The sequence below is a fragment of the Desulfacinum infernum DSM 9756 genome, assembly GCF_900129305.1.
Taxonomy (GTDB): Bacteria; Desulfobacterota; Syntrophobacteria; order Syntrophobacterales; family DSM-9756; genus Desulfacinum; species Desulfacinum infernum.
In genome coordinates, this window is the sequence record NZ_FQVB01000020.1 from 1 (window position 1) to 87,977 (window position 87,977).

At 61.6% G+C, this 87,977-nt stretch carries 78 protein-coding genes, 4 tRNA genes, 1 rRNA gene and 2 pseudogenes; 52 read left to right on the forward strand and 33 right to left on the reverse strand.

The genetic code is table 11. The annotated features are described in order from the left end of the window. Positions 1-715 (reverse strand): 16S ribosomal RNA (locus BUB04_RS10715); the annotation flags it as partial. Between the two features lie 673 nt (positions 716-1,388). On the opposite strand from BUB04_RS10715, the gene resB reads away from it, so the two are divergent. The 7 genes from resB to BUB04_RS10750 all read left to right on the forward strand — a co-directional run bounded on the left by resB (position 1,389) and on the right by BUB04_RS10750 (position 6,385). Further along, positions 1,389-2,771 (forward strand): cytochrome c biogenesis protein ResB, encoded by a 1,383-nt coding sequence (gene resB, locus BUB04_RS10720; protein WP_073039194.1) that lies wholly within the window; start codon positions 1,389-1,391, stop codon positions 2,769-2,771. Positions 2,772-2,777: 6 nt separating this feature from the next. Continuing rightward, positions 2,778-3,626 carry a c-type cytochrome biogenesis protein CcsB gene (ccsB, locus tag BUB04_RS10725; RefSeq protein ID WP_073039196.1) on the forward strand — a complete coding sequence of 283 codons (849 nt, stop codon included), beginning with the start codon at positions 2,778-2,780 and terminating at the stop codon, positions 3,624-3,626. Between the two features lie 49 nt (positions 3,627-3,675). Continuing rightward, a complete protein-coding gene (locus BUB04_RS10730) occupies positions 3,676-3,900 on the forward strand; it encodes a twin-arginine translocase TatA/TatE family subunit (protein ID WP_073039198.1) in 225 nt (74 codons plus the stop codon). A gap of 3 nt (positions 3,901-3,903) precedes the next feature. Beyond that, positions 3,904-4,275 carry a Sec-independent protein translocase protein TatB gene (gene tatB / locus BUB04_RS10735; protein ID WP_073039200.1) on the forward strand — a complete coding sequence of 124 codons (372 nt, stop codon included), beginning with the start codon at positions 3,904-3,906 and terminating at the stop codon, positions 4,273-4,275. 8 nt (positions 4,276-4,283) lie between these two features. After that, positions 4,284-5,063, forward strand: a complete 780-nt coding sequence (gene tatC, locus BUB04_RS10740; RefSeq protein WP_073039202.1) for a twin-arginine translocase subunit TatC — start codon at positions 4,284-4,286, stop codon at positions 5,061-5,063. A 33-nt stretch (positions 5,064-5,096) separates the two neighbouring features. Further along, complete coding sequence (locus tag BUB04_RS10745) at positions 5,097-5,762, forward strand: XTP/dITP diphosphatase (protein ID WP_073039203.1); 666 nt, start codon at positions 5,097-5,099, stop codon at positions 5,760-5,762. Between the two features lie 95 nt (positions 5,763-5,857). Continuing rightward, positions 5,858-6,385 carry a cobalamin-dependent protein gene (locus tag BUB04_RS10750; protein ID WP_073039205.1) on the forward strand — a complete coding sequence of 176 codons (528 nt, stop codon included), beginning with the start codon at positions 5,858-5,860 and terminating at the stop codon, positions 6,383-6,385. Here BUB04_RS10750 and BUB04_RS10755 read toward each other — a convergent pair. Further along, positions 6,373-6,795: an iron-sulfur cluster assembly scaffold protein gene (locus BUB04_RS10755; protein WP_073039207.1), complete on the reverse strand. Its 423-nt coding sequence runs from the start codon at positions 6,793-6,795 to the stop codon at positions 6,373-6,375. The two genes, BUB04_RS10750 and BUB04_RS10755, sit on opposite strands and share 13 nt — an antisense overlap. 261 nt (positions 6,796-7,056) lie before the next feature. Between BUB04_RS10755 and BUB04_RS10760 the strand changes: the two genes are divergently transcribed. Continuing rightward, positions 7,057-8,232, forward strand: a complete 1,176-nt coding sequence (locus BUB04_RS10760; protein ID WP_073039209.1) for a 6-phosphofructokinase — start codon at positions 7,057-7,059, stop codon at positions 8,230-8,232. A 71-nt stretch (positions 8,233-8,303) separates the two neighbouring features. Here the strand turns inward: BUB04_RS10760 and cytX are convergent, their stop codons facing one another. Together cytX and BUB04_RS10770 are read right to left on the reverse strand one after the other, a co-directional pair. Then, entirely contained in the window at positions 8,304-9,575 is a 1,272-nt protein-coding gene (gene cytX, locus BUB04_RS10765; RefSeq protein WP_073039211.1) for a putative hydroxymethylpyrimidine transporter CytX, read from the reverse strand. 126 nt (positions 9,576-9,701) lie between these two features. Then, positions 9,702-10,340, reverse strand: a complete 639-nt coding sequence (locus BUB04_RS10770) for a hypothetical protein (protein ID WP_143156448.1) — start codon at positions 10,338-10,340, stop codon at positions 9,702-9,704. 205 nt (positions 10,341-10,545) lie between these two features. Here BUB04_RS10770 and BUB04_RS10775 point away from each other — a divergent pair, with 205 nt between their 5' ends. Further along, positions 10,546-11,589: a GGDEF domain-containing protein gene (locus BUB04_RS10775; protein WP_073039216.1), complete on the forward strand. Its 1,044-nt coding sequence runs from the start codon at positions 10,546-10,548 to the stop codon at positions 11,587-11,589. 288 nt (positions 11,590-11,877) lie between these two features. On the opposite strand, the gene BUB04_RS10780 is transcribed toward BUB04_RS10775, so the two are convergent. The 4 genes from BUB04_RS10780 to BUB04_RS10795 all read right to left on the reverse strand — a co-directional run bounded on the left by BUB04_RS10780 (position 11,878) and on the right by BUB04_RS10795 (position 16,211). Next, positions 11,878-12,453, reverse strand: a complete 576-nt coding sequence (locus BUB04_RS10780; protein WP_143156449.1) for a hypothetical protein — start codon at positions 12,451-12,453, stop codon at positions 11,878-11,880. A gap of 252 nt (positions 12,454-12,705) precedes the next feature. Further along, the gene (locus BUB04_RS10785; protein WP_073039220.1) at positions 12,706-15,624 is read right to left on the reverse strand and encodes a two-component regulator propeller domain-containing protein; all 2,919 of its coding nucleotides are present in this window, start codon (positions 15,622-15,624) and stop codon (positions 12,706-12,708) included. Positions 15,625-15,627: 3 nt separating this feature from the next. Then, complete coding sequence (locus BUB04_RS10790) at positions 15,628-15,987, reverse strand: ligand-binding sensor domain-containing protein (protein WP_073039222.1); 360 nt, start codon at positions 15,985-15,987, stop codon at positions 15,628-15,630. A 32-nt stretch (positions 15,988-16,019) separates the two neighbouring features. Further along, positions 16,020-16,211: a hypothetical protein gene (locus BUB04_RS10795; protein WP_073039225.1), complete on the reverse strand. Its 192-nt coding sequence runs from the start codon at positions 16,209-16,211 to the stop codon at positions 16,020-16,022. A 227-nt stretch (positions 16,212-16,438) separates the two neighbouring features. On the opposite strand from BUB04_RS10795, the gene BUB04_RS10800 reads away from it, so the two are divergent. The 7 genes from BUB04_RS10800 (at position 16,439) to BUB04_RS10830 (ending at position 22,983) form a co-directional block, all read left to right on the forward strand. Then, a tRNA-Leu gene (locus BUB04_RS10800) sits at positions 16,439-16,523 on the forward strand. 186 nt (positions 16,524-16,709) lie between these two features. Continuing rightward, the gene (gene tig, locus BUB04_RS10805; protein WP_073039227.1) at positions 16,710-18,026 is read left to right on the forward strand and encodes a trigger factor; all 1,317 of its coding nucleotides are present in this window, start codon (positions 16,710-16,712) and stop codon (positions 18,024-18,026) included. Positions 18,027-18,028: 2 nt separating this feature from the next. After that, a complete protein-coding gene (clpP, locus tag BUB04_RS10810) occupies positions 18,029-18,637 on the forward strand; it encodes an ATP-dependent Clp endopeptidase proteolytic subunit ClpP (protein WP_073039229.1) in 609 nt (202 codons plus the stop codon). 337 nt (positions 18,638-18,974) lie between these two features. Beyond that, a complete protein-coding gene (gene clpX / locus BUB04_RS10815; RefSeq protein ID WP_073039231.1) occupies positions 18,975-20,231 on the forward strand; it encodes an ATP-dependent Clp protease ATP-binding subunit ClpX in 1,257 nt (418 codons plus the stop codon). 41 nt (positions 20,232-20,272) lie between these two features. Next, positions 20,273-22,726 (forward strand): endopeptidase La, encoded by a 2,454-nt coding sequence (gene lon, locus BUB04_RS10820; RefSeq protein ID WP_073039233.1) that lies wholly within the window; start codon positions 20,273-20,275, stop codon positions 22,724-22,726. 96 nt (positions 22,727-22,822) lie between these two features. After that, a tRNA-Val gene (locus tag BUB04_RS10825) sits at positions 22,823-22,898 on the forward strand. Positions 22,899-22,906: 8 nt separating this feature from the next. Continuing rightward, positions 22,907-22,983 (forward strand) — tRNA-Asp (locus tag BUB04_RS10830). Positions 22,984-23,360: 377 nt separating this feature from the next. Here the strand turns inward: BUB04_RS10830 and BUB04_RS10835 are convergent. Continuing rightward, a complete protein-coding gene (locus BUB04_RS10835; protein WP_073039235.1) occupies positions 23,361-24,407 on the reverse strand; it encodes a hypothetical protein in 1,047 nt (348 codons plus the stop codon). Positions 24,408-24,933: 526 nt separating this feature from the next. Here BUB04_RS10835 and BUB04_RS10840 point away from each other — a divergent pair. The 3 genes from BUB04_RS10840 to BUB04_RS10850 all read left to right on the forward strand — a co-directional run bounded on the left by BUB04_RS10840 (position 24,934) and on the right by BUB04_RS10850 (position 30,012). Then, positions 24,934-28,551 carry an autotransporter domain-containing protein gene (locus BUB04_RS10840; protein WP_073039237.1) on the forward strand — a complete coding sequence of 1,206 codons (3,618 nt, stop codon included), beginning with the start codon at positions 24,934-24,936 and terminating at the stop codon, positions 28,549-28,551. A gap of 347 nt (positions 28,552-28,898) precedes the next feature. Then, positions 28,899-29,315 (forward strand): PaaI family thioesterase, encoded by a 417-nt coding sequence (locus tag BUB04_RS10845; protein WP_073039239.1) that lies wholly within the window; start codon positions 28,899-28,901, stop codon positions 29,313-29,315. Between the two features lie 376 nt (positions 29,316-29,691). Continuing rightward, positions 29,692-30,012: a heavy metal-binding domain-containing protein gene (locus BUB04_RS10850; RefSeq protein WP_143156453.1), complete on the forward strand. Its 321-nt coding sequence runs from the start codon at positions 29,692-29,694 to the stop codon at positions 30,010-30,012. A 107-nt stretch (positions 30,013-30,119) separates the two neighbouring features. Here BUB04_RS10850 and BUB04_RS10855 read toward each other — a convergent pair whose 3' ends face one another. The 15 genes and pseudogenes from BUB04_RS10855 to pylSn all read right to left on the reverse strand — a co-directional run bounded on the left by BUB04_RS10855 (position 30,120) and on the right by pylSn (position 46,237). Continuing rightward, entirely contained in the window at positions 30,120-30,767 is a 648-nt protein-coding gene (locus tag BUB04_RS10855; RefSeq protein WP_073039243.1) for a corrinoid protein, read from the reverse strand. 62 nt (positions 30,768-30,829) lie between these two features. Then, positions 30,830-32,236 (reverse strand): annotated as a pseudogene (gene mtbB, locus BUB04_RS10860) ([dimethylamine--corrinoid protein] Co-methyltransferase). A 23-nt stretch (positions 32,237-32,259) separates the two neighbouring features. Then, positions 32,260-33,735 (reverse strand): annotated as a pseudogene (gene mttB, locus BUB04_RS10865) ([trimethylamine--corrinoid protein] Co-methyltransferase). Between the two features lie 85 nt (positions 33,736-33,820). Beyond that, positions 33,821-35,242 carry a trimethylamine methyltransferase family protein gene (locus BUB04_RS10870; protein ID WP_073039245.1) on the reverse strand — a complete coding sequence of 474 codons (1,422 nt, stop codon included), beginning with the start codon at positions 35,240-35,242 and terminating at the stop codon, positions 33,821-33,823. A gap of 272 nt (positions 35,243-35,514) precedes the next feature. Further along, complete coding sequence (locus tag BUB04_RS10875) at positions 35,515-36,288, reverse strand: amino acid ABC transporter ATP-binding protein (protein ID WP_337833398.1); 774 nt, start codon at positions 36,286-36,288, stop codon at positions 35,515-35,517. Then, entirely contained in the window at positions 36,285-37,151 is an 867-nt protein-coding gene (locus BUB04_RS10880; RefSeq protein ID WP_073039247.1) for an amino acid ABC transporter permease, read from the reverse strand. The genes BUB04_RS10875 and BUB04_RS10880 overlap by 4 nt, the downstream gene beginning before the upstream one ends. A 124-nt stretch (positions 37,152-37,275) precedes the next feature. After that, positions 37,276-38,604: an acetyl ornithine aminotransferase family protein gene (locus tag BUB04_RS10885; RefSeq protein WP_084076407.1), complete on the reverse strand. Its 1,329-nt coding sequence runs from the start codon at positions 38,602-38,604 to the stop codon at positions 37,276-37,278. 238 nt (positions 38,605-38,842) lie between these two features. Then, the gene (locus tag BUB04_RS10890; protein WP_073039250.1) at positions 38,843-39,694 is read right to left on the reverse strand and encodes a transporter substrate-binding domain-containing protein; all 852 of its coding nucleotides are present in this window, start codon (positions 39,692-39,694) and stop codon (positions 38,843-38,845) included. Positions 39,695-39,796: 102 nt separating this feature from the next. After that, positions 39,797-40,585, reverse strand: a complete 789-nt coding sequence (locus BUB04_RS10895; protein ID WP_073039252.1) for a TrmB family transcriptional regulator — start codon at positions 40,583-40,585, stop codon at positions 39,797-39,799. A 223-nt stretch (positions 40,586-40,808) separates the two neighbouring features. After that, a complete protein-coding gene (locus BUB04_RS10900; RefSeq protein WP_073039254.1) occupies positions 40,809-41,606 on the reverse strand; it encodes a methyltetrahydrofolate cobalamin methyltransferase in 798 nt (265 codons plus the stop codon). A gap of 66 nt (positions 41,607-41,672) precedes the next feature. Continuing rightward, a complete protein-coding gene (gene pylB / locus BUB04_RS10905) occupies positions 41,673-42,752 on the reverse strand; it encodes a methylornithine synthase PylB (RefSeq protein ID WP_073039256.1) in 1,080 nt (359 codons plus the stop codon). Continuing rightward, positions 42,749-43,621, reverse strand: a complete 873-nt coding sequence (pylD, locus tag BUB04_RS10910; RefSeq protein ID WP_073039258.1) for a 3-methylornithyl-N6-L-lysine dehydrogenase PylD — start codon at positions 43,619-43,621, stop codon at positions 42,749-42,751. The genes pylB and pylD overlap by 4 nt, the downstream gene beginning before the upstream one ends. Beyond that, positions 43,618-44,886, reverse strand: coding sequence for a 3-methylornithine--L-lysine ligase PylC (gene pylC, locus BUB04_RS10915; RefSeq protein ID WP_084076408.1), 1,269 nt, complete (start codon positions 44,884-44,886; stop codon positions 43,618-43,620). Before pylC ends, pylD begins: the two co-directional genes overlap by 4 nt. Beyond that, positions 44,879-45,736: a pyrrolysine--tRNA(Pyl) ligase large subunit gene (gene pylSc, locus BUB04_RS10920; RefSeq protein WP_084076409.1), complete on the reverse strand. Its 858-nt coding sequence runs from the start codon at positions 45,734-45,736 to the stop codon at positions 44,879-44,881. The genes pylC and pylSc overlap by 8 nt, the downstream gene beginning before the upstream one ends. 165 nt (positions 45,737-45,901) lie before the next feature. Next, positions 45,902-46,237, reverse strand: coding sequence for a pyrrolysine--tRNA(Pyl) ligase small subunit (gene pylSn, locus BUB04_RS10925; RefSeq protein ID WP_073039260.1), 336 nt, complete (start codon positions 46,235-46,237; stop codon positions 45,902-45,904). Positions 46,238-46,614: 377 nt separating this feature from the next. Here pylSn and BUB04_RS10930 point away from each other — a divergent pair, with 377 nt between their 5' ends. After that, complete coding sequence (locus BUB04_RS10930) at positions 46,615-48,231, forward strand: ASKHA domain-containing protein (protein ID WP_073039262.1); 1,617 nt, start codon at positions 46,615-46,617, stop codon at positions 48,229-48,231. Positions 48,232-48,335: 104 nt separating this feature from the next. Here BUB04_RS10930 and BUB04_RS10935 read toward each other — a convergent pair whose 3' ends face one another. Further along, positions 48,336-49,124 carry a DUF169 domain-containing protein gene (locus BUB04_RS10935; protein WP_073039263.1) on the reverse strand — a complete coding sequence of 263 codons (789 nt, stop codon included), beginning with the start codon at positions 49,122-49,124 and terminating at the stop codon, positions 48,336-48,338. 286 nt (positions 49,125-49,410) lie between these two features. On the opposite strand from BUB04_RS10935, the gene BUB04_RS10940 reads away from it, so the two are divergent. After that, a complete protein-coding gene (locus BUB04_RS10940; RefSeq protein WP_143156451.1) occupies positions 49,411-49,827 on the forward strand; it encodes a DUF6508 domain-containing protein in 417 nt (138 codons plus the stop codon). Here BUB04_RS10940 and aroC read toward each other — a convergent pair. Then, the gene (gene aroC / locus BUB04_RS10945) at positions 49,790-50,848 is read right to left on the reverse strand and encodes a chorismate synthase (RefSeq protein WP_073039267.1); all 1,059 of its coding nucleotides are present in this window, start codon (positions 50,846-50,848) and stop codon (positions 49,790-49,792) included. The genes BUB04_RS10940 and aroC overlap by 38 nt on opposite strands. A gap of 312 nt (positions 50,849-51,160) precedes the next feature. Here aroC and clpS point away from each other — a divergent pair, with 312 nt between their 5' ends. The 3 genes from clpS to aat are packed head-to-tail and all read left to right on the forward strand — an operon-like array spanning position 51,161 to position 54,499. After that, entirely contained in the window at positions 51,161-51,475 is a 315-nt protein-coding gene (clpS, locus tag BUB04_RS10950; RefSeq protein ID WP_073039269.1) for an ATP-dependent Clp protease adapter ClpS, read from the forward strand. A gap of 22 nt (positions 51,476-51,497) precedes the next feature. Continuing rightward, positions 51,498-53,795 carry an ATP-dependent Clp protease ATP-binding subunit ClpA gene (gene clpA / locus BUB04_RS10955; protein ID WP_073039271.1) on the forward strand — a complete coding sequence of 766 codons (2,298 nt, stop codon included), beginning with the start codon at positions 51,498-51,500 and terminating at the stop codon, positions 53,793-53,795. Positions 53,796-53,809: 14 nt separating this feature from the next. Beyond that, positions 53,810-54,499: a leucyl/phenylalanyl-tRNA--protein transferase gene (gene aat, locus BUB04_RS10960; protein WP_073039485.1), complete on the forward strand. Its 690-nt coding sequence runs from the start codon at positions 53,810-53,812 to the stop codon at positions 54,497-54,499. Positions 54,500-54,725: 226 nt separating this feature from the next. On the opposite strand, the gene BUB04_RS19360 is transcribed toward aat, so the two are convergent. Next, positions 54,726-54,869 (reverse strand): hypothetical protein, encoded by a 144-nt coding sequence (locus BUB04_RS19360; RefSeq protein ID WP_178371971.1) that lies wholly within the window; start codon positions 54,867-54,869, stop codon positions 54,726-54,728. A 41-nt stretch (positions 54,870-54,910) separates the two neighbouring features. Here BUB04_RS19360 and BUB04_RS10965 point away from each other — a divergent pair, with 41 nt between their 5' ends. Next, entirely contained in the window at positions 54,911-56,164 is a 1,254-nt protein-coding gene (locus BUB04_RS10965) for an aspartate kinase (protein WP_073039273.1), read from the forward strand. After that, positions 56,164-56,709, forward strand: coding sequence for a cob(I)yrinic acid a,c-diamide adenosyltransferase (gene cobO, locus BUB04_RS10970; RefSeq protein ID WP_073039274.1), 546 nt, complete (start codon positions 56,164-56,166; stop codon positions 56,707-56,709). The genes BUB04_RS10965 and cobO overlap by 1 nt, the downstream gene beginning before the upstream one ends. On the opposite strand, the gene BUB04_RS10975 is transcribed toward cobO, so the two are convergent. Beyond that, complete coding sequence (locus BUB04_RS10975; RefSeq protein WP_073039276.1) at positions 56,710-57,486, reverse strand: MBL fold metallo-hydrolase; 777 nt, start codon at positions 57,484-57,486, stop codon at positions 56,710-56,712. It abuts the gene before it with no gap. A 126-nt stretch (positions 57,487-57,612) separates the two neighbouring features. Between BUB04_RS10975 and efp the strand changes: the two genes are divergently transcribed. Together efp and epmA are read left to right on the forward strand one after the other, a co-directional pair. Beyond that, positions 57,613-58,194, forward strand: coding sequence for an elongation factor P (gene efp / locus BUB04_RS10980; RefSeq protein WP_073039278.1), 582 nt, complete (start codon positions 57,613-57,615; stop codon positions 58,192-58,194). Next, on the forward strand, positions 58,191-59,117 hold the full coding sequence (gene epmA / locus BUB04_RS10985; RefSeq protein ID WP_073039280.1) for an EF-P lysine aminoacylase EpmA: 927 nt from the start codon (positions 58,191-58,193) through the stop codon (positions 59,115-59,117). The genes efp and epmA overlap by 4 nt, the downstream gene beginning before the upstream one ends. Before the next feature lie 109 nt (positions 59,118-59,226). On the opposite strand, the gene amrB is transcribed toward epmA, so the two are convergent. Next, a complete protein-coding gene (gene amrB, locus BUB04_RS10990) occupies positions 59,227-60,459 on the reverse strand; it encodes an AmmeMemoRadiSam system protein B (protein WP_073039282.1) in 1,233 nt (410 codons plus the stop codon). A 104-nt stretch (positions 60,460-60,563) separates the two neighbouring features. On the opposite strand from amrB, the gene BUB04_RS10995 reads away from it, so the two are divergent. From BUB04_RS10995 to BUB04_RS11010, 4 genes are all read left to right on the forward strand, one after another. Next, positions 60,564-62,264, forward strand: coding sequence for a tetratricopeptide repeat protein (locus BUB04_RS10995; protein ID WP_073039284.1), 1,701 nt, complete (start codon positions 60,564-60,566; stop codon positions 62,262-62,264). A gap of 140 nt (positions 62,265-62,404) precedes the next feature. Further along, entirely contained in the window at positions 62,405-63,079 is a 675-nt protein-coding gene (locus BUB04_RS11000) for a LolA-like protein (protein ID WP_073039286.1), read from the forward strand. Continuing rightward, the gene (locus BUB04_RS11005) at positions 63,076-63,585 is read left to right on the forward strand and encodes a Mut7-C RNAse domain-containing protein (RefSeq protein WP_084076412.1); all 510 of its coding nucleotides are present in this window, start codon (positions 63,076-63,078) and stop codon (positions 63,583-63,585) included. Before BUB04_RS11000 ends, BUB04_RS11005 begins: the two co-directional genes overlap by 4 nt. Then, complete coding sequence (locus tag BUB04_RS11010; RefSeq protein ID WP_073039290.1) at positions 63,585-63,989, forward strand: hypothetical protein; 405 nt, start codon at positions 63,585-63,587, stop codon at positions 63,987-63,989. The genes BUB04_RS11005 and BUB04_RS11010 overlap by 1 nt, the downstream gene beginning before the upstream one ends. 89 nt (positions 63,990-64,078) lie before the next feature. Here the strand turns inward: BUB04_RS11010 and BUB04_RS11015 are convergent, their stop codons facing one another. The 3 genes from BUB04_RS11015 to fusA all read right to left on the reverse strand — a co-directional run bounded on the left by BUB04_RS11015 (position 64,079) and on the right by fusA (position 67,737). Then, positions 64,079-64,675: a MogA/MoaB family molybdenum cofactor biosynthesis protein gene (locus BUB04_RS11015; protein WP_084076413.1), complete on the reverse strand. Its 597-nt coding sequence runs from the start codon at positions 64,673-64,675 to the stop codon at positions 64,079-64,081. A 189-nt stretch (positions 64,676-64,864) separates the two neighbouring features. After that, entirely contained in the window at positions 64,865-65,311 is a 447-nt protein-coding gene (locus BUB04_RS11020) for a hypothetical protein (protein ID WP_073039292.1), read from the reverse strand. Positions 65,312-65,658: 347 nt separating this feature from the next. Further along, the gene (gene fusA / locus BUB04_RS11025; protein WP_073039294.1) at positions 65,659-67,737 is read right to left on the reverse strand and encodes an elongation factor G; all 2,079 of its coding nucleotides are present in this window, start codon (positions 67,735-67,737) and stop codon (positions 65,659-65,661) included. A gap of 313 nt (positions 67,738-68,050) precedes the next feature. Between fusA and BUB04_RS11030 the strand changes: the two genes are divergently transcribed. From BUB04_RS11030 to BUB04_RS11130, 20 genes are all read left to right on the forward strand, one after another. Next, positions 68,051-69,022: a tyrosine recombinase gene (locus BUB04_RS11030; RefSeq protein ID WP_084076414.1), complete on the forward strand. Its 972-nt coding sequence runs from the start codon at positions 68,051-68,053 to the stop codon at positions 69,020-69,022. 32 nt (positions 69,023-69,054) lie between these two features. Further along, entirely contained in the window at positions 69,055-69,612 is a 558-nt protein-coding gene (gene hslV / locus BUB04_RS11035) for an ATP-dependent protease subunit HslV (protein WP_073039298.1), read from the forward strand. A 4-nt stretch (positions 69,613-69,616) separates the two neighbouring features. After that, complete coding sequence (gene hslU / locus BUB04_RS11040) at positions 69,617-70,993, forward strand: ATP-dependent protease ATPase subunit HslU (protein WP_073039300.1); 1,377 nt, start codon at positions 69,617-69,619, stop codon at positions 70,991-70,993. A 27-nt stretch (positions 70,994-71,020) separates the two neighbouring features. Next, the gene (gene argB / locus BUB04_RS11045; protein ID WP_245795171.1) at positions 71,021-71,935 is read left to right on the forward strand and encodes an acetylglutamate kinase; all 915 of its coding nucleotides are present in this window, start codon (positions 71,021-71,023) and stop codon (positions 71,933-71,935) included. Further along, complete coding sequence (locus BUB04_RS11050; protein ID WP_073039302.1) at positions 71,932-73,125, forward strand: acetylornithine transaminase; 1,194 nt, start codon at positions 71,932-71,934, stop codon at positions 73,123-73,125. Before argB ends, BUB04_RS11050 begins: the two co-directional genes overlap by 4 nt. After that, positions 73,122-74,045: an ornithine carbamoyltransferase gene (gene argF, locus BUB04_RS11055; RefSeq protein ID WP_073039304.1), complete on the forward strand. Its 924-nt coding sequence runs from the start codon at positions 73,122-73,124 to the stop codon at positions 74,043-74,045. The genes BUB04_RS11050 and argF overlap by 4 nt, the downstream gene beginning before the upstream one ends. Positions 74,046-74,311: 266 nt before the next feature. Further along, a complete protein-coding gene (locus BUB04_RS11060) occupies positions 74,312-75,523 on the forward strand; it encodes an argininosuccinate synthase (protein ID WP_073039307.1) in 1,212 nt (403 codons plus the stop codon). A gap of 374 nt (positions 75,524-75,897) precedes the next feature. After that, positions 75,898-77,316 (forward strand): argininosuccinate lyase, encoded by a 1,419-nt coding sequence (gene argH / locus BUB04_RS11065; RefSeq protein ID WP_073039310.1) that lies wholly within the window; start codon positions 75,898-75,900, stop codon positions 77,314-77,316. A gap of 108 nt (positions 77,317-77,424) precedes the next feature. After that, positions 77,425-78,525: a fibronectin type III domain-containing protein gene (locus BUB04_RS11070; RefSeq protein ID WP_143156452.1), complete on the forward strand. Its 1,101-nt coding sequence runs from the start codon at positions 77,425-77,427 to the stop codon at positions 78,523-78,525. A gap of 34 nt (positions 78,526-78,559) precedes the next feature. Beyond that, entirely contained in the window at positions 78,560-79,816 is a 1,257-nt protein-coding gene (gene lysA, locus BUB04_RS11075; protein WP_073039313.1) for a diaminopimelate decarboxylase, read from the forward strand. Between the two features lie 16 nt (positions 79,817-79,832). Beyond that, positions 79,833-80,675, forward strand: coding sequence for a diaminopimelate epimerase (gene dapF, locus BUB04_RS11080; protein WP_073039461.1), 843 nt, complete (start codon positions 79,833-79,835; stop codon positions 80,673-80,675). A 54-nt stretch (positions 80,676-80,729) separates the two neighbouring features. Continuing rightward, positions 80,730-81,605, forward strand: coding sequence for a 4-hydroxy-tetrahydrodipicolinate synthase (gene dapA / locus BUB04_RS11085; protein ID WP_073039463.1), 876 nt, complete (start codon positions 80,730-80,732; stop codon positions 81,603-81,605). Between the two features lie 154 nt (positions 81,606-81,759). Next, entirely contained in the window at positions 81,760-82,563 is an 804-nt protein-coding gene (gene dapB / locus BUB04_RS11090; protein ID WP_073039465.1) for a 4-hydroxy-tetrahydrodipicolinate reductase, read from the forward strand. Between the two features lie 23 nt (positions 82,564-82,586). Continuing rightward, positions 82,587-83,753 (forward strand): LL-diaminopimelate aminotransferase, encoded by a 1,167-nt coding sequence (locus BUB04_RS11095; protein WP_073039467.1) that lies wholly within the window; start codon positions 82,587-82,589, stop codon positions 83,751-83,753. Between the two features lie 522 nt (positions 83,754-84,275). Then, positions 84,276-84,779 carry a 2-amino-4-hydroxy-6-hydroxymethyldihydropteridine diphosphokinase gene (gene folK, locus BUB04_RS11105; protein WP_073039469.1) on the forward strand — a complete coding sequence of 168 codons (504 nt, stop codon included), beginning with the start codon at positions 84,276-84,278 and terminating at the stop codon, positions 84,777-84,779. Next, complete coding sequence (locus tag BUB04_RS11110) at positions 84,776-85,048, forward strand: hypothetical protein (protein ID WP_073039471.1); 273 nt, start codon at positions 84,776-84,778, stop codon at positions 85,046-85,048. The genes folK and BUB04_RS11110 overlap by 4 nt, the downstream gene beginning before the upstream one ends. A gap of 35 nt (positions 85,049-85,083) precedes the next feature. Beyond that, positions 85,084-85,743 (forward strand): fructose-6-phosphate aldolase, encoded by a 660-nt coding sequence (fsa, locus tag BUB04_RS11115; protein WP_073039474.1) that lies wholly within the window; start codon positions 85,084-85,086, stop codon positions 85,741-85,743. Between the two features lie 33 nt (positions 85,744-85,776). Continuing rightward, the gene (locus tag BUB04_RS11120) at positions 85,777-86,388 is read left to right on the forward strand and encodes a lytic transglycosylase domain-containing protein (protein WP_073039476.1); all 612 of its coding nucleotides are present in this window, start codon (positions 85,777-85,779) and stop codon (positions 86,386-86,388) included. Next, positions 86,385-86,993, forward strand: coding sequence for a CDP-diacylglycerol--glycerol-3-phosphate 3-phosphatidyltransferase (gene pgsA / locus BUB04_RS11125; RefSeq protein ID WP_073039478.1), 609 nt, complete (start codon positions 86,385-86,387; stop codon positions 86,991-86,993). The genes BUB04_RS11120 and pgsA overlap by 4 nt, the downstream gene beginning before the upstream one ends. Before the next feature lie 39 nt (positions 86,994-87,032). Beyond that, positions 87,033-87,107, forward strand: a tRNA-Cys gene (locus BUB04_RS11130). Positions 87,108-87,172: 65 nt separating this feature from the next. Here the strand turns inward: BUB04_RS11130 and BUB04_RS11135 are convergent. Beyond that, positions 87,173-87,598, reverse strand: a complete 426-nt coding sequence (locus tag BUB04_RS11135; RefSeq protein WP_073039480.1) for a hypothetical protein — start codon at positions 87,596-87,598, stop codon at positions 87,173-87,175. Positions 87,599-87,977: the final 379 nt, after the last annotated feature.

The window sequence follows — 87,977 nt, forward strand, 5'->3', positions numbered from 1 at the left end:
CCCGATATCTACGCATTTCACCGCTACACCGGGAATTCCCCCTTCCTCTCCGGTACTCAAGCAGAGCAGTTTCCAATGCACTTCCGGGGTTGAGCCCCGGGCTTTCACACCAGACTTGCCCTGCCGCCTACACGCGCTTTACGCCCAGTAATTCCGAATAACGCTCGCACCCTCCGTATTACCGCGGCTGCTGGCACGGAGTTAGCCGGTGCTTCCTCTGGAGGTACCGTCAGTCGACCAGGCTGTTCGCCCAGACGAGGTTCTTCCCTCCTGACAGGGCTTTACGACCCGAAGGCCTTCTTCACCCACGCGGCGTTGCTGCGTCAGGATTGCTCCCATTGCGCAAAATTCCTCACTGCTGCCTCCCGTAGGAGTCTGGCCCGTGTTCCAGTGCCAGTGTGGCTGATCATCCTCTCAGACCAGCTACCCGTCGTCGCCTTGGTAGGCCGTTACCCTACCAACAAGCTGATAGGACGCGGGCCCATCCTCGAACACCAGCTTCTTCGAGAGGCCGGCTTTCCCCCCGAAGGGACGTATCCGGTATTAGCCCCGCTTTCGCGAGGTTATCCCAGATTCGAGGGTAGGTCACCCACGCGTTACTCACCCGTGCGCCACTTTACTCGGCCAAGCCGAAACCCAGCCTTTCTCGTGCGACTTGCATGTGTTAGGCACGCCGCCAGCGTTCATTCTGAGCCAGGATCAAACTCTCCAGTTGAACCTTCAGCGCACCCCTCAAAAAGGGCACGCTCGCTTGCAGGCCCAGCACTTCCTCACTATTTAGTTTTCAAAGAGCAGACTGTTTTGTTCGCTTCAGGCAAAGTCGCTTTGTACTCGATCCGGCTTGCCTCGTCAAGAGTTTTTTGCGGCGCCCGCCGCTTTTTCTCTCGACCCGTCGGCGCTGTGTCGCGCTGACAGGGGCCGGATTATAGAGATCGGCCCTCCAAAGTCAAGGGGATTTTTTCGGACCCTCCAAACTTTTTACAACTCATCGAAACCACATTCAAACGCGCCTAAACTAGTCCCCTTTCTCCTCCAGTGTCCCCGAAGAAATCTTTTTCGCGCTCGACTCCGAGGTAATCTTCCAGCTCAACATCCTCCCAGCACGCTTCGTCGGCTGCCGTTCGCGCCACAATCCCCCATCCTCATTGAAAAGGGGGCGCTTCCCAACCGGCCTTCCAAATCATTCAGCCCCAACGCCGCCTCCCACTTTCCAGAGTCCTTCACTCACCATTTGTTACTCATCACCCGTTACTCATCAATCATCACGGACCGCGGTCTCCGCCTTGCTTTCCGGGACCTCTCAGGTTACAAAGCAATCTCTTTTGAACCGGCCTTTGCGGGCCTTCCATAGGAAACTGTACAAACAGACAGACGAGGTTGGACAACGCATGAGCCCATCCACCGGCACCTCTTCTTCCTCTCTTTCGACTCTTTGGCAGAAGCTGGGGAGCCTCCGGTTCACCCTTTTGCTCTTCTTCATCCTCACGTTCGGATGTGTTTTGGGGACCCTCTTTCCACAGGGGGTAGGAGAACGACAGCTCCTCTCCCAGTTTTCCCCCTCCACGGTCAAGTGGATCACGACCCTTCAGCTTCACGATCTCTACCATTCCCTGTGGTTCCAGGCTCTGCTGGGTTTGTTGAGCCTCAATCTGATCGTCTGCACCCTCCAGAGGTTGCCCAAGACGGTGGCACTCCTTCAACATCGCGAAGAGTTCCTGGATCCGCGAAAGCTCAGCAAATTCTCCCTTAGCTGTACTCTTCGGGTCCCTAGCGGCCTGCCCCACGCCCGCCAGGCCGTAGAACAAGTCGTCCGCTCCAAGGTGGGCCCTCTGAACCAACTCCATGCCCCCCAAGACTCCTTCGCCTTCGTTGTAGAAAGAGGCCGCTGGACCCGATACATGGTCTACGTGGTTCATCTGAGTGTCCTCATCATCTTCTTCGGGGCCCTCCTGGGATCCCTTTTCGGCTTTAAAGGCATGATGAACGTGGCCGAAGGAGAGACGAACAATCGGGTCTTCCTGTCTCGAGGGCACCGGCAGGTGGTGTTGCCTTTCCAGGTGCGCTGCGACGACTTCCATGTTTCCTACTATGATACGGGGGCTCCGGAAGAATTCCGCTCCGACCTGGTGATCCTGGAAGACGGTCGGGAAGTGCTTCGCCGATCCATCCGGGTCAACGATCCCCTTACCTACAAAGGAGTCACATTTTATCAGGCATCCTATGGGGCCATCCTCAAGGAGGCCAAGGTCCAGTTTACGGACAAGGAATCGGGGGAGACCATCACTCTGGATCTCGCTTTCCGCGAGCCCGTTCCATTTGCAGACTCAGGCCGCATGATGGAGCTTGTGGACTTTGCGGAAGACTTGAGCGGGTTCGGCAAGGCGGTGGCCGTTGTCACCTACAGGGAGGGGGAGCAGCCCAAGGGATCCTGGATCCTGGTGGAGCGCCCCGACTTCCACGGCAACCGTGTGGACCGCTATGCCGTCAAGGTCCTCGATCTGAACCAGGCGCACTACACCGGCCTTCAAGTGAAAAGGGATCCGGGGGTGGTGATCGTCATTACGGGCTTCATCCTCCTTTTGGCCGGTCTTCTCACCACGTTCTATACGCAACACCGAAAAATCTTCATATGGGCCCAGGCCACCAACCCTGGAACCACCCTCATCCTGGCCGCTCGAAGCAGCAAGAAAAGCCTTGCCTTCGAAAGGGAATTCCAACATCTTTGTGAGCGCATTCGTGAGCACCTCACGAATCCTCGGAAGGAGTCCTAGATCATCATGACCAGCTCTCAGTTTCTTTCCTTCACCACTTTCGCGTACCTGGGTGCGAGCATTCTGTATCTGGCGGGCGTCACCTTTCGGACCACCAAGGCACTCCGGGCCGCCAGCTGGGTGGGCCTGGCGGCCGCGGTGGCCAACGGTGCGGGCATTCTCCTGCGCTGGAAGGAGTCCTACGATCTGGGCTACGGCCACGCTCCCCTTTCCAACCTGTATGAATCGCTGGTTTTCGGCGCTTGGTGCATCATGCTCATCTATCTGGTGCTGGAAAAGAAGACGGGCCACCGGAGCCTCGGTATCGTGCCGTCGCTCATCGCCTTTCTCGCCATGGCCTACGCGTCCTTTTCCCCCGACGTGTCGTCCAAGATTCAGCCGCTTCTGCCGGCCCTGAAAAGCAACTGGCTCATCGCCCATGTGGTCACTTGCTTTCTCGGCTATGCAGCCTTTGCCATCTCCTTCGGCATCAGCGGCCTCTATCTTTGGCAACGCCGCAAGGGACTTTCGGGCAACCCCGCCGGGCCCCTGAAGCTGCTTCCCGACGTTCGGGAATTGGAAGAGTACAACTATCAGATGATTCTTTTCGGCTTTCTGTGGCTCTCCGTGGGAATCATCACCGGGTCGGTTTGGGCCAACAGCGCTTGGGGATCCTACTGGAGCTGGGACCCCAAGGAGACGTGGTCCCTCATCACCTGGCTGATCTACGCGGCCGTGCTCCATGCACGCGCCGTGCGGGGCTGGCAGGGACCCCGCGTGGCCTGGCTGTCCATGCTGGGCTTCTGCTCGGTCCTGTTCACCTACTTCGGCGTGAACTTCCTGCTGAGCGGTTTGCACAGCTACGCCACCAAGTAGTCGGTTGGTCCGCAACCGGCACCGATGGGGGACATGGAAGGAGAACCAAATGGTATTCGGCCTTGGGGCACCGGAACTCCTGGTGATCCTGTGCATCGTGGTCTTCCTGTACGGAGGCAAGCGGGTGGCCGACGTGGGCCGGGGATTGGGCGAGAGCGTCACCCAGTTCAAGAAGGCGTTTCGCCACGGGGAACCCGATGTCCGGGATGTGGAATTCCAGGATGTCACGACGGAAAACGACCGGCCCGGACCCGATGCTGAGAAGGGAGAATAGAACATGTTCGGCCTCGGCTTTCAGGAACTGCTCCTTATTCTGGCCATCGCCTTGATCGTGGTGGGCCCCGGCAAGCTGCCCGACCTGGCTCGAGCCCTCGGGCGAGGGTTGGCCGAATTTCGAAGGGCCACCAACGAGATCAAGCAAACATTCGACCAGGATGAGACCGTCCAGGAGATCAAGAAGGAATTTCGCACGGCTCAAACCGAGTTGACTTTGGAGCGGCTCACGGCCCCCAGCGAACCTCCATCGGTTGCACCCTCGGCCGGCGAGCCCAGTGCCGTTCCAGCCGAAGAACCCAAAGCCGAAGCCGGCGAGCCTCCTTCGGAAATTCAAGCAGCCTCGGACCGCTCCACCACCTCGACCGGGAGTTGACAGGTTCCATGAGCACCGAACAGGACAGAATGCCCTTTACCGAACATCTGGAAGAATTACGCAAACGCCTGATCACCTGTGCCATCGCCGTGGGAGTCGGCTTCGTCATCTGTTACTTTTTCAAGGAGAAGATCTTCGAATGGCTGATGAAGCCCCTCATCGAAGCCCTTCCCGCCGACGGCAGCCGCCACCTGATCTACACCGCCCCGCACGAAGCCTTTCTCACCTATTTAAAGGTGTCTTTCCTGGCCGGCGTGGGCCTGGCCGTTCCGGTCATCCTTTTCCAGTTCTGGCGGTTCGTGGCGCCCGGGCTCTACGAACATGAACGCCGCTACCTTTATCCCATCGTCATCCTTTCCACCGTCTTTTTCCTGGGGGGCGCTCTTTTCGGCTACTACGTGGTCTTCCCCTACGGCTTTCAGTTCTTCGCCTCCTTCGCCACGGAACTGATCGCCCCTATGATCAGCACCAAGGAATTCCTCTCCTTCGCCACCCGTCTTCTTTTCGCCTTCGGCGCCATCTTCGAGCTGCCCCTTATCACTTTCTTTTTGGCCAAGCTGGGACTCATCAGCTCCACCTTCCTGAAACGTCAACGTAAGTACGCGATCCTGGTCATCTTCGTCATCGCGGCCGTCCTTACCCCCCCGGACGTCTTCACGCAGATTCTCATGGCGGGCCCCCTGCTCATCCTCTACGAGATGAGTGTCTGGATCGCCCACTTTTTCGGCAGCAAGGAAGAGGCGGACGACGCCGTCGAAACCGATGAAGAAGCCGCCCGAGCCGGATAGATTCACCCTCGATCAAACGGAGGAACCTTTTCGATGGATCCCATCACCATCGTCATCGCCACGCGAAACAAAGGGAAAACCGCGGAAATTCGTGCCCTTCTCAAGGACTATCCCGTGGAGATCAAGGACGTGACCGATTTCGGCCCCATTCCGGAGCCGGTGGAGGACGGTGCGACCTTCGACGAAAACGCCTACAAGAAGGCGCACTTCACGGCCCGCATTCTGGGACTCCCCGCCCTGGCCGACGATTCCGGCCTGGAAGTGGAAGCCCTTGGAGGTGCCCCCGGGGTGCATTCGGCGCGGTACGCCGGACCCGATGCCGACGACCGGAAGAACAACGAAAAGCTCCTGCGGGAGATGGAAGGAAAGGAAAACAGGCGGGCCCGCTTCGTCTGCGTCCTTTCCCTGGCCGTACCCACCGGCCCGGCGCTCACCTACGAAGGCTACTGCGAGGGGGAAATCACCACCGAGCCGCGGGGCAGTCAGGGATTCGGCTACGACCCCGTCTTCTACTATCCCCCCTTGGGAAAGACCTTCGCCGAGATGAACCTGGAAGAGAAGTCATCGGTGAGCCACCGAGGCAAGGCGCTCCGGGAATTCCGGGACGAGTTCGACAAGGTGCTCGTGTGGCTCCGAAAGCGCCTGGCCGAAGAAAAGCGCTTGCTTGTGGGCGACATCTGCCAGCACGATCATGCGTGAGCCGTGAGGGGTGATGAGTGACGAGTGATGAGTGATGGGTGAAACTGAGAGCTGATAACTGAAAAGTGAGAACCGATAACCGACAGGCGGCCCCCATGGATGCTCGAGCTGAATCGTGGTCCGCGTTCCGGCGCGAGGTGGAGGACCTGCTGGCCGCCTGGCGCCGGGAGGGACTTCCCCCCCGCTGGGCCCTTCTCCGGCAGCTGAAGGAACTCAAAGCCCACCGGGAAGCCATCTTCCGCACGGCGTCTTCGCTTCCGGCCATGCCCACCGTTCTTCTGGCCACTCTGGACGACGGCTGGGGCCACGGCCTGGATGTGATCGAGCTGGCGGCGCGTGCCGTCGGCGCGTCCGTCCGGCGCCTGGGACTTCTGGTGCCGCCGGAGGAGATCCTCGCCGCCTGCACCGCCGATCCCCCCCACATCCTGGGTCTCACGGTGCTTCACAACGATTCCGAGCCCGCCCTCACCCAGATCTGCAGCGAACTGCCTTCTCAAACCACGGTTCTGGCCGGTGGGACCGCCTTTTCTCTGGATCCCGACTTGGCCCGACGGGCGGGCGTTCACAAGGTGATGCGACACGCCGCCGATTTCCTCGCTTTCCTTCTCACTTACGAACCGTAGAGCTTCCTCCACGGCTCCCTTCGCCGGCGCTGCACATCGGAAAGGGCCAGATAGAGCGCCCCGACCGCCAGCTCGGCGCAGTGAAATTCTCCGTCCGGCAAGGTTTCGAGAAACCCCGCCACATCCTCGGGGCGAATCTCCCAGGCCTCTTCCAGGGTGCGCCCTTCGACCATTTCCGCCACCGTGTTGGCACAGGCCACCGTGTTGAGGCACCCGTTGGTTTGGAAGGACACACGCCGCACGCGGTCCCTTTCCATCAACACGAAAAACTCCACCGTATCGCCGCATTCGCCGGTGCGTTTCCCCACTCCGTCCGGCGACGCCACCGTTTCCATCCGATCCGTCCGGAAGGCCATCTCCAGGAACCGGAGCGAATGATGCTGCCAGAAGTCGCGCTCTCCCTTGTCCATGGTTGTTCCATCCTCCTTGGGTTTCCCGTCCGGATCCCTTCCCTCACCCGAACCGGGCGGTTCATCGTTCTGCTCGTTGAACGCAGGTTCGCGACGGCAGTTTTAGCAACCTGCACCCCAGCCGTAAAGAGACGAGAATCTCACCCTCCCCCCTTTCTGGTCGTTCTCTGTTTCGACTATCATTGAAGATATGGAAAGCCCCGAAGGGCCTGGGCCTTGGCGGCCCCTCATCCTTCATCGACCGGTACAGGAGGTGGACTCATGGAATCGGTGAAGTCCAACGGCAAGATCTTGGCGGTTCTAACGGGCGGCGGCGACGTGCCCGGCCTCAACCCCTGCATCAAGACCCTGGTGTATCGGTCCATCGACGAGGGTTACCGTGTGCTCGGCATTCGACGCGGATGGGCTGGGCTCCTGGAATACCACCCGGATGAGCCCCAGACTTTCGACCGCTGTCTCCAGTGGCTCGAAAAGAATACGGTTCGAACCATCGACCGCACGGGAGGCACCTATCTCCACACGTCCCGAACCAACCCGGGGGCCGTCCGCTACAAGGAAGCCCCGGACTTTCTGAAGGACGCCTTTTCCGATCCGGAAGAAAAGAAGGATTTTACCGCCCACATCCTCAAGAACCTCGAACTGTTGGGAGTGGATACCCTGGTGGCCATCGGCGGAGACGACACGCTGAGTTACGCCGTGCGCCTTCACGAGGAAGGCTTTCCCGTTCTCGCCATCCCCAAGACCATGGACAACGACGTCTTCGGCACAGATTACTGCATCGGCTTTTCAACGGCCATCACCCGCAGCGTCAACTTCATCCACGCCCTTCGCACCTCCACGGGATCCCACGAGCGGATCGCCGTCATCGAGCTCTTCGGTCGCAACTGCGGTGAAACGTCCCTGGTGAGCGCCTATCTTTCAGGGGTGGACCGGGCCATCATCAGCGAAGTTCCCTTCGACCCCCAACGTCTGGCCGACCTCATTATGGAGGACAAGCGGCGCAATCCCAGCAACTACGCCATGCTCACCATCAGCGAAGGAGCCCGTATGGTGGGGGGGGCCGTGGTGGAAACCGGCGAAGCGGATGCCTACGGCCACCGCAAGCTGGGAGGCATCGGCCTCATCACCGGGGACATCCTGAAGAAACTTACGGGAGAAGGCATCATCTACCAGCAATTGTCCTACCTCATGCGGAGCGGCGCCCCCGACTCCCTGGACCTCATGGTGGCGGTCAACTTCGCCCACATGACCGTGGACCTGGCCCTGCGCAAGAACTTCGGCCGCATGGTGGCCCTCAGCCAGGGCACCTACACAGACATGCCGGTGAGCATTATCACGTCGGGAGTGAAACGCGTGGACGTGTACGAGCTCTACGATGTGGACCAGTACCGGCCCAAGGTTCGTCACGTGATGGGAAAACCCATGTTCTTGTATTGAGAGGAGCAAGGACAAAGGCAAAAGGTGCAAGGGGAAAAGAGGAGGCGAAAGTTGTTCTCCCCTCTTTTTCGTCAGGCTTGAGGATGCGGCACCGAGCGCGGTCCCAGCCGCGAAAGAAACCAGTAGACGATGCCTGCGCCCAGAAGCCCCGGCAGGGACGATCCCACGGGCCAGGCGGCCCGCAGGGCCCACTGGTAGATGGAGAAGCCCACGGCCCAGGCCGCCACCGCCCGGGGGTTGACGCCGCCCACATACCAGTAGTCGCCGCGCCCTTCCAGTTCCGACGCTTGGTAGCGCATACGGCGAACCACGAAGTAGTCCGTCAGCACCACGCCGAAGATGGGACAAAAGAGCGAACCGATAAAAAGCAGGAAATACTCGTACTGGGTCACGGGAAAGACCAGCGCCAAGAGGGTTCCGAAAAGGCCTCCCAGTACGATGCCCCGTTTTTCCCCAAGGCGCGGAGCGACGTTCAGGGCCGACACGGCCGTGGAGTAGATGTCCAGGAAGGTGGTGGTGAAAGTGGAAAAGACCACAACCATCAGAGCCGGCACCACCCAACCCATCTGCGCCATGAGTTCCAGCACGATTCCCGACGGATCCTGGGCCCCGGTGGCCAAGGCCGCGAGAAGCCCCAAGACGTACATCCAGGAACTGACCACGAAATAACCCCACCATGTTCCCCAAAAGCAAGGCCCGGTCCGAGTGGAAAAGCGGGAGTAGTCCGAAACCAAGGGCAGCCAGGAGATGGGCATGGCGATGACCAAGTCGAGACCGACCATGAGCGCCATTTCCGACGGCCTGGCCGGAATCGCCAACAGATCCTTCATGGGATACTTGGCCAGCACCACCCAGGTCATGATCCCGCACAGAACCAGCAGACCGGTGACACTCACGGAATGCAGCCATTTCCAGTGGCGCTGACCGCCCAGGGCCCACAAGGTGGTGACGATTCCCGAGACGACGATCCACAGCCCGGGACTGGAAAAGGCCAGCGTCTCCCGAACGAGATTGTGGGCCGCCTCCCCGCAGATAAGCAGCATCACCGCGGTCCATCCCACCAATTGAACGATGTTGAGAAGTGAGGGCAGGTACGAGCCGCGGACCCCGAAGGACGGCCGCAGCCCCACCATGGTGGGAATGCCTTCCCGACTTCCGATAACCCCTCCCAGGGCCAAGAAGGTGTTGCCCACGGCATGTCCCACAAGAACCGCCAGCAGCCCCGCCGCCAGCCCCAAGGGGACCACCAGTCCCCCCGCCCAAATTTCGGCAAGGGAAACGCCGGCTCCGGCCCACAGAAGAAAGTAGTCCAAACCACCCATCTTTCGTTCCAAACTCTGCATCTGTCTCCCCTCGTCACTCCCCTTACGGGTTAAGCCCCAACACAGGAGTTCGCGACCGCGAATCCCGAAACACTCCAGGCCCATAGGGCCATCTTTCGTTTCGGGCAGGAGGTGGGTTTTCCCGCGTCAGTCCACATCTTCCGGACTGTGTCTTTTCACATACAGCCCCTCTTCCAGATAGATGGCCTTCACCACGCCTTCCAGGTCCTTTCGGCGCATGGAGGTGTCGATCTGGAGAAGGGAAAGAGCCTTTTCCAGGAACCGACAGCCGGCTTCCAGGGTCGGGGTGCACAGGCAGCCGGACAGCGTATAATAGCCCCACACGCGAAAGGAAAGGGGATAGTCTTCCCTTTCCGAGAGCTCCAAAAACTCATAGACGGTGCTCTCCCCGCCTTGAAAGGGACCCCGGGGCGTGACAATGGGCAGGGGCACCTCTTCGGCGATCACCTCCATCCCGTGGCGCTCCCGAAGATACAACCGGAGCTCCCACACCTCCTCCTCCGTGAGATACCGAAGGACCTCTTCCCGGGCCGTCTTCCGTTGGAGTTCATCCAGTAAATCGTAGTCCGCCACCAGACTTTCCAGGGGCGCCAAGGGCTCGGACCGGTCCAGCCGATACCAGTTGAAGCGGACATGGTAGTAAGTGAGCTTCCCCTTTTGAAGCTCCCCGATGGAGTAAGCCCGGAAGAGGCGCATAGGCCGGATCCCGCCGCTCCCCTCGTCGGACCCGCGCCCACCCCTGATCACATGGAATCGCCTTGCCATGGCGCGCATTTTCCTCTACCTAACAATCATGGCCAAGCTCGCCTCCCCGCATGGAAAAAGAGGTCGCCATGCGAGGGGCTTTTCGGTGGGAGCCGGCTTGCCGGCGATCCCGATCGCGGCCGAGGCCGCTCCTACAAAGAAACGAGAACGCCGTTCTTTCACGTTGAACTCGTTTGAGCCCCCATGGCCTGGAAAGCGGTAGAACATGTACGACATCGAGCTCATACTGGAAAACGCCAAGAGAAACGAAGAGATCGCTCGGAAGCTCTTCGATGTGGAGGTCTGCATCCTCTCCATCGCCAACTTCCACGACCTTCTGGAACGCCTCCTACATCTCATTGAAACCAAATTCCGGATCCCCTACGTTTGGCTTTCCCTCGTGGACAGCCGTCTCTTTGCGCCGGCCATGGACCCCCTGCAGCGCTCACCGCATCTCAGACACCGCCTGAACCTGGCTTCCCTGAAAGACCTTCTGGATGTGGTGGGCTCCGACGGTACCCCTGTGCTGGCCAACAACGATCTGCGTCGCTTCTACAAACTCTTTCCCAAGGATCAAGCCTACGCCATCGGCTCCATCGCCGTGGCCCCCCTCACCCTGGATGGGGACGTCATCGGCACCCTCAATCTGGCCGACACCAGCCCCCAGCGCTTTCAACCGGACATGGATACCTTTTTCCTATCACAGCTGGGCGTCAAGGTCTCCATTTGCTTTTCCAATGTCCTTTCCAGGGAAAAACTGAAATTCCTGGCCACCCGAGACCCCCTCACGGGGCTTCCCAATCGCCGGGAGTTGGAATCCCACCTGCGTCGGGAATGCAAGCGGGCGACCCGCTATGGCACGCCGCTCTCCGTAGTTTTCCTCGATTGTGATGATTTCAAGAAAATCAACGACCGCTACGGCCACGACGCCGGGGACGCCTTCCTCAGACACGTGGCGCAGATTTTGCGGGAATCGCTTCGGGAAGAGGATCTGGTGGCGCGATTTGCCGGCGACGAATTCGTCCTGGTGCTGCCCAATCAGGGTGAGGAGGAGGCCCTGCGGGTCATGGATCGCCTCTCGCAAACACTGAGCGCCCGGCACCTGACCTACGAAGGCCAGCGCATCCGGGGCACCTTGAGCTTCGGGATCGCCGCCTGCCAAAGCGGCGCCACCCCCCCGGGCGCTCTCCTCCGGGAAGCCGACGCCGCCCTTTATGAGCACAAGAAAACCAAAAAGGGCCGCGCCACAGAAGGCCTGGAGCCGCCATAAGAAACCGGTGGGAGAGGAAACATCGACCGAATGTGCCGATCCTCTCCGCTGGCCGGAGGGGCGAATAACCATTCGCCCCTCCGGCTGTGTTTGAAAGGCATGGTCTCCAAAGGCGAAAAACCCGATCCGGACGCGCTCTTGGGAGCGGATCCGAGAATGGTTCTGCGGGTCAAAAGGCCGTGAATTTTTCCATTCCCTTTTTATACCCGCGGCGCATAAGCTCTTCCGCGGCCCTAAAGGGCTGCGCTCCAAGAAAAGCGCTCCTCCCCAAGCTTTTCGGACAGCCTCCTAAGCGAGGCGTTTCTCCAGTGCATCGAGCACCTGCTTTTCAAATCTTTCCGGTGCATCCTTGGGCCCGAGGGCCTTCTTCTTTCGGCCGAAGATCTCAATCGCATGTGAAGTTGTCTTCATATATAAGCGGTACACCCAGCGCCGCGGGTTGTCGTCCAGCGTCACGGCCACATAATTCTTGGTCTGCCGGGGCACCAGCTCCATTCCGGCGGGCAGACGGGAACGCAAAGTCACACCGAGTTCTCGCAACCATTTTTCCTCCATCGCCCCCTTGTCGTCCGCCGCCTCTTCCTTCAACGGAGGTGCCGGTTCCCCCTTCGGTCCCTCTTCCGGGGAAGGACTCGCCTCAGCCGACTCCTTCATGGGCGGCTCGCCGTCGGCCGCTTTTTCCATGGCCTTTCGGGAAGCCGCCTCATCCGTAGGCGTAGAAGCGCCCTCCCCGACGGGGGATGCCCCTTCCACTCGGGGATCTTCCGAGGGGGGAGCGGAAACCATGGATCTTTGTTTGGAAGTTTGAAAGGCGATGAAAAGCATTCCCAGGAAACTAACGACAAAGAAGATGATCGGCTTCATGAAAAGGGCCCCTCCGTATTCGAAGTTTTCCCACAACATCAGACACATAACCGGGATACTTACGGCACCTTGTCGATTATGTCAATAAAAACGCCTGTCTTCGGCGGACACCATTGGACCGGGACCATCATCGTAGTCCGGACGGCGCCATCGACTGAAGATATGAAAAGGTGAAAAGACGTATGAATCGGAACCCGTGATGGAATCTCTTTCACGAGGCGAGATTTTGGATATTCCGATACCGCCTCTCATTTAGAGGAGAAAATAAAAGGTCGCCCCCCCTCCTTGGGTTCCTTCGGCCCAGATGGTGCCCCCATGCCGCTCAACGATTCGCTGAACCGTGGCCAGCCCGATTCCGGTCCCCGGAAAGCGCTCCCTGGAGTGGAGCCGCTGGAAAGGCCGGAAGAGTTTGTCCGCGTATTTCCCGTCGAAACCCACCCCGTTATCCCGCACAAACAAGGCGCTTTTTCCGCCAACATCCGTCCTTCCGAATTCAATCAGTGCACGGGGGCGATCCGCCGTGAACTTCCAGGCATTTTCCAATAGATTCTGCACCAGGACGCGCAACAGGACGGGATCCCCTTCCACCTCCAAATCAGGCGCAATCCGAAAGATGACTTCCCTGCCCGAATCCTGAGCGGTCAGCATGGCGGCCGTTTCCCGCGCCAGCTCGCTCAGGTTCACCCGCTCACGGGACACCTCCGCCCGCGCGATGCGGGAAAGCGCCAGCAGGGCGTCGATCATTTGGTTCATACGCTTTGCGGCGGAGCGAACATGATCCAGATATTCAACGCCTTGATCATCCAGGCGGTCCCGGTATTGCCTGTGGAGGATCCCGCTGAAGCCGTCGATGGCCCTGAGAGGCGCCCTCAGATCGTGGGACACCGAATAGGAAAACGCTTCCAGCTCCCGGTTCGAGGCCTCCAGTTCCGCCGTTCGTTCCGCCACCTTACGCTCCAGCTGTTCCTTGGACTCCGTCAGGATGCGCGTCGCCCGTTTTTCCGCTTCCAGTTGCTGGAGCTTGGCGTGGTACAAAACCCCGAAGAGCGCGAGTGCAAGAGCCGCACCCAGCCCTCGAAACCACCAGGTTTGCCACCATGCCGGTTTGACCTCGACCGCAAGGGCCGTTCCCTCCTCGTTCCACACCCCGTCGTTGTTGGCTGCTTTTACGCGAAAGACATACCGACCCGGCGGAAGGTGTGCGTAGGTGGCAAAACGCCGGGAGCTGTCCACATGGTTCCAGTCCTTGTCCAGCCCCTCCAGCTTGTAGGCGTACCGGTTCTTTTCCGGGGCGCGGAAGTTGAGCGCCGAAAACCGGAAGGAAACCACGGACTGTTCATGGGTGAGCACGATCTTTTTCGTGAATGGCAACGATTGCTGAAGGGGGGAGGCGTCTCCGATGCGCACCGGGCGGTTGAAAATCAGGAGGTCCGTCAATACCACCGGCGGCTTGTAAGGATTATCCAGGATCCTTTCGGGAAAGAACGCGTTGAATCCCCGGATACCGCCGAAGAGAAGTTCCCCTTGTCGGGTCCGGTAGGCGGCCCGAACCCAGAATTGATTGCTCTGCAGGCCGTCTCCTTCATCGTAATTTCGGTACCGGCCCGTCCCCGGATCGAACCTGGAAAGGCCCTTGTTGGTGCTGATCCAGAGCCTCCCTTCGTCGTCTTCCACGATGCCCGCCACCAGAGGGCCGGGGAGTTCCCGCGTGCCGTATTTTACGAAAGAGCGAGATCGAGGCATCCAGCGGTGGAGGCCCGCTTCCGTTCCCACCCAAATTCCGCCCTTGCGGTCCTCGTAAAGCACGGTGATGTTGTCGCTGGCAAGCCCGACCCTCTCCGCATCCAGGGTTTTTACGGTCTTCGTCTCGGGATCCAGGGCGCTCAGGCCCCCCGCCCCTCCGACCCAGAGGGTTCCATCGCGGGCCTTGAGAAGGCAGGTAAGCCAGTCGGTCGCGAGGCATCCGGCCTTTTCGCGGCACGCCGAGAAACGATCCAGCACGCCCCTTTCCGGATGGAACCGATACAGTCCTCCCCCGAAGGAAGCGACCCATAGGGATTCCATGGAATCCTCTGGCAGCAGCGCGCTGATATTTCCATGGGGCAGGCTGTGGGGATGGTCCTCTTTGTGGACGTAGCGTTCCCATTTTCCCGTTGCAGGCTCAAAGCGGTTCAGTCCGTTTCGGGTGCCGATCCAGAGGGAGCCGTCGGGTCCGTCGACAATGCAGGTGACGTCGTTGTTGCTCAAACTGTTGGGATCGTCCGGGTTCATAAGGAAGGACTCAAAGCGGTTGCGGACCCTGTCCCAACGGTTCACGCCGCCCCCGTTGGTCCCGACCCAGAGGGTTCCCTTCCGGTCCTCATGGAACGCGGTCACGTGGTTGTTGCTCAAAGAACGGGGATCCAGGGGGTCCCAGTGGTAGTGAGGAAAGCATATCCCTTGGGGATCCAGCCGGTCTACACCACTTTGGGTGGCCACCCACAAGCTCCCGGCTTCGTCTTCCGCGATGTCCCATACGGTGTTGTTGGAAAGACTCACGGGCGATCGCGGGTCGTAACGATAGGCCGAAAAGCTCCGGCGCTCCTCGTCGAACCGGTTCAGGCCGCCTCCCAGGGTGGCGACCCACAGGATCCCACGACTGTCCCGATAAATCCTGGAAACGCTGTTGTGGCTCAAAGAGGAAGGATCCGACGGGTCGGCCCTGTACGCGTGGAAAACACCCGTCGCCGGATCGAAGACATTCAAACCCTCTTCCGTCCCCACCCACACCCGGCCGTCGCGGTCCACCATGACAGTCCACACCCGGTCACTGCTCAGGCTCCCATCGTCCCCCGGGCGATGGCGAAAAGGCTCAAACGTGCCCTCCCTCACCCGGAAGCGGTTCAGGCCGCCGCCGTAGGTGCTGATCCAAAGGGTGCCGTCCTGGGCTTCCGCAATGTCGGAAACACTGTCGTGGCTCAGAGAGGCGGGGTCGTTGGGATCGTGACGGTAATGGAGGAACGTGCCCGATTCCGGATCCATCCGGTCCAGGCCGCGATCGGTTCCCACCCAAAGGACGCCGCGGGAATCCTCAAAGACGCACCACACGCGATTGGAGCCGAGGCTCTCGGGATCGCTCGGATCGTGCCGGTAGTGGGTGAAGGTCTCCGTTCGGGGGTCGAAACGATCCAAGCCTCACCCCCAGGTGGCAATCCAAAGCCTGCCCTGGGAATCTTCCATCAGGCGCCAGATGACGTTGCCCCCCGGCCCTTTGGGATTGGGGCCGTCGTGGAAAAAGGGGACGCATTCGTAGGCGTCGAACCGGTTGAGTCCGAACCGGGTTCCCACCCACAGGAATCCGACCCGATCCTGAAGGATGCTTAGTGCCTGACTATGAGAAAGTCCCTGACCCGGTCCCACGTGGCTCACGGAGAAGGCCGTAGCCTCGACCCCTTCGGGGCTCCGGCTCAGGGTGACTTTTGCCCCTCCTTCAGACCCGACGAGAAGCAGAATCAGAGACCACGCGGCCAGGCTCTTTCGAATGCCAGCTTTCACCCTCCACACCCCGTGCATCCCAGCGCAACCACTTATTTTCGAACAGAGAAGAGAGAATCGGCCTTGCAGTCGCCCGTCTGTTCCTTCACCTCGCACTCCTTGCAGAACGTTCCGTATTCCGGCCGGCTCTGCCTCTTGATGACATCCTGACCGGAAGGATACTGGGAACAATTGGAGCACCAGTGCCAGGTCTGGCTGTCCTCCTTACGGCGATAGACCACCATGGCTCTCCTCCTTTCTGGCTTGGACCGTTCGTTCCGCCCCCGGGCAGCGATCGTCCGGCGCTAATGCCCATTGTAACGCACCGGACGCCGACCGCCCAGACGCAGTGACGACGGACGCGGCCACTGTCCCTTTTTCTGCCCGCTAACGCCCTAGATTATCTTCCCCTTTTCCCTTGACACTCCAGGGGACCAGCGATTACAAGTTCCTGTGCTTCGCTGGGCGCAGTGCGAGAGTGGCGGAATTGGCAAACGCACTGGACTTAGGATCCAGCGCCCTCGGGCTTGGGGGTTCGACTCCCCCCTCTCGCACCAGTGCCGGAAGGACGGCGATGGTTAGACCGACAAACGAAGTCGGGCCCCCGAGCGGCTCACTTCGTTATATTTTTATGGACGTGCCGCCCCGCCGACACTGCGGCCCATGGGGTGTCGGGACCGCGCGCAACAGGGGGCGGGCAGGATCATGACAACACAACGGAGAGGGAAGGTTAGATCGTGGACATGAAGGTTTCTGTTGCAGATGTGAGCGCAACCCAAAAGAAGCTCCAGGTGGTGGTCCCCGCCGACCGGGTTCAGAAGGAGCTGGATCGCCGTTACCGTCAGTTGGCCAAACAGGTGCGCCTCAAGGGCTTTCGACCGGGCAAGGTCCCCCGAAAGATCCTCCAATCCTACTACGGCAAGACCGTGGAAGGAGAGGTTTCCAACCAGCTCATCCAGGAAACCTATCCCGACGCCCTCAAGGAAGCTGATCTAAAGCCCCTGATGGAAGGCGACGTGGACGACTTTTCCTTCGACGAAGAGGGCACCTTCACCTATACCGCGCTGGTGGAAGTCCAGCCTGAATTCCAGGTGAGCGACTACCTGGGCCTGGAGGTGGAGAAACCCGACACCGCGATCACCGATGAGATGGTGGAGCAAGAGCTGGAAAACCTGCGCGATCGCCATGCCGAGGTAAAATCCGTCCAAGAGGACCGGGAGGCACGGCCCGGGGATGTGGCGGTGGTGGACTTTACGCCGTTTATCGACGGGGTGCTCTACGAAAAGGGGAAAACCGCCGACTTCAATCTGGAACTGGGAGCGGGCGCCCTGCATCCGGAGTTTGACGACAAGGTGGCGGGGCACCGCCCCGGAGAAACTTTTGAGTTCGACCTCTATTATCCAGAGGATGCCGAGAATAAGGATCTGGCCGGAAAGACCGTCCACTTCCAAGTGACCTTGAAAGAGCTCAAGGAAAAGGTGCTGCCGGAGCTGAACGACGAATTCGCCCAGAAGGTGGGGGGCCACGAGTCCCTGGAAGCGCTCAAGCAGGCGCTCCGCGAGCGGCTCCAGAAATCCCGGGAACAGGCCGCGGCCATGGCCGTTCGCCAGGCCATCATGGAACAGCTGGTGGAAAAGACCTCCTTTGAAATCTCCGAAAAGGTGGTGGAACGCGAGATCGACCGGCGGATCCAGCAGTTCGTCCACCAGTTCACCGCCCAGGGCATCAACCTGGACCCCGCTCGTCTCAACACGCCGGAGATCCGCCAGGAACAGAGACCTCAGGCGGAACGGGACATCCGGTGGCGGCTCATCGTGGAGCAGATCGCCCGGCAGGAAGGCGTGGAGCTGAGCGACGAGGAAAAGGAGGCGGTCTATCAGGATGTGGCCCGTCTTTACCGGACCACGGTGGATGATATAAAAGAAAATTATCAGGAAAGCGCCGCGGTGCAGGAACTGATCCAGCACAAGCTTGAAGAGAAGGTCTTCAAGCTGCTTGAGGACAACGCCGTGGCGATGGCCGCACCCAAGGACCAGGAGCCGGAAGAGGCGGAGGAATAGCCATGTCTTTGATTCCCATCGTCATCGAACAGAGCAGCCGGGGCGAGCGCGCCTTCGACATCTATTCGCGCCTGCTCCGGGACCGCATCATCTTCCTGGGCACCCCCATCACGGACGAGGTGGCCAATGTGGTCATCGCCCAGATGCTCTTTCTGGAATCGGAAGACCCGGACAAGGACATCCACTTTTACATCAATTCCCCGGGGGGGCTGGTGACGGCCGGCCTGGCCATCTACGACACCATGCAATACATCAAGCCGGACGTGTCCACCCTATGCATGGGCCAGGCCGCCAGCATGGCCGCCGTGCTGCTGGCCGCCGGCGTCCGGGGGAAGCGCTACGCCCTGCCCCATGCGCGGATCATGCTCCATCAACCCATGGGCGGATTCCAGGGCCAGGCCACGGACGTGGACATCCAGGCCCGGGAAATCCTGCGGCTTCGGGAGGAACTCAACAAGATCCTGGCGGACCACACGGGACAGCCCCTGGAGAGGATCGAAAAGGACACGGACCGGGATTTCTACATGTCCGGCGTCCAGGCCAAGGAATACGGCCTGGTGGACGAGGTGATCATCAAGAGGGCGGAGGACTCTTCTGAAGGCAGCCGTTAAGGCAGGAAGGGCCCCAGCGTTTCCGGCTAGGACGTTCGAAAAGCCCGCCACGGCGGGGGACCGCTGGTCTCCCGCCTCTTTTTTCCCGGCGCCCCAAAGGATTTTCACCACCCTTTCATTGACATGGTTCATAATTTGCTTACTAGTAGTAGGCAGCATCACCTCGAGGGCGGGTATGCACCTGCCCATTGAAGGGGGCCGCAACAAGCGTTATGATTAGGTAACATCCCAGCTCGCGCGGCTGGCGATCCTAAAGAAAGCACGCACCATTTGCCGGGCCGCTCCCCTTTCGCAGGGAAGGACTCCGAGGCCCGAGCCACAACCAGGAGGAACCTCAATGGCCAAGAAGCGAGACGACAGAACGGGCGAACTCAGGTGCTCTTTTTGCGGCAAGAGCCAGAACGAAGTCAAAAAACTGATCGCCGGCCCGACCGTCTATATTTGCGACGAATGCGTGGAACTCTGCAACGACATCATCGCCGAGGAATACGAGCGCGATGAGGCGTCCCGAGCCACCCGGATCCCCAAGCCCGCGGAAATCAAGGAGGCCCTGGATCAGTATGTGATCGGCCAGGAGCGGGCCAAGAAGATCCTGTCCGTGGCGGTGCACAACCACTACAAGCGCATCGACCTGCGCCCGGACAAGAAGGACGACGTGGAGCTTCAGAAGAGCAACATCCTCATGATAGGCCCCACGGGTTCCGGAAAGACCCTGCTGGCACAGACCCTGGCCAGGATCCTCAACGTGCCGTTCACCATCGCCGACGCCACCACCTTGACGGAGGCGGGCTATGTGGGCGAGGACGTGGAGAACATCCTGGTGAGCCTCATTCAGGCGGCCGATTACGACATCGAGCGCGCCTCCCGGGGCATCGTCTATATCGATGAGATTGACAAGATCGCCAAAAAATCCGACAGCCCTTCCATCACCCGGGACGTCTCGGGCGAAGGCGTCCAGCAGGCGCTCCTGAAGATCCTGGAAGGCACGGTGGCCAACGTGCCGCCCAAGGGCGGACGGAAGCACCCGCAGCAGGAGTTCATCAAGATCGACACGACGAACATCCTCTTCATCTGCGGCGGCGCCTTCAACCACCTGGATTCCATCATCAAGTCCCGAACGGGTGTCAAGGGACTGGGATTTGCCGCCGATATCAAGAGTCAGGAACAGAAGAACGTGGGCGAGACGCTGTGCCAGGTGCAGCCGGAGGATCTCATCAAGTTTGGAATGATCCCCGAGTTCGTGGGCCGGCTCCCGGTGATCGCCACCTTGGGCGAGCTTACCGAAGAGGAGTTGATCCAGATCCTCACCGAGCCCCGAAACGCCCTGGTCAAGCAATACAAGAAGCTCTTCGAGCTGGAGAATGTGAAGCTTCGCTTCACGGAGGGCGCGCTGCGGGCCATCGCCAAGGAGGCCATCCGCAGGAAATCCGGGGCCCGCGGGCTTCGGTCCATCATGGAAAACATCATGCTGGACATCATGTACGACCTGCCGTCCCAGACGGACGTGGAAGAGTGTGTCATCAATGAAGAGGCGGTGGTCAACAAGGACCAACCACTGATCCTCTACCGCAGCCAGAGCCGCGAATCGGCCTGAGTTGTTCCGCACGACAGTGATCTGGAAAGAAGATGGGAGCTATGTTCAAGAGAATCAGGTACAAAGACGACTCCGGCGACCTCCACACGAACGTCACCATGCCCTTGTTGCCGCTTCGGGACATCGTGGTGTTTCCCACCATGGTGGTGCCGCTCTTCGTGGGCCGCGATAAGTCGGTGAACGCCCTGGAACGGGCCATGAACACCGACAAGCAGATCTTCCTGGCGGCCCAGAAGAACGCCAAGACGGACAACCCGGGCGAGAAGGACATTCATCGCGTCGGAACGCTGGCGACGATCCTCCAACTGCTCCGCCTCCCCGACGGCACCGTCAAAGTCCTGGTGGAAGGCGAACGGCGAGGGCGAATCCAGAGCTTTGTACCGCACCCGGACGCTTTCCACGTCACCCTGGAATTCCTCCACGAGGCGGTCAGTGCGGATCCCAACGAGGTGGAGGCGCTGCGTCGCGGCGTTCGATCGGCCTTCGAATCCTACGCCAAGCACAACAAGAAGATCACCCAGGAGGTGCTGGAGGCCGTCTCCGACATTGACGACCCGTCCAAGCTGGCGGATACCGTCGCCGCCTACATGCCGTTCAAGATCGATGTGAAGCAGAAGCTTCTGGAAACCGTCGACCCGGTACGGCGCCTGGAGAAGCTCTTCGGCTACATCCGCGCGGAGATCGAGATCATCAAGACGGAGGAGCGCATCAAGGGCCGGGTCAAGAAGCAGATGGAAAAGACCCAGCGCGAGTACTACTTGAACGAACAGATGCGCGCCATCCAAAAGGAGATGGGCGAAAAGGACGATTTCAAGTCCGAGCTGGAAGAGCTGGAGCGGCGCATCAAGAAAAAGCGCCTCAGCAAGGAGGCCGCGGCCAAGGTGCGCCAGGAATTCAAAAAGCTCAAGCTCATGTTGCCCATGAGCGCGGAAGCCACGGTGGTCCGCAACTACATTGACTGGATCCTGTCCCTTCCCTGGTACGAAAAGACCAAGGACAAGCTGGACATCGACGAAGCGGCGCGGATCCTGGACGAAGACCATTACGGCCTGGAAAAACCCAAGGAGCGGATCCTGGAGTATCTGGCCGTGCAGGCCCTGGTCAAAAAGATCAAGGGACCCATTCTCTGCTTCGTGGGGCCTCCGGGCGTGGGCAAGACCTCCCTGGCGCGCTCCATCGCCCGGGCCATGAACCGCAATTTCGTGCGCCTGTCCCTGGGCGGCGTGCGCGACGAGGCGGAAATCCGCGGCCACCGGCGCACCTACATCGGGGCCATGCCGGGGAAGATCATCCAGAGCCTGCGCAAGGTGAAGAGCGCCAACCCGGTCTTCTGCCTGGATGAGATCGACAAGATGACCATGGACTTCCGGGGCGATCCGGCGGCGGCGCTCCTGGAGGTTCTCGACCCCGAGCAGAACTACGCCTTCAACGACCATTACCTGGATCTGGACTACGATCTGTCGTCCATCTTTTTCATTACCACGGCCAACACGCTCCATTCCATCCCGTTGCCCCTTCAGGACCGGATGGAAATCATCCGGCTGCCGGGCTACACGGAGGTGGAAAAGCTGGAGATCGCCAAGGGCTTCCTGGTGCGCAAGCAGTGTGAGGCCAACGGCATCACGGAAGACAACGTGGTCTTTTCCGACGAGATCCTCCTCTACATTATCCGCCACTACACCAAGGAGGCGGGGGTGCGGAACCTGGAACGGGAAATCGCCTCCATCTGCCGCAAGGTGGCCAAGGAGGTGGTCCGTCACGGACCGGAAACGCGGGTGGAGCTCACCGAAGAGATCATCCAGGAGTACCTGGGCGTGCCCCGGTTCCGCTACGGCCGCGCCGAGGAAAAGGACGAGGTGGGCCTGGCCATCGGGCTGGCCTGGACCGAAGTGGGTGGAGACATCCTGGGCATCGAAACCCTCACCATGCCCGGCAAGGGCAAGATCCTCATCACCGGCAAGCTGGGCGACGTGATGCAGGAATCCGCCCAGGCGGCCTTCAGTTACGTGCGGTCCCGAGCCGAGCGCTTGGGCATTCCCAAGGATTTCCATGAGCATTTGGATCTCCACGTCCATGTTCCCGAAGGCGCCATTCCCAAGGACGGCCCGTCGGCGGGAATCACCATGGCCACCTCCATGGTGTCGGCCCTGACGCGGATTCCCGTAAGAAGCGATGTGGCCATGACCGGCGAGATCACCCTCCGCGGCCGGGTGCTTCCCATCGGCGGGCTCAAGGAAAAGATCCTGGCCGCCCACCGGGGGCTCATCAAGACGGTGCTCATCCCCAAGGACAACGCCAAGGACCTCAAGGAGATCCCGCCCAAGATCCTGGAGGAGGTCAACATCGAGCTGGTGGAGCACATGGACGACGTACTCCGCAAGGCCCTGGCCCTGGACGATCCGGAAAGCCTCTTCCGGGAGGTTCCGGACGGCCCGCAGCCGGTCTTCTTCGGGTCGGAAAAGCCGCCCGTCACAGGCGACATTCAGCCCCACTAGGGGGCATGAAAAAGTGCTTGACTTGGCCGGGGGGATCCTGTACAAACGGGCCTCGCGTGGGGGCGAGGCCGAAACGATCCCCCCGGGAAGCGCGAAGGGCGGATAGCTCAGTTGGGAGAGCATCGGCCTTACAAGCCGGGGGTCACAGGTTCGAGCCCTGTTCCGCCCACCAGATGTTGCGGGGACGTAGTTAAGATGGTTATAACGCCGGCCTGTCACGCCGGAGGCCGCCGGTTCAAGTCCGGTCGTCCCCGCCAGCAAGACCCGAGGGCTTCGTCGAAAGACGAAGCCCTTTTTGCTTTTGGGCCCCGGCCCCAATCCCCCCCCGACCCCCCTTTGAAAAAGGGGGAAGGAATGCCCCCGCCCCCTGGGAGGCTGTCTGACAATGGGTTCTTTGCCTCGTTTTGTCTCCATCCGTTATCCCCGCGAAAGCGGGGATCCAGGATTTCCGGGAACCTATGGACTCCCGCTTGCGCGGGAGTGACGGTTTGCGGAGTTCTCGGACAACCTCCTAGGAAAAAGGCTGGTCCCTGGCCGCCCTTGAAGCCGCAGGCCGCAGCGAGCATGTTCCCGCCGGCTTAGGCGGCCTTGTAGCCTATCGCCCCCCTGTTGCGCGCAGGTACCCCGCACCGTTTCAGGCGAAGAAGCGCCGCATGTGCTCGGCCAGAGCCTCCGGGCGCATGATCATGATCTCGTTCTTCAACAGCTTCTGGAAGTAGTAATCGTCCGTGCGATAGTGGGGTGTTACGTTCTGGCGGTTGACGATCCGAAGAACGGTGGCGAAGGATCCGCCGCTTTCGCCCAGCGGGCCGCCGTAGCAGGAAAAGTTGAACGTGGAAAAGCCCAGGGCGTGGAAGCCGGCCAACACGTGCTGCAGCCCCCGGGCCACGGCCCTCACGTCCTCTTCCGTCCACTCCAAGAACGTGGCCGCCCCGGGAACGACCGCCAGGATCTCGTTCACCCCCATGGGCGAAAAGGCCGCCATCCAATGGACCCGTTCCATTTGGGCAATGTGGCGGACCTTTTCGGTCCGTTCGGCGGCCGCCAGATCGTCCCAATAACACCTTCCCGTGCGTTCCCGGTAGGCCCGCGAGGCGTCTAGAAGTAGCCGGTGATGGGTCCCGGGTTCCACGCTCCCCAGGATCTGCAGATGGGGATGAATGACGCTGGCCCCCGCCGGAAAGAGATAGTTGGCGTTGACGGTGAAATAGCGCACGGTGGGTGTCTTTTCAGCGCACGCCTTCACGAAATCCAGTGCCGCCGCCAGGGCGTCGGCGAGGAGGTCTTCCGGAAAATCATCCAGGTGACGATGGTGCCTCTCCCCGACCATGACCACGGCATGGTGGGCGGAAAGCGGGAAGAGGTTCGGAAACAGGACCGCTTCGCCGCGAACGATCCGCCCGCCGGGGATCAGCTCTTCGGGGTAGGCGGGCGTGGTGGTCTGCCATCTCCCGTGACACAAAAAGCAGGATGCCTCCGTGGCCGCCGCCCGCTCCTCCAGATAGGCCTCGTCGGTCGGGGGAAAGAGGATCGCCGTTTTCCCCTCCAGCGCCGCGTTGTAGATGCTCTGGTGACCCGTGAGCGGGTCCCGTCTCACCTCGATCACCTGCTCGTCCAGCTCACCATTTAGAAGCGGGCTGTGAAACCGTGCGGTCTCTGTCCAGGTCTTCCATTCCAGCATGGCACATCCACCTTCTGTTGAGTAGCAATCCCATCTTCTCTCTCGAACAGTCCCTTTTCGCTTCACCGTAGGCCTTCGCCCAAGTGCGCACCCTGGAACAGGGTAAGAACACCCCCTTTGCCTCCACGTTCTTAAGGCAAATCGATCAGCCCAGGTAACGCCTTCCTCTTCGCCACGCCCTCTACCGGCTCAGAATCAACAAGAGCAGCCAGCCGACATTTGTTGAAATATACCTCTTCTGCACCTGGACATCACGCAAGTTTTCGGCTATCAAGAGGACGAAACCGGTCTCGATTCAAAAAGGGGCAAGGCTTTCATTTTCCTTATTCCCATCGGACATCTGAAAGGTATACGCATATGGAATTGAGCCGCCCTCCCCCTGCGGCTTTGCCGGGCAGGCCTGCTCTAGACCATGCCTGAACGAAGCGGCCCTTCAACCGGTTCGGTCTTTAGTATGCACCCCCACTCCCAGTCCATTGCGGAATGACGCGTCCGTATACCATCCCTCCAGCCACGAGGAATCGAAATGAAAAAGAAGGTGATGCTTTGCATAACCACGTTGTTTTTGCTGCTCTTCGCGGCGCAGGTTGCAGTAGCCGACCGAACCGTTGAGGTCGAAATTCCCGACACCCAAACGAGTTACGTCAACTCCGGCACCTTGGACCTTTCCGAGTTCGACTCCTCCCTGTCCAAGATCTCCACCGTCTTTGCCGAGCCATCCGCCACTGCGCTTGATTTCTACAACCAGGCAAGTGGCATCATCCGGGCTTCGGCTACGGTGGGCTCTGCCACCTCGGATGACGTGTTCGCACAGCCCTTCGGGGTACAGATCGGCTATGAAGAAGACGATACCTACTACACCCGTAATGTCGGCACCTTTGAAAATCACGGGTGGATCAGCGCCGACGGCACGTGCGGCGACGCCAACGCGTACGCTGATATCGATGACGGCGACGAAGTGGACAACGACGCGATCACCATCTACGGTACCGTTGAAACTTTTTTGAACACCGGTACTATCTCTGCCGTCGCCACTTCGGGATCAGCGTTGAACGGAGGAGAACTCGACCTGGATCCCGATGGGGTGGATTTCAACCTGTGGGTGAACTCTTTCGAGAACTCGGGCACCATAATGTCAACAGCCCGTTCCGGCGATGCTACAGGCTCAGATTCCAGGTTGGATCCCGATGCAGAGGGCGTAAACTTCGACGACGGGGTCACGACTTTTAGTAATTTGACAAACGGTATCATTTCCGCGTCAGCTACTGCTGGAAACGCAACCAACGGCGGGCGCATCGACGCGGATATCAATGGTATCGACTTCAGTGACGGCGTGGTGGTGGATTCGTTCGCAAATGAGGGCACGATTTCCGCCTCCGCGACCACAGGCGGCGGGAACAACGCAACGATCTATGTGGATTCCAAAGGCATCGATTTCGATGACGGCACCGTGCACCTGTTCGCTAACACCGGAAGCATCTCTACTTCAGCGGCTACAAATGACATGAGTAGAACATTGATCGACCTGAACTCGTATGGCATCGACTTTGAAAGCGCAACTGTGGGCACTTTTTCTAACAGCGGCACCATCTTTGCCGCCTCGACCTCGGGCAATAGCACTTCAGGCAACTCCTCGTTGCAAGCCGCTGGGCTGCTTGCCCACTCCTTTTCCAGTTTCACCAACAGCGGGGCAATTTCTGCTCTCGCCTCGGTAGGCGACTCGTTCGACCTTAGTGCTGTTTTTACTTTTACCTGGGGGACCCTGTCCTATGACTCCGTGGGCACGTTTACAAACCGTGGTACCATCTCCGCCTCCGCCTCCACAGGCGATGCCCACAGTTCATGGGTGGAGGTGTACTCCTACGGTAGCGTCTTCTGGGATACCGTAGATACGTTCTCCAACAGCGGCATGATTTCCGCCTCGACAACCACAGGCGACGCAAACGTTTCGGAGATCTTCGCGGAGTCTGTAGGCTTAAACGTCTCCGGCACTGTAGGCACGTTCACCAACACCGGCACCATTTCAGCCTTGACGGCCGCCGGCAAAAACGGGGGTGACGGGCGCATATATGTCGAAGCTAGTGGAGTAATAACCCATTCCCCCGTCACGTCAATGACAAATAGTGGAACGGTGGAAACCTCGTCTTTCGCCGTCGCGGGCGATAGGGTTTCGTCTCAATCGGTTGCCTTCTCAATTAATCAGGTCGACTCTTTCACCAACACGGGAACCATCCGATCTTCCGCCATTGCCGACGGATGTGCGGAGGTTTCAAATTCTGTGGAATCCTACGGAGTCGAGTCCACCCACCTTGGCGACTTTACCAATGCAGGCGACATCGATGTTTATGCAGAAGCCATCTTTTCCAACGAGAGTGAAGACGTCTCGATTGAGTCAGCCGGGGTCTTGGTTGAGGGTGCAAGAAGCGTGGAAGACTTTCTGAACACCGGCACTATTCACGTGGAAGCCTTTGCCAACGGCACCGCCGCGGCCCATCTTGAACTCTCTGCCTACGCGGCTTACCTCACGGCCCTCGGAAATTTCACCAACACCGGCACCATTCAGGTGGACGTGACGGATGGTTTCGGAGCCGATGTTATCGATACTGCGGCACTTGCCGTCAAATACAGCGATGACGCCACGGTGGTAAATCACGGTACCATGAAGGTGGCCCTGGACCTACCCTCGGACATTCAGGAGGACGCAGTGAACGCCGCCGTCTTCCAAGTGTCCGGATCCAATGTGACCCTCACCAACGATGGGTTCACCTGGGTGGAGTCCAACGTGACCGTCCCCAACCTGCGAACCCTTACCATCGCGGACAGCTCCGTGGTCACCCTGGAAGATGCCTTCGCCATCACGTTCGGAACCCCGGGCATAACCCCGGACACCCGCCCCATCTTCGTGGAGGAGGCGTCCAGCATCGACCTGAACGGCGCCACACTGATCGCGCGTGCCGACTCCAGGAACATCCGGTTGAACGTTCCTTACTATCTCCTGCAAAGCGACGATGAAGACGGGGTACAGAACCAGTGGGGCGGCCTGGAGAAGGGCTTCACCAATTCGCAGTTTACCGTGAACTGGTACGGGGAGGACCGGGGCACCAATTCGGCCGTCATCTTCCAGTACCAGCCCAGTCCCGATTCCATCGGGCCGGCCCTGGGCACCCTGGGAGGAAACCTGCTCATCGCCAACTTCCATCAATTGTTCGTCCTGACGGCCCCCTTCACCTCGCCCTTCTTCGCCAAGGCCGAGGAGATGCAACCGATCCTATTGGCAGCCGGCGCCGTCAGCGACGCCAGCCCCTTTTATGGAAGGAAACTGGAGCAGAACCGCTCCTTCTGGGCCATGCCTCTCTACGCCTACGTCTCCGACAGCGGCATCGGTTTCGATTCCGAGAGCTATGGCTTAGCCCTCGGAGCCGGAGGCCAGATCACGGACGCTTTTTCCATGAACGTCTACGCCGGTGTGGTGGACAGCGACATCGACTACAACGTGGAGGGAGCTTCCACGGGAGACCAGGAAATCCTGCTGGGGGGTATCACCACCCAGTACCGCATGACGGACAAGTACTACGTGCGGATGAATGCGGAAGCCTACAAGGCCGGCAACGACTACGCGGGCCGGACCGGATTCAATTACTACCTTCGCGAGACCGCCGATTACGACAGCTGGGGGGTGTCCGCGGAGGTGGTGGCCGGCGGGGTCTTCGCCGTTCGTGAGGGATGGATCTTCCCCGAGCTGGGCGTGAGCTTCGGACATCACGAAGCCGAAAGCTTCTGGACGACCGTGGAGGCCGACACCAGCTTCGAAAGACGGTATGAACCCGATGACACGAACACCTGGAAACTCATCGCAGGCCTCAACGGGCTCGTCCCCTTCGGCGGAAACAACCACTTCTACGGTCTCGTGCGCCTGGAACACGCCCTGGGGGACAACGACATCTCCGTCGTCAACTGGATCAGAGGGGACAGCACCGCCCGCACCAAGCTGGAAAAGGACGTTGCAGCCACGACCGTCACCTCGCAGGTGGGAGTCAACCTGCGCGTGCGGGAGAATCTCAGCCTGGACCTGGGCCTGAGAACCGACTTCAACGCCGATTACGAGGCCTTTGCCGGCAAGCTTCGACTAAAATACCTGTTCTAGCGGCTTCCCCGGAGTGGGTTTTCAGATCAAGATAGACGAGGATTGACACCCTGTTTGTGGCCGCGGCGCTTTGAGCCCCGCGGCTGCATTCGCTTGTATGCCGGGAGAAAGCAGCAAATGGCCGGGCCAGCAGGTTCTTCGCCCTTAACGGCCAGTTTTGGCATCACTTCAACACGGCGGCAAGAGGAGGGGCCTGCGCCTCCTTTTTGCCCGGCCGAAGGTCTTCGCGCCCGATGATCTGCCCGGCCTGCCACGAATGTTCCAAGCTTTCCGAAAGACAAGGATGGGGCAGGTGGACTTCAAACCTTAGCCGTCACGACCTGCAAGGGAAATCATTGAAAGGGAAAATGACTTTCGAGGCCGTCAGAAAATTCTTCGAACGGGACAGGTTCGCGCAGTTTGTCGGATTGGAACTGGTGGACGCTTCTCCGGGGCGGGCTCTGGTTCGTCTGGCCGTTCGGGATCACCACCGGAACGGGGTGGGGCTGGTCCACGGAGCCGTGCTTTTCACCCTGGCCGATTTCGCCTTCGCCGTGGCGTCCAACTCCCACGGCCGCACCGCCCTGGGCATCAACGTCTCCATGGCCTATCATCAAGCCGCCCGCGACGGCCACTTGCTGGCCGAGGCCATGGAGATCCACAGAAACGACACACTCGCCACCTACCGGGTGGACATTCGCGATGATGCCGGCTCCCTCATCGCCACCTTCCTGGGTACGGCCTATCGAAAGAGGGAGCCTCGGCCCGGGTCGGCTGAACTTTAGGGGCCGTCCGACAATGGCTCCCCGACTTACAAGGCCGAGGAATTTGGGTCCTCCTCGTAGCCGCGGGGCTTTAGCCCCGCGGGAAAGGACCCTGGTACCCCATGAAGCGACAGAAAATGCGCGAAGGTCCATCCAACTCCCGGAGGTTCTTCCGCAGCCCTAAAGGGCTGCCTTGCGAGAAAAGAGATCATCCGCAGCGTTCCAGGGCAGGCTCGTAAGAGCTTATCCGAGAACGCTGTTTTCCTGGGAGCGCGGGGTTTTTAGACACTTTGTCGGACACGCTCCTCCGATATCACCCTTCAACGCACTTCGAGGACGACCCCGGACGGAACACTCGTTGGATCGCCGGGCATCCTCGGGAAAGGAGAATTCCATGATCATCCTGACCACCACCCCGCACGTGGAAGGACGCAAGATCACCCACTACCACGGCATCGTGACGGGAGAAGCCATCATGGGCGCCAACGTCTTCCGGGACTTCTTCGCCAGCATCCGGGACATCGTGGGCGGCCGGGCGGCATCCTATGAAAAGGAATTGAGCAAGGCGCGGCGCATCGCCCTGGAGGAGATGAGCGAACGGGCCCGGGAGCTGGGGGCCAACGCCGTAGTGGGAATCGACATCGACTACGAGACCATCGGATCCCAGGGCAGCATGCTCATGGTCAGCGTGAGCGGAACGGCGGTGACCTTACAGTGATCCGTAATCCGTGATGCGTGGGGTGTGGGGTGTGATGAGCGCCGAGTAAAGAATGTTGGGTGATGGGGGCGGGCCTGCGCCCGCCCCCCATTTCCAGACGAAAGGATTCAATTGGTCGCCAGGAGCTGCTTTGCCACCACCACGGCCGCTCCGGCGTCCTCGGCGAATCCGTCGGCGCCGATCTTCTTCGCCCACCGTTCGGTAACGGGCGCTCCGCCCACCATGGTCTTGAAGCGGCCCTTGAGGCCCGCCTTCTTCAGGGCCTCTTCCAGCTTCTGCTGGGCGGGCATGGTGGTGGTCAACAGGGCGCTGGTGCCGATGATGTGCGCGTTGAACTTGTCCGCCTCCTCGATGAGCCGGTCCGTGGGCACGTCCCGGCCCAGGTCCAGCACCTCGAAGCCGTTGGCCTTCAAGAGCGCCACCACGATGGTCTTGCCGATATCGTGCACGTCGCCTTCCACCGTGCCGATGACGAACCGGCCCCGGCCCTCCTGGGCGTTTCCTTCCGGAATGGCGGCGTTGATGATGTCCGTGGCCGCCTGCATGGCCTTGGCACTCATGATGAGCTCCGGCAAAAAGAGCTTTCCGGCTCCGAACATCTCGCCCACCTGGTTGATCCCGGGAACGAACGCCTGGTTGATCAGAACCAGAGGCTCGATGCCCTCCGCCAGCCCTTGGCGCGCCAGCTCCTCCGCCTTCTTGGCGTCTCCGCGAACCACGGCGTCCACGGACGCCTGAAACAGCGCTTCGCTCATGAAATTCCTCCTGCCTCCTCATCGTCGGCGCCGCCCGCCCGTCGGACGGCGCCCTTCCCTGCTCAAATGCCCAGTTGAGACCGAAACAGCTGCACGGACCGGATGGGCACGCCCAGAAGTTCCGCAATACGCCATTTGGCCCGTATGCCCTTGGGGCTTCCCGCAATCGAGGTGACCGTGCCGAGGCCCAGGTCCTTCCTGATCTCGCGCATGATCTCTTCGTCGGTCAGCTCGAAGACGTCCACCCCCAGCTTTTCCGCCACATACCGCTTGGCTTCGTGGATCTTCATGCGACGGGTGAGCTGCATCCACGCCACCAGATCTCCGGCAGTGCGGATGCCGCCCATGCACGAAGCCATGATATGGGCGGTGTGCATCCCCAAAGGATCCCCCACGCCTATCTACAACCCGTCGGCTTTGCCGATCTGCACCAGCGCCTTGGACACCCGGGTGACCGCATCGATGGGGGGCTGCTCCATCATGGGAACCCCGCACACGCCCATGCCCACATTGGCATGAACCGGAATGGACGAAGCTTCCGAAGCGGCCTTGACGAAGGTCACCGCCCGAGCCAGGTTCCAGGCCACCGATTCGGTGGTGGCCGTACTCACCGCCACGCCGTAGATGTCCACACCGGCGGCTTCCGCCACCTTCACCTGCTCATGGGGGTAGAGCCCCGCCAGGCGTCGCCCCTGGTATTCCACACCGCCGTGCATCCCCAGAACGAACTCCCCCGCCCCGCCCATGATAATGGGAAGGTCCGGCAGGTCCTTCTTCAGTTCTTCCACGGCCTGGAGCGCCGCCAGGTAGTCGGCGTCCCCCGCCGAACCGCACGTGTCGAAGTTGAGCCCTTCCAGGCCCACTTCGGCCAGGCGCCGGCCCACGAAGACCAGGTCCCTTCGCAGATGCTCGCAGGCCTCCTCCTGGGCCGCCCGCGCCTCGTCGATCTTCCCGAGAGGCATCAGCTCCGCCGCGTTGGCACACGGCCCGTCGGGCTGGAAGTACAGGCCCATGTTGGGCTGGGCGCCGTAGAGAAACGGCGCCGTGGTCACCTGGGAGATGTTGTAGTAGTCGTTGGCTTCGAAGTTGATGATGGGCTTGACGGGCTTGTAGCTGTAGTCGCTGTGGCCCATGGAGGTGGTGTCCGCCCCGCAGGCCCGCTCATAGGTGAGCACCGCCTGCAGGCGGCTCAGGGGCGCTCCCACCCCTCCTCCGTCCTGGCCGGAATAGAAGCTCATGGAACAGCCGTCGTCGGTGACGATCACCTCACGGCCCGGCTCCACGCTCACGATCCGGCCCGGCTCCGCCAGGATGGCGAACAGCTCCTCCTGTTCCGCCTCGGTCAGCTCCGGAACCCCGGCGCGGCGGGCCGCCTCGGCCGTCCCCCGCCGGATGTCGTCCCGGATCTCCTGGGCGTCCATGGCGAGCCGCTCTCCGTCCCCCATGCGGGTCAGGATTTTTTGACTCATCGGGCTCTCCGTCTCCTTCCCCTTCAGGATTTTTCCCGCTCCACGCGCCGCTCCTCATCCTCCACGATGGAGCGGATCTCCCGGAGCACCCCTTCGCTCAGAGGCTCCGGTCGGTGGTTTTCCAGGATCCATCGGGCCTTTTCCACGGCGCGCTCGTAGGCCGTGGTGGATCCCGCCTTTTCCCAGTTGGCCCGCATCCTCCGATCCATCAGCTCCACGTCCGACTGGCTGCGCATGCCCGCCAGGGTGTGGGGGTGGATGAGGAAGTTTCCACCGGGACCGATCTCCCGGATCACGTCCACGGCCAGGGTGTCGTCGGTGACCGGCACCCCCCGCAGGGTGAACTTGATCATGCGGGCGAACTCACAATCCAGCACCAGTTGGCCATAGTCGAAGGTGATGCCGCTTTCGAGCATCCCCAGACCGTAGATCATATTGGCACCTGCCAATGCGACCAAAAGTCCGGTGAGAGTCTTCTCATGGCCCATCTGGCAATCGGAGATCTTGCCGTCGCCCTATCCACCGGCCACGTAGCTCGGCAGATTGTAATAGCGGGCCAGCCGCACCACGGCGGCGTTGATGAGGGCGCATTCCGGCGTTCCCACGGTGGCCAGGGCCCGCTTCAAATCCATGGCCGTGGTGGAGCTGCCGTAGATCACCGGGGCGCCCCGCCGGGTGAGCTGACTCAGGGTGATCCCCGAAAGGATCTCCGCGTTGTGGGTCACCAGAGCCCCCGCCAGGCTCACCGGCGCCGTCCCGCCCGCCATGGCCATGGACAGGATGTTGCACGTGACCCCGTTTCGGGCCGATTCCATGATGATCTCACAACACTCCCGAATCAGCGTGAGGGGACTCACCGGGCAGGTGGTAAACGAGACGATGGGGCGTTCCCACAGCTTCTTCACCCCGCCCACGATGGCCCCCGCCATCTCCAGGATCCGGTTGAGCAACCGGCCGTTTCCGGGACCGAACGCGCAGTGCTTGGTGGTGTTGGTGAGATAGGCCTCGGCATTGTGCAGGGGCACCACGTCCTGGTTCACATCGTGGGCCCCCAGCGCCTTCTCGCAGAAGTCCACCTCGTCCAGGTAGTCGATGACCCGGGCCGTCTCCACCAGGTCCTTCTTGACCGGCGTTCGGTTTTCTCCCGTGTAGAGGTCGTTGATCTTCACCCCTTCACTGAAGTTGGTGAAGTGCACCCGGGTGCCCTCCAGCACCAGGTCGTGCTTCGGGTCCCGTCCGGCCAGAACCACCTTGGACGGCGCGGAGCGCAAGGCGTCTTCCACCAGGTGGGGCGGAATCCGCACCCGCTTGGTCGCCGGATCCACCCGGGCTCCCGCATCCGCGAACCGTTCCATGGCCCTCTCGTCCTCCACGATCACCCCGGTGCGGTCGAGAACCTCCAGGGTGGCGTGGTGGATCTCCCGCAGCTCGTCCTCGGTGAGGATGTTGAGGCTCAGGCCGCGGCTGAGAAGGCCCCCCGCATGCATCGCTCGTTTCATGGGCTCCTTTCTTTGTTGACAGCTTTCGGCCGTCGGTTCTCGTTTCCGTTTGTGGATGGGGGATTCGTCCCCTGCCCTTCCATCCTTAATCCTTCAATCCTTCCAACCTCTTCCTTCCGCGCTCCAGGACGGCATCGTGGTCGTCGGGAACGGGCGCCGAGGAAAGCCGTTCCAGGGTGTAAGCCCGGAGACGCTCCAGCGCAGCGGGCTCCCCCTCCTCCCTCCACCTTTCCAGGCTCAAATGGGGCCAGATGGGGCTCTCGTAGCCCAGAGAGCGAAAGAGCCGGAAGGTCTCGCGGGATCCCAGGAAGTTGCCCCCCGGCCCCACCTCCCCAAGCTCCTCCAGCAACGTCGCCGTCTCGGCCGGCTCCACTCCATCCGCCAGTTGCCGGGCCTGCCGAATCACCTCGTCCGCATAGACCACCGTCATGGGGCAAAAGACCAGGGAGTCGAAATTTCCGCCCACAAAGGGCGCAAGACCAATCTTTCCCATGCATGCCGTGAGGTGGTTCATCCACAGGCATCCGGCGGCGAGAAGATCGGGCCCCCAGCCCGGCCCGCTCCCCGACGTTCCCGAATGGGGAATCCCGTAAAAGGCCATCATCTCGGCACAGGCCACATTGAGCAGCATGGTGTGCGGGGTGTAGAGGCTCACCATGGTCCGCATGTCGAACCCGGCCGGGAGCATGCCCAGGATGACGGGAGTGCCGGGTTTCATGGCCTGGGCAAGCACCAGCCCCGCCAAGAGTTCCGCGTTCAACATGGCCAGGGCGCTTCCGGGAGCGATGGGTACGGTGGCTCCGCCCATGCCGTAGCTGTTGTAGATGAGCGGCAGGCCCCGGTTCACCGCAGCAGCCATCTTGCGGACCGTTTCGGCGTTGATCACCAGGGGCGAAATGGGGTTCACGTAGGGAAGAACCCAGGGGCGGGCCGCCAGGTCCCCGCACGCCTCCTCCAGAAGATCCAGGACCGGCTCGAAGGAGGATTCGTCGGATACGAGAAGCACCAAAGGCTTCGTCGTGTTGGCGGCCATCTCCAAGGCCGCCGTGCGATCCGCCGCATGGGCCGGGAGATCCTGGAGGACGCCCGGCGTGGATACCAGGTCGAACTGATCCAGTGCATTCCCGAGCCGGACACTCAGGCGGAGATGCTCCAGGAAAAAGGGATCCACCCGCCCTGAACGCGGATCCTGGTAGTAGAGGTTGGTGACACCGATGCCGAAGCGGGCGGGACGTTGGCCGGGACCGCCCACGGTGAACCGGAGTTCACCCCGGCGGTCATAGACGTCCACCGAATCGGGCGCCTGATCCAGCGCCCAGGTCACCACCTCTTCGGGGATCAGGACGCGGGTATCCTCCACCCGGCACCCGGCACGTTCGAGCAACGAACGCGCCGGAGCGTCGTCCACACGCACCCCGATGCGTCCCAGGACCTCCAGGGATTGCCGGTGCAGCTCCCGGCATTGGTCTTCGGTGAGGACCTGGATCTGCGGGCGAATCGGGTCCATGGCCTACTCCGTGGTTCCTGGCTAGTTGTCATGATCAGGACAACATCTAGCACCGGGATCTTTTTCGTGTCAACGGAATCCGCAGGCCGGGGGTGGGGGATAAGGGATAAGGGATAAAGGGGAATGATGCAGAACCGATGGCGGAGAGCCGTAAACCGACAGCCGGTGGCCGACGGCCGAGACCCTACAGCTTGCCGGGCGGGGATGTACCCCGCCCCGACACCCAGGCACAGCCCCTCCCCCTCATCCCAAAGGGCCCGGGGCATCCCGGATCAGTCGTGATTGGTGAGGATGTGGGCCAGAAACTGCCGGCTTCGCGCTTCCTTGGGGTTGGTGAAGATCTCTTCCGGAGGGCCCGATTCCACCCAGACCCCGCCGTCCATGATGAGCACCCGGTCGGCCACGTCCCGGGCAAAATGCATCTCATGGGTCACGGCGATGATGGTCATACCTTCCGCAGCCAGGCGCTCCATCACGTCCACCACCTCTTTCACCAACTCGGGGTCCAGGGCTGAGGTGGGCTCGTCGAAGAGCATCACGTCCGGCTTCATGGCCAGGCTGCGGGCGATGGCCACCCGTTGCTGCTGGCCGCCCGACAGCCGGGACGGGTACTCGTCCCGCTTGTCGGTAAGACCCACCCAAGCCAAAAGCTCCTCGGCATAAGGAATGGCTTCCTTCTTGGATTGGCCCAGAACGGTCACCGGCCCTTCGATGATGTTTTCCAATGCGGTCATGTGGGGGAAAAGGTTGAAGGACTGGAAGCACATGCCCACCCGCCGGCGGATTTCCAGGATCTTGGCGTTGTGCTCTTTGGTCTTCTTTCCCGCTCCGATGGTGATGTCCCCCACCCGGATGGTGCCGGCCGTGGGCTCTTCCAGGAAGTTGATGCAGCGAAGCAACGTGCTTTTGCCGGACCCGGACGGGCCCAGGATGACCACCACTTCGCCCTTTTTCACCTCCAGGTCGATGCCGCGAAGAACGTGGAGATCTTCGCCGAAGACCTTATGCAGATTGGACACTTCCACCATGGTGTCGTTTTTCATCATCCGTTGACCCCCCGGTCTCCCTTGGCCATGCGCGCCTCAATGTGTTCTTGAACCGTTTGCAAGATGATGCACAGGACCCAATAGATGAGCGCAGCCAGGATGAGCATCTCCAGGGACTGGAAGTAGCGTCGGCCCACCTTGATGGCCCGATAGCTCAGTTCCCACACCCCCATGAGCGAAACCAGGGAGGAATCCTTGATCATGGCGATGAATTCGTTGGAGATGGGAGGAATGATGACCCGAAGGGCCTGGGGGAAGATGATGCGGCGCATCATCTGGCTGTCGGTCATGCCCAGGGCCTTGGCGGCTTCCCGCTGGCCGATGCCGATGGATTCGATACCGGCCCGAACCGTTTCGGTCATGTACGCGCCGTAACAGACGCCCAGGGCCAGGACGCCCGCAGCGATGGCCGGAAGGGTGAACCAGGCCTGGGCCCCGTGGACCCCCATCTCTTCCAAGGACTTGCCGATCTGGGGCAGGGCCAGGTACCACATGTAAACTTGGACCAGCAGGGGCGTTCCGCGGATGAACGACACATAGGCCGTGGCGACGCTGTTGGCGATGGGGTTCCGCGACAGCCGGCCCAGGGCTCCGATCACAGACAGGATACAGGCCAGGGATATGGCCAGGAAGGACACCAGAAGCGTGTAGCCCATGCCCGCCATGATGAACCCGAACCAGCGGGCCATGAAGGCGAAATCCAGGCCCAACATGTACAGGAACCCGAAGAGCATCATCAGGAGGGTGAAGAGGGCCAAGGCGTTGTTTCGCCTGAAGCGCCTCTTGGCATCCGCCGTCTCCTTGAGAACGGCCAGCGCCTCGGGCGGGATCCCCGGGGCGCCCTTTGAGATCGTTTCATTCATTCCCTGTTCTCCACACAAATCCCTTTCGCCCGCCGGCTGTCTCTCCTATGTTGGCCGGGCCCACAGGCGACGGGCCCATGGTCTGTTCCGTTGCAACGCAGTCCTTTTGGAAAGCGAAGGCCCCTCACGCGTAGACCACCTCTTTCAGGGCCTCTTCGAAGATCTCCAGGCACGTGTCGATCTGTTCCGCCGTGACGGTGAGGGCCGGGGCAAAGCGCACCGTATTCATCCCGCATCCCAGAAGCAGCAGGCCCTTTTCGAAGGCGCGTCGCACCAGGGCGTTTCGCCAGTCGCCGGCCCGCTCCTTGGTCTCCCGATCCTTGACCAGCTCCACGCCCACCATGAGGCCCTTTCCGCGCACATCGCCCATGGACTCGTGGGATCGTTGGAGCGCCCGGAGGCCTTCCAACAATCGTTCCCCTTGCAGCCGGGCGTTTTCCATGAGCCCCTCTTCCACCAAATCCAGGGTAACAAGAGCGGCGGTGCACGACACCGGGTTGCCGCCGAAGGTGGAAGCGTGGGAACCCGCCTCCCAGTCCATGATGTCGGCGCGCGCCACCATGGCGCCCAGGGGCAGGCCGGAAGCGATTCCCTTGGCGAGAGCCACGATGTCCGGCACCACGCCGTAGTGTTCCATGGCGAACATCTTTCCCGTGCGGCCGATGCCGGTCTGGACCTCGTCGGCCACGTAGAGGATGCCGTACTTGTGGGCGATGTCGTAGAGCTTGCGGTGGAATTCGGGCGGCGGTACCACGTAACCCCCCTCGCCCTGGATGGGCTCCACGAAAATCGCCGCCACTTCCTCAGGAGGCATGGTAGTGCGAAAGAGGGTGTCTTCCACCCACTGGACGCACTGGATGTCGCACGCGGGGTAGGTGAGATTGTACGGGCACCGGTAACAATAGGCGTAGGGAATGTGGGTGATGCCGGGTACGAAGGGATTGTAGTGCTTTTTTTGGATGGTTTTGCTGGCCGTGAGCGAGAGCGCCCCCATGGTCCGGCCGTGGAAGGCCCCGAAGAAGGCGATGTTCAGCTCCCGCCGGGTGTGCCACCGGGCCAGCTTGAAGGCCGCCTCCACGGCCTCGGCCCCCGAGTTGCCGAAATAGACCCGGTAGGGCTCCTTGGGAGAAACCAGCGCGGCCAGTCTTTCGGCCAGCTCGATCTGGGGGGTGTAGTAGAAATCGGTCCCCGACATGTGGAGCAGCTTTTCGCTCTGCCGTCGGATGGCTTCCACCACCCTGGGATGGCAATGGCCGGTGGCGCACACGGCGATGCCGGACGTGAAGTCCAGGTACACATTGCCGTCCACGTCTTCGATCCAAAGTCCGCGGCCCCGTTCCACCACCAAGGGATAGTCGCGGGTATAGGACGGCGAGACCACCCGGGTGTCCCGCTCGATGTGCGCCTTGGCCTTGGGGCCCGGCGGGGGTGTCTTGATCAAGGGTCGTTCCACGCCATGTCCTCCCTTTTCCGCCCGCGGCGGAGCCCCACGTGCCATGGGGCCTGCGAACCCGCCACGAACAAGTTTCCATCGCTTGGGCAAAGGGGCTTCCGGAAGGAAGCCGGCATAGGATTTGTCTTTCGAGGGATCGCGGGCGGGGCAAAAATCCGCCGCTATCCAACGAGTTCCCCTCCGTTCGCAGGGGCGGGCCTGGCGCCCGTCCCTGCGCATCGCACGATGGGAACGCCTCCTACAGCTTGGGAATCAGGTCGGTATGGAAATACTTCATGGACAGATTCACCAGGGTGCCGTCGTCGTACATGGACCGGATGATTTCATTCAACTTGGCCAGGAAGGTCTCCTGGTTGGGACGACTCTTGTCCAGAGCGAAACAGAGGGGCTCGTAGTACGGCGGGTCCCCCAGCATCTTGATGGGACACCCGGAGCCGCAACCGGCCCGGATGGCTTCCGCCAGGGTTTGGCGCGAGGTGAAGACGGCATCCAAACGCACCCCGTCACCCAGGGCCAGATCCTCGATGGCGTTGGCATCCGTGGGGTACGTGCGGATTTCGCCCGGCTCCCACGTGGGAAAGACCACCTGCACATCCTCGATCTCCAGGTTGCGCTGCAGGTAGCGCTCGTTGGTGGTTTCGCCCGCCACGCCGATCGTCTTTCCCTCCAGATCCTCCAGGGTCTTGATGGCGGTGTTGTCCTTGTGGACCGCGAACTGGGCCGGGCTGCTGTAGTAGGGCATGGTGAACAGAAGAACCTGTTTGCGTTCCTTGGTGGGGGTCATGGACCCGACGGAAAGATCCCAACGCTTGCCCCACTTACCGGCGGTGATGAGATCCCAATCGGGGGTGACGAAACGTACCTTCACGCCCAGCCGCCTGCCCACCTCCTTGGCCACTTCCACGTCGAAGCCTTCCAGTTCGCCCTTGTCATTCAAGTAGCTTTGCGGGGCGTAATTGGCATCGGTGGACACCACCAGTTCTCCCTTGGCCAGGATTTCCTCGAGAACCGTCTGGGCGGCCCCACTCACGCCCGTCCACGCAAAGATCATGAAAACTGCCAGCACCAACCGACTCCACCTGCTCTGCATACCCTTCTCCTTTCTCGTCTCCCCTGATTGTGTTTCCTCCGCACCCGAGCTCCTAAGAAAGCTCCGGTGCGCCCTGCCACCCCGAGTTCCTGTGCCGTCTCCTCACATGTCTTCGAGGATCTGCCGGTAGAGCCGGTCCTCCGCCTCCGTGAGCGGCTCCTTTTGATGGTACGTTTTGTACAAGAAGTAGTGGAAGAAGTCGTGTCGCAGGCTGTCCCGGCCCGCCAGCACGAACCAACGGTTCCGCCCCCAATTGATCACCGACTGGTCTTCGGCTCCCTCGAGAAAAAGCCCGCCAAGGATTTCGCGCCGATCCACCACCAGATCGAAGGAACGCCCCCCCAGCGTCCGGCGCACTTCCTCGTGCCGGGGGTGCACCACCTGGAGTGCGAACCGCTCTTCCATGGGTTCCATGGCGATGTACTTGACGGGGACACCCCGCTGCTCGGCGCGCCGTAAATCCGGGTTGAGCAGACGCCCTTCTTCGGGGTAGACCCGCACGTAGATCTCCTCACGCGCTTCGCGGACCATCTCCCGGGCCTTGGCCATGACCTGGTCGTAGCCCTTGAGAGTCCAGATGAAATCCTCGCCCGGTGCTCCCCGGGCCTCTTCCAGCAGGTGCTTGAGGCGCGTGAGATCGGCTTCGTAGTCACGCTGCAGACGCCGGAGCATCTCGTCCGGAGGCAGGGGCACATAGAGGCCCTCGCGGCACTCGGCCACGAACCCCTTTTGCTTGAGGTTCCGCAACACGTCGTAGATGCGGGGTCTGGGAATGCCGGACAGGCGGCTCAGTTGGGATCCGTTCAGGGGGTTTTTCCGGAGCAGGGTCAGGTACGCCGTGACGGCATATTCCGACAATCCCAGAGTCGTCGGGTAGGGTGTTTTGGCCATGGCCCCCCTTTGTAGTCGTCACCAACAGGACACCTTCTGCTGATACCAGCCGACCGGCCGTTTGTCAACGCCGGGCAACCGTCCGGAAAGGCGCACACCGGCCCTTGGAGCGGAAGCCTACCGCTCCGACACTTCCCGGCAATCCTCCCCAACTCGCTCCGAAAGGGAGGGATTTTCCCCTTCCCTCTTTCCTCGTCACTCTTCACCCGTTACCCGTCACTCATCACAGGTCCAATCGGCCGGCTCGGTGGGCCTTCAGGTAGTCCATGCAGTAGTCGTCGCGGCCGGCCAGGGCTTCGGCGGCCACGATGTTGGCCATCATCCGTCGATCCAGGGGATTGACGATGGCCGCGTCCAGCCCGCGCGCGATGGCCATCACCATGAAGGTCTGGTTGAGGAATTTGCGGTTGGGCAGGCCGAAGGAGATGTTGGAAAGCCCGCAGATGGTGTGGATGCCGTCGTATCCGGCCATGATCCGTTCCACGGCCTTGAGGAACTCCATGCCGAAATCCTTGTTCACGGAAACGGGCTGGACCAGGGGATCCACGTAGATGTTTCCCGGCTTCACATTGTTTTGAAGCAGTCCATTGATGAGCCTATCCGCGTTGGCCAGCCGGGCGTCCACCGTCTCCGGCATGCCTTCGTCGCTCATGCACAGGGCGATGACCTTGAAGTCCGTTCCTGCGATAAGGGGCATCAGCTTGTCGTAGCGGTCCTTTTCCAGGGAAATGGAATTGATCATGGGCGTGCCCCGGTGGACGGACAGGGCCTGTTCAATGGCTTCCGGGTCGGGGCTGTCGATGCAGCAAGGCGCGTCCACTTCCTGCTGCACGGTGGAAACGAGCCACTTCAGGTAGTCGCCCTCCTGGCCCACGAAGACTCCGGCATTCACGTCGATGTAGTGGGCTCCGGCTTCCCATTGGTTGCGGGCCACCTGTCGAATAGCCGCCTCGTCCCTGGCTTCGATCTGTTCGGAGATGGCTTTCCGGCTTGCGTTGATGAGTTCTCCCACGATGAGCATGATCTTCTCCCGTTTGTTTGCTGGGTTAACCGATGGTTTCCTTCATTGCCGCAGACGGGCGGCCGCTCAGGCGGCCCGGCGCCCGGCCATCCAGGAGCGGTAATCTTCCAGGGAGGCCGGTCGCAAGTCAAGGCCTGCCAGGCATTTCATCACGGCTTGGACCGTGCGCCGTTCCGTTTCGATGTCCAAGGAGCTGTGGGCCACCCCTGCCAGGCCCCGTCCGGGAGGCACGATGGAGGTCACCACGTTGGCTCCCGCCTGCAGCCGCGCCCTAAGGCCCGCCAGCCCTTCCACATCCAGGGAGGCCGGGATGAGACGGTCCGGAAAGAGAAGGCGCATGACCGCGATGAGAACCAGCTCCCTTTGCGGCGACGGGCGTGGTGCGGACTGGAGGGGAGTCCCCGGCTGGGGCACGAAGGTCATGACGCGTACCTGGTCGGCGTCCAGGGCCCCCATGGCTTCCAGGGAATCCAGCAGGTCATCGTCCGTCTCGCCCAAGCCGCACAAAATTCCTTCTTCGAGCAAGAGCCCTTCGGCCTTGGCCTCTTCCTTGGCCTGCATCCGCGCCTCGTAATCCTGCCCCACCCTGAGATCCCGGAACCGATCCCGGTTGTGGGTCTCCTGGTAGCAGGCATACCAGTCCGCCCCCGCCCGGGCCAGTGCCGCCAGAACCCAGCGCGGGGCCACGCCCGGCGACACCATGACGGGTACTCCCGTGCGCTGGACCACGTCCGAGACAAGGCCGACCAGATCTTCCCAGCCGGTTGCGTCCGGGCGGTGGATCCGGGGATCCTCCCCCAGGGTGATGTCCAGGAGATGCACTCCCGATTGGGCCAGGCGCTCGCACACATCCAGGATCTCGCCGGTCGCCTTGCGATAGCGGGGAGCTTTGGGATTGGAAGCCCGGTACAGGCAGAACCGGCAGTTGTTCCGGCAATGGGTGCTGGTGTAGACGAAGCCGTAGAGGAAGACGGCGCGGCCGAAATGGAGATCCCGAACGTGGCGGGCCGCCTCGAAAAGGGCCACCCTCTCCCCCTTTCCTTGCGGATGAAGGAGGACTTTCAATTGATCGCGGCCCGGGAGGATCCCCTGCCGGGCTTGTTCCAGGACTTCGTGGAAGGACAAAGAACGGGGGCGTCCATTCATGGGCGGAGCCCCCCCAGGACCGACGCCACCGCCCCGACCACCATGGCCGCCACGCCGGAGGGGAGCGCGTCGTGATAGAAGCGCCGGCCCAGCATCCGACGCGCTCCGGCCGTCACCCCGGGAGGCACGCCGGGGGCGCTCACCACCACCCCGGGAGCCAGGTTCCGTTCCGAGAGGATGCCCGCGGCGGGCGTAGCATCCAGGATCGCGGGGTAGCGGGCCGCCGCCCGGTCCAAGGACGATACTTTGGCAACGGCCCCGGGAAACCAGCGGTTCAGCCGTCCCCATACCGCCTCGAGACGCTCTTCGTTCACGTCGTGGATTCCCACCACAAAGCCCCATTCCAGGAGCGCCCGGGCGGCGCTTTCCCCCACAGGCCCGCCCCCGAGAACCAGGCATCGGCGAGCTTCCTTCCCGGATTCCCGGTCGGTTTGCGTCTTCATTCGGGCCAACGCCCGGGCGAAGATTCTTCCCGTAGCCTCGCTGTTTTCCACCACCCCACCGGTGCGGGTATTGACGCACACGAAGCAGTGGTCATCGGCAAAGAGAAGCAAGTGCGCCCTCCGGCGGAAGGCCTCCTCAAGCCCCCGGGCGTCCGGATGTTCGCTGACGGAACCTTTGAGCCCCAGATGCTCCACCACGGTGCGAACCGCCTCGGAAAATCCCCGGATCACCCCCCGGCCGGCCGTCATGGGAATCACCATGGCGTGCATTCCGGCGGCCGCCTTTCGGTAGTGATCCGGATCCACCTCCATGGCCTCACAGGCCAGTTCCAGAAGGCCGATTCCCGTACTGGCCGCCACCCTCTCTTCCAGGACACCCAACTCGGAAGGGATGGGGGCCACGTCCTGCGGGGTGAGTCGGGTCATGGTCCCACGCCCTCCCCTTCGCGGCACGGCATCGAATCCTCCACGCCCTTCAGCCCCAGTTCGCCCACCATTCGCTCCAGGGCGCGGTGGCGCTGCGCCCACACGTCTTTCACACGGTCGGAGACGAAAATCAGGGTGGCCACCCACTCTCGGGCTCCCGGCACATGGTCCGTGACCGCCTCCCGGGATCCGAAAAAACCGGGCACGACCCGGAGCGCTTTCGCCTTCGCCATCACGTGTTCGCCCGCCACATAAAGCCTGCCGTTCCGCACCTGCACATGCTCGTAGAGGACCGCCCGATGCCCCCCCCTCCTCCAGGGCCTCGGGGGGCTTTCGGGGTCCAGGGCCATCAGCCCGAGGATTTCCAACAGGTTGACGCCTTCGGACCAATAGACCACGGTGGGGGTTTGGCTGGGGAAACGGGCGTCGATTTCCAGGGCCAGGAGATCCCGGCCATCGAAGACCACCTCCAGGTCCATGATGCCCCGCAGATTCAGAGCCCCCGCCAATCGCAGGGCCAAGGCGGCCATCTTTTCTTGCAGGGAGTCGGCCAGTTCACTGGGAGCGGTCACCCGTTTACAGTCGTAATCCGCATCCATATGGAGGTCGGTGACGGGACCGGTCTCGTATTCCCTTCCATTTCCCACCACTTCCACGGAAAAGGTCGGCCCCTGGATGAACTCCTGGATCACCCACCGGTGCGGATCCTGCCGGCCGCAAAGCCAACGGCTCAGAGAACCCTCGTCAGCAAACACCCGCACGCCCCGGCTGCCGCTTCCCCTGTCCGGTTTGGCGATCACCGGAAAGCGGTTGGAGGGATGGGGCCGGGGTGCCGGCACGCCCAGCTTGCGGAAAAGATCGTCGGAGGCCACCTTGGACGAGGAAACGGCGTAGGCCTCGGGGTCATGGGCCAAGGGCACGCCGGTCTCGCGGGAGATGGCCTGCAGGCGCTCCAATGCTTCGTCGTCTTCCAGAGCCGGCACCATCAACCGGCAGGCTTTAAGGAATGCGTTCGGGTCGTGGATGCGTTCAATTTCGGTACAGACAAACCGGTCGGCCAAGGTCCGGGCGGGAGCCTGTTCATTGCGGTCCACCAGCAGGGTCCTCCAGCCAGCCTTTCGGGCCAGGTAGAGGACTTCCGTTCCCTGGAGCGACCCGCCGAAGACGGCGACCCGGATCTCGTCTCCGGGAGGGACGGCCCCCCCGCGTTCTGAACAGGTTCCAGGAGAACTCGAATTTCGCCACATTTCGGTAGGTTCAGACATGGAGGGATATGCCGTCCAGGTAGATGAGGCTCCGGCCGGCGCGAGCCAGCCCGGGCCGGTTTTCCGCCGCCATGATGAGGCGCTCCAATCCGAATCCGACGCCCACCCAAGGCACCCGGATCTTCCACGCACCGTCCAGAGGATGGGGCCCGAAGGCCCCGGAGGCCACCTCCACGGGCGGGTCGCCCGCCATAACGTCAAGGGTCTGCTCGTAGACTTCCGAGGGCGCCGATTCCAGCCGGTAGTTCGTAATGGCGGCGGTTTCCATGACCAAAGACGTCCACCGGCGAAAGTGTTCTTCGCGCCGGGCCGGATCCAGCCCCATCTCCACCAGGTTCAGCATGGTGAATTCTCCGGCATGCTGATGGCCCTGGGACTCCTTGCGAAAGCAGGACCCGATCTCGAAGATCCGGACCGGGTGCGGAAGCAGCCGCAGCAGATCCTTCAACACCACGTACAGATGGGGCGCAAGCATGGGCCGAAGGCACTTGTCCCCGTCCACCCAGTAGATCTGCCGTGAAAGCGGGTGCGTGTCGTCGATGCCCATGCGGGCCAGGAGGCTGCGGTTCATAAGGGTGGGGGTAGCCACCTGCAGGAAGCCCTGCTCCCTGAGGGCAGCGGAAAGCGCCTCCTGAAGCCGACAAAGGGAGGGGCGCCGCACCTCGGCCCGGAACCGAGCCAGGCGTTCCCGCTCCTTTTGAACCAATTCTCTTTCCGCATCCCGAAAGGCCCGGTCGCGTGCCTCCTCATGGGCGAAGGTCCTTTGGAGAAGGTCGTCGTCGGCCAGAAGAGCCTTCAGGCGGCCTCGTTGGGCTTCCGTCCACGGAACGGGGTAGTGTGCTTCCGTCACGATGCACGTGATCCTTTGCCATGTCTTTTAGGTTGGCGGGAGGTCCGGGAGTCGCACCCGGCTGCGCGGATTTAGAGTCCACGTGATCTCTTCCGATCCACCCCCCACAAAACAATTCAGGAAAGAACGCTGAGGTTGCGGGAAACCCCAATGCCCCTTGGGCTTCTACCCTTCCTGTTTCTCCCCCCGCAGGTCCGATCCGAAATGGCGCCGGAAGTGGGTGGCGTTGTACTTTTCCAGCTTCCATTGGGGCACGGCGCAAGTCCCGCACACCTTGTGGAACCATTTGTTGCGGAGCCATCGGGCCGCCCGGCTGTTCCTCGAATTGTTGGCGAAAAAGGTCTTTCCGCAGTGAGTGGTCACCAGGGCCGTGTCCCCGCTCTTTTCGATGGCTCGAATACCGTGAAGGGTCCCGCTGCGGGACGGCCAGAGCTTGATCTTGTCGATCAGCCGAAAGAGATCCACACGCTTTCGATAGTATCTTTTCGCCGTCTTTTTCATGTTTTTTACCCGCCGACCAGGGGAATTCGGGTGGCCCGACCGCCGCAGCTCTTTTCCGGCATGGGAGCCCTCCAGTCAAGACCCTTTTTTCCGTACCTAACTGAGCGTTTTTTTCTTTGGGTGTCCCTTACACCGCGTGATTAACGGGCGGGGATAAACCCAGCCCCTACCCAGGGGGGCCGTGCCTTTTTGTAGGGGCGGGCTTTACGCCCGCCCTTCAGGACCTGTCCATGAGAAAGAATCGTCCAATTTAGGCCGGAATCTAGATGCGACTCTTGACCTGACCGTCACCCGGTGGTGTATGAACCCCGAGGTTCGGGGCAGTCCATAGATACACCGAAAATTTGTCCAATCTCGATTCTATGATGGAGGCGCTCATGCGATCCAAGGAAAGCGCAGTGGATGGATCCCCGTTCACGATCCGGGTGGAGGGCGAAAACCGGCCCGTTCGGGCCCGGGCCGGAGAGTCCCTGCTTCACGCCCTGGCCCGAAACGGGATCCTCCTTCGGTCCGACTGCGGAGGCAAAGGCGTATGCCGGCAGTGCGCCGTGGAAGACGCCGCCACGGGCGAGCTTCGGCCCGCCTGCCGGGTGACCGTCACCGAAGACCTGTCCATTCGCATTCCCCCCGCCGCCCGTCGTACCCTGGAGGTGATCCGAAAACCGAGCCTGGGCGAAGGGGCCGTTCGGCTCCTGCAAAGCCGGGCCGGGCGCGTTTCCCCACGCCACCGCTGGGGGGCCGCCGTGGATGTGGGAACCACCACCCTCGCCGTCTACCTATGCGACCGGGTCGAGGGGCACGTGCTCGCATCCACCAGTCTTCGCAATCCCCAGTTCCTTTTCGGCGACGACGTGATGGCACGCATCGGCGCCGTGGATCAGAACCCCGCAGCGCTCCGGGAAATGCAGGCGCTGGTCCTGGACGCCGTGGCCATGAGTCTAACGTCTCTGGCCGCCTCCATCGGAATGGACCCGAAAGATCTTTGCGAGATCACGGTGGTGGGCAATCCCACCATGGTGCACATCTTCTGGGGTGTGGATCCCACGCCGCTCGGCCGCCATCCCTACGAGCCGGTCTTCCGGAACATCCGTTCGGATAAGGCCTCGACCCTGGGCTGGAACGTTTTTCCCAAGGCACGGGTGACCTCCCTGCCTTTGCTTTCCGGCTTCCTGGGCGCCGACACGGTGGCTTGTGCTCTGGCCCTGGACCTTCGCCGGGCGCCGGACGGGACCCTTCTGGTGGACGTGGGAACCAACGGCGAGTTGCTGCTGAAGGCCGTCGGCAGCCTCTGGGGCACATCCTGCGCCACCGGTCCCGCCTTCGAAGGAGCGGCCATCCGCCACGGAATGCCCGCCGTTTCGGGCGCCGTGAGCCGAGTGGAACCTGCCGGCGACGGCACGCTGCGATGGGATGTGATCCGCCGCGATGACCGTCGCGACCCCAAGCCTCTCGGCATCTGCGGTTCAGGGGTCTTGAGCTCCGTCGCCGCTCTGTATTCGGCCGGCATTCTTCGAAAAGACGGCCGGATCGACACCATGAAGGCTCCCCACAGAATCCTTTCCGACGACAACGGGATCCCGTCCGTGATCCTGGTGGATGGCCCTCACACGGCCTCGGGCGCCCCCCTCCTTTTTACCCAGAAGGACGTGCGGGCCGTCCAGCTGGCCAAAGCGGCTCTTCGCACGGGGATCGACCTCTTGTGCCGTGAGGCGGGGATGTCGGAGCCCGAGATCGTTCACCTGGCCGGAACCTTCGGAACCCATCTGGATCCCCGGGACGCCGTCACCATCGGCATGCTTCCGCCGCTGGGACTGGAACGGATTCGGGCGGCGGGCAATGCGGCGGGCCTGGGCGCCCTGCTCTCCCTGGTGGACCCCGAGACCATGGAGGAACTGGACGATCTTTCCGCCGCCACCCGGGTGGTGAACCTGGCCGCCCACCCGGACTTCCAGGAAGCCTTCGTTTCCGCACTGGCGTTTCCGGGTGATGAGTGATGGGTGATGGGTGAGGGAGGGGCTTTGAAGCAGCGGGAGCGGCGACGTGGGAGGGGCGGCTTGCGAACCGCCCCTACGATTTCGCTGCGGCCCTGGCGGCGGATCTAATCGAAAAGGCCCAATCGGTCGGCAATCTCCCCATAGGGCTCGGGATAGAGCGGTTCGAAATTCTGGTAGAACGTCACGGGGTAGCGGGCCCCGATGCGCCGGCCCGCCTCATCCAGGCCCTGCAGCAAGTCGGGCAGAAGACGCGCCGGCAACGCCACCGCCAGTTCGTCGTCCTGGGTCATGGAAAAGATCCGATCCCCCATGCCCGGTATGGACACCCGGGGTTCGTCCAGTCGGTGGGCCGCATACAGGGTCTGGACGCACTCCACCTTGCCTCCGAAGGCTCCCCCGACCACGCCCCCCGTCCGGGACGTGAGGGCCTGCACCAGCCGCATGGCCTGAGCCGGGTTGCAATAGATCACCACGGCATGGGGTTCCCTCTGGGCCTTGGCCAACGGCGACAGGAGGATCCCCGCCACTTCGCCCGCCGCAGGAAGGCCCATGGCCGCCACCTGATCCGCCGCCGTTTCTTCGTCTTTCGCGAAACCCACGGTGGCGAAGAGGCCCTGAAGCTCGGAAGCCCCGTCCTCGGCACCGCTCCATCCCCAGGCGATCATGGCCGGGACGCACACCACATCGTCGCGTGCGACCCCCACGGTCCAGCCGTAGATCCGGGCCATGGTGATCGCCTGGCAGATGGCCACCCTTTTCTTGAGATGGGTCCCGGGACGGCGGGTCTTTTCCGGAAAGCTTTCGTTTTGGGCCAAGAAGGAAACGGCCAGAGGAAAGGACCGGGGGCGGACGGCTTCCATGATCCTGGCTTGAGCCTGTTGAAAGTCGGTCATTTTTTCCCTCCTCTTTTCCACTGGGGCCTACGACCTGAGGCGATTCTCTCGCCCTATTCTTCTTATCTCCACGCCATTAGCGGGCGGGGATAAACCCCGCCCCTACTCGGCAGGTCCATCTGGCTTCGTGGGGGCGGGCTTTAGGACCGCCTGACTTTGTTCTCGGTTTCACTTGCATTGCACAAAGAGCTTGTGTAAAAAGCGGCCTTGCTCTTTTGCCATGTACCCCGTGAACGCTCTCGTGGAAGCGACGGATGAACGACCCGGAACAGGACGGAAATCTCTCATGGAATCAAAACCGGCGAAGACTCTCGCTCACGTGGAAGACCTGGTGGCCTATCTCCCCAAACTGCAGTCCCTGGAAGGCCGTTACGTGGAACAGTGGAATCCGCCATTCTACGCCACGCCCGTTTACCATCCCGTGGTGGAGGAATTTTTCTACTGCGTGTCTCAGCTTTGCCCTCCGGGTGAGACTCTGGATCCTCTCCGGGCGGAACAGGACATCTACGATCCTCGGGTGATCGACCGGGCCGATTCGGCCACCCTTCAGTCTCTGCTGGGCTGGTGCGCCCGCACCGAGCAGGCCCGCCCGGGAATCTGGGAACAGCTGCTTCAAAACGGCGTCCTTTTTTCCCTTCTGCATCGTCTCCAGGCCGTGACCGGATCTAACGGGAACGGCGCCGGGGAAAGGGATGCAGCATGAAATCGGCCAGGGTGATCAGCACCATGGCTTCGCAGACCGGAACGATCCGAGGGATGGCTGCAATGTCGTGACGTCCTCCGATGCGGATGGTGGTCTCCTTTCCGTCCCGGGTGACGGTCCGCTGTTCCCTGGCGATGGAAGGTATGGGCTTCACGGCTGCCCGCACCACCAGGTCCATGCCCGACGAGATGCCACCCAGAACCCCCCCGGCGTTGTTGGACGCGTACCCGTCGGCCGTGGGGGGATCGTTGTTTTCGCTCCCGCGCATCCGGGCGGCGGCAAAACCGACTCCGATCTCCACGCCCTTTACGGCCCCGATGGACATGAGGGCCGACGCCAGGCGGGCGTCCAGTTTGTCGAAAACGGGCTCTCCCAGGCCCGGAGGGCAGCCCACGGCATTCACCTGAACGATCCCGCCCAGGGTATCCCCCTCGCCGCGGACCTCCTGCAGATGCGCCTCCATGGCTTGGGCCGCTTCCGGGTCGGGACAGAAGAGCGGGTTTTCCGCCGCCGCCTCCCAGTCATAGACCCGGCAGGTCACGTCGCCCAAGGCCACCGTACCGGCAAAGACCCGGATGCCCTCTTGGGCCAGGAATTTTCGGGCCACGGCTCCGGCGGCCACACGGGCTACCGTCTCCCGCCCGGAACTGCGCCCGCCGCCGCGCCAGTCGCGCACGCCGTATTTCTGTTCGTAGGTCCGGTCGGCGTGGCCCGGCCGGTACACGTCCTTGATGGCCTCGTAATCCCGGCTTCTCATGTCCTTGTTGTAAATCACCAGGCTGATGGGCGTCCCCGTGGTCATCCCCTGGAACACGCCGGAAAGGATGCGCACCTCGTCCGGTTCCCGGCGGGCCGTGGTGAGCGCCTTTCCGGGCCTGCGCCTTTCCAAATCCCGTTGGATGTCTTCTTCCGACAAGGGAATCCCGGGCGGACATCCGTCGATGACCGCCCCCAAGGCCGGTCCGTGGGATTCCCCCCAGGTCATCACACGAAAAAGACGCCCAAAGCTGTTTCCCGGCATATCAACCTCCGTGGTTCGCAATCCGTGATCCGTAATCCGTAAGTCGTAAGCCGTGGTCGCTGGTCCTTGAGTCGCGAGTCGCTGTGGAGACTGGGCGGCTCTGCTGTGGCCTGCGCAGGTGATTGCGTCCGTGGGACAAGGAAGAAATCTTCACCCATCACCCATCACTCATCACCCGTCACTCATCGCCCATCCCCTTCCTTGACTCGCCGGCCCACCGCGTTATCTTTGACGGGAACCCTCCTTTCCAACCATAGTGCAATCGAGATATATGGTGAAGAAAGAAGAAGGTCACAGGAGGAGACTTCACCCATGAGTGAGCATCGCCCGGACGCTCGGGAAGAATTGGAAAGCCACGTGGAGGAGGATCTGCAGGAGCCACCCTTGTTCAAGGTTCTCCTCCACAATGACGATTATACCACCATGGAGTTTGTGGTGGAGATCCTGGAAAAGGTGTTCCACAAGTCCACCGCGGAGGCGACCCAGATCATGCTCCACGTTCACCGAAACGGCGTGGGGGTCTGCGGCGTCTACCCGGAGGAGGTCGCCGAGACGAAGGTGGAGATGGTCCACCATCTTGCGAGAAAAAACGGCTTCCCCCTCAAGTGCACCATGGAGGAAGCCTAGTGAATGCCGGGAAGGAGCCTGCATGATCAGTAGAGAGTTGGAGATGGCATTTTCGGCGGCCGTGCGCGAGGCCAAGGCGCGCCGCCATGAGTTCTTCACCCTGGAACATATCCTCTATGCCCTTCTCCACGACACGACCGGAAGCGAAATCCTCTTTCACTGCGGAGCGGACATCGACCGGCTGAAGCAACAACTGGAAGAATTTTTTGAAAAGCGCCTGGAGAAGCTTCCCGAGGACGTGGAGCGGGATCCCATCCAGACGCTGGCCGTGCAGCGCGTTCTTCAGCGCGCCATTCTGCATGTGCAGGGAGCCGAAAAGCAGCAGGTGGACGCGGGGGACATCCTGGCGGCCATGTTCCACGAGGAGAATTCCCACGCGGTCTATTTTCTCAAGCTCCAGGGCGTCAACCGCCTGGACGTGCTGGAATACATCAGCCATCGCGTGTCCAAGGTGGGGGAATATCCCGACGAGACGGCTCCCCAGCCCGGTTCCGGGCTGGCCCCGCGGCCCCAGAAGGCGCCCAAGAAGGCGTCCGCCCTGGAGAAGTTCACCGTGAATCTGGTGGAAAAGGCGGCCCAGGGCCTTATCGATCCCCTGATCGGGAGGGATTCGGAAATCCTTAGAACCCTCCAGGTGCTGGGACGCCGCACCAAGAACAATCCCATCTTCGTGGGCGATCCCGGGGTGGGCAAGACCGCCATCGCGGAAGGGCTCGCCTTGAAGATCCATCAGGGCGAGGTACCGGAAGGCTTCCAGGACGTGGAGATCTTCGCCCTGGACATGGGAGCGCTTCTGGCCGGCACCAAGTTCCGGGGAGACTTTGAAGCCCGACTCAAGGCGGTCATCAACGAACTGAAGGAAAAGCTGGGCGCCATCCTCTTCATCGACGAAATCCATACGGTGGTGGGAGCGGGCGCCACCAGCGGCGGCTCCATGGACGCGTCCAACATCCTGAAGCCCGTTCTGGCTTCGGGGAGTTTGCGCTGCATCGGATCCACCACCTACGAGGAGTACAAGAACCATTTCGAGAAGGACCGGGCCTTGAGCCGCCGGTTCCAGAAGATCGAGATCAGCGAGCCCACCGTGGAGGAGACGGTCCAGATCCTTCGCGGGCTCCGCAGCTACTATGAAAAGCACCACGGGGTGAAATACACGGCGGCGGCCCTCAAGGCGGCGGCGGAACTTTCCGCGCGCCACATCAACGACCGGTATCTGCCGGACAAGGCCATCGACGTGATCGACGAGGCCGGAGCCAGCCTGCGCCTCAAGGACCACAGCCGAGTGCGCCGGGTGGTCCACCCCAAGGACATCGAGGAGGTGGTGGCCCGCATGGCCAAGATCCCGGCCCGCACGGTCTCTTCGTCCGACCAGGTGCGGCTCAAGAACCTGGAAGACGAACTTCGCCGAAAGGTCTTCGGCCAGGATCAGGCCATCCGGGCGCTGGCCACGGCCATCAAGCGTTCCCGCGCCGGTCTCCGGGCGCCCGATCGTCCCATCGGATCCTTTCTTCTCATCGGCCCCACCGGGGTGGGCAAGACGGAGGTGGCCAAGCAGCTGGCCGCCACCCTGGGCGTCCATTTCCTGCGCTTCGACATGAGCGAGTACATGGAAAAGCACGCCGTGGCGCGCCTCATCGGCGCCCCTCCGGGCTACATCGGCTTCGACCAAGGGGGGCTCCTCACCGACGCCATCCGAAAGCACCCCTACTGCGTGCTTCTCATGGACGAGATCGAAAAGGCGCACCCGGACCTTTTCAGCATCCTGCTGCAGGTGATGGACTACGCCACCCTGACGGACAACAACGGCAAGAAGGCTGATTTTCGAAACGTCATTCTGCTCATGACGTCCAACGCGGGCGCCCGCGAGATGAGCAGCCCCTCCATCGGGTTCGGTAAGGACAAGGGAAGCGACGAACGGACGGCCAAGGGCATGAAGGCCGTGGAAAAGCTCTTCAGTCCAGAATTCCGAAACCGGCTGGACGGCATCATTCCGTTTTCCGGACTGGATCTTTCCATCATGGAGCGGGTGGTGGACAAGTTCATCGACGAACTCCAATTTCAACTCGCGGAAAAGAAAATCACCCTGGAACTGGGCGAGACGGCCCGGTCGTGGCTGGCCGAAAAGGGCTACGACCCGGCCTTCGGCGCCCGGCCCCTGGCCCGCGTGATCCAAACGGAGATCAAGGACCCGCTGGCCGAAGAAATCCTCTTCGGCCGACTCAAGAACGGCGGCCATGTGCGAATCCTTCGGCCGGATGAAGCGGCCGGCGAGGCCTGCGTGAAGACGGACAACTTGGCCTTTGTCTTTGACGGGGAGTGAACGGCGCGGGAACCATGCCGATCTTCAGCCTCAGCAAGGACATCGCCTTCCCCCCCCCGGAGCTGGCCGAACCCGACGGTCTGCTGGCTCTAGGGGGCGACCTGAGTCCCAAGAGACTTTTGCTTGCCTACCGAATGGGGATCTTTCCCTGGTATGCCAAGGACACCCCCATCCTTTGGTGGTCTCCCGACCCCCGGCTGGTGCTTTTCCTCCCTGAACTGCATGTCTCCCACAGCCTCCGCCGGGTTCTCAGAAAGGGAGTCTTTCTCGTCACCTTCGATCGCGCCTTTCGGCAGGTGATTGAGGCCTGCGCGCGGGTGCGCATCGAACAGGGGGAAGACACCTGGCTCGTTCCGGAAATGATCGACGCCTACTGCCGGCTCCACCAGCTGGGGCACGCGCACAGCGTGGAAACCTGGCGGGAAGGGCGATTGGTGGGCGGACTCTACGGGGTGGCCATCGGGCGTGTCTTTTTCGGGGAGTCCATGTTCAGCACTGTGTCCGACGCCTCCAAGGTCGCCCTGGTGCATCTGGCCCGGCGCATGGCCCGGTGCGGCTATGAACTGATCGACTGCCAGGTGACCACCAACCATCTCAAGCGCTTCGGCGCTCGGGAGATACCCCGCAGCCGGTTCCTGCGCCTCCTGGATCGGCTCACCTCCCAGCCCGCCCTGCCCTTCTGGAAGGACCAGCGCTCCGCCTGAAGACGGCCAATTGCATCCTAGGAGCCTATCCGAGAACTCCGCAAACCGCCACTCCCGCGCAAGCGGGAGCCTATAACTCATTGGACATTCTGGATCCCCGCCCGCTAATCACGCGGTGTAAAAGACACCCGAAGAAAAAATCGTTCAGTTTAGGTCATTGTCGGACCAGCTCCCAGTCGGGGGACCGACACCCGGAGCCCCCCCGTCACTCGTCACCCATTACCCGTCACTCCTCCCCTTTTCCCTTTCCCCTTTTACCTTTCCCCTTTTCCCTTTCACCTTTTCCCTTTCCCCTTTCCTCTTTTCCCCCTTTCCTCTTTTCCCCCTTTCCCCTCCCAACGCACTGTGCTAAAAGCTGTATTTTGTTCACGCACTGACAGCCTACGGAAAGACCCAGGAGGACTGACGGAAATGGCCTTGGTTGTCCAGAAATACGGTGGAACGTCCGTGGCCGATGTGGAACGCATCCGCAACGTGGCCAGGAGGGTCATCGAGCGCAAGAAGGCCGGCGACGACCTGGTGGTGGTGCTTTCCGCCCGGGCCGGCGACACGGATCGGCTCATCGAACTGGCCCATCAGATGAGCCCCCATCCGGATCCCAGGGAGTTGGACGTGCTGCTCGCCACGGGGGAACAGATTACCATTGCACTCTTCAGCATGGCCGTGAAAGACATGGGGTTCGAGGCGGTTTCCATGACCGGCTACCAGGCCGGGATCATCACCGATCACCATCACGGACACGCCCGCATCAGTTGGATCGAGACCCTGCCGGTGGTGGAGAAGCTCAAGGAAGGGAAGATCGTCGTGGTAGCCGGCTTTCAGGGCTACGACGATGAGGGCAACATCACCACCCTGGGCCGGGGAGGATCGGACACCACCGCCGTGGCCCTGGCGGCGGCCTTGAAGGCCGACGCCTGCGAAATCTACACGGACGTGGAAGGCGTCTACACCACAGACCCGAACGTCTATTCCAAGGCCCGAAAGCTGAGAAAGATCAGCTACGAAGAAATGCTGGAGATGGCCAGCATGGGGGCCAAGGTGCTCCACATCCGGTCGGTGGAATTTGGCATGAAGTACAACGTGCCCATCTGGGTGCGCTCCTCCTTTACCGACGATCCAGGGACACTCGTAACCGCGGAGGATGCCGAAATGGAAAAGGTGGTCGTCTCCGGAGTCACCTACAATAAGAACGAAGCGCGCGTGACCGTAACCGACGTGCCCGACGTGCCCGGCATGGCCTTCAAGATCTTCGAACCCATTGCGCAGGCCGGGATCAATGTAGACATGATCATCCAGGGAAGCAGCGGTGTTCCGGGCCGAGCCAACATCTCCTTTACGGTTCCCAAGGCCGACTACGAACAGACCGTGGCCCTGGCGGAAAAGGTGGCCCGGGAGATCGGCGCCGGACCGGTGCATGGCAACGCCCACATCGCCAAGATCTCGGTGATCGGAGTGGGGATGCGAAGCCACACCGGTGTCGCCAGCCTCATGTTCGACTCCCTGGCCAAGGAGAACATCAATATTCACATGATCAGCACCTCGGAGATCAAGATCTCCTGCGTGATCGACGAAAAGTACACGGAACTGGCCGTTCGCGTTCTCCACGATGCCTTTGAGCTCCACAAGGACCCCAACGGCGGCATCCGAATCACGGAAGAGGCCTGATGGGCGCGGAGATTCCCCGAAAGACCCCGAAGGGCCTGCTGATCGTCTTCACCGGAGAAGGGAAGGGAAAGACCACGGCGGCCCTGGGCTTGGCGCTCCGGGCCGCCGGCCACGGGATGCGGGTGCTCATCCTGCAGTTCATCAAGGGTTCCAGGCACTACGGAGAATTGGACGCCGTCCGGCATCTCCCCACCGTCACCATCGAACCCCTGGGAACGGGTTTCACCTGGGAAAAGGACGACCTGGAAGAAGATCGCCGGTTGGCACGGCAGGGCTGGGTGAAGGCCCGGGAAGCCCTGACTACGGGGAAGTATGATCTCATCGTCCTGGACGAACTGAACTATGTGCTTTCCTACGGCCTGCTGGATGTGGAGGGCGTTCTGGCCGACATCCGCCGGCGGCCGGCGGAGTGCCATGTGGTGACCACGGGCCGGGGGGCTCCTGCGGAGCTCCTTCGGGAAGCCGACTGCGTAACCGAAATGCTAGCCGTCAAACACCATTACCGGGAACAGGGAATCCGAGCCCAGAAGGGCATCGAATTCTGATCACCCACCCACTTCCAGCACATCTCCCTCCTCGGGAATGACAACGGGCATCTTCGCCCCGGCGTCCACCACCTCCCGGATGCGATCCCACTGGGTACGGCGCACGTCCCGCTGGATATGCACCAAGGCCAGGCGCCTCACTTGCGCCTCTTCCGCCCAACGAAGGCACCCCTTCACGGTGCCGTGGCCCGGCACCCGCTCGCCGTCGTCCACCACGAAGGCCTCATGCACCGCCAGATCGCACCCCTGCGCCAGCGCCGTCGTCTCCCCGGTGGGACGCCCGTCGCCGCTGTAAAAGAGGCTCAATCCCGAAGTTTCCAAGCGCACACTCAAATTCGGCTGGCCGTGTTCGGTGGAGGCCGCTCTCCACCACAGCCCCCCCCATTTCATGTCCGCACCGGGCTCCAGAGCCACTTCCTCCACGGGAAACTGGATGCGGCTCCAAAACCCCGGGTAGGCGAGTTCCATGGCGTTCCGCACAATTTGGCCCCCACCGGGCCGGCTCACCACCGCCAGTGGCTTGGAACGGTTGGTCTCCCAAAAGCGCAACAGCAAGAGGGGCACCCCCAGGAAGTGATCCCCGTGGAAGTGGGAGATCCATAACGCATCCAGGGAGTTGGGGTCCTGGTCCCAGGAAAAATACCGGTGGGCGGCGGAAAAGCCGCAGTCTAGAAGGATCTTCTTTCCGCCCCGGTCGGTGGGTGCTTCCACCAGCAAGCTCGTGTTGGGATGTCTTTCATCACATGCTTCACCCACACCGAGAAAGACGATCTTCATGCCTGTCCTCCGCTACACTCTTGGAATGCGTCCCACTGCTTCGCGTCTTGACCCGCCGTCACGTCAGTCTGTATGATGCCGACACTTCGCGCAAGGAAAAGAGACACATAAAGGAAAGGATGAAGCATGGGTGCCACTCTGACCGCAAGCGACCTCCGTAAGGGGCTCAAACTGGAAATCGACGGGGAGCCCTATATCATCGTGGACTTTGAATTCTCCAAGCCGGGCAAGGGCCAGGCCCTCTACCGGTGCCGCTTGAAGAACATGATCACGGGCGTTCAGTTCGACCGCACCTACCGCTCCGGGGACAAGTTCCTGGCGGCCGACCTGGAAGAACAGGAGATGGAATACCTTTACAAGGACGGCACACAATATCACTTCATGAACACCGCCACCTACGAGCAGGTGGAACTGAGCGAGGACGCCGTGGGCGACGCCAAGAACTTCCTCACGGAAAACCTCAAGGTGGACATGCTGCTCTTCAAGGGCTCCCCCATCGGGATTTCCCTCCCCAACTTCGTGGAGCTGAAGGTCACCCAGTCGGATCCGGGGGTGAAGGGCGACACGGCCTCCGGCGCCACCAAGCCGGCCACCCTGGAAACAGGCTACCAGATCCAGGTGCCCCTTTTTATTGAAGAAGGCGACATCCTGAAGCTGGACACGCGCACCGGAACCTATGTGGAACGGGTGAAGGCCGCCGGTTCATGATGGAACGAATGGTCCTGGCCGCCAAGCGGCCTTATCTGGAAATGCGGAGCCGCATCCTCCACGGATTGCGGCTTTTCTTTGTCAGCCGGGGATTTCTTGAAGTCCAGACGCCGGTCAGGACGCCCGCGCCCGCTCCGGAACGCCACATCGACCCGGTGGAATCGGAGGGCTGGTTTCTCAACACCAGCCCCGAGCTCTACATGAAGCGGCTGTTGGCGGCAGGGTATTTAAGGATTTTCCAGATGGGTCCGGTGTTCCGGAAGGGGGAGCGGGGCAGTCGCCACCACCCCGAATTCACCCTCCTGGAATGGTATCGGGCCGGAGATGACTACACCGCCCTGAAGGACGACTGTCGCGAGCTGCTGCGGTTCCTGTGTCGGGAGCTCGGCCGCTACCCGGAATTCACCTTTCGGGGAACGCCGCTTCGGGTCGACGGGCCGTGGCCGGACGTGACCGTTCGCCATGCTTTCCTTCGATACGCAGGGTGGGACCCGGTGGAAGAGGACGATCCTGACCGATTCGACCTGGACCTGGTGGAAAAGGTGGAGCCCCGCCTGGGCTTCCCCACCCCGCTTTTTTTGAGCGACTACCCCCGGCGCGAAGCCGCCCTGGCCCGCATCAAGCCGTCGGACCCGACCGTTGCCGAGCGCTTCGAACTCTACTGGGCCGGGATCGAACTGGCCAACGGCTTTTCCGAACTCACCGACCGCCGGGAGCAGGAAGAACGCTTTCTGGAAACCCTCCGGCAGCGCCGGGAAGCGGGCCTCGCCACCCCTCCCCTGCCCCGTCGGTTCCTGGAGAGCCTGGACCACCTAGATCAGGCCGCCGGAATCGCTCTGGGCGTGGACCGGTTGGTCATGATACTCAGCGATGCTCCCGACCTGGATCAGGTGGTGGCCTTTCCGCCGGAGCATGAACCGTGAGCCGTAATGAGTGATGGGTGATGGGTGAGGCTCCAATGCCAGAAAACCGAAAACCGAGAACTGATAGCTGACAGCTGATAGCTAACAGCTGTCAGCTCCCTCTCCATCCTCATTCACCCGATTCGGTAAAGGCCATGGCGGCGAAGGTGACGAAAGATCCTTGAGGATCCACCACCGCGTGGGCATGGTCCAGGACCCTTCCCGCCGCCCTGCCGGAAAGCACCTTCGCCAGCACGTACAGGGGCGCCGACCCGCACACCTTTCGCGCATTGTCATCCCGTGCGATCTCTTCCATGAAAGCCTCCGCATCCGTGCGGCACAAGGCATCGAGCAGAAGCCGATCCCGTTCCATGTGTTCCCGGACCGTCCGTTCCGTGGGGATGAATTCATCCCCGTAGCGCGGTCCCACATGGGCCAGATCCACGCTGGCGATGAACCCCACCGGGTAAGAACTTCGGCGGACCAAGGCCCGCAGGGCCTCGCAAAAGCCGTCGATGGCCTCCCTCCGCTCCCGCCAGTCTTCCGGGCCGAAAGAACAGAGCACGGGCACGATCCGGGCTTCCGGTTGCACGTGGGCCAGAAAGACCGCCTGGAATTCGATGGTGTGTTCCAGCCGATGGTTGTATTCCCCGGCGAGAACATCCATGGGGGAGCGTCGGACCAGTTCTTCCGCTGCAGCCCTGTCGCAAGCCACGGTGCCCAGGGGCGTCTCGAAGTCTTTGAGGGTCAGCGCAAACCAGTTGTCCACCGGTTCATGGCCGGTACCCAGCACCACCCAGGTGCGGGGCGGATCCGTCGTCTGAGAGAGGCAACGGTAGGCCCGGGCAAAGGTGGTTCCCCCGGCCCGCATGTCGATGTGGGGCGCCACCAGAGCCAAGAGCCGATCCGTGGATCCGCCCCTCGGATCATTCTCTGAAGCGTCCGCTTTTTGGGCCTCGGCAAAAAAACCGTCCAGCATTCCTTTCAGATCGTCGGGGTCTTCCGGATAGCTTCTTCCCGCATGTTGGGCTCTCCGGACCGGATCGTTGCGGAACCGGGCCACCGTCCGGGCCACGTGTTCAATATAGCGCCGGTTTTCCAGGAAGAGGTTTTCATCCAGGACCCGAAGGATTTCTTCCAGTTGCTCACTGAAGAGCAGTTCTCCCGTCTGCCGGAAGACCTCCGCCTGCACGTCCCGCAGGGCATGGTTTCCATCCAGCAGGGCCAGGATGCGCCCCACGGCGGGTTGGAACAAAACGGTCTTGTCCGTGTAGCCCAGACGATCGCGCAGCATCAGGTAGGGTTTTCCCTGGTGCTGAATGTAATGGGCTTCCAGTCCATAGCGCAGTTTGGGATATTCCATGGATCCGGCCTCGCCGTTGACGGTCCCAGGCAAATGTGTTAGTTCACAACGTCCATAGCTCCCGATCATTCTTGGCAATCTGCCTGAAAGCAAGAGGAAGGTCCATGCCCAACATTCAACGCGCGTGCGCTCTCCCGCTCCTGTTGATCCTGTTGGCAGGCTGCGCGGGCATCGGCCCGCGGGCTCCCCATCCGGCCCCGCCCGTGTCCATCTCCCCGGCCTCGGACGCTCATGCCGCCTACCTGTTAGCGCAATACTACCTTCGGGTCAATCAACCCGAACGGGCCATGGAAGCCTACGAAAGGGCCTTGGAACTGGATCCCCAGGCGGCCCCCCTCATGGTGGACCTGGCGGCCCTCTACGTGCGCCAAGGCAAGGTGCGGCAAGCGCTGGAGTTAGCGGAAAAGGCGGTCCAGGTCGATCCCCGCCACGAGGAAGCCTATGTCCTTCTGGGGCGGCTTTACGCCGGAACCGGGCAAAACGACAAGGCCATCGACGCCTACCGGCGCGTCCTGGAACTGAATCCTTCCAACGAAGACGCCTACCTCCTTTTGGGCACCCTTTACGCCCAGGAAGGACGGTTCACCGAAGCCCTTCAGGTTCTGGACCGTCTTCGAACGATCCTGCCCGACAATCCCCTGGCAGCCTACTACAAGGCTCGGATCTTCCTGGACATGAAGTTCTACGACCAGGCCGAGACCGCCTACCTGGAAGTGCTGCAGCTCAACCCCACCTTTGAGCGCGCCTTGCTGGATCTTGCCTACATCTACGAGACCACCGACCGGTTCCTGGATGCGGAACGCGCCTATCAACAGATCCTGTCCTTTCACCCCATGAGCGCCGTCGCCAGGACGCGCCTGGGCAATCTCTACATGCGCCAGAAACTCTACCAGAAAGCGTTGGAACAGTTCGAAACCCTTTCGCGCCAGAATGCGGGGGATATCGAAAGCCGGCTCAAGATCGGCATCATCCACTTGCAGCAGGGCCGATACCAGGAAGCCATCGCGGATTTCACGGCCCTCCTCAAGGACAAGCCCGAATACGACCAGGCCCTTTACTACCTGGCCACCACCTACGAAGAAAAGGGAGAGAGAGCGGACCTGGAACAGGCGGTGGTGAACCTGCGCCTCATCCCCAAAACAAGCCCCCTGTGGAACAACGCCCAGATGCGGCTGGGGATCATCTTTTCCAAGCTCAATGACCACGCTTCGGGCATCCAGTGTCTGGAGGCCGCCATCGCGGAAAATCCCGAAGTGGCGGATTTCTATCTCTACCTGGCCTTCCTCCATGAGGACATCCAGGAGTACGCCAAGGCCCTGGAAGTATTGGACCGGGGCTTGACTGTGAGCGCCCGGAACGTTCAGCTCCTTTTCCGCAAGGGTGTGGTTTTGGACAAGCTGGACCGGAAGGAGGAGGCCATCCAGGTTATGCGCTCCCTTCTCGATGTGGAGCCCGACCATGCGGGAGCCCTCAACTACATCGGCTACACCTACGCCGACAAAGGAATCCGACTGCAGGAAGCCAAGAATCTCATCGAACGGGCTTTGGAGAAGGAACCCGATGACGGCTACATCCTGGACAGCCTGGCCTGGGTCTACTACCGACTGGGTCAGTACCGGGAAGCGCTCAAGACGATCCAAAAGGCGCTGGCTCATGTCCCCGACGATCCCATCATCCTGGAACACCTGGGGGACATTCAGGCCGCACTGGGCAACCGGAAGGAAGCCCGGAAGGCTTATGAAAAGGCCTTGGAGAGCAGGCACGAAAAGCCCGAGACCGTACGCGCCAAACTGAAAGGACTGTAAAGATCCTCATGGGACGAGCCGTTCAAAGGTCCTTGCATGGACTGATCGCGGCCTTTGTCCTGGCGGCAGGCGCCTGTGCTCCCCGGCCTGCGCTTCGGGTTCCCAGCGAGCTACCCGGCACAGCAAACTGGAAGCTGCGGATGGAGGAACGGCTAAAAAGGCTGGAACCCTTTCAAGCTTTGTACAGCGCCCGCCTTACCGACCCCCAAGGCCGCACCTGGCATACAAAGGCCGTTCTGATCGTGGATCTTCCGGACCGGATCCGCCTGGAGATCTTAAGCCCCACGAACCAGACCCAGGGAGTGCTCGTGGTGTCCGGGAACAAGGCGTCCCTTTGGCTCATCTCGGATAACACCCTCTACACCGCGCCCGACAGCGCCCGCCTCATGGGGCTTCTCATGGGCTGGGACGCGCCGGCCCCGCTGTTGGCCTCGTTGCTCCTGGGATGCCTTCCCGAACGGGATCTGAAGTCGCCCGCACCGTCTATCCCGGCAGCGGACTCAGGAGAAATGGGGGTGGTCACGGTGCAGGATTCCGCCGGGTCTTCCAGGCGGGTTTACCATGTTCGACAACGGACCGCCTTGTTGGAAAAGGTTATCCTTTTCAACCGGGACGGAGAACAAGGCACCATCGTTCTCCATTATGAGAAAGAGACCGACGGCCTGGCGGTTCCGGATGTCCTCACCCTCGAGAGCCGCGACAATCAGTTGCGGTTGAGCCGGCGCGCGTTTGAGATACTGGAATCCGCGGACCCGGCGCTCTTCGCCCTCCCGCCGGCCGCTTTTCAGGCAAACCGAATCCAGATGGTCCAATGAGCACAACCGGCCCACCGGCAGATCGACCGCGATCATTTGTGGTTGATAGTATGCTGGGAAAGATGGCAAAATGGCTCCGGATTCTCGGCTTCGACACCGTTTGCCAAAGACTGGAAACTTTGGCTGACTTGGAGCGGCACCGCGCCGAAGGGCGTCTCATCGTCACGCGTAACACCCGGTGGCGGAACCGACCGGGCGTGGTGTTCCTCACGGAAAACGAACTATCCAGCCAGCTGCGGCGGCTCATTCGCGAAGCGGCCATCGAACCCGCGGATGTGGTGCTCCTTGCGCGGTGCATCCGGTGCAACAGCCCGTTGGAAAGGGTGCCGAAGACACGCGCGGTGCAGCGCGTTCCCGACTATGTGTTCGCCACTGCGGATGTCTTTCTTCAATGCCCGGATTGCTCCAGGCTCTATTGGCGCGGATCCCATACGGACAGAATGCTAGACCAGCTTCAGCGAATGACGGGTTGGGTCATTGAAACCGTGACACAAAGGAGGACGTGATGGGTGGACTGGTGGACAAACTGATGCAGTTGGTAAAGAAGCTTGGCTATTTGGCGTGGGAATATGTCTTGGTTGTGTACTATTGGAAGATGCGTTTTCTCAAGGTCCAGATGAAGCGTTTCGCCGTGACCAAGGCTCAGAAGCACCTGGAAAAGGCCTACAGCGGCCTGGGAGCCGTCATCTACGGCATGCTCCGTGAGGGAAGCGAAGCCATCAAGGACGATCCCGCGGTGGCCACCCAGATGAAGAACGTCCAGGAAGCGGAAGAGATGGTCAAGGAGGTGGACGAGCAGATCCAGGCCATCCACAACGAATTCGCCGCCAAGCGACAGGAACTCAAGGAAAAGTACCAAGCCAAGCGTACCGCAGCGGACCAGGCCCCCGCGGAAGACGCGGAAGAGTAAGCCTTTTGTCGCTGCCCTCTTGAAGCAAACGGCCCGGTTCCGCCCGGACACCCAGTCCCGTGGGCGGATCCGGGCTCTTCTTTCGTCCCCTACGGCCGGGCGCAGTCGCTGGGATCGCCCTGGATTTTGGCCAAGGCGTGCGGCAATGCCGGCAGAATGGCCTCCAGGTTCTCAAGGGCCCCCTCGGGGCTCCCCGGAAGGTTCACCACCAGGCTTCGGCCCCGAATGCCCACCACGGCCCGCGAGATCATGGCGTGGGGTGTTTTTTTGAGACTTTCCAAGCGCATGGCTTCGGCCATGCCCGGAACGAGCCGATCGCAGACGGCCTGGGTCGCTTCGGGCGTGATGTCCCGCGGCGCCACACCGGTACCGCCCGTGGTGAGCACCAAGGCGGCGCCCTTTTCATCCACCGCTTGCCGAAGGGCTGCCTGGATGTCGCCCATCTCGTCCGGCACCACAACGCTCCATACCAACAAATACCCTTCGTCCTGGATCCTCCGGCGGAGAGCATCGCCGGAGGCGTCCTCTCGCAGTCCTTGGCTTCCCTTGTCACTCACCGTTATGACGGCCACCGTCTTTTCGCATTCCACGAAACGTTCCTCCACCAACAGACTGTGAATCTCCTGCCTTCCCCGGGTCCCTTCAAAGCCCTTTTCCCGGATCCAAACTCGACGATTCTCCCCCATGGTTCGGTCCTCGAAAGGGCGGGCACAAAGCCAACCCTCCAGGAAGGCGTTGAACCCTTGGATGGGAGCGGGACTTCACCCCGCGGCTACCCCAAGGACGGAAAGTCCACGCCATCCTGAGGCGGAGAACCCTTTTCGGCCGAGCTCCCGGGCATCTCCTGACCGAAACCGGACCCCGGGAAACCGCCTTCAGCCCTGTTTCTGGGACAGTTTCCTCTTGGCGGCCTGGACCACGACACTGGAGACGGCCTTGCTCTTGGAAAGGATTTTCAGATCCTGCGGCAGCAGGGTGTTGACCAGCTTGACCGCAATGCCCACCGGAGTCTTGGGATTCTTCACCAGCGCCAGCCGGATGGGATACAGCTTGATCCATTCCCGGTTGGCAGCGATCTTTCGCAGAACCTCCTCGGTGACGCTGCGCGAATTGGCGTAGGAAGCCACCTCCGATGGGGTGACCTTGGGGTTGTCCAGCACGGCGAGCTGCACCACCCGGTTGGAATCCTGCATCAGCAGGGTCCTCGCTTCTTTGCCGCCGAACATGGCCAGCCGGATCCTCTCCGGAACCGTCATCTGCTGGATCTGTACGGGCAACGGGACGCGCTCTCGCGTCCCTTTCCGTTCATCCCGTTCGTCCATGGAAACTCCACCCAACGATCATGGTGAGGCTCGCCACCCCGCTTGGACGAAAGAGCCTGCACGGGGCTGCCGTCCGCCGTGTGGGAGCGCCGCAAGGCGCCATGCGCTGAGGCGGCCGCACGTCCATAAAGTGGCCGGGCACCCGTCCGCGGCCTCCGCCGCTCCTACACCACGTTCCTGCCCATTGCCGCCATGGGTATTCACTGGTCGTCCCGGTGGGCGCTCGGGCTGGGCTTGGACTGCTCTCGACGCCATTGGAGCACAAACCCGTCCGAAAAGACAAGAGCGGATCCCCACCCGGGGGATCCGCCCTCTCCTCATCGTTTCCCTCGATCCAACAGGCCGGCCTATTCCTTTTCCGCCTTGGCCGCCTCGATGATCTTTTCCTGAAGCTGGGCCGGTACTTCCTCGTAGTGCGAGAACTTCATGGTGAACATGCCGCGGCCGGCCGTCATGGACCTCAGATCCGGCGCGTATTTGAGCACTTCGGCCAGAGGCACTAGGGCCCGAACGATCTGCTTGCTGCCTTCACTGTCCATCCCCAGGACCTTACCCCGGCGGGAGTTGAGGTCCCCGATCACATCGCCCATGCAGTCGTCGGGGATGGTGATTTCCAGCTCCATGATGGGCTCCAGCAAAGTGGGCTTGGCCTCCACCACCGCCTTCTTGAAGGCCATGGAACCGGCGATCTTGAAGGCCATTTCCGACGAGTCCACGGTATGGTAGGACCCGTCCACCAGATCCACCTTGAAGTCGATCACCGGATAGCCCGCCACCACACCTTCCTGAGCGGCCTCCACGATGCCCTTTTCCACCGCAGGAATATACTGGCGCGGAATGACGCCGCCCACGATCTTGTCCACGAACTCGAAACCGCCGCCGCGCGGCAACGGCTCCATTTCGATCCAACAGTCGCCGTACTGGCCGCGACCGCCGGTCTGCTTCTTGTATTTGCCCTGCACCCGGGCCTTGCCCTTGATCGTTTCCTTGTAGGGAACCTTGGGCAGCTTCAGATTGACCTCCACACCGAACTTCCTCTTGAGCTTTTCGATGGTGGCCTCGATGTGGATTTCCCCCATGCCGGAAAGAATCATTTCCTTGGTCTCGTCGTTTCGTTCCAGCTTGAGCGCCAGGTCTTCTTCCATCAGCCGGGCCAGGGAGGAGAAGATCTTTTCCTCGTCGCCGCGGCTCTTGGGCTCGATGGCCAGCGAGTAGACGGCCATGGGGAGTTCCGGGAAGGGGAACCGGATGGGATTCTTCTCGTCGCAGAGCGTGTCGCCCGTGGTGGTTTCCTTGAGCTTGGCCACGGCCACGATGTCACCGGGGCCGGCTTCCTGGATGCTCTCCTGGCCCTTGCCCTTGATCCTGAGAAGCTGCCCGTAGCGCTCCTTCGTTTCCTTGGTGCTATTGTACACATTGGCATCCGGTTTCATGGTGCCCGAAAAGATGCGGATGACGGAGAGACGGCCGGCATAGGGATCGCTGATGGTCTTGATCACCAGCGCGCTGAAGGGGGCATCCGGATCCGGTTCCCGTTGGATCTCCGACCCGTCCGCCGGCAGCACCCCCTTCTTGGGCCCGCGATCCAGAGGACTGGGGAAATAGTCCACGATGATGTCCAGCAGCTGGGCGGTGCCGATATTGGCCGTTCCCGATCCGCACGCGATGGGAACCACGGAACCGCTCACCACGGCGTTTCGCAAACCGACGCGCAGCTCTTCTGGCGTCAGTTCTTCTCCTTCCAGGTACTTTTCCAGGAGTTCGTCGGTGGATTCGGACACGCCCTCGATGAGCATCTCCCGGTACTGGGCCGCCAGTTCCGCCGCATCGGCCGGAGCATCCTGCACCTCGAACTTGCCGCTCTCACCCTGGGCGTAGATGTAGGCCTTGCCGGTCAACACGTCCACCACGCCCTTGAAGTCCTCGGCGGCCCCCACCGGTACCAGCAAAGGTACACACTTATTACCGAACTGCTGGCGGATGTTTTCCACCGTCTTCACAAAGTCCGCCCGCTCGCGGTCCATCTTGGTAACGAACACCAGTCGGGGCAGACCCAGCTCGTCGGCGAACTCGCAGACCTTTTCGGTCTGAACCTTGACGCCGTCGATGGCGTCCACCACGACCACGGCGGCATCCGCGCCTTGGAGGGAGCTCTTCGTCTCGGCAACGAAGTTGAAGTCGCCGGGGGTGTCGATGATGGTGCAGGAGTGCTTCTTCCACGGGAGGGTGTTGAAGGCCGTGCTGATGGTGATCTTCCGGTTGACCTCCTCGGGCTCGAAGTCCATCACCGACGTATGGTCATCCACCTTGCCCAGTCGCGTGGTTACACCGGCGGTGAAAAGCATGGCTTCGGCCAAAGAGGTCTTACCTGCACCTCCATGGGAAATGATGGCGAATGTACGGACCTTCCCAACAGCGTCTTTCATGATTCTCCCTTTCTCTGCCTTCTCGTCGTCTGCACGAACGCGTTTATGGAAGCGCGCCCTTGTTCTTGGGATCAGGGTTGCACCCCGGGCGTCGGACTTTACGAGGAAAAGCACAAGTGAGGTTCATAGATGATGGAACCAAGGGAAGTCAAGAAAATTCCATGAATTGGCCTGTCTGGAGCCCGCCTCCCGCCCGTCGGCCCCGGTAGGTGCTTTCCTCCAAGAAAAGACTTCCTCTCTGAAGGCTTTTCTGCTTTTCTATTGTTTTTACAGTTCATGGGTTGTCTCGGGTCAGGAGAAACGGACAGAGCGCATGACACAGGCACCGCTATCGCCGCCGTCAAACAGGCCTTCAGAAGGGTCAGCCCACCGGGCCGTGGCCGACTTTCTCGACCACGTGCGTCATGAACGGGGCCTGAGTCGCGAGACGGTCCGCGCCTACCGAACGGACCTGGAGCGCCTCTTGGCCTTCGCGCGCGACAAAGTGCAAAGAGACCGGGACGTCCGGGTGGAGGATTTCACCGATGAGCTTCTCCACGGCTACGTGATGAGCCTTCATCAGCGGCTGGCCAAGACGAGTCAGGCCCGGGCGCTCTCCACCTGCCGCTCCTTTTTCAATTTTCTGGTGGACCGAGGCGACCTGCCCCTGAATCCCTTGCGCGCCGTTAGCTCCCCCAAGCTGCCGTCCACGGTTCCGGGGTTTCTCAATGTGGACGATATGGTGCGCTTTCTCGATCAACTGGAAAGGAACGCCAAGGCACCCGGCGCCCCTTGGACCCATGCCAGGGACTGGGCGCTCATGGAAACCCTGTATTCCACCGGCCTTCGGGTCGGTGAACTGGTCCGCCTCGATCGCCACTCCGTCGATCCCGTTCGGGGACTGGTGCGCACCCTGGGCAAGGGCTCCAAGGAACGGGTGGTTCCCATCGGGTCCAAGGCCTTGGAAGCCCTGCGCAGGTACCTGACTTCGAGGGACCGCACGGTGCGCCGGGGAGATGCCCAGGCTCTCTTCGTGAACACCCGGGGCGGACGCCTGACAGACCGCTCCGTGCGTCGAATCCTCAAGGCCCGACTTCAGCAAGCCGGCCTGTGGCAGCCCCTGAGCCCCCACGGTCTTCGGCACAGCTTCGCCACGCACCTGCTCAGCTCGGGCGCCGATCTTCGAAGTATCCAGGAGATGCTGGGCCATGCCAGCCTGTCCACCACCCAGCGCTACACCAAGGTTCACCTGGACCAGCTCATGAGCGTCTACGATGAGGCCCACCCCCGCAGCCGCAAGCGCTAACACACCCCCTTGATTTATTGGAGGAACTTCGTATGTCCCTTTCCTTGCAGCCCGCGTCATCTTCCATTCGCAGCACCACCGTCCTGGTGGTGCGAAGGGACGGCCGCGTGGTCATGGCCGGTGACGGCCAGGTGACCTTCGGCGACACGGTCATGAAGCACCAGGCCCGCAAGGTGCGCAAGATGTTCCACGGAAGCATCCTGGCGGGTTTCGCCGGCGCCACGGCCGACGCCTTTACCCTCTTCGAGCGCCTGGAGTCCAAGCTGGAGCAGTACAGCGGCAATCTGACCCGGGCCGCCGTGGAGCTGGCCAAGGACTGGAGAACGGACCGGGCGCTCCGGCGCCTGGAGGCGCTCCTTATTGCGGCGGACGCTTCCCAGACCCTCATCCTGAGCGGAACCGGGGATGTGATCGAGCCGGACGAAGCGGTGGCCGCCGTGGGCTCAGGGGCCCCCTACGCCCTGGCGGCCGCCCGGGCCTTGATCGCCCACACCCCCATGGATGCACGCCGCGTGGCCGAAGAATCCATGCGGATCGCCGCTTCCATCTGCATCTATACCAACGATGTCTTCACGCTGGAGGAGTTGTGATCCCATGCAACAACCGTTGACGCCGGCAGAGATCGTCCGGGAATTGGACAAGTTCATCATCGGTCAGAAGGAAGCCAAGCGCATGGTGGCCATCGCGCTTCGGAACCGATGGCGCCGCCAGCAGGTGCCCGAGCACCTGCGCGATGAGATCGCTCCCAAGAACATCATCATGATCGGGCCCACCGGCGTGGGCAAAACGGAGATTGCCCGCCGCCTGGCCCGCCTCGCCCAATCTCCGTTCCTCAAGGTGGAAGCGAGCAAGTTCACAGAGGTGGGCTATGTGGGGCGGGACGTGGAATCCATGATCCGGGACCTCACGGAACTGGCGGTCAACATGGTGCGCTCCGAGGAACTGGAAGCCGTACGATTGAAGGCCGAGGAACTGGCGGAAGAAAAGCTTCTGGACATTCTGCTCCCGCCCATGCGCCGCTCAGGCCCCGCTCAACCCCGCCAGCTGGAGGGACCCGAGGCCCGGGCCGCCCAGGAAGAGGCTCAGAGGGCCGACGCCACCCGGGAGAAGCTCCGAAACCTCCTGCGCCAGGGCGCCCTGGACGACCGCTACGTGGAACTGGAGGTGGAAGACCGAAGCGTGCCCATGATCGACATCTTCGCCGGGGCCGGCATGGAGGAGATGGACTTCAATTTCCGCGAGATGCTCAGCTCCATGCTGCCCAAGCGCACCAAGCGGCGCAAGGTGAAGATCCCCGAAGCCCGGGAGCTTCTCATCGAACAGGAATCCCAGCGCCTCATCGACATGGAAAAGGTCATCAAGCAGGCCCTGGAACGGGTGGAACATTCCGGGATCATCTTCCTGGACGAAATCGACAAGATCGCCGGCCGGGAAGGCACCCACGGCCCTGACGTTTCCCGGGAAGGCGTGCAGCGGGATCTTCTGCCCATCGTGGAGGGCTCCACCGTGAACACCAAGTACGGCATGGTGAAAACGGATCACATTCTCTTTATCGCCAGCGGCGCCTTCCACGTGGCCAAGCCCTCGGACCTGATTCCCGAATTGCAAGGCCGATTCCCTATCCGAGTGGAACTGAATTCCCTCACCCGGGAGGATTTCGTTCGAATCCTCAAGGAGCCGGAAAACGCCCTCATCGCCCAATACAAGGCCCTGCTGGCTACCGAGGAGGTGGAGCTGGTCTTCGAGGACGAGGCCATCGAGGAGATCGCCCAGATCGCCTACGAGGTGAACTCCCGGGCGGAAAACATCGGCGCCCGGCGCCTCCACACGGTCATGGAAAAGCTCCTTTCGGACGTCTCCTTCAACGCGCCGGACCTGAAGGGCCAGACCATACGGATCACCCGCCGGTACGTGCGGGAAACCCTGAGCGAGATCATCCAGGACGAAGATCTGAGTCGCTACATTCTGTGATACCCGTCCAACGCGAGGAGCTTTTCCATGATGCGAGACACCGCCTCTTTGCTCATTGAAGCCCTACCCTACATCCGGCAGTTTTCCGGCAAGACCATCGTCATCAAGTACGGCGGCCATGCCATGAAGGACGAGGCCCTCAAGGAGAGCTTCGCCAAGGACGTGGTGCTCATGAAGTACATCGGAATCCACCCCGTGGTGGTGCACGGCGGCGGGCCCCAGATCGGGCGCATGCTGGAGCGGGTGGGCAAGAAGTCGGACTTTCGGGCCGGCATGCGGGTTACCGACGAGGACACCATGGACGTGGTGGAGATGGTGCTGGCCGGCAAGGTCAACAAGGAGATCGTGGCGCTCATCAACCGCCACGGCGGACGCGCCATCGGGTTGAGCGGCAAAGACGGGCAGCTCATCGAGGCACGCAAGATGCACCTCTACCGCTACCAGGGAGACGATCAACCCCCGGAGATCATCGACATCGGGCTGGTGGGTGAAGTGCGGCGGATCAACGTGGAGATCCTGAAGGTTTTGGAGCAAAGCCGGGTGATTCCGGTCATCGCCCCCGTGGGCGTGGGCCCTGATGGGGAGACCTACAACATCAACGCCGACCTGGTGGCCGGCAGCGTGGCCTCGGCGCTGAACGCCGAGAAGCTGCTTCTCATGACCGATGTACCCGGCGTGCTCGATGGGGCAGGCCAGCTCATCTCGTCCATGACGGTGGCCGAAGCGGCAGACCTCATGCAGGACGAAACCCTCAAGGGCGGTATGATCCCCAAGGTCCAGTGCGCCATCGATGCGGTCCAGGCCGGGGTGCGCAAGGTGGCCATCGTCGACGGGCGCATCCCCCACAGTGTGTTGCTGGAACTCTTTACGGATTCGGGAATCGGAACGGAGATCGTGGGAAGACGGCCACGACGCGATGAGGGAGAAAGGACACGCGGATGAACGAACTCATGGAAGTGTGCGAAAAGGTGGTTTGCAACACCTACGCCCGGTACCCGGTGGCCTTCGAACGGGGAGCCGGCTGCCGGCTCTGGGATACCGAAGGCAAGGAATATATGGATTTCCTGGCCGGTATCGCCGTTTGCAATCTGGGTCACAGCCATCCGGAAGTGGCCCGGGTGGTGTGCGAGCAGGCCCGGAAGCTGGTACACGTCTCCAACCTCTTCTACACCCGCCCCCAGGTGGAACTGGCCGCCCGGCTCATCGAGCGCTCGTTTGCAGACAAGGTCTTTTTCGCCAACAGCGGGGCGGAAGCCAACGAGGCGGCCATCAAGCTGGCCCGCAAATACAGCCGGGACAAGTACGGCCCCGGGCGGTTCCACATCATCACCATGAAGGATTCCTTCCACGGGCGCACCCTGGCAACCCTTTCCGCCACGGGGCAGGAGAAGGTCCACAAGGGCTTCGACCCGCTGGTGGAGGGATTCCGGTTCGTGCCCTACAATTCCATCCAGGCCGTCGAAGAGGCCGTCACGGAAAAGACCTGCGCCGTCCTGGTGGAGCCCATCCAGGGGGAAGGCGGAGTGAGGCCGGGCGATCCGGACTACTTCCGGGCCCTGCGGGAACTGTGCACGGCCAAGGATCTGTTGCTCATCTTCGACGAAGTGCAGACCGGCATGGGAAGGACCGGGAGCCTCTTCGCCTACGAGCAGCTGGGTGTGACTCCCGATGTGATGACGCTGGCCAAGGCGCTGGGCAACGGTCTCCCCATTGGAGCCATGCTGGCCACGGAAGAGGCGGCCCGAGCCTTCACGCCCGGGAGCCATGCCAGCACCTTCGGCGGCACGCCCCTCGTGACGGCCGCCTCCGCCAAGGTGCTGGAGATTATTTCCAAGGAGGACTTTCTGGCGGATGTCCGGGAAAAAGGCCGGTACTTCCTGGGTCGCCTACAGGATCTCCAGAAGAAACACCCCGACAAGATCCTCGACGCCCGAGGCCGGGGACTCATGCTTGGCCTGGAACTGAGCCGCCCGGGAAAAACCGTGGTGGATCGCTGCCTGGAACAGGGCTTTGTGATCAACTGCACCCATGACACCGTTCTTCGGTTCGTGCCGCCGCTCATCGTGACCCGAGAAGAGATCGACCGTCTGATGGAGACCCTGGACGCCGTCTTGAAGGAGTGGGAAGAATGAAAAGGGACTTTTTGAGCCTCTGGGATGTGAACGCCGATGAGTTGAACCACCTTCTGGACCTGGCCGGGCGACTCAAGGCGGAATGGGCCGCCGGGACCCTTCGGCCCGTCCTGCAGCAGAAGACCCTGGGAATGATCTTCTCCAAGCCTTCCACCCGAACCCGGGTCTCCTTCGAAGCCGCCATGCATCGCCTGGGGGGCAACTGCACGTTCATGAGCGTCCAGGACACCCAGATTTCCCGCGCGGAGCCCCTTTCCGACACCGCCCGCGTGCTGTCCCGGTATATCCATGCGCTGGTGGTGCGCACCTATGCCCAGGAAGAAGTGGAAACCCTGGCCCAATATGCTTCCATCCCCGTGATCAACGGGTTGACGGACCTGTATCATCCGTGTCAGGTCCTGAGTGATCTGTTGACCATCCGGGAAAAGAGGGGCTCCCTGGACGGCATGGTGGTGGCATGGATCGGGGACGGCAACAACATGGCCCATTCCTGGATCAACGCCTCCGCCCGCCTGGGATTCCGTCTGAACATCGCCTGTCCTGAAGGATACTGGCCCAGCGCACGGGTGATCGAACGGGCCCGGACGGAAGGAGCGGCCCCGATCCGGCTCTTCGACGATCCCCGACAGGCCGTGGAAGAAGCCGATGTGATCAACACGGACGTCTGGGCCAGCATGGGCCAGGAATCGGAAGCCGCAACCCGACGGGCGCTCTTTCAGCCCTTTCAGGTCAACCGGGAGCTTCTCCGATACGCCCCAAGCCATGCCATGGTGCTCCATTGTCTGCCGGCCCACCGCGGAGAAGAGATCACGGAAGAGGTTCTCGAAGGGCCGCAGTCGGTAGTCTTCGACCAGGCGGAAAACCGCCTGCACGCTCAGGCCGCCCTGCTCTATTGGCTTCTGGTGGAGACAACGGCGTAACCCCATCCAGTGATGGGAGATGCCCCATGGCCTACCCGGTGCCCCAACGCTCTTGTGCAGCCCTGAAGGGCTGGGCTACGAAAAAAGCGGTCAGCTCCGGCGTTTTTGGGCAAGCTCTCCGTCAGCCCATGGGCGAGAGGCGGTGAACATGTGGCGCCCGCGCGGATCCGCTTGCCAAAACGGCCGGCCATCCGCTACAGTCACGCTTTTCAATCACCGTCATGGATCGTTTGGAACCTGGGAACCGCGAGGAGAATCGAAAGATCATGGACGTCAAGAAAGTGGTTTTGGCCTATTCGGGCGGATTGGACACTTCCATCATCCTCAAGTGGCTCATCGAGACGTACCAGTGCGAGGTGGTGGCTTTTGCCGCCGATCTGGGACAGGGAGAAGACCTGAGCGGCATCGAGGAAAAGGCCCTGAAAACCGGCGCCGTCAAAGCCCGGGTGGAAGACCTCAAGGAGGAATTCGTTCGGGATTTCGTCTTTCCCGCCTTCCGGGCCAACGTCATCTACGAAGGCCAGTACCTGTTGGGTACGTCCATCGCCCGGCCGCTCATCGCCAAAAAACAGGTGGAAATCGCCCGGGAGGAAGGTGCGGATGCGGTGAGCCACGGCGCCACCGGCAAAGGCAACGACCAGGTGCGCTTTGAACTGACCTATATGGCCCTGGACCCTTCCCTCAAGGTGATCGCCCCTTGGCGGGAATGGAATCTCAAATCGCGGAAAGCCCTGCTGGATTTCGCCCACCGGCACGGCATTCCCGTCCCGGTGACCAAGGAAAAGCCCTATAGCTGCGATGCCAATCTGCTGCACATCAGCTACGAAGGCGGGATCCTGGAAGATCCCTGGAACGAGCCGGACCCGTCCATGTTCACCCTGACCGTGGATCCCGAAAAAGCGCCGGACAAGCCGGAAACCATCGAAATCGACTTCGAAAGAGGTGATCCCGTGGCCGTGAATGGGGAGCGGCTCAGCCCGGCTGCGCTCCTGGCACGGCTGAACGAGATCGGAGGCCGAAACGGGGTGGGACGGGCCGACGTGGTGGAAAGCCGCTTCGTGGGCATGAAATCCCGGGGCGTGTACGAAACCCCCGGCGGCACCATCCTTCGCATCGCCCACCGCGCCATGGAATCCATCACCATGGACCGGGAAGTCATGTTCCTGCGCGATTCCCTCATTCCCCAATACGCCAAGCTCATTTACAATGGATTCTGGTATGCGCCGGAACGCGTAGCCCTGCAGAGCCTCATCGACACCTCCCAACAGACCGTTTCCGGGACCGTGCGGGTCAAGGTCTACAAGGGCCACTGCATGGTTACCGGGCGGAAGTCGGATCAATCTTTGTACGATCCCGACATGGCCACGTTTGAGGAGGACGATGTCTACGAGCAGAGCGACGCCACCGGCTTCATCCGGCTGCAGGGGCTGCGCCTGCGCATTCTATCCCTGATCCGGGAGCGTCGGAAGAAGTCGTGATCCCCGCGCGATTACCGGGCGGGGGTGACCCCACCCTACCCAGGGGGCCAATGCGTTTTGCAGGGCCGAGCTTTACGCCTGCCCTTGAGGACCGGACCCTGAGAGACAATCGTCCAATTCAGGTGGCGTTTTGAAACACAGGAACCAGGATGGGGGCTTTAGGCCCGCGATAAAGGGCCATCGGGAGCCCGGAAGGGACGGGCGGTAACTGATAGCCTGTCCGACGAACGGGGGCATTTGGCAGCCCTGAAAGCTGCGCTACCACAAGAGCGATGCCCCCCGGACGCATCGGAGCAGATCCTGGGCCCCTGTCGGCATTCGGACCTTTTCAACAGGATTGAAGACCCGTCGTCCCGCACCCAGGAGTCGCATTCATGTCGGAAAAGCTATGGCAAGGCCGGTTTGAACAGCCAACGGACAAGATGGTGGAAGAATACACGGCCTCCATCCATTTCGATTCGCGCCTCTACCGTTATGACATTGAAGGAAGCATCGCCCACTGCCGGATGCTGGCGGACTGCGGCATCATCTCCCACGAAGAGGCATCGCAGATCATCCAGGGCCTGGGGGAGATCCTGCGGGAAATCGAACGCGGGGAATTGACCCTCGAGTCCTCGCAGGAAGACATCCACATGGCCGTGGAGCAGCGGCTCATGCAAAAGATCGGCGAGGTGGGAGGAAAGCTCCACACGGCCCGCAGCCGCAACGACCAGATCGCCCTGGACACTCGGCTCTACATGCGGGACGTCCTGCTTCAATGCCGGCGACTGTTGCTGGAGGTGATGGCCGCACTCACCGACCTGGCGGAAAAGAACCTGCACGTCATTCTGCCGGGCTTCACCCATCTTCAGCATGCCCAGCCGGTGCTCCTGGCGCACCATCTCATGGCCTACTGTGAGATGTTTTCGCGGGACGAAGAACGCATGGCCCAGTGCTATGCCCGCACCAACGTGTTGCCCCTGGGAAGCGCCGCGCTGGCCGGAACCACCTTTCCCATCGACATGGAGCGAACCGCCCGCTATCTGGGGTTTCCGCGTGTCGTACGAAACAGCATGGACGCCGTAAGCGACCGCGACTACCTCATCGAATTCTGTGCGGCAGCGGCTCTGACCATGATGCACGTGAGTCGGTTGTCCGAGGAGCTGGTGCTGTGGACGACACCGGAATTCGATTTCGTGGAAATCAGCGACGCCTTCTGCACGGGCTCCAGCATCATGCCGCAGAAGAAAAATCCGGACGTACCGGAGCTCATGCGGGGAAAGACCGGTCGGGTTTACGGCAATCTCATGGCCCTGCTCACCCTGACCAAGGGTCTGCCACTCACCTACAACCGTGATCTCCAGGAAGACAAGGAACCCGTCTTCGATACGGCCGACACGCTGCTGGCCACCTTGGCGGTACTGAACAAGATGTTGCCCGCCCTTCGGTTCCATGAGGAGAAGATGGCCGAGGCGGCCGCCCGGAGTTTTGCGTTGGCCACCGACGTGGCCGATTATCTCGTGCTCAAGGGGGTTCCCTTTCGAAAGGCCCATCATGTGGTGGGTCAGCTGGTCAGCTACTGCATCCGGGAGGGCAAGGACCTTTCGGAATGCACCCTGGAAGAGTTCAGAAAGTTTCACAAGTCCCTGGAAGAGGACATCTTCGAGCTTCTGGACATTCGTGCCGCCGTGGACCGGCGCCGATCCCTGGGCGGAACCTCCACCGAAAGGGTCCGGGAGGCCCTGGAGTCCATGCGAGCGGAGATCGCGGTTCGAACCAAGGCCGTGGAACGGGACGTTCCGGCCGTACCCTGATGGGATGGAAAACCTCCGATGAAGGCGCCCAAGCGCCCATGGTAATGAGCGGAAAGCGAGAGCGGTCAACCTATCACGAGCGCGAAGAAGGGGAATCAAGGCCTGTCAATGATCAGTCAAATCCAGAATACGGGAATCTGCTCTTTTGGATGCCGGGGTGGCACGGCGGGAGTCGCCGCGTTGCTGTGCCTGGTGGCCCTCACCACATTGGCGTCGTGCGGAAGAAAGACCCCGCCCAAACCGGTGACACCGGAGGCCCCACCGCGGGTGACGAACATTCAGGCGGACGTGGAGGGTCAAACGGTCGAGCTCCGCTGGGAAATTCCCGACCGCCTCCGAAAGACCGCCCCCGGAGAATACACCTTTGTGGTGCAGCGCGAGGAGACCGACGCGGCAGCGGCCGAATGCGCCGAATGCCCGCCCGCCAATGTACGATCCCTGGTCCGGATCGATCCCGCCGGCACGGGCCCTTGGCACGTGGAGGGTTCCCGGATAACCTGGAAGGACACGCCTTCGGAAGGGGCGACTGCACTTCGATATTGGATCGGCATCCTCGGCCCGGAAGAATCGATGATTTCCCTTTCGTCTCCCGTGCGGATCTTGATGCGCGAACCCCCGGCTGCGCTCAAGAACGTGCGGGGTGTGGCGGAACCCCGGGGAATCCTGGTCCGATGGGAGGCCCCCTCCGGCAAGCAAGTCCCCGGGGAGACCTCCACCCTTTTTTCCGTGGAAAGGCGCGAGGCGGGAGGATCCTGGAAGCCGGCCTCCCCGGAACCCATTCAGGGAAACAGCTTTCTCGATACCGGTGTGCTTCCGGAAGGCATGTATGAATATCGCGTCCGCCCCTTCGTGACGGTGCTGGACGCCCGAATCCACGGGCCCTGGGCCCCATCCGAGCCCGTGAAGGCTCCCCCGAAGATCACCCCTCCGCCTCCCGAATCGGTGTGGGCCATTCCCACGGAGAAGGCCCTGGAAATTTACTGGACGGAGTCCCTGGTGCCCGTGGAAGGCTATCATGTTTACCGAAAGGACGGCGAAACCATCACCAGGCTGACGGTTGCCCCCATCGCCGCCCCTCCGTATGCGGACACCAAAGCCCAACCCAACAAGGTCTACCTTTACGCCGTCTCGGCGGTCAGCGCCGATGCCCCCCATCGGGAAGGGCTGTTGTCCAAGTGGTTCGAAGTCCGAAACGTGCGGTTCCAGTAGATTGGGAAGGTTTCGGGGAGTTTAAGGAGAAGCCATGCACCATTTTCAATATCGAAACGGACGACTGTATTGTGAAGATGTGCCCGTGGAGCACATCGCCCAGGAGGCGGGGACCCCCTGTTACATCTACAGCCACGCCACCCTGCATCATCATTTCACCGTCTTCGACGGCGCGTTCTCCCAACTGCCCCATCTGACCTGCTACTCGGTCAAGGCCAATTCGAACCTGGCGATTCTCAAGCTGTTCGGCTCGCTGGGAGGAGGCGTGGACATCGTTTCCGGGGGGGAACTCTTCCGGGCGCGCCAAGCCGGCATCCCTCCGGATCGCATCGTCTATTCGGGAGTGGGAAAGACCCGGGAGGAGATCGACTACGCCCTTTCGGAAGACATCCTCATGTTCAACATCGAATCGTCGCAGGAACTGGAGGCCATCAGCCAACGTGCCGTCGCCCTGGGACGCCGGGCCCGGATCGCCCTCCGGGTCAACCCGGATGTGGATCCCAAGACCCATCCCTACATCACCACAGGCATGGAGAAGAACAAGTTCGGCGTGGCCATGGACGAGGCGCTGGAAAGCTACCGCCGGGCCGCGGAGCTTCCGTCCGTGGACGTGGTGGGCGTGGACTGCCACATCGGAAGCCAGCTCACGGAAGTCCAACCCTTTGTGGACGCGCTGAGAAGACTCCGTGCGCTCATTGACCGACTGGCCGAACTCGGCCTTGAAACCAGGTACCTGGATCTGGGGGGCGGGCTGGGCATTACCTACGACCGTGAACAGCCCCCGCATCCCACGGAATACGCCCGGGCCATCGTCCGGGAACTGCAAGGGCTCAACTGCACGGTGATCTTCGAACCCGGCCGGGTGATCGTGGGCAATGCCGGCATCCTGCTCACTCGTGTCTTGTACACCAAGAAGACCCCCAAGAAACAGTTCGTGATCGTGGATGCGGGAATGAACGATCTGATCCGCCCGAGCCTCTACGGGTCCTACCACCACATCCAACCGGTGGTTTCCGAGGACCGACCCACGGAGACCGTGGACGTGGTGGGCCCCATCTGCGAAAGCGGCGATTTTCTCGCCCGGGAAAGGGCCCTTCCCCAGGTGCAACCCGGGGAATACCTGGCCGTGATGAGCGCCGGGGCGTACGGCTTCACCATGGCGTCCAACTACAATTCCAGGCCCAAGGCGGCCGAGGTGCTGGTGCACGGCGACACCTTCCACGTGATTCGCCTTCGAGAGACGTGGGAGGATCTGGTGAGAGCGGAGCGGATCCCCGAGTTTCTCCAATGAACCCGGAGAGGTATGCATGGAACCCATCGCCTTTCACAAAATGACCGGATCGGGAAACGATTTCATCGTCATCGACAATCGCAGCGGCTCGTTTACCACCGACGATGAAGACTGCCGGGACTTCGTCCGCAAGGTATGCCGCCGGAAGCTTTCGGCCGGAGCCGACGGGGTCATCTTCATCGAAGACGACCCGGAATGCGACTTTCGGTGGCGGTTCTACAATGCCGACGGGAGTGAGGCGGAAATGTGCGGCAACGGAGCGCGCTGCGCCGCCCGTTTTGCGTTTCTCACAGGCGTGGCGGAAAGCCCGGAGCTTCGGTTTCGAACCCTGGCCGGCATCATCCAGGCCCGCGTGGAAGGCACCCGTGTGAAGGTGCAGATGACCGATCCGTTGGATTACCGAAGCGGGTTGGAACTCCAGGCGGCCGGCCGGACGATCTCCGTGGATTTCATCAACACAGGCGTCCCGCATGCGGTCTGTTTCGTCGCCGGAACAGATGAACTGGAGCGGATGGACGTGGTGGAGCTGGGCCGCGCCTTGCGTCGACACCAACAGTTTCAACCGGCCGGCACCAACGCCAACTTCGTCGCCGTGCTGGGCCGGGACCGCATCCGCATCCGCACCTATGAGCGCGGCGTGGAGGACGAAACCCTCGCCTGCGGCACCGGATCCATTGCCGCCGCCCTCACCGCCCACGAACGCACCCTGGTGGGTTCTCCCGTACATGTGCTCACGCAGGGCGGAGAAACCCTCACCATCCATTTCGACCGAATCGGGCCAGGGCAGTACCGGAACGTCTTCATCGAGGGAGAAGCCAGGGTCGTTTACGAAGGTCGCTTGTGGCGGGAAACCCTGTGACCGGGGCGACGCCGCGGCCGAAGCCACTCAAGAAACCGTAGAGAGGAGGTCGTTATGTTTCAGGGAGCCTTTGTGGCTATCGTGACGCCCTTTCGCAACGGGGCCGTCGATGAGCCCGCCTTGCGGGACCTCATCGAGTTCCAGATCGAAAACGGCACCCACGGCATCGTCCCGTGCGGCACCACGGGAGAATCCGCCACCCTCACCCACGAAGAACACGAACGGGTGATCGAGATCACCGTCGATCAGGTCAAGGGCCGCGTTCCCGTGATCGCCGGAACCGGGTCCAACAACACGGCGGAAGCCATTCGCCTGACCAAGCACGCCAAGGAATGCGGTGCGGACGGGGCGCTCATGATCTCCCCCTACTACAACAAGCCCACCCAGGAGGGCCTTTATCAGCATTTCAAGACCGTGGCCGAGACCGTGGATCTGCCCATCATCCTTTACAACATCCCGGGCAGGACCGCCGTGAACATGGAACCGGAAACCATCGCGCGGCTCGCCCGGATCCAGAACATCGTCGGCATCAAGGAAGCCACGGGATCCATGAAGCAGATCACGGACATCATCCGACTGTGCGGGGAGGACTTCGTGGTTCTTTCCGGAGAGGACTACATCACGTTCCCGCTCATGTGTGTGGGCGGAAAAGGGGTCATCTCGGTGGTGTCCAACGTGGCCCCCCGGGACATGGCGGATCTGTGCAACCATTTCCTGCAGGGCCGGTTCCGGGAGGCGCAGGACCTTTACTACAAACTCCTGCCCCTATGCCATGCCATGTTCGTGGAGACGAACCCGGCGCCCGTCAAGACCGCCCTGAAGCTCATGGGCAAGATCGAAAGCGACCACGTGCGGCTTCCCTTGGTCCCCACCAGCGAAGCGGGGACCGCCAAGGTGCGGAAGGCCCTGGAGGATTACGGAATTCTTTGATGCGTCCGATGCCCCTTTCAGAAGCAGGCAAGCGCAGGGGCGAATGACCCTTCGCCCTTACCGCCCGCGTGGACGGAACGTGCAACGTAAGGACCATCCGGGCCTCCCGTGAGTCGGAGGCCCGGTTCCGGCTTCGGCCAAAGAGGAGAGGACCATGGTACGAGCAGCGGTTGCGGGCATCGCGGGCCGGATGGGATCGCGCATCGCCCAGATCCTCAAGGAAACGGAGGGCATGGAGCTGGCGGGAGGCTTCGAACGCCCGGGACATCCCGCCATCGGGCAGGACGTGAGCACCGTAATCGGCGGTGCCCCCCTGGGACTCCCGGTGGCCGGCTCCTTCCGGGAACTTCCCCGACCGGTGGACGTCCTCATCGACTTCACCAGCGCCGAAGCCTCCTTGGCCAATCTCCGAGCCGCCGCCGAAAGCGGAACGGCCATGGTGATCGGATCCACGGGATTCACGCCGGAAATGGTGGACAAGGTCCGCTCCCTCACCCGTTCCATCCCCTGCGTGCTGGCGCCCAACATGAGTGTGGGCGTCAACGTGCTGTTCAAGGTGGTGGAAGAAGTCACCCGGCTGTTGGGGCCAGCCTACGACGTGGAGATCGTGGAGACGCACCATCGTTTCAAAAAGGATGCGCCGAGCGGCACGGCCGTTCGGCTGGCCGAGGTGGTGGCCGCGGCCCGAGGCCGCGACCTCAAGGAAGTGGGCGTCTTTGAGCGATACGGCATGATCGGAGAACGACCTGAGGGAGCCATCGGGGTGCAGACCCTCCGCGGCGGGGACATCGTGGGAGAACACACGGTGCTCTTTGCCGGCATGGGAGAAAGGATCGAAGTGACCCATCGGGCCCATAGCCGGGACAACTTCGCCCGGGGGGCCGTCCATGCAGCCGGATGGGTGATCTCGCAGCCTCCCGGACTGTACGACATGCAGGACGTATTGGGACTGCGTTAACGCGTGGATTGTTGGAGGATGGAATGGCGTTTGAGTTTGCGGATCGCGTGAAGAATCTTCCCCCCTATCTGTTCAAGGAGATCGATCGACTGAAGGCGGAGCTGATCGCCCGGGGTGTGGACGTGATCAACCTGGGCGTGGGCGACCCGGACCTGCCCACCCCCAAGCACATCATTGAGCGTTTGAAGGAGGCCGCGGAGGATCCGGCCAATCATCAGTACCCGTCCTACAGCGGCATGAACGATTTCAAGGGCGCCGTGGCCCGGTGGTACAAGCGCCGTTTCGGCGTGGATCTGGACCCGGCTTCGGAAGTCATCACCCTCATCGGATCCAAGGAAGGCATCGCCCATCTGCCGCTGGCCTTCATCAACCCGGGCGACCTGGCCCTGATCCCCAGTCCCGCGTATCCGGTCTATGGAGTCGCGGTGATGTTCGCCGGCGGCAACACCCATGAAATACCCCTCCTGAAGGAAAACGGCTTCCTGCCCGACCTGGACGCCATCCCCGCCGACGTGGCGAAACGAGCCAAGCTTCTTTTCATCAACTACCCCAACAACCCCACGGGAGCCACGGCAGAAGCTGACTTCTTCCAGAAGGTGGTGGCCTTTGCCCGGGAGTACGACGTCATCGTCTGCCACGACGCGGCCTATACGGAAATGGCCTTCGACGGCTACCGACCCATGAGCTTCCTGGAGGTGCCCGGGGCCAAGGAGGTGGGCATCGAGTTTCATTCTCTGTCCAAGACGTGCAACATGACCGGATGGCGGCTGGGCTTTGCGGTGGGTCATGCCAAGGTGCTGGAAGGCCTGGGCCAGATCAAGAGCAACGTGGATTCCGGCGCCTTCAACGCCGTGCAGCTCGCCGGGATCACGGCCCTGGAGTCGGATCAGACCTGCGTAAAGGAGATGCAGGCCATCTACCAGGAACGCCGGGACGTGCTCATCCGGGGACTCCGGGAGGTGGGCCTCCACGCCGAACCGCCCAAGGCCACCTTCTACGTCTGGTGCCCGACGCCCCAGGGGATGACTTCGGCCCAATTCACGTCCCTGCTGCTCAAGGAAGCCGGCATCGTCACCACACCCGGAAGCGGCTTCGGAGCCCCCGGCGAGGGCTATGTGCGCATGGCACTCACCGTGAGCAAAGAACGGATTCAGGAGGCGGTGGAACGCATCCGGAAGGTTTCCTTCTAGGAGCGTGTTCGAAAATGGTTTTCCGGCTCAAGAGGCCGGTAATTTCCTATCATTTCGTAGCCGCGGGGCTTCAGCCCCGCGGAAAGTCCGTCGTCACCCGATGAAGTGACGGGAAATGAGCGATGGCCTATCCAACGTCCGGGGGTTCTTCCGCAGCCCTAAAGGGCTGCGCTACGAGAAAAGCGCCCATTCGCGGCGTTCTCGGACAGCCTCCTAGGAGGCTGTCCGAGAACGCCGCAAACCGTCACTCCCGCGCAAGCGGGAGTCCGTAAGTTGCCGGAAATCCTGGATCCCCGCTTTCGCGGGGATGACGAATGGGCGTTGAACGGCGCAAATCTGTCGTTTTCAGACAGGCTCCTAGTGGCCGTAATGGGCGATCCGCAATTCGGGATCCGTAGGCGGGATTTGGGGTTGTTGAGCCGCACCATTTTCCCGCCCCCTTTTCTCGAGGCGGAGGACTTAAAGCGGCATTGACCGATTGGACGAGACACCGAGCAGCAAAGCAAGAGGCGCGAAGGGCCGATGGATCACTGGGAGACGGCCTATATCGGATTCGGCGGAAACATGGGAGATCCGGAAACCACCTGCCGCGAGGCACTGGCCCTTCTCGGCGACATGGAAGGGATCCGCCTGGCGGCCGTCTCCTCCCTCTACCGAACCCAACCCGTAGGCGTGGAAGATCAGGCGTGGTTCCTCAACGGCGTCCTGGCCTGCCGCACCCGGCTGGGCCCCGAGGATCTGCTCCGGCAGCTTCTCGCCGTTGAAAATCGCTTCGGCCGGAAACGCACGGTCCGTTGGGGCCCCAGGACACTGGACTTGGACATCCTTTTCTACGGAGAGCAAGTGCTGGACCTGCCGGGCCTGACCATCCCCCATCCCCGGGCCCACGAACGCCGGTTCGTGTTGGAACCGCTTGTGGAGATCGCCCCGAAGCTGCGTCATCCGATCCTGGGGGTCACCGTGGCACGACTGCTGGCCGAAGCGTCCGTGCAGGCCCAGGCCGTGGAAAGGTGGAAGCCTCTATGATTCGCCTTCTCCTCTACGCGCTCATCGGCTACCTGCTCTACCGGTTCCTCAAGCCTAAGCTGTCGGGCTCGAGATCGGAATACGAAGAGAGATCCGGGGATCGGGACGCGGATCTCATCAAGGACCCCCAATGCGGAACCTACTTTCTCAAGCGGCACGGGGTGCGGGCCCGCATCAAGGGAAAAGACGTCTACTTTTGCAGCCGTCAATGCCGGGATTCGTACCTGGCCGGAAGAAAATCCTCCCGCGGGGAACCCCCTGGATCATGACCACGAACGACTCAGGAAAGGAGAACGACAGGAAGATGAAGTTTTTCATTGATACGGCAAACCTGAAGGAAATCGAAGCGGCCCACGCCCTGGGTGTGCTGGACGGCGTCACCACCAACCCCTCCCTCATCGCCAAGGAAGGGATTGCCGACCGCCGCGGGTTTGTGGAGCACATCAAGAAGATCTGCGAACTGGTCCAGGGGCCGGTCAGCGCCGAGGCGGTGAGCACCGACAGCGACGCCATGATCGCGGAAGCCCGAGAGCTGGCCGCCATCGACCCTCACGTGGTGGTCAAGATTCCCATGACCACGGACGGACTCAAGGCCGTGAGCCGACTTGCCGATGAAGGAATCAAGACCAACGTGACGCTGGTCTTCTCCCCCCTGCAGGCTCTTTTGGCGGCCAAGGCGGGAGCCACCTACGTGAGTCCCTTCGTGGGGAGACTGGACGACATCGCCGCCACGGGCATGGATCTGGTCGCACAGATCGTGGATATCTATTCCAATTATCTGTTCGAAACGGAGATCATCGTGGCCAGCGTCCGCAACCCGCTCCACGTGTTGGAAGCGGCCCGGATGGGTGCCGACATCGCCACCATCCCTTACAAGGTGATCGACCAGTTGGTGCGCCATCCCCTGACCGACATCGGCATGGAGAAGTTCCTCAAGGACTGGGAAAAGGTGGAGGGGAAATAGGACGCCCTTCGCCGGTACGGAGGGTCGGACGGCATGGACGGGAAAAGGCGATGGATCGGGATCTGCGTCGTCCTGGCAGCCCTATGTTTGACTCGTGGATTCGGAGCGGGCACCCCGGCGGCTTTCGCCGGATCCATCTACAAGTACGTGGATGAAAACGGCGTGGTGCATTTTACCAACGTCCCCACGGCGCCCGGCTATCAGAAAGTGGACCTTCCACCGCTGCCCACCCTCCCCATACCCCGAAAACTGTCGGAGGACTCTTTCCAGCAGCACATACACAAGGCCGCCTCCATCTTCGGGGTTGACCCGAGACTCGTTCGTGCCATTATCAAGGCCGAATCCGACTTCGACCCCATGGCCGTCTCTCACAAGGGCGCCATGGGCCTGATGCAGCTCATGCCCCAGACGGCCAAGGAGATGGGGGTCCAAAACCCGTTCGACCCCCTGGAAAACATCTTCGGCGGGGTGCGCTACCTCAAGGAGATGCTTCGGCGCTTCAACAACAGCCTGTTGCTGGCACTGGCTGCCTACAACGCGGGCCCGGAAGCGGTGGAAAAGTACGGAGGCATTCCGCCCTTCAAGGAAACCAACGAATACTTGAGGCGCGTGCTCCGCCATTACATGAGACTCAAAAGGCAATGACGCACGACGATTTTTCCAGAAAAAATCTCACGGCCCTGCCGAACCTGCTCACCTACCTGCGCATGATCTCCATCCCCATCATCCTGGTGGTGCTGGCCCCGCCCACCACGGGATACCGCATGAATGTCGCCTTCGTCTTGTATGTCATGGCTTCCATCACGGACTACCTGGACGGCATCCTGGCGCGACGCTACGACATGGTCACCTCGGTGGGGAAGCTCCTGGACCCGCTGGCCGACAAGCTCCTGACCTGCGGCGTGCTCATCATGCTCATCGAACTGGACAAGGTGCACGGGTGGGTGGTCTTTCTCATCATCGGCCGGGAATTCACCATCACGGGACTCCGATCCATCGCCGCCAGCCAGGGCCTCATCCTGGACGCCAGCCGCATGGGCAAGAACAAAATGATCTCCCAGACGGTGGCCATTCTCTTCCTGCTGCTCCACTTCGAACCGCTCAACCGCGCTTTCTTTCTCATTGGAACCGTCTTTCTGTGGGTCTCCATTGCGCTGGGATATTGGTCGGCCGGGGCCTACTTCGTGGACTTCTACCGAAAGGCCAGGCAGCTCCATGCATCGCGGAGGTCCGCGCCAACAGGTCCTTGACACCTTCCCCGTTTTGGGCTAAGCAATAGCTCAACGAACGGCGGCATACCCAAGTGGTAAGGGAGCGGTCTGCAAAACCGTTATTCACCGGTTCGAATCCGGTTGCCGCCTCCACCCCGAACACGCTGAGACCGTGACACGAGTCACGGTCTCTTTTTTTATGTCCACCCCTTGTGACGCTACCAAGGACACTGGACCATGTATTTCATCACCGTTTTCCGCTGGTTGTTGGTGAGATCGCAGTCGTCGTTGGCCGGTGTGCCGTCTTGATACGTCGCAGGAAACGTGTGGATCCAGACCGTGATTTCCTGCTCCGCCTTGCATTCACCATGCTTTGGGGACCGATGCCCCGTTTCGAGGAAGCCTTTGATTTCGTAGCGCGGCACCACGGAGAATGTAGTGCTGCGCGCAAGGTTTGGGATTGCTTCGGAGAGGATCTGTTCTTCCTTTCCTGAAGAGTTGTCTCGGATCTTGACGTTTAAAGTCGGTACGTAGGGGGGAGAGCCCATGAAGTCCAGATTCCCCATGTTCTCAACCTCCACGAAGATATCCAACCCCTTGGTGCCCACGGACAACGGATGGACCCGCACGTCCTTCACCGTCAAGTCCGGCCCTCCTTTGCAGGGGTGCATCGCCTGGAAAGACTTGCCAACGTTCGCCGGCACCTGAGGCTTCAACACCTTCTGCACAGGCTGTACGGTTTTGGTCGTGGGCAAGGGATGGCCGCACCAGCCCGATCGAAAAAACACCCCCAACATCAACACGGCCAGACAAAGGCATTTGCAAGAAAGTTTTACCCCAAGTTTGTCACTTTTGTGTGTAAGTTACTGATTTTGTTGTAGAGTGTTTTCAAATTCTACACTACAAATTTTTCATTCGATGGTGGTCAGCCTCCTTAATGGTCGTACCGGCAGCCCGAGAGCATTGTAAATTTTCACGTGAACCGGTTCCGGCTCGGACGTGTGTCGTATGTGAATGGCCTGC

Excerpts from the sequence above, each read along its gene's own strand:
- pylC (WP_084076408.1), bottom strand. The coding sequence starts at position 44,886 with ATGTCTGAACCTACCGAAATGTGGCGAAATTCGAGTTCTCCTGGAACC.
- tatB (WP_073039200.1), top strand. The coding sequence starts at position 3,904 with ATGTTCGGCCTCGGCTTTCAGGAACTGCTCCTTATTCTGGCCATCGCC.
- clpP (WP_073039229.1), top strand. The coding sequence starts at position 18,029 with ATGTCTTTGATTCCCATCGTCATCGAACAGAGCAGCCGGGGCGAGCGC.
- BUB04_RS10840 (WP_073039237.1), top strand. The coding sequence starts at position 24,934 with ATGAAAAAGAAGGTGATGCTTTGCATAACCACGTTGTTTTTGCTGCTC.
- BUB04_RS11000 (WP_073039286.1), top strand. The coding sequence starts at position 62,405 with ATGGAGGAACGGCTAAAAAGGCTGGAACCCTTTCAAGCTTTGTACAGC.
- aroC (WP_073039267.1), bottom strand. The coding sequence starts at position 50,848 with ATGCCGGGAAACAGCTTTGGGCGTCTTTTTCGTGTGATGACCTGGGGG.
- fusA (WP_073039294.1), bottom strand. The coding sequence starts at position 67,737 with ATGAAAGACGCTGTTGGGAAGGTCCGTACATTCGCCATCATTTCCCAT.
- epmA (WP_073039280.1), top strand. The coding sequence starts at position 58,191 with ATGATGGAACGAATGGTCCTGGCCGCCAAGCGGCCTTATCTGGAAATG.
- tatC (WP_073039202.1), top strand. The coding sequence starts at position 4,284 with ATGAGCACCGAACAGGACAGAATGCCCTTTACCGAACATCTGGAAGAA.
- tig (WP_073039227.1), top strand. The coding sequence starts at position 16,710 with ATGAAGGTTTCTGTTGCAGATGTGAGCGCAACCCAAAAGAAGCTCCAG.
- dapA (WP_073039463.1), top strand. The coding sequence starts at position 80,730 with ATGTTTCAGGGAGCCTTTGTGGCTATCGTGACGCCCTTTCGCAACGGG.
- BUB04_RS11020 (WP_073039292.1), bottom strand. The coding sequence starts at position 65,311 with ATGGACGAACGGGATGAACGGAAAGGGACGCGAGAGCGCGTCCCGTTG.
- aat (WP_073039485.1), top strand. The coding sequence starts at position 53,810 with ATGCCGATCTTCAGCCTCAGCAAGGACATCGCCTTCCCCCCCCCGGAG.
- BUB04_RS10870 (WP_073039245.1), bottom strand. The coding sequence starts at position 35,242 with ATGGACCCGATTCGCCCGCAGATCCAGGTCCTCACCGAAGACCAATGC.
- BUB04_RS11015 (WP_084076413.1), bottom strand. The coding sequence starts at position 64,675 with ATGGGGGAGAATCGTCGAGTTTGGATCCGGGAAAAGGGCTTTGAAGGG.
- BUB04_RS10890 (WP_073039250.1), bottom strand. The coding sequence starts at position 39,694 with ATGCAGAGCAGGTGGAGTCGGTTGGTGCTGGCAGTTTTCATGATCTTT.
- BUB04_RS10935 (WP_073039263.1), bottom strand. The coding sequence starts at position 49,124 with ATGACCGACTTTCAACAGGCTCAAGCCAGGATCATGGAAGCCGTCCGC.
- BUB04_RS10730 (WP_073039198.1), top strand. The coding sequence starts at position 3,676 with ATGGTATTCGGCCTTGGGGCACCGGAACTCCTGGTGATCCTGTGCATC.
- BUB04_RS10780 (WP_143156449.1), bottom strand. The coding sequence starts at position 12,453 with ATGAAGCCGATCATCTTCTTTGTCGTTAGTTTCCTGGGAATGCTTTTC.
- BUB04_RS10975 (WP_073039276.1), bottom strand. The coding sequence starts at position 57,486 with ATGAAGATCGTCTTTCTCGGTGTGGGTGAAGCATGTGATGAAAGACAT.
- BUB04_RS10930 (WP_073039262.1), top strand. The coding sequence starts at position 46,615 with ATGCGATCCAAGGAAAGCGCAGTGGATGGATCCCCGTTCACGATCCGG.
- efp (WP_073039278.1), top strand. The coding sequence starts at position 57,613 with ATGGGTGCCACTCTGACCGCAAGCGACCTCCGTAAGGGGCTCAAACTG.
- BUB04_RS10895 (WP_073039252.1), bottom strand. The coding sequence starts at position 40,585 with ATGGCCAAAACACCCTACCCGACGACTCTGGGATTGTCGGAATATGCC.
- clpA (WP_073039271.1), top strand. The coding sequence starts at position 51,498 with ATGATCAGTAGAGAGTTGGAGATGGCATTTTCGGCGGCCGTGCGCGAG.
- BUB04_RS10835 (WP_073039235.1), bottom strand. The coding sequence starts at position 24,407 with ATGCTGGAATGGAAGACCTGGACAGAGACCGCACGGTTTCACAGCCCG.
- cobO (WP_073039274.1), top strand. The coding sequence starts at position 56,164 with ATGGGCGCGGAGATTCCCCGAAAGACCCCGAAGGGCCTGCTGATCGTC.
- argH (WP_073039310.1), top strand. The coding sequence starts at position 75,898 with ATGTCGGAAAAGCTATGGCAAGGCCGGTTTGAACAGCCAACGGACAAG.
- pylSn (WP_073039260.1), bottom strand. The coding sequence starts at position 46,237 with ATGAAAAAGACGGCGAAAAGATACTATCGAAAGCGTGTGGATCTCTTT.
- BUB04_RS10750 (WP_073039205.1), top strand. The coding sequence starts at position 5,858 with ATGGATGCTCGAGCTGAATCGTGGTCCGCGTTCCGGCGCGAGGTGGAG.
- BUB04_RS10965 (WP_073039273.1), top strand. The coding sequence starts at position 54,911 with ATGGCCTTGGTTGTCCAGAAATACGGTGGAACGTCCGTGGCCGATGTG.
- ccsB (WP_073039196.1), top strand. The coding sequence starts at position 2,778 with ATGACCAGCTCTCAGTTTCTTTCCTTCACCACTTTCGCGTACCTGGGT.
- pgsA (WP_073039478.1), top strand. The coding sequence starts at position 86,385 with ATGACGCACGACGATTTTTCCAGAAAAAATCTCACGGCCCTGCCGAAC.
- lysA (WP_073039313.1), top strand. The coding sequence starts at position 78,560 with ATGCACCATTTTCAATATCGAAACGGACGACTGTATTGTGAAGATGTG.
- BUB04_RS10995 (WP_073039284.1), top strand. The coding sequence starts at position 60,564 with ATGCCCAACATTCAACGCGCGTGCGCTCTCCCGCTCCTGTTGATCCTG.
- BUB04_RS10940 (WP_143156451.1), top strand. The coding sequence starts at position 49,411 with ATGGAATCAAAACCGGCGAAGACTCTCGCTCACGTGGAAGACCTGGTG.
- BUB04_RS11010 (WP_073039290.1), top strand. The coding sequence starts at position 63,585 with ATGGGTGGACTGGTGGACAAACTGATGCAGTTGGTAAAGAAGCTTGGC.
- BUB04_RS10855 (WP_073039243.1), bottom strand. The coding sequence starts at position 30,767 with ATGAGCGAAGCGCTGTTTCAGGCGTCCGTGGACGCCGTGGTTCGCGGA.
- pylB (WP_073039256.1), bottom strand. The coding sequence starts at position 42,752 with ATGAATGGACGCCCCCGTTCTTTGTCCTTCCACGAAGTCCTGGAACAA.
- cytX (WP_073039211.1), bottom strand. The coding sequence starts at position 9,575 with ATGCAGAGTTTGGAACGAAAGATGGGTGGTTTGGACTACTTTCTTCTG.
- clpX (WP_073039231.1), top strand. The coding sequence starts at position 18,975 with ATGGCCAAGAAGCGAGACGACAGAACGGGCGAACTCAGGTGCTCTTTT.
- lon (WP_073039233.1), top strand. The coding sequence starts at position 20,273 with ATGTTCAAGAGAATCAGGTACAAAGACGACTCCGGCGACCTCCACACG.
- amrB (WP_073039282.1), bottom strand. The coding sequence starts at position 60,459 with ATGGAATATCCCAAACTGCGCTATGGACTGGAAGCCCATTACATTCAG.
- hslU (WP_073039300.1), top strand. The coding sequence starts at position 69,617 with ATGCAACAACCGTTGACGCCGGCAGAGATCGTCCGGGAATTGGACAAG.
- argB (WP_245795171.1), top strand. The coding sequence starts at position 71,021 with ATGATGCGAGACACCGCCTCTTTGCTCATTGAAGCCCTACCCTACATC.
- folK (WP_073039469.1), top strand. The coding sequence starts at position 84,276 with ATGGATCACTGGGAGACGGCCTATATCGGATTCGGCGGAAACATGGGA.
- dapB (WP_073039465.1), top strand. The coding sequence starts at position 81,760 with ATGGTACGAGCAGCGGTTGCGGGCATCGCGGGCCGGATGGGATCGCGC.
- argF (WP_073039304.1), top strand. The coding sequence starts at position 73,122 with ATGAAAAGGGACTTTTTGAGCCTCTGGGATGTGAACGCCGATGAGTTG.
- BUB04_RS10845 (WP_073039239.1), top strand. The coding sequence starts at position 28,899 with ATGACTTTCGAGGCCGTCAGAAAATTCTTCGAACGGGACAGGTTCGCG.
- BUB04_RS11120 (WP_073039476.1), top strand. The coding sequence starts at position 85,777 with ATGGACGGGAAAAGGCGATGGATCGGGATCTGCGTCGTCCTGGCAGCC.
- fsa (WP_073039474.1), top strand. The coding sequence starts at position 85,084 with ATGAAGTTTTTCATTGATACGGCAAACCTGAAGGAAATCGAAGCGGCC.
- clpS (WP_073039269.1), top strand. The coding sequence starts at position 51,161 with ATGAGTGAGCATCGCCCGGACGCTCGGGAAGAATTGGAAAGCCACGTG.
- BUB04_RS10775 (WP_073039216.1), top strand. The coding sequence starts at position 10,546 with ATGTACGACATCGAGCTCATACTGGAAAACGCCAAGAGAAACGAAGAG.
- BUB04_RS11060 (WP_073039307.1), top strand. The coding sequence starts at position 74,312 with ATGGACGTCAAGAAAGTGGTTTTGGCCTATTCGGGCGGATTGGACACT.
- BUB04_RS10795 (WP_073039225.1), bottom strand. The coding sequence starts at position 16,211 with ATGGTGGTCTATCGCCGTAAGGAGGACAGCCAGACCTGGCACTGGTGC.
- dapF (WP_073039461.1), top strand. The coding sequence starts at position 79,833 with ATGGAACCCATCGCCTTTCACAAAATGACCGGATCGGGAAACGATTTC.
- BUB04_RS10900 (WP_073039254.1), bottom strand. The coding sequence starts at position 41,606 with ATGCTCATCGTGGGAGAACTCATCAACGCAAGCCGGAAAGCCATCTCC.
- BUB04_RS10755 (WP_073039207.1), bottom strand. The coding sequence starts at position 6,795 with ATGGACAAGGGAGAGCGCGACTTCTGGCAGCATCATTCGCTCCGGTTC.
- BUB04_RS10770 (WP_143156448.1), bottom strand. The coding sequence starts at position 10,340 with ATGGCAAGGCGATTCCATGTGATCAGGGGTGGGCGCGGGTCCGACGAG.
- BUB04_RS11050 (WP_073039302.1), top strand. The coding sequence starts at position 71,932 with ATGAACGAACTCATGGAAGTGTGCGAAAAGGTGGTTTGCAACACCTAC.
- BUB04_RS11110 (WP_073039471.1), top strand. The coding sequence starts at position 84,776 with ATGATTCGCCTTCTCCTCTACGCGCTCATCGGCTACCTGCTCTACCGG.
- BUB04_RS11005 (WP_084076412.1), top strand. The coding sequence starts at position 63,076 with ATGAGCACAACCGGCCCACCGGCAGATCGACCGCGATCATTTGTGGTT.
- BUB04_RS11095 (WP_073039467.1), top strand. The coding sequence starts at position 82,587 with ATGGCGTTTGAGTTTGCGGATCGCGTGAAGAATCTTCCCCCCTATCTG.
- BUB04_RS10760 (WP_073039209.1), top strand. The coding sequence starts at position 7,057 with ATGGAATCGGTGAAGTCCAACGGCAAGATCTTGGCGGTTCTAACGGGC.
- BUB04_RS11070 (WP_143156452.1), top strand. The coding sequence starts at position 77,425 with ATGATCAGTCAAATCCAGAATACGGGAATCTGCTCTTTTGGATGCCGG.
- BUB04_RS10880 (WP_073039247.1), bottom strand. The coding sequence starts at position 37,151 with ATGAATGAAACGATCTCAAAGGGCGCCCCGGGGATCCCGCCCGAGGCG.
- pylD (WP_073039258.1), bottom strand. The coding sequence starts at position 43,621 with ATGACCCGACTCACCCCGCAGGACGTGGCCCCCATCCCTTCCGAGTTG.
- hslV (WP_073039298.1), top strand. The coding sequence starts at position 69,055 with ATGTCCCTTTCCTTGCAGCCCGCGTCATCTTCCATTCGCAGCACCACC.
- BUB04_RS11030 (WP_084076414.1), top strand. The coding sequence starts at position 68,051 with ATGACACAGGCACCGCTATCGCCGCCGTCAAACAGGCCTTCAGAAGGG.
- resB (WP_073039194.1), top strand. The coding sequence starts at position 1,389 with ATGAGCCCATCCACCGGCACCTCTTCTTCCTCTCTTTCGACTCTTTGG.
- BUB04_RS10745 (WP_073039203.1), top strand. The coding sequence starts at position 5,097 with ATGGATCCCATCACCATCGTCATCGCCACGCGAAACAAAGGGAAAACC.
- BUB04_RS10875 (WP_337833398.1), bottom strand. The coding sequence starts at position 36,288 with ATGATGAAAAACGACACCATGGTGGAAGTGTCCAATCTGCATAAGGTC.